Annotated in this window: 106 protein-coding genes and 4 tRNA genes (1 of these 110 running past the window's edge); 36 read left to right on the top strand and 74 right to left on the bottom strand. The window is 58.8% G+C overall.

Annotated features, from left to right (window positions below; all coding sequences use genetic code 11):
- Window positions 1-401 precede the first annotated feature (401 nt).
- The 22 genes from gmhB to ACB042_RS13570 form a co-directional block, all read right to left on the bottom strand.
- Window positions 402-944: a D-glycero-beta-D-manno-heptose 1,7-bisphosphate 7-phosphatase gene (gene gmhB / locus ACB042_RS13675; protein WP_371178564.1), complete on the bottom strand. Its 543-nt coding sequence runs from the start codon at window positions 942-944 to the stop codon at window positions 402-404.
- 111 nt (window positions 945-1,055) lie between these two features.
- Window positions 1,056-2,240 (bottom strand): elongation factor Tu, encoded by a 1,185-nt coding sequence (gene tuf, locus ACB042_RS13670; RefSeq protein ID WP_074042664.1) that lies wholly within the window; start codon window positions 2,238-2,240, stop codon window positions 1,056-1,058.
- 54 nt (window positions 2,241-2,294) lie between these two features.
- Entirely contained in the window at window positions 2,295-4,400 is a 2,106-nt protein-coding gene (gene fusA, locus ACB042_RS13665) for an elongation factor G (RefSeq protein WP_041210881.1), read from the bottom strand.
- Window positions 4,401-4,475: 75 nt separating this feature from the next.
- Window positions 4,476-4,946, bottom strand: a complete 471-nt coding sequence (rpsG, locus tag ACB042_RS13660) for a 30S ribosomal protein S7 (protein ID WP_040067654.1) — start codon at window positions 4,944-4,946, stop codon at window positions 4,476-4,478.
- 93 nt (window positions 4,947-5,039) lie between these two features.
- The gene (gene rpsL / locus ACB042_RS13655) at window positions 5,040-5,414 is read right to left on the bottom strand and encodes a 30S ribosomal protein S12 (RefSeq protein WP_005306278.1); all 375 of its coding nucleotides are present in this window, start codon (window positions 5,412-5,414) and stop codon (window positions 5,040-5,042) included.
- A gap of 182 nt (window positions 5,415-5,596) precedes the next feature.
- On the bottom strand, window positions 5,597-5,875 hold the full coding sequence (tusB, locus tag ACB042_RS13650; protein ID WP_041210880.1) for a sulfurtransferase complex subunit TusB: 279 nt from the start codon (window positions 5,873-5,875) through the stop codon (window positions 5,597-5,599).
- A 7-nt stretch (window positions 5,876-5,882) separates the two neighbouring features.
- Window positions 5,883-6,242 (bottom strand): sulfurtransferase complex subunit TusC, encoded by a 360-nt coding sequence (gene tusC, locus ACB042_RS13645; RefSeq protein WP_371178563.1) that lies wholly within the window; start codon window positions 6,240-6,242, stop codon window positions 5,883-5,885.
- 8 nt (window positions 6,243-6,250) lie between these two features.
- A complete protein-coding gene (tusD, locus tag ACB042_RS13640) occupies window positions 6,251-6,643 on the bottom strand; it encodes a sulfurtransferase complex subunit TusD (protein WP_371178562.1) in 393 nt (130 codons plus the stop codon).
- Between the two features lie 84 nt (window positions 6,644-6,727).
- Window positions 6,728-7,108: a RidA family protein gene (locus ACB042_RS13635; RefSeq protein ID WP_005339904.1), complete on the bottom strand. Its 381-nt coding sequence runs from the start codon at window positions 7,106-7,108 to the stop codon at window positions 6,728-6,730.
- A gap of 24 nt (window positions 7,109-7,132) precedes the next feature.
- Entirely contained in the window at window positions 7,133-7,849 is a 717-nt protein-coding gene (locus ACB042_RS13630) for a transcriptional regulator (protein WP_005339902.1), read from the bottom strand.
- Window positions 7,850-8,043: 194 nt separating this feature from the next.
- Window positions 8,044-12,348, bottom strand: coding sequence for a DNA-directed RNA polymerase subunit beta' (rpoC, locus tag ACB042_RS13625; RefSeq protein ID WP_371178561.1), 4,305 nt, complete (start codon window positions 12,346-12,348; stop codon window positions 8,044-8,046).
- An 80-nt stretch (window positions 12,349-12,428) separates the two neighbouring features.
- Window positions 12,429-16,457 (bottom strand): DNA-directed RNA polymerase subunit beta, encoded by a 4,029-nt coding sequence (rpoB, locus tag ACB042_RS13620; RefSeq protein WP_005341838.1) that lies wholly within the window; start codon window positions 16,455-16,457, stop codon window positions 12,429-12,431.
- Window positions 16,458-16,681: 224 nt separating this feature from the next.
- The gene (gene rplL, locus ACB042_RS13615; protein ID WP_011707702.1) at window positions 16,682-17,047 is read right to left on the bottom strand and encodes a 50S ribosomal protein L7/L12; all 366 of its coding nucleotides are present in this window, start codon (window positions 17,045-17,047) and stop codon (window positions 16,682-16,684) included.
- 51 nt (window positions 17,048-17,098) lie between these two features.
- Window positions 17,099-17,599, bottom strand: coding sequence for a 50S ribosomal protein L10 (gene rplJ, locus ACB042_RS13610; protein ID WP_005339895.1), 501 nt, complete (start codon window positions 17,597-17,599; stop codon window positions 17,099-17,101).
- Between the two features lie 256 nt (window positions 17,600-17,855).
- Window positions 17,856-18,557 carry a 50S ribosomal protein L1 gene (rplA, locus tag ACB042_RS13605; protein WP_005339888.1) on the bottom strand — a complete coding sequence of 234 codons (702 nt, stop codon included), beginning with the start codon at window positions 18,555-18,557 and terminating at the stop codon, window positions 17,856-17,858.
- A gap of 4 nt (window positions 18,558-18,561) precedes the next feature.
- Window positions 18,562-18,990, bottom strand: a complete 429-nt coding sequence (gene rplK / locus ACB042_RS13600; RefSeq protein WP_005339887.1) for a 50S ribosomal protein L11 — start codon at window positions 18,988-18,990, stop codon at window positions 18,562-18,564.
- Window positions 18,991-19,124: 134 nt separating this feature from the next.
- The gene (nusG, locus tag ACB042_RS13595; protein ID WP_005306318.1) at window positions 19,125-19,676 is read right to left on the bottom strand and encodes a transcription termination/antitermination protein NusG; all 552 of its coding nucleotides are present in this window, start codon (window positions 19,674-19,676) and stop codon (window positions 19,125-19,127) included.
- Between the two features lie 9 nt (window positions 19,677-19,685).
- Window positions 19,686-20,057, bottom strand: coding sequence for a preprotein translocase subunit SecE (gene secE, locus ACB042_RS13590; RefSeq protein WP_005306322.1), 372 nt, complete (start codon window positions 20,055-20,057; stop codon window positions 19,686-19,688).
- 60 nt (window positions 20,058-20,117) lie between these two features.
- Window positions 20,118-20,194 (bottom strand) — tRNA-Trp (locus ACB042_RS13585).
- 53 nt (window positions 20,195-20,247) lie between these two features.
- The gene (gene tuf / locus ACB042_RS13580) at window positions 20,248-21,432 is read right to left on the bottom strand and encodes an elongation factor Tu (protein WP_074042664.1); all 1,185 of its coding nucleotides are present in this window, start codon (window positions 21,430-21,432) and stop codon (window positions 20,248-20,250) included.
- Window positions 21,433-21,600: 168 nt separating this feature from the next.
- Window positions 21,601-21,675, bottom strand: a tRNA-Gly gene (locus tag ACB042_RS13575).
- A gap of 38 nt (window positions 21,676-21,713) precedes the next feature.
- Window positions 21,714-21,798 (bottom strand) — tRNA-Tyr (locus ACB042_RS13570).
- Between the two features lie 263 nt (window positions 21,799-22,061).
- Between ACB042_RS13570 and coaA the strand changes: the two genes are divergently transcribed.
- Window positions 22,062-23,000, top strand: coding sequence for a type I pantothenate kinase (gene coaA / locus ACB042_RS13565; RefSeq protein WP_371178560.1), 939 nt, complete (start codon window positions 22,062-22,064; stop codon window positions 22,998-23,000).
- 79 nt (window positions 23,001-23,079) lie between these two features.
- On the opposite strand, the gene birA is transcribed toward coaA, so the two are convergent.
- Both birA and murB read right to left on the bottom strand, forming a co-directional pair.
- On the bottom strand, window positions 23,080-24,045 hold the full coding sequence (gene birA, locus ACB042_RS13560; protein ID WP_100647047.1) for a bifunctional biotin--[acetyl-CoA-carboxylase] ligase/biotin operon repressor BirA: 966 nt from the start codon (window positions 24,043-24,045) through the stop codon (window positions 23,080-23,082).
- A complete protein-coding gene (gene murB, locus ACB042_RS13555; protein ID WP_371178559.1) occupies window positions 24,042-25,079 on the bottom strand; it encodes a UDP-N-acetylmuramate dehydrogenase in 1,038 nt (345 codons plus the stop codon). Before murB ends, birA begins: the two co-directional genes overlap by 4 nt.
- A 127-nt stretch (window positions 25,080-25,206) precedes the next feature.
- On the opposite strand from murB, the gene ACB042_RS13550 reads away from it, so the two are divergent.
- The gene (locus ACB042_RS13550) at window positions 25,207-25,860 is read left to right on the top strand and encodes a TrkA family potassium uptake protein (protein ID WP_005339863.1); all 654 of its coding nucleotides are present in this window, start codon (window positions 25,207-25,209) and stop codon (window positions 25,858-25,860) included.
- A complete protein-coding gene (locus ACB042_RS13545) occupies window positions 25,857-27,212 on the top strand; it encodes a TrkH family potassium uptake protein (protein ID WP_005341850.1) in 1,356 nt (451 codons plus the stop codon). Before ACB042_RS13550 ends, ACB042_RS13545 begins: the two co-directional genes overlap by 4 nt.
- Window positions 27,213-27,252: 40 nt before the next feature.
- Here the strand turns inward: ACB042_RS13545 and ACB042_RS13540 are convergent, their stop codons facing one another.
- Window positions 27,253-28,083, bottom strand: coding sequence for an AraC family transcriptional regulator (locus tag ACB042_RS13540; RefSeq protein ID WP_040070028.1), 831 nt, complete (start codon window positions 28,081-28,083; stop codon window positions 27,253-27,255).
- Between the two features lie 101 nt (window positions 28,084-28,184).
- Between ACB042_RS13540 and ACB042_RS13535 the strand changes: the two genes are divergently transcribed.
- Window positions 28,185-28,718: a carboxymuconolactone decarboxylase family protein gene (locus tag ACB042_RS13535; RefSeq protein ID WP_139459433.1), complete on the top strand. Its 534-nt coding sequence runs from the start codon at window positions 28,185-28,187 to the stop codon at window positions 28,716-28,718.
- A gap of 15 nt (window positions 28,719-28,733) precedes the next feature.
- Complete coding sequence (locus ACB042_RS13530; RefSeq protein WP_005357613.1) at window positions 28,734-29,174, top strand: DUF417 family protein; 441 nt, start codon at window positions 28,734-28,736, stop codon at window positions 29,172-29,174.
- 40 nt (window positions 29,175-29,214) lie between these two features.
- Here the strand turns inward: ACB042_RS13530 and ACB042_RS13525 are convergent, their stop codons facing one another.
- The 3 genes from ACB042_RS13525 to ACB042_RS13515 all read right to left on the bottom strand — a co-directional run bounded on the left by ACB042_RS13525 (window position 29,215) and on the right by ACB042_RS13515 (window position 33,776).
- Window positions 29,215-31,188 carry a DNA topoisomerase III gene (locus ACB042_RS13525; RefSeq protein ID WP_371178558.1) on the bottom strand — a complete coding sequence of 658 codons (1,974 nt, stop codon included), beginning with the start codon at window positions 31,186-31,188 and terminating at the stop codon, window positions 29,215-29,217.
- 67 nt (window positions 31,189-31,255) lie between these two features.
- Window positions 31,256-31,753: a response regulator gene (locus ACB042_RS13520; protein WP_042054822.1), complete on the bottom strand. Its 498-nt coding sequence runs from the start codon at window positions 31,751-31,753 to the stop codon at window positions 31,256-31,258.
- A gap of 55 nt (window positions 31,754-31,808) precedes the next feature.
- Window positions 31,809-33,776, bottom strand: a complete 1,968-nt coding sequence (locus tag ACB042_RS13515) for an ATP-binding protein (protein WP_368152879.1) — start codon at window positions 33,774-33,776, stop codon at window positions 31,809-31,811.
- A 276-nt stretch (window positions 33,777-34,052) separates the two neighbouring features.
- On the opposite strand from ACB042_RS13515, the gene ACB042_RS13510 reads away from it, so the two are divergent.
- Together ACB042_RS13510 and torA are read left to right on the top strand one after the other, a co-directional pair.
- Window positions 34,053-35,183: a NapC/NirT family cytochrome c gene (locus ACB042_RS13510; protein ID WP_005339847.1), complete on the top strand. Its 1,131-nt coding sequence runs from the start codon at window positions 34,053-34,055 to the stop codon at window positions 35,181-35,183.
- 23 nt (window positions 35,184-35,206) lie between these two features.
- Window positions 35,207-37,687, top strand: coding sequence for a trimethylamine-N-oxide reductase TorA (gene torA, locus ACB042_RS13505; RefSeq protein WP_371178557.1), 2,481 nt, complete (start codon window positions 35,207-35,209; stop codon window positions 37,685-37,687).
- A 376-nt stretch (window positions 37,688-38,063) separates the two neighbouring features.
- Here the strand turns inward: torA and ACB042_RS13500 are convergent, their stop codons facing one another.
- Genes ACB042_RS13500 through ACB042_RS13485 form a run of 4 tightly spaced genes read right to left on the bottom strand, consistent with a single transcriptional unit; the run spans window position 38,064 to window position 40,929 of the window.
- Entirely contained in the window at window positions 38,064-38,525 is a 462-nt protein-coding gene (locus ACB042_RS13500; protein ID WP_005339830.1) for a hypothetical protein, read from the bottom strand.
- A gap of 41 nt (window positions 38,526-38,566) precedes the next feature.
- Window positions 38,567-39,916: a sensor histidine kinase gene (locus ACB042_RS13495; protein ID WP_005339828.1), complete on the bottom strand. Its 1,350-nt coding sequence runs from the start codon at window positions 39,914-39,916 to the stop codon at window positions 38,567-38,569.
- Window positions 39,913-40,569, bottom strand: coding sequence for a response regulator transcription factor (locus ACB042_RS13490; protein WP_371178556.1), 657 nt, complete (start codon window positions 40,567-40,569; stop codon window positions 39,913-39,915). Before ACB042_RS13490 ends, ACB042_RS13495 begins: the two co-directional genes overlap by 4 nt.
- Window positions 40,570-40,590: 21 nt before the next feature.
- Window positions 40,591-40,929 (bottom strand): PepSY domain-containing protein, encoded by a 339-nt coding sequence (locus ACB042_RS13485; protein WP_005339825.1) that lies wholly within the window; start codon window positions 40,927-40,929, stop codon window positions 40,591-40,593.
- 63 nt (window positions 40,930-40,992) lie between these two features.
- On the opposite strand from ACB042_RS13485, the gene ACB042_RS13480 reads away from it, so the two are divergent.
- Window positions 40,993-41,241: a PepSY domain-containing protein gene (locus ACB042_RS13480; RefSeq protein WP_013724184.1), complete on the top strand. Its 249-nt coding sequence runs from the start codon at window positions 40,993-40,995 to the stop codon at window positions 41,239-41,241.
- Here the strand turns inward: ACB042_RS13480 and msrQ are convergent.
- Both msrQ and msrP read right to left on the bottom strand, forming a co-directional pair.
- Complete coding sequence (msrQ, locus tag ACB042_RS13475; RefSeq protein WP_005339821.1) at window positions 41,238-41,864, bottom strand: protein-methionine-sulfoxide reductase heme-binding subunit MsrQ; 627 nt, start codon at window positions 41,862-41,864, stop codon at window positions 41,238-41,240. The two genes, ACB042_RS13480 and msrQ, sit on opposite strands and share 4 nt — an antisense overlap.
- Window positions 41,855-42,856 carry a protein-methionine-sulfoxide reductase catalytic subunit MsrP gene (gene msrP, locus ACB042_RS13470; protein WP_247823799.1) on the bottom strand — a complete coding sequence of 334 codons (1,002 nt, stop codon included), beginning with the start codon at window positions 42,854-42,856 and terminating at the stop codon, window positions 41,855-41,857. Before msrP ends, msrQ begins: the two co-directional genes overlap by 10 nt.
- Before the next feature lie 368 nt (window positions 42,857-43,224).
- On the opposite strand from msrP, the gene ACB042_RS13465 reads away from it, so the two are divergent.
- Window positions 43,225-43,707: a DUF1097 domain-containing protein gene (locus ACB042_RS13465; RefSeq protein ID WP_005339809.1), complete on the top strand. Its 483-nt coding sequence runs from the start codon at window positions 43,225-43,227 to the stop codon at window positions 43,705-43,707.
- A gap of 1 nt (window position 43,708) precedes the next feature.
- On the opposite strand, the gene ACB042_RS13460 is transcribed toward ACB042_RS13465, so the two are convergent.
- The 4 genes from ACB042_RS13460 to ACB042_RS13445 all read right to left on the bottom strand — a co-directional run bounded on the left by ACB042_RS13460 (window position 43,709) and on the right by ACB042_RS13445 (window position 47,106).
- The gene (locus ACB042_RS13460) at window positions 43,709-44,989 is read right to left on the bottom strand and encodes a sigma 54-interacting transcriptional regulator (RefSeq protein WP_005339807.1); all 1,281 of its coding nucleotides are present in this window, start codon (window positions 44,987-44,989) and stop codon (window positions 43,709-43,711) included.
- A complete protein-coding gene (locus ACB042_RS13455; RefSeq protein ID WP_040070048.1) occupies window positions 44,986-45,504 on the bottom strand; it encodes a hypothetical protein in 519 nt (172 codons plus the stop codon). The genes ACB042_RS13460 and ACB042_RS13455 overlap by 4 nt, the downstream gene beginning before the upstream one ends.
- Before the next feature lie 5 nt (window positions 45,505-45,509).
- Window positions 45,510-46,910 (bottom strand): HAMP domain-containing sensor histidine kinase, encoded by a 1,401-nt coding sequence (locus ACB042_RS13450; RefSeq protein WP_031227888.1) that lies wholly within the window; start codon window positions 46,908-46,910, stop codon window positions 45,510-45,512.
- A 103-nt stretch (window positions 46,911-47,013) separates the two neighbouring features.
- The gene (locus tag ACB042_RS13445) at window positions 47,014-47,106 is read right to left on the bottom strand and encodes a YnhF family membrane protein (RefSeq protein WP_005339800.1); all 93 of its coding nucleotides are present in this window, start codon (window positions 47,104-47,106) and stop codon (window positions 47,014-47,016) included.
- 124 nt (window positions 47,107-47,230) lie between these two features.
- Between ACB042_RS13445 and ACB042_RS13440 the strand changes: the two genes are divergently transcribed.
- The gene (locus tag ACB042_RS13440) at window positions 47,231-47,806 is read left to right on the top strand and encodes a 2-amino-4-hydroxy-6-hydroxymethyldihydropteridine diphosphokinase (RefSeq protein WP_371167353.1); all 576 of its coding nucleotides are present in this window, start codon (window positions 47,231-47,233) and stop codon (window positions 47,804-47,806) included.
- On the opposite strand, the gene ACB042_RS13435 is transcribed toward ACB042_RS13440, so the two are convergent.
- Window positions 47,732-48,436, bottom strand: coding sequence for an SDR family oxidoreductase (locus ACB042_RS13435; RefSeq protein WP_021231462.1), 705 nt, complete (start codon window positions 48,434-48,436; stop codon window positions 47,732-47,734). The two genes, ACB042_RS13440 and ACB042_RS13435, sit on opposite strands and share 75 nt — an antisense overlap.
- A 162-nt stretch (window positions 48,437-48,598) precedes the next feature.
- On the opposite strand from ACB042_RS13435, the gene ACB042_RS13430 reads away from it, so the two are divergent.
- Entirely contained in the window at window positions 48,599-49,003 is a 405-nt protein-coding gene (locus tag ACB042_RS13430; protein WP_005356342.1) for a CBS domain-containing protein, read from the top strand.
- Here the strand turns inward: ACB042_RS13430 and ACB042_RS13425 are convergent.
- Entirely contained in the window at window positions 49,000-49,536 is a 537-nt protein-coding gene (locus tag ACB042_RS13425; RefSeq protein WP_371178555.1) for a DUF2301 domain-containing membrane protein, read from the bottom strand. The two genes, ACB042_RS13430 and ACB042_RS13425, sit on opposite strands and share 4 nt — an antisense overlap.
- Window positions 49,537-49,623: 87 nt before the next feature.
- Here ACB042_RS13425 and ACB042_RS13420 point away from each other — a divergent pair, with 87 nt between their 5' ends.
- On the top strand, window positions 49,624-50,388 hold the full coding sequence (locus tag ACB042_RS13420; RefSeq protein ID WP_371178554.1) for a substrate-binding periplasmic protein: 765 nt from the start codon (window positions 49,624-49,626) through the stop codon (window positions 50,386-50,388).
- A gap of 63 nt (window positions 50,389-50,451) precedes the next feature.
- On the opposite strand, the gene asnC is transcribed toward ACB042_RS13420, so the two are convergent.
- The gene (gene asnC / locus ACB042_RS13415) at window positions 50,452-50,913 is read right to left on the bottom strand and encodes a transcriptional regulator AsnC (protein ID WP_005339783.1); all 462 of its coding nucleotides are present in this window, start codon (window positions 50,911-50,913) and stop codon (window positions 50,452-50,454) included.
- Between the two features lie 154 nt (window positions 50,914-51,067).
- On the opposite strand from asnC, the gene asnA reads away from it, so the two are divergent.
- Window positions 51,068-52,060, top strand: coding sequence for an aspartate--ammonia ligase (gene asnA / locus ACB042_RS13410; protein ID WP_371178553.1), 993 nt, complete (start codon window positions 51,068-51,070; stop codon window positions 52,058-52,060).
- 299 nt (window positions 52,061-52,359) lie between these two features.
- Here the strand turns inward: asnA and clpB are convergent, their stop codons facing one another.
- The 3 genes from clpB to rluD all read right to left on the bottom strand — a co-directional run bounded on the left by clpB (window position 52,360) and on the right by rluD (window position 56,966).
- Window positions 52,360-54,933 carry an ATP-dependent chaperone ClpB gene (clpB, locus tag ACB042_RS13405; protein WP_144715854.1) on the bottom strand — a complete coding sequence of 858 codons (2,574 nt, stop codon included), beginning with the start codon at window positions 54,931-54,933 and terminating at the stop codon, window positions 52,360-52,362.
- 202 nt (window positions 54,934-55,135) lie between these two features.
- Window positions 55,136-55,873, bottom strand: a complete 738-nt coding sequence (gene pgeF, locus ACB042_RS13400) for a peptidoglycan editing factor PgeF (RefSeq protein ID WP_371178552.1) — start codon at window positions 55,871-55,873, stop codon at window positions 55,136-55,138.
- 112 nt (window positions 55,874-55,985) lie between these two features.
- Window positions 55,986-56,966 (bottom strand): 23S rRNA pseudouridine(1911/1915/1917) synthase RluD, encoded by a 981-nt coding sequence (rluD, locus tag ACB042_RS13395; protein ID WP_005339771.1) that lies wholly within the window; start codon window positions 56,964-56,966, stop codon window positions 55,986-55,988.
- A gap of 117 nt (window positions 56,967-57,083) precedes the next feature.
- Between rluD and ACB042_RS13390 the strand changes: the two genes are divergently transcribed.
- On the top strand, window positions 57,084-57,839 hold the full coding sequence (locus ACB042_RS13390; RefSeq protein ID WP_157161593.1) for an outer membrane protein assembly factor BamD: 756 nt from the start codon (window positions 57,084-57,086) through the stop codon (window positions 57,837-57,839).
- A gap of 150 nt (window positions 57,840-57,989) precedes the next feature.
- Here ACB042_RS13390 and ACB042_RS13385 read toward each other — a convergent pair whose 3' ends face one another.
- The 8 genes from ACB042_RS13385 to yqhD form a co-directional block, all read right to left on the bottom strand.
- Window positions 57,990-59,318 carry a CoA-disulfide reductase gene (locus ACB042_RS13385; RefSeq protein ID WP_371178551.1) on the bottom strand — a complete coding sequence of 443 codons (1,329 nt, stop codon included), beginning with the start codon at window positions 59,316-59,318 and terminating at the stop codon, window positions 57,990-57,992.
- Window positions 59,319-59,416: 98 nt separating this feature from the next.
- Window positions 59,417-60,817 carry an L-cystine transporter gene (locus ACB042_RS13380; RefSeq protein WP_005341918.1) on the bottom strand — a complete coding sequence of 467 codons (1,401 nt, stop codon included), beginning with the start codon at window positions 60,815-60,817 and terminating at the stop codon, window positions 59,417-59,419.
- 133 nt (window positions 60,818-60,950) lie between these two features.
- Window positions 60,951-62,252: a serine dehydratase subunit alpha family protein gene (locus ACB042_RS13375; protein ID WP_371178550.1), complete on the bottom strand. Its 1,302-nt coding sequence runs from the start codon at window positions 62,250-62,252 to the stop codon at window positions 60,951-60,953.
- A 21-nt stretch (window positions 62,253-62,273) separates the two neighbouring features.
- Window positions 62,274-62,942 (bottom strand): transcriptional regulator, encoded by a 669-nt coding sequence (locus ACB042_RS13370; protein ID WP_005357564.1) that lies wholly within the window; start codon window positions 62,940-62,942, stop codon window positions 62,274-62,276.
- A 147-nt stretch (window positions 62,943-63,089) separates the two neighbouring features.
- Window positions 63,090-63,869 carry a substrate-binding periplasmic protein gene (locus ACB042_RS13365; protein WP_371178549.1) on the bottom strand — a complete coding sequence of 260 codons (780 nt, stop codon included), beginning with the start codon at window positions 63,867-63,869 and terminating at the stop codon, window positions 63,090-63,092.
- A gap of 98 nt (window positions 63,870-63,967) precedes the next feature.
- Window positions 63,968-65,452 (bottom strand): Re/Si-specific NAD(P)(+) transhydrogenase subunit beta, encoded by a 1,485-nt coding sequence (gene pntB / locus ACB042_RS13360; protein ID WP_005339759.1) that lies wholly within the window; start codon window positions 65,450-65,452, stop codon window positions 63,968-63,970.
- An 11-nt stretch (window positions 65,453-65,463) separates the two neighbouring features.
- Entirely contained in the window at window positions 65,464-66,990 is a 1,527-nt protein-coding gene (gene pntA, locus ACB042_RS13355) for a Re/Si-specific NAD(P)(+) transhydrogenase subunit alpha (RefSeq protein ID WP_040070064.1), read from the bottom strand.
- A gap of 507 nt (window positions 66,991-67,497) precedes the next feature.
- Window positions 67,498-68,661, bottom strand: coding sequence for an alcohol dehydrogenase (yqhD, locus tag ACB042_RS13350; RefSeq protein WP_368177424.1), 1,164 nt, complete (start codon window positions 68,659-68,661; stop codon window positions 67,498-67,500).
- A 157-nt stretch (window positions 68,662-68,818) separates the two neighbouring features.
- On the opposite strand from yqhD, the gene ACB042_RS13345 reads away from it, so the two are divergent.
- Window positions 68,819-69,721, top strand: coding sequence for an AraC family transcriptional regulator (locus tag ACB042_RS13345; RefSeq protein WP_005339751.1), 903 nt, complete (start codon window positions 68,819-68,821; stop codon window positions 69,719-69,721).
- Window positions 69,722-69,738: 17 nt separating this feature from the next.
- Window positions 69,739-70,251 carry a lipocalin family protein gene (locus ACB042_RS13340; RefSeq protein WP_110304130.1) on the top strand — a complete coding sequence of 171 codons (513 nt, stop codon included), beginning with the start codon at window positions 69,739-69,741 and terminating at the stop codon, window positions 70,249-70,251.
- A 65-nt stretch (window positions 70,252-70,316) separates the two neighbouring features.
- Here the strand turns inward: ACB042_RS13340 and ACB042_RS13335 are convergent, their stop codons facing one another.
- Together ACB042_RS13335 and ACB042_RS13330 are read right to left on the bottom strand one after the other, a co-directional pair.
- Window positions 70,317-72,209, bottom strand: a complete 1,893-nt coding sequence (locus ACB042_RS13335) for a methyl-accepting chemotaxis protein (RefSeq protein ID WP_005357549.1) — start codon at window positions 72,207-72,209, stop codon at window positions 70,317-70,319.
- A 207-nt stretch (window positions 72,210-72,416) separates the two neighbouring features.
- On the bottom strand, window positions 72,417-72,914 hold the full coding sequence (locus ACB042_RS13330; RefSeq protein ID WP_042031906.1) for a lactoylglutathione lyase family protein: 498 nt from the start codon (window positions 72,912-72,914) through the stop codon (window positions 72,417-72,419).
- Window positions 72,915-73,014: 100 nt separating this feature from the next.
- On the opposite strand from ACB042_RS13330, the gene ACB042_RS13325 reads away from it, so the two are divergent.
- Complete coding sequence (locus tag ACB042_RS13325) at window positions 73,015-73,887, top strand: LysR family transcriptional regulator (protein ID WP_371178548.1); 873 nt, start codon at window positions 73,015-73,017, stop codon at window positions 73,885-73,887.
- 144 nt (window positions 73,888-74,031) lie between these two features.
- On the opposite strand, the gene ACB042_RS13320 is transcribed toward ACB042_RS13325, so the two are convergent.
- Window positions 74,032-74,108: transfer RNA gene (locus ACB042_RS13320), tRNA-Trp, on the bottom strand.
- A 201-nt stretch (window positions 74,109-74,309) separates the two neighbouring features.
- On the opposite strand from ACB042_RS13320, the gene ACB042_RS13315 reads away from it, so the two are divergent.
- The 5 genes from ACB042_RS13315 to ACB042_RS13295 all read left to right on the top strand — a co-directional run bounded on the left by ACB042_RS13315 (window position 74,310) and on the right by ACB042_RS13295 (window position 77,219).
- Complete coding sequence (locus ACB042_RS13315) at window positions 74,310-74,852, top strand: hypothetical protein (protein ID WP_263717832.1); 543 nt, start codon at window positions 74,310-74,312, stop codon at window positions 74,850-74,852.
- A 99-nt stretch (window positions 74,853-74,951) separates the two neighbouring features.
- Complete coding sequence (locus ACB042_RS13310; RefSeq protein ID WP_133249581.1) at window positions 74,952-75,146, top strand: hypothetical protein; 195 nt, start codon at window positions 74,952-74,954, stop codon at window positions 75,144-75,146.
- A complete protein-coding gene (gene pyrB / locus ACB042_RS13305) occupies window positions 75,127-76,047 on the top strand; it encodes an aspartate carbamoyltransferase (RefSeq protein ID WP_005339735.1) in 921 nt (306 codons plus the stop codon). Before ACB042_RS13310 ends, pyrB begins: the two co-directional genes overlap by 20 nt.
- A gap of 15 nt (window positions 76,048-76,062) precedes the next feature.
- Entirely contained in the window at window positions 76,063-76,527 is a 465-nt protein-coding gene (pyrI, locus tag ACB042_RS13300; RefSeq protein ID WP_005339730.1) for an aspartate carbamoyltransferase regulatory subunit, read from the top strand.
- A 200-nt stretch (window positions 76,528-76,727) separates the two neighbouring features.
- A complete protein-coding gene (locus tag ACB042_RS13295) occupies window positions 76,728-77,219 on the top strand; it encodes an arginine repressor (RefSeq protein WP_005339728.1) in 492 nt (163 codons plus the stop codon).
- A 132-nt stretch (window positions 77,220-77,351) separates the two neighbouring features.
- Here ACB042_RS13295 and ACB042_RS13290 read toward each other — a convergent pair whose 3' ends face one another.
- The 4 genes from ACB042_RS13290 to arcA all read right to left on the bottom strand — a co-directional run bounded on the left by ACB042_RS13290 (window position 77,352) and on the right by arcA (window position 82,175).
- Window positions 77,352-78,758: a YfcC family protein gene (locus tag ACB042_RS13290; RefSeq protein ID WP_005339725.1), complete on the bottom strand. Its 1,407-nt coding sequence runs from the start codon at window positions 78,756-78,758 to the stop codon at window positions 77,352-77,354.
- Between the two features lie 123 nt (window positions 78,759-78,881).
- Window positions 78,882-79,886, bottom strand: a complete 1,005-nt coding sequence (gene argF / locus ACB042_RS13285) for an ornithine carbamoyltransferase (RefSeq protein WP_005339721.1) — start codon at window positions 79,884-79,886, stop codon at window positions 78,882-78,884.
- 79 nt (window positions 79,887-79,965) lie between these two features.
- Complete coding sequence (gene arcC / locus ACB042_RS13280; protein ID WP_005339719.1) at window positions 79,966-80,892, bottom strand: carbamate kinase; 927 nt, start codon at window positions 80,890-80,892, stop codon at window positions 79,966-79,968.
- Between the two features lie 62 nt (window positions 80,893-80,954).
- On the bottom strand, window positions 80,955-82,175 hold the full coding sequence (gene arcA / locus ACB042_RS13275) for an arginine deiminase (protein ID WP_005339718.1): 1,221 nt from the start codon (window positions 82,173-82,175) through the stop codon (window positions 80,955-80,957).
- Between the two features lie 747 nt (window positions 82,176-82,922).
- On the opposite strand from arcA, the gene ACB042_RS13270 reads away from it, so the two are divergent.
- The 3 genes from ACB042_RS13270 (at window position 82,923) to ACB042_RS13260 (ending at window position 84,214) form a co-directional block, all read left to right on the top strand.
- Window positions 82,923-83,099: a hypothetical protein gene (locus ACB042_RS13270; protein WP_005339717.1), complete on the top strand. Its 177-nt coding sequence runs from the start codon at window positions 82,923-82,925 to the stop codon at window positions 83,097-83,099.
- Window positions 83,100-83,196: 97 nt separating this feature from the next.
- On the top strand, window positions 83,197-83,844 hold the full coding sequence (locus ACB042_RS13265) for an AAA family ATPase (RefSeq protein ID WP_005339716.1): 648 nt from the start codon (window positions 83,197-83,199) through the stop codon (window positions 83,842-83,844).
- Window position 83,845: 1 nt separating this feature from the next.
- Complete coding sequence (locus tag ACB042_RS13260) at window positions 83,846-84,214, top strand: hypothetical protein (protein ID WP_005339715.1); 369 nt, start codon at window positions 83,846-83,848, stop codon at window positions 84,212-84,214.
- A gap of 737 nt (window positions 84,215-84,951) precedes the next feature.
- On the opposite strand, the gene hemN is transcribed toward ACB042_RS13260, so the two are convergent.
- The 4 genes from hemN to ACB042_RS13240 all read right to left on the bottom strand — a co-directional run bounded on the left by hemN (window position 84,952) and on the right by ACB042_RS13240 (window position 88,850).
- Window positions 84,952-86,325, bottom strand: coding sequence for an oxygen-independent coproporphyrinogen III oxidase (gene hemN / locus ACB042_RS13255; RefSeq protein ID WP_144715831.1), 1,374 nt, complete (start codon window positions 86,323-86,325; stop codon window positions 84,952-84,954).
- Window positions 86,326-86,356: 31 nt separating this feature from the next.
- A complete protein-coding gene (locus ACB042_RS13250; RefSeq protein WP_005339712.1) occupies window positions 86,357-86,797 on the bottom strand; it encodes a DUF2489 domain-containing protein in 441 nt (146 codons plus the stop codon).
- An 11-nt stretch (window positions 86,798-86,808) separates the two neighbouring features.
- Complete coding sequence (gene yihI, locus ACB042_RS13245) at window positions 86,809-87,396, bottom strand: Der GTPase-activating protein YihI (RefSeq protein ID WP_129504914.1); 588 nt, start codon at window positions 87,394-87,396, stop codon at window positions 86,809-86,811.
- An 836-nt stretch (window positions 87,397-88,232) separates the two neighbouring features.
- Window positions 88,233-88,850, bottom strand: coding sequence for a cytochrome c (locus ACB042_RS13240; protein WP_005339710.1), 618 nt, complete (start codon window positions 88,848-88,850; stop codon window positions 88,233-88,235).
- Between the two features lie 142 nt (window positions 88,851-88,992).
- Between ACB042_RS13240 and yihA the strand changes: the two genes are divergently transcribed.
- Window positions 88,993-89,649 (top strand): ribosome biogenesis GTP-binding protein YihA/YsxC, encoded by a 657-nt coding sequence (gene yihA, locus ACB042_RS13235; protein ID WP_026034975.1) that lies wholly within the window; start codon window positions 88,993-88,995, stop codon window positions 89,647-89,649.
- A 776-nt stretch (window positions 89,650-90,425) separates the two neighbouring features.
- Here the strand turns inward: yihA and ACB042_RS13230 are convergent.
- The 9 genes from ACB042_RS13230 to ACB042_RS13190 form a co-directional block, all read right to left on the bottom strand.
- Window positions 90,426-90,686: a DUF1488 domain-containing protein gene (locus ACB042_RS13230; protein WP_005339708.1), complete on the bottom strand. Its 261-nt coding sequence runs from the start codon at window positions 90,684-90,686 to the stop codon at window positions 90,426-90,428.
- Window positions 90,683-91,504, bottom strand: coding sequence for a shikimate dehydrogenase (gene aroE, locus ACB042_RS13225; protein WP_371178547.1), 822 nt, complete (start codon window positions 91,502-91,504; stop codon window positions 90,683-90,685). The genes ACB042_RS13230 and aroE overlap by 4 nt, the downstream gene beginning before the upstream one ends.
- A 103-nt stretch (window positions 91,505-91,607) precedes the next feature.
- Entirely contained in the window at window positions 91,608-92,516 is a 909-nt protein-coding gene (hemF, locus tag ACB042_RS13220) for an oxygen-dependent coproporphyrinogen oxidase (protein WP_216979902.1), read from the bottom strand.
- A 112-nt stretch (window positions 92,517-92,628) separates the two neighbouring features.
- Window positions 92,629-93,189, bottom strand: coding sequence for a Sua5/YciO/YrdC/YwlC family protein (locus ACB042_RS13215; protein WP_144715825.1), 561 nt, complete (start codon window positions 93,187-93,189; stop codon window positions 92,629-92,631).
- Between the two features lie 135 nt (window positions 93,190-93,324).
- Window positions 93,325-93,828 (bottom strand): 5-(carboxyamino)imidazole ribonucleotide mutase, encoded by a 504-nt coding sequence (purE, locus tag ACB042_RS13210; protein WP_005339704.1) that lies wholly within the window; start codon window positions 93,826-93,828, stop codon window positions 93,325-93,327.
- 74 nt (window positions 93,829-93,902) lie between these two features.
- Complete coding sequence (locus ACB042_RS13205) at window positions 93,903-94,460, bottom strand: type I DNA topoisomerase (protein ID WP_216976600.1); 558 nt, start codon at window positions 94,458-94,460, stop codon at window positions 93,903-93,905.
- Window positions 94,461-94,515: 55 nt separating this feature from the next.
- The gene (locus tag ACB042_RS13200) at window positions 94,516-94,989 is read right to left on the bottom strand and encodes a DUF494 family protein (RefSeq protein WP_005339699.1); all 474 of its coding nucleotides are present in this window, start codon (window positions 94,987-94,989) and stop codon (window positions 94,516-94,518) included.
- Window positions 94,982-96,097, bottom strand: a complete 1,116-nt coding sequence (dprA, locus tag ACB042_RS13195; RefSeq protein WP_371178546.1) for a DNA-processing protein DprA — start codon at window positions 96,095-96,097, stop codon at window positions 94,982-94,984. Before dprA ends, ACB042_RS13200 begins: the two co-directional genes overlap by 8 nt.
- Before the next feature lies 1 nt (window position 96,098).
- The gene (locus tag ACB042_RS13190; RefSeq protein ID WP_371178545.1) at window positions 96,099-97,190 is read right to left on the bottom strand and encodes a LysM peptidoglycan-binding domain-containing protein; all 1,092 of its coding nucleotides are present in this window, start codon (window positions 97,188-97,190) and stop codon (window positions 96,099-96,101) included.
- A 108-nt stretch (window positions 97,191-97,298) separates the two neighbouring features.
- Between ACB042_RS13190 and def the strand changes: the two genes are divergently transcribed.
- From def to ACB042_RS13165, 5 genes are all read left to right on the top strand, one after another.
- On the top strand, window positions 97,299-97,811 hold the full coding sequence (gene def / locus ACB042_RS13185) for a peptide deformylase (RefSeq protein WP_005357510.1): 513 nt from the start codon (window positions 97,299-97,301) through the stop codon (window positions 97,809-97,811).
- 12 nt (window positions 97,812-97,823) lie between these two features.
- Complete coding sequence (gene fmt / locus ACB042_RS13180; protein WP_108588251.1) at window positions 97,824-98,768, top strand: methionyl-tRNA formyltransferase; 945 nt, start codon at window positions 97,824-97,826, stop codon at window positions 98,766-98,768.
- Window positions 98,769-98,828: 60 nt separating this feature from the next.
- Window positions 98,829-100,121, top strand: a complete 1,293-nt coding sequence (gene rsmB / locus ACB042_RS13175) for a 16S rRNA (cytosine(967)-C(5))-methyltransferase RsmB (protein ID WP_069555587.1) — start codon at window positions 98,829-98,831, stop codon at window positions 100,119-100,121.
- Between the two features lie 79 nt (window positions 100,122-100,200).
- Window positions 100,201-101,577 (top strand): Trk system potassium transporter TrkA, encoded by a 1,377-nt coding sequence (trkA, locus tag ACB042_RS13170; RefSeq protein WP_005339689.1) that lies wholly within the window; start codon window positions 100,201-100,203, stop codon window positions 101,575-101,577.
- 96 nt (window positions 101,578-101,673) lie between these two features.
- Window positions 101,674-103,116: a TrkH family potassium uptake protein gene (locus tag ACB042_RS13165; protein WP_069527008.1), complete on the top strand. Its 1,443-nt coding sequence runs from the start codon at window positions 101,674-101,676 to the stop codon at window positions 103,114-103,116.
- 242 nt (window positions 103,117-103,358) lie between these two features.
- On the opposite strand, the gene typA is transcribed toward ACB042_RS13165, so the two are convergent.
- On the bottom strand, window positions 103,359-105,170 hold the full coding sequence (typA, locus tag ACB042_RS13160; protein WP_005339679.1) for a translational GTPase TypA: 1,812 nt from the start codon (window positions 105,168-105,170) through the stop codon (window positions 103,359-103,361).
- A gap of 351 nt (window positions 105,171-105,521) precedes the next feature.
- Here typA and glnA point away from each other — a divergent pair, with 351 nt between their 5' ends.
- The 5 genes from glnA to add all read left to right on the top strand — a co-directional run bounded on the left by glnA (window position 105,522) and on the right by add (window position 111,338).
- Window positions 105,522-106,931, top strand: coding sequence for a glutamate--ammonia ligase (gene glnA, locus ACB042_RS13155; protein ID WP_005339672.1), 1,410 nt, complete (start codon window positions 105,522-105,524; stop codon window positions 106,929-106,931).
- 115 nt (window positions 106,932-107,046) lie between these two features.
- Window positions 107,047-107,625, top strand: a complete 579-nt coding sequence (locus tag ACB042_RS13150) for a DUF4124 domain-containing protein (protein WP_042079784.1) — start codon at window positions 107,047-107,049, stop codon at window positions 107,623-107,625.
- A gap of 86 nt (window positions 107,626-107,711) precedes the next feature.
- Window positions 107,712-108,767: a nitrogen regulation protein NR(II) gene (gene glnL / locus ACB042_RS13145; RefSeq protein WP_371178544.1), complete on the top strand. Its 1,056-nt coding sequence runs from the start codon at window positions 107,712-107,714 to the stop codon at window positions 108,765-108,767.
- A 9-nt stretch (window positions 108,768-108,776) separates the two neighbouring features.
- A complete protein-coding gene (gene glnG, locus ACB042_RS13140; RefSeq protein WP_317114411.1) occupies window positions 108,777-110,195 on the top strand; it encodes a nitrogen regulation protein NR(I) in 1,419 nt (472 codons plus the stop codon).
- A gap of 141 nt (window positions 110,196-110,336) precedes the next feature.
- Window positions 110,337-111,338 carry an adenosine deaminase gene (add, locus tag ACB042_RS13135; RefSeq protein ID WP_371178543.1) on the top strand — a complete coding sequence of 334 codons (1,002 nt, stop codon included), beginning with the start codon at window positions 110,337-110,339 and terminating at the stop codon, window positions 111,336-111,338.
- A gap of 150 nt (window positions 111,339-111,488) precedes the next feature.
- On the opposite strand, the gene rmuC is transcribed toward add, so the two are convergent.
- Window positions 111,489-111,760 carry the final stretch of a DNA recombination protein RmuC gene (rmuC, locus tag ACB042_RS13130; protein ID WP_150995565.1) on the bottom strand. Its footprint extends 1,069 nt past the window's final position, so only the last 272 of its 1,341 coding nucleotides appear in the window; its start codon lies off the right edge, out of view; it ends in the stop codon at window positions 111,489-111,491.

Here is a 111,760-nt window from a genome sequence, read left to right as displayed (position 1 = left end):
CTTCGAAAAGCGGCTCAATGAATTGCTGAAATAAACTGTTCGACTTCTTATTGCTAAGAAATCGTCTTGGTCACTTCACCAGACATTGAAAATCAAAAATTGTTTTTGATGTTCGATGCTGTGAGTGCCCACACAGATTGCTTGATTCAAATTGTTAAAGAGCGACGCAACAGTGTGTTGCTGCGGGAGTGGAATTCTACTCAACCGCTTTCTCGAGTCAAGCCTTATTTTCAAAGGCTTTTCGAGGTTATCGACAAGGTTGTTTGCGTTGCCGCTTGCCCTGTCGATGGAGGCGCATTATAGGGAGTGAATTCTTTCTGGCAAGCAGATAATTTCAAAAAGATGGCTTTCGCTGTTTGTTCGCTCACAAAGCCACCAATTGGCATATTAAACCGGCGAAATCAGCTCACCGCAGGTACCGCAACGGCAAAATCGTGCAGATTGTCATAGAGAGCGTCGGCCAGCGCACTACCCGTTTCGGTCACCGGCTTACCGGTTCTGACCATGATCTTGTGACCGACCCCGGCATTGACGGCAGCTTTCAGATCAGAGGGCTTGTCACCCACCATATAGGAACGACTCATGTCGATCCCCAGTTCCTGTTGCGCCAACAGCAGCATACCTGGCTCCGGTTTGCGGCAATCACAGGGGGCACCGTGATCCGGATGGTGCGGGCAGAAGTAGATACCATCAAGGTCCACATCGCGATCGGCCAGCGACCAATCCATCCACTCGGTCAGGTTCATGAAATCATCTTCGGTGAAATAACCGCGGGCAATCCCTGACTGGTTGGTCACTACAACCAGCAGATAGCCTTTCTTTTTGAGGAGCTGCAGGGCGTCTATGACTCCGGGCAGAAAATGGAAGTCATCGACCTGGCTGACATAACCTGTGTCTTCATTGATGACACCGTCACGATCCAGAAAAATGGCGGGTTTGCTCACGAAAACTACCTCTATCAATGGTTTTGCCCAGTATCTCACAGGGCAGATAAAGCCCAAAAACAAAAGGGGCGGCCGAAGCCACCCCTTTCATGTGTGCATTTAAAGTATCGATTAAGCGATAACTTTAGCTACAACACCAGCACCTACGGTACGGCCACCTTCACGGATAGCGAAACGCAGGCCGTCGTCCATCGCGATCGGCGCAATCAGGGTAACAACCATCTTGATGTTGTCGCCCGGCATTACCATCTCTACGCCTTCCGGCAGTTCGATGGTACCGGTCACGTCGGTAGTACGGAAGTAGAACTGCGGACGGTAGCCTTTGAAGAACGGGGTATGACGACCACCTTCTTCTTTGGACAGTACGTACACTTCAGATTCAAACTTGGTGTGCGGCTTGATGGTGCCCGGCTTGGCCAGTACCTGACCACGCTCTACGTCTTCACGCTTCACGCCACGCAGCAGTGCACCGATGTTCTCGCCTGCACGACCTTCGTCCAGCAGCTTACGGAACATTTCAACGCCGGTACAGGTGGTCTTGGTGGTATCTTTGATACCAACGATTTCCACTTCTTCACCAACTTTAACGATACCGCGCTCTACACGACCGGTTACTACGGTACCACGGCCAGCGATAGAGAATACGTCTTCGATAGGCATCAGGAACGGCTGGTCAATCGCACGCTCCGGCTCCGGAATGTAGCTGTCCAGGTGGCCAGCCAGTTCCAGGATCTTCTCTTCCCACTGAGCTTCGCCTTCCAGCGCTTTCAGTGCAGAACCACGGACTACCGGCAGGTCATCACCCGGGAAGTCGTACTCGGACAGCAGTTCGCGAACTTCCATCTCGACCAGTTCCAGCAGCTCTTCGTCATCTACCATGTCGCACTTGTTCATGAACACGATGATGTACGGAACGCCTACCTGACGACCCAGCAGGATGTGCTCACGAGTCTGCGGCATCGGGCCGTCAGTCGCTGCTACTACCAGGATCGCGCCGTCCATCTGGGCAGCACCGGTGATCATGTTTTTAACGTAGTCGGCGTGACCCGGGCAGTCTACGTGGGCGTAGTGACGGGTAGCGGTGTCGTATTCTACGTGGGAGGTGTTGATGGTGATACCACGCTCACGCTCTTCCGGTGCCTTGTCGATCTGGTCGAAGGCGAAAGCTTTACCACCGAAGTGCTTGGCCAGCACGTTGGTGATAGCTGCAGTCAGGGTGGTTTTACCGTGGTCAACGTGGCCGATGGTGCCGACGTTTACGTGCGGTTTATTACGCTCAAATTTTTCTTTAGACACGACGTAGTCCTTCTAGGTTAAACCCGCCTACCGTCGTAGGCGGGGAATCTTAAATTACTTGGATTTGCGCTCTTCGATCACGGCTTGTGCAACGTTGGTCGGTGCATCGTGATACTTGGCGAATTCCATGGCGTAGGAAGCACGACCTTGGGTAGCGGAACGCAGTGCAGTTGCATAACCGAACATCTCGGCCAACGGCACCATGGCGCGTACGATCTTGCCGGACGGGCCATCTTCCATACCTTCGATCAGGCCACGACGACGGTTCAGGTCACCGATAACGTCGCCCATGTAATCTTCCGGAGTTTCAACTTCTACTTTCATGATCGGTTCGAGCAGAACCGGAGTGGCCTTCATGAAGCCAGCCTTGAAGGCCATGGAAGCAGCGATCTTGAACGCCAGTTCGGAAGAGTCGACATCGTGGTAGGAACCGAAGTGCAGACGCACACCCAGGTCCATAACCGGATAGCCAGCCAGCGGACCAGCTTTGAGCTGTTCCTGGATGCCTTTGTCAACGCCCGGGATGAATTCGCCAGGAATGACACCGCCTTTGATGTCGTTGACGAACTCGTAGCCCTTGCCTTCTTCCAGCGGGTACATGTCGATCACAACGTGACCGTACTGACCGCGACCACCAGACTGCTTGGCATGTTTGCCTTCGATGTCTTTAACGGCGGTACGGATGGTTTCACGGTAGGCAACCTGCGGCTTACCTACGTTCGCTTCTACCTTGAACTCGCGACGCATACGGTCAACGATGATGTCCAGGTGCAGCTCACCCATACCGGCAATGATGGTCTGGCCAGACTCTTCGTCAGTCCATACGCGGAAGGACGGGTCTTCCTGAGCCAGACGGCCCAGAGCCAGACCCATCTTCTCTTGGTCAGCCTTGGTTTTCGGCTCAACCGCGATGGAGATTACCGGCTCCGGGAATTCCATACGCTCGAGGATGATCGGCGCTTTTTCGTCACACAGAGTGTCACCAGTGGTCACATCTTTCAGACCGATGGCAGCAGCGATGTCACCTGCACGAACTTCTTTGATCTCTTCACGCTTGTTGGCGTGCATCTGAACGATACGGCCGAAACGCTCGCGCTTGTCCTTGACGGAGTTCAGCACGGAGTCACCGGAGTTAACAACACCGGAGTAGACGCGGAAGAAGGTCAGGTTACCAACGAACGGGTCAGTGGCAATCTTGAACGCCAGAGCAGAGAACGGCTCGTCATCAGAAGCATGACGCTCGTCTTTGGTCTCGCCATCCATCTTCAGGCCGTCGATAGCAGCTACATCGGTCGGAGCAGGCAGGTACTCAACAACCGCATCCAGCATTGCCTGTACGCCCTTGTTCTTGAACGCGGAGCCACAAGTTACCAGGATGATTTCGTTGTTCAGCACGCGCTGACGCAGAGCTTGCTTGATCTCTTCCTCGGTCAGCTCTTCGCCGCCCAGGTATTTTTCCATCAGGTCTTCAGACGCTTCAGCAGCGGCTTCAACCAGATTCATGCGCATTTCTTGCGCCTGTTCCAGCAGCTCGGCCGGCACATCTTCGTAGTCGAAAGATACGCCCTGATCAGCTTCGCTCCAGTTGATGGCCTTCATCTTGACCAAGTCAACTACGCCTTTGAAGTTCTCTTCAGAGCCGATGTTCAGCTGCAGAGGAACCGGATTGCCCTTCAGGCGAGTGCGGATGTGCTCAACGCAACGCAGGAAGTTAGCACCGGTACGGTCCATCTTGTTGACGAACGCGATACGGGGAACCTTGTACTTGTTAGCCTGACGCCATACGGTCTCAGACTGTGGCTGTACGCCACCTACGGCACAGTACACCATTACGGCACCGTCCAGAACACGCATTGAACGCTCTACTTCGATAGTAAAGTCAACGTGGCCCGGGGTATCGATGATGTTGATACGGTGCGGTTGGAACTGTTTACCCATACCGGACCAGAAAGCGGTGGTCGCGGCGGAGGTGATGGTGATACCACGCTCTTGTTCCTGTTCCATCCAGTCCATGGTGGCAGCGCCATCGTGAACTTCACCGATCTTGTGACTTACACCGGTGTAAAACAGTACGCGCTCGGTAGTAGTAGTCTTACCGGCGTCAATGTGAGCGGAGATACCGATATTACGATAACGCTCAATGGGGGTTGTACGAGCCATTGTCATCCTCTTACTAAGGCGCTTGTCCCTAGATAATTAAAGGTGCGCAGAGCCCAAAGACCCTGCGCAAGCGGATTACCAGCGGAAGTGAGCGAAAGCCTTGTTCGCTTCAGCCATACGGTGAACGTCTTCACGTTTCTTGACAGACGAACCCTTGTTCTCAGCGGCATCCAGCAGCTCGCCAGCCAGACGCTGAGCCATTGATTTTTCACCACGTTTACGAGCGGCATCAACCAACCAGCGCATTGCCAGAGCATTGCGACGTACCGGACGAACTTCTACCGGCACCTGATAGGTTGCACCACCGACGCGACGAGATTTAACCTCGACCGCCGGACGAATGTTATCCAGAGCTTCTTCGAATACGGCCAGGTGCTCTTTGCCAGATTTGGTGGCAATGATGTCCAGGGCGCCATAAACAATGGCTTCTGCAACAGATTTCTTACCGTCAACCATTACTACGTTGACAAATTTAGCCAGCAGCTCTGATCCGAACTTGGGATCTGGCAGGATTTTACGCTGACCAACAACACGACGTCTTGGCATTTCAAATTCTCCGTAACTTCAGGGATTACCCAAAACTAGAAAGCTATCTAACTAGAAACGAATTAACGTTTGGCCTTACTTAACGGAGAACCATTAAGCTTTAGGACGCTTCACGCCATACTTGGAGCGAGCCTGCTTACGGTCTTTAACACCGGCACAGTCCAACGCACCACGAACGGTGTGATAACGAACACCTGGCAAGTCTTTTACACGACCGCCACGGATCAGAACAACAGAGTGCTCTTGCAGGTTGTGACCTTCACCACCGATGTAGGAGGTGACTTCGAAGCCGTTGGTCAGACGTACACGGCACACTTTACGCAGTGCAGAGTTAGGCTTCTTCGGGGTGGTGGTATATACACGAGTGCATACGCCACGCTTCTGAGGGCACGCTTCCAGCGCCGGCACGTTGCTTTTCACAACGAGCTTGATGCGTGGCTTGCGAACCAACTGGTTAATAGTTGCCATCAAAAGGCTCCTGATAATGACTTCATAAACGTGTGGAAAATCCTCCCCGCATATACGGGGACGCGAAATTTTATGCCCTGTTGTCTGGGGAGTCAAGATTTATACAGTTTGTGGCATAGAAGGGCAAATCGGATCCGCATGGATTTTCCATAATTCGTTGAATTAACGTAAAAATATGGAAATCAGCCAGCCCAGGTTCTGGGGGAGCCTTTTTGTGCAATCAGCTCGACCAGACCGGCCATATCCAGCAAATCGCCCACTTGATGACGCAAACCACGCGCCTGCAGATCCTCGGTCATGACGTGTAGCGGGATCCCGGCCAGCTGTTCGCACCACTGGGGCGCACAGGCCGCAATGACGGCATCCTGCATCAACACCAGTTCATCGCCAGATTGCAGGTATGAGAGCGCCTGAGCCAGTGCCTGGCTCTGGAAAGGGGAATTCAAGATCAGATGCAACATGGGGACCTCAGAAGCTGATGTGCGTCGCGCATTGTGACCACTGGTTGGCCATCTCTGCCCGCGACAGTATTTCAACCGGGATCAGCAGATCCTCGACCGTCACACCGCGCTCGGCCAGCGAGTCGGCACAGACGTACACCTCCTCGATGTCATAGAGCTCGAGCATCTTGAAGGTTGGCGCATAGTGGCGCTGCAAGATGGCCTGTGGCTGCTGTTCTTTAAGCAGTTGCAGCACGCCGTCACCAATTAGGAAGAGTGCCAGCTCGTCGGTCATGGCCGAGGTGGCCAGCAGGGCATCCAGCCCCTCCCGGCCGGCAGCGTGGCCATGGGGGCCACGACCGCAGATAAATGCGATTTTCTTACTCATGACTCCCCCTAGAACTGAACCAGCCGATCGGCGGTGAGCGCAGCCTCGGCCAACTGGCCCAGACCGCTCAGACAAAATGGCGCTTGCAGATTGAAGTGCACCAGCCCCGCCCCCTTGGCCTCCTGTTCATCGAGCACACCGCGCCGCATGGCGGCGGCGACGCAGACGTCGATACGGATCCCCTGCTCTTCTGCCAGCTCTCGCCACATACGCACCAGGTCAGTCTCATCGGATGCAGGCAGATGCAGACCGTTGCCGTTGCAGACCCCGTCCTGATAGAAGAACAGGTGGGACAAGGTATGCCCCTGCGCCAACAGGGTGCGGGCAAAACGATAGGCTGTGCTGGCCGATTGGGTGCCATAGGCAGGCCCCGTGACCAGGATGGCAAAACTCAGACTCATAGCAGGACTCCTGTGCTGACCCGGTCCATTTTACGCCAAAAACAAAAAAGCCCCTGCCAGGAGGGGCTTGATTCAATCTGTTGATCAGAGATGGGCAATCGCCTCGACCTCGACCAGCACATCTTTCGGCAGACGGGCCACCTCCACGCAGGAGCGGGCTGGCGCCGCATCGCCAAAGTAGCGGGCATAGACCTGGTTGAAGGCAACGAAGTTGTTCATGTCGCTCAGGAAGCAGGTGGTTTTGACCACTTTGCTGGCATCGGCACCGGCAGCGTGCAACACGGCAACCAGGTTCTTCATCACCCGTTCGGCCTGCTCTTCGATGCCGCCAGCCACGATTTCCATGGTGGCAGGATCGAGCGGGATTTGCCCGGAGGTGAAGATCATCTCGCCAACCTTGGTAGCCTGAACATACGGACCAATCGCGGCAGGCGCCTTGTCGGTTGCAATCACTTCTTTAGCCATTCATCTATCCCCTTCTGGAATGAGTTACTCGTTCTCGTCTTCACCCTGCTTGCGCTGTCGGATGTAAAGATAAACGGTATGTTTTGAAATATTGAGTTTGTCCGCCACCAGATTGATCGAATCCTTGATGTCGAAAATGCCCTTCTCGAACAGCTGGGTCACGATGAAGCGGTTCTTGGCATTGTTGGCCACGGTGGGATCGCGATTGATCTCGTCGATGGTGTTATCCACCGTCTGGGCAACCAGCTCTTCGACACTGTTGGCGAAGGTCTCTGGTGACTGACGCGCCGCCTGCTGGGGCGTTGGGAAAAATTCGGCCACGAACTCGTGGAAAGGCGCATTGATGTGCAGGTTGATGCAGATAAGCCCCACAACTTGCCGCTCGCTGTTGCGAATGGCGATGGTGCTCGACTTCATCAGCGCGCCGGTACGGCTGCGAGCGAAATAGCTCTGGGTGTAATCCTGGCCGGTGCTCTCGATATCCTTGAGCATGCGCAGGGCGAGATCGGTGATGGGCGCCCCGAGGGTGCGTCCGGTATTGAAGCCGTTAGCGATCTTGATCACCGACTCGTGCAGATTTTCCAAGGAGTGGAGTACCACTTCACAATGCTTGCCGAACAGCTCGGCCAAGCCATCGATGAGCCCATCGTATGAGCGCAACAATTCCCTGTCTTCATCTGTAAAAGTGCGGCTGATCAGCTGTTCTTCGGGAAGCATGGCTTCCTCGATACCGACAGTCATGTTCTACCCCTGTAATAACCATTCAACTTTCCCGAGTTTTAAATTGCAGGGGAGTAAAGTCAACTTTTTTTGATTTTTTACTCTACAACTTTGCTCTGGATCATCCTGAAACCCGCGCTGCGTCTACCTTTGCCGAGGAATTGGCCAACAAAAAGGGCTCCTTGAAGGAGCCCTTTTTAATCACGGATGACGAGTTACTCTTCGTCGAAGCTACCGGCTGCGTTCAGCAGATCCGCCAGGTTCTGTTGAGCCTCATCAGCGGTCACCTGCGGGGTACCAACAGCACGAGCTGCGGCAGCACGCTGGTTGATCCGGCTATGGTGGTAGGCAAAGCCGGTACCAGCCGGGATCAGACGACCCACGATGACGTTCTCTTTCAGACCACGCAGTTCATCACGCTTGCCACCTACGGCGGCTTCGGTCAGAACGCGAGTGGTTTCCTGGAAGGAAGCCGCGGAGATGAAGGACTCGGTGCTCAGAGATGCCTTGGTAATACCCATCAGTACATGACGGTAGGTCGCAGGGGTCTTGCCCTCGGCAACCAGCTTACGGTTGGCAATCTTCACACGAGCCACTTCAACCTGTTCGCCTTCGATCAGATCGGTATCGCCAGCGCTCAGGATCTCGCACTTGCGCAGCATCTGACGAACGATGACTTCGATGTGCTTGTCGTTGATCTTAACGCCTTGCAGACGGTAAACGTCTTGCACTTCGTTGGCGATGTAGTTGGCGACCGGGCTGATACCGCGCAGACGCAGGATGTCGTGAGCAGACTCAGGACCGTCCGCCAGCACTTCACCCTTCTCAACTTTTTCACCTTCGAACACGTTCAGGTTACGCCACTTCGGAATCATCTCTTCGTAGACGTTGCCACCATCGGTCGGGGTGATGACCAGACGGCGTTTGCCCTTGGTCTCTTTCCCGAAGGAGATGGTACCGGAGATCTCGGCCAGAATTGCCGGTTCCTTCGGTTGACGTGCTTCGAACAGATCCGCAACGCGCGGCAGACCACCGGTGATGTCCTTGGTACCGCCGGACTCTTGCGGGATACGCGCTACCGCGTCACCCACGCCCACGTTGGCACCATCTTCCAGGTTCACGATCGCCTTGCCCGGCAGGAAGTACTGGGCGGCTACATCGGTACCCGGGATCATCACGTCTTTGCCGTTCAGGTCGACCAGTTTAACGGTCGGACGCATTTCTTTACCGGCGCTCGGACGCTCGTTGACGTCCAGAACAACGATAGAAGAGAGACCGGTCAGCTCGTCGGTCTGACGAGTGATGGTCACACCATCGATCATGTGTTCGAACTGCAGACGACCTGCCACTTCGGTGATGATCGGGTGGGTGTGCGGATCCCAGTTGGCAACAGTCTCGCCAGCACTCACGGCCTGGCCGTCCTTCACTTCCAGCACGGAACCGTAAGGCAGCTTGTGGCTTTCCTTGGTACGGCCCATGTCGTCCATGATGGTCAGTTCGGTAGAACGTGAGGTGATAACCAGTTTGTCATCGCTGTTGTGAACGAACTTGGCGTTCTGCAGCTTGATGGTACCGGTGTTCTTGACCTGGATGCTGCTTTCAGCAGCGGCACGAGATGCAGCACCACCGATGTGGAAAGTACGCATCGTCAGCTGGGTACCCGGTTCACCGATGGACTGGGCGGCGATAACACCGACAGCCTCACCCTTGTTAACCAGGTGACCACGGGCCAGATCACGGCCGTAGCAGTGAGCACAGTTACCGAAGTCGGTTTCACAGGTGATGGCAGAACGTACCTTCACACGGTCAACGGAGTTACGCTCCAGCAGGTCACACAGCTGCTCATCGAGCAGGGTGTTGCGAGCAACCAGGATCTCGTCCTCGGTACCCGGCTTGATGACATCTTCTGCCACCACACGACCCAGCACGCGCTCACGCAGCGGCTCGACCACGTCGCCACCCTCGATCAGCGGAGTCATCCACAGACCGTCGGTAGTGCCGCAATCGTCCTCGGTGATCACCATGTCCTGCGCCACGTCTACCAGACGACGAGTCAGGTAACCGGAGTTCGCAGTCTTCAGTGCAGTATCCGCCAGACCCTTACGAGCACCGTGGGTAGAGATAAAGTACTGCAGTACGTTCAGACCTTCGCGGAAGTTCGCGATGATCGGAGTCTCGATGATGGAGCCATCCGGCTTGGCCATCAGGCCACGCATACCGGCCAGCTGACGGATCTGGGCGGCGGAACCCCGCGCACCAGAGTCGGCCATCATAAAGATGCTGTTGAACGAGGCCTGCTCTTCTTCTTCACCCAGCGAGTTGACGTTACGCTCTTTGGACAAGTTCTCCATCATGGCCTTGGAGACGCGCTCGTTGGCGCTGGCCCAGATATCGATAACCTTGTTGTAACGTTCGCCCGCAGTTACCAGACCGGACAGGAACTGGTCCTGGATCTCGGCAACTTCGGCTTCGGCAGACGCGATGATGTCTTTCTTGGCATCCGGGATGACCATGTCATCGATACCAACGGAAGCACCGGACAGCGCCGCGTAGTGGAAACCGGTATACATCAGCTGGTCAGCGAAGATAACGGTGTCCTTCAGCCCCTGCTTGCGATAGCAGGTGTTCAGCAGACGGGAGATGAGCTTTTTGCCCAGCGCCTTGTTGGATACGCATTTGATCCAGTTCTGCGGATTGGCTTCCAGATCGGCCTGCTCGGCAGCAGTCAGCACCTTCGGCTCGTCGATCAGGGCGTATTCCATACCTTTCGGCAGGATCAGGCTCAGGATCGCACGACCAACGGTGGTGTTCTTCATCTCGGTCTTGGCAACCAGCTCACCGGCTTCGTTCTTCACGTACTCGGTGATGCGGCACTTGACGCGAGCATGCAGGTCGGCCAGACCAGCACGGTACACTTTCTCGGCCTCTTTCGGGCCGGACAGCACCATACCTTCACCCTTCGCATTGATGCGGGCGCGGGTCATGTAGTACAGACCCAAGACCACGTCCTGAGAAGGAACGATGATCGGCTCACCGGATGCAGGCGACAGGATGTTGTTGGTAGACATCATCAGCGCACGCGCTTCCAGCTGGGCTTCCAGGGTCAGCGGTACGTGAACAGCCATCTGGTCACCGTCGAAGTCCGCGTTATACGCAGCACAAACGAGCGGGTGCAGCTGGATTGCCTTGCCTTCGACCAGAGTCGGTTCGAATGCCTGGATACCCAGACGGTGCAGAGTCGGTGCACGGTTCAGCAGAACCGGGTGTTCGCGGATAACTTCGTCCAGGATATCCCAAACGACAGCTTCTTCGCGCTCCACCATCTTCTTGGCGGCCTTGATAGTGGTCGCCAGACCGCGGGTTTCCAGCTTGCCATAGATGAACGGCTTGAACAGTTCCAGCGCCATCTTCTTCGGCAGACCGCACTGATGCAGACGCAGAGTCGGGCCTACGGTGATAACGGAACGACCGGAGTAGTCGACACGCTTACCGAGCAGGTTCTGACGGAAACGACCCTGCTTACCCTTGATCATGTCGGCCAGGGATTTCAGCGGGCGCTTGTTGGAACCGGTGATGGCACGACCGCGACGGCCGTTATCCAGCAGCGCATCGACGGACTCTTGCAACATGCGCTTTTCGTTGCGCACGATGATGTCCGGAGCAGCCAGATCCAGCAGACGCTTCAAGCGGTTGTTACGGTTGATCACGCGACGGTACAGATCGTTCAGATCGGAAGTCGCGAAACGGCCGCCGTCCAGCGGTACCAGCGGACGCAGGTCCGGCGGCAGCACAGGCAGCACTGTCATGATCATCCACTCCGGCTTGTTGCCGGACTGCAGGAAAGCTTCCATCAGCTTCAGACGCTTGGTGGTCTTCTTGCGCTTGGTCTCGGAGTTGGTCTGATCCAGCTCCTCACGCATCGCTTTGACTTCACCTTCCAGATCGATGGCGCGCAGCAATGCCAGGATTGCTTCGGCACCCATCTTGGCGTCAAATTCGTCGCCCCACTCTTCCAGCGCATCCAGGTACTGCTCTTCAGAGAGCATCTGGCTGCGTTCGAGGTTGGTCATGCCCGGCTCGATAACTACGAAAGATTCGAAGTAGAGCACGCGTTCGATGTCGCGCAGGGTCATGTCCAGCAGCAGACCGATACGGGACGGCAGGGACTTCAGGAACCAGATGTGGGCAGTCGGGCTGGCCAGCTCGATGTGGCCCATACGCTCACGACGGACCTTGGTCTGGGTCACTTCAACGCCGCACTTCTCACAGATCACACCACGGTGTTTCAGGCGCTTGTACTTGCCGCACAGACACTCGTAGTCCTTCACCGGTCCGAAGATACGGGCGCAGAACAGACCATCACGCTCCGGCTTGAAAGTCCGGTAGTTGATGGTCTCAGGCTTTTTGACCTCACCGAATGACCAGGAGCGGATCATGTCAGGAGAGGCCAGACCGATCTTGATACTGTCAAACTCTTCGGTCTTGGTCTGAGCCTTCAAAAACTTGAGTAAGTCTTTCACGTGTTTCCCCTGTCAGGAGTCTAACCTCGGCGCCCCTCTCGGGGCGCCCACGTCAATTCTCGAACAATAAGAGCGAGCTCTTACTCTTCGTCCAGCTCGATGTTGATACCCAGAGAGCGGATTTCCTTCAGCAATACGTTGAAGGATTCGGGCATGCCCGGCTCCATACGGTGGTCGCCATCCACGATGTTCTTGTACATCTTGGTACGGCCATTCACATCGTCAGACTTGACGGTCAGCATCTCCTGCAGGGTATATGCTGCACCGTAAGCCTCCAGGGCCCACACTTCCATCTCACCGAAACGCTGACCACCGAACTGAGCCTTACCACCCAGCGGCTGCTGGGTAACCAGGCTGTAAGAACCGGTAGAACGCGCGTGCATCTTGTCGTCGACCAGGTGGTTCAGCTTGAGCATGTACATGTAACCAACGGTTACTTTACGCTCGAAGCGGTTACCGGTACGGCCGTCGAACAGATCAATCTGACCGGACTCCGGCAGATCGGCCAGCTTCAGCAGGGCTTTGATTTCGCGCTCTTTGGCACCATCAAAGACCGGAGTAGCAACCGGCAGACCCTTACGCAGGTTACCCACCAGGGTACGTACGTCGTCGTCAGACAGTTCGGCGATGTTCACTTGCTGGGTGTCCTTCTCGCCCAGGTCGTAGACCTGCTGCAGGAAGTTGCGCATCTCGTGCAGCTCGCGCTGCTCTTTGACCATGCGATCGATCTTCTCGCCGATACCCTTGGCGGCGAGGCCCAGGTGCACTTCGAGGATCTGACCGATGTTCATACGAGACGGTACGCCCAACGGGTTCAGTACGATGTCGACCGGACGGCCGAACTCGTCATGAGGCATATCCTCGACCGGACAGATCTTGGAGATAACACCCTTGTTACCGTGACGGCCCGCCATCTTGTCACCCGGCTGGATGCGACGCTTGACTGCCAGATAAACCTTGACGATTTTCAGTACGCCCGGCGCCAGATCATCACCCTGGATAATCTTGCGACGCTTGTTCTCGAACTTCTTGTCGAACTCGGCTTTCAGCTCAACGTGCTGTTCAGCGATCTGCTCCAGTTCGGTCTGCTTGGCTTCATCTTCGATGGCCAGTTCAAACCACTTGGAACGCTCCAGCTTGTTCAGACGATCTTCGCTGTAACCGGCGGCCAGCAGCAGGTTGCGGGAGCGGCCGAAAATGCCGTCTTCCAGGATCTTGAACTCTTCGGTCAAGTCCTTCTTCGCTTCCTTCAGCTGCATCTCTTCGATTTCTTTGGCGCGCTTGTCTTTTTCCACGCCATCGCGGGTAAAGACTTGCACGTCAACCACGGTACCGTACACACCGTTCGGTACACGCAGGGAGGAGTCCTTCACGTCGGACGCCTTCTCACCGAAGATGGCGCGCAGCAGCTTCTCTTCCGGAGTCAGCTGGGTTTCACCTTTCGGCGTTACCTTACCAACCAGAATGTCGCCGCCCTTCACTTCGGCACCCACGTAGACGATACCGGACTCGTCCAGCTTGGACAGAGCGGCTTCACCCACGTTCGGGATGTCAGCAGTGATCTCTTCCGGACCCAGCTTGGTGTCACGGGAGATACAGGCCAGTTCCTGGATATGGATGGTGGTCAGGCGATCTTCCTGAACAACACGCTCGTTCACCAGGATCGAGTCTTCGAAGTTGTAACCGTTCCACGGCATGAACGCGACGCGCATGTTCTGACCCAGAGCCAGTTCACCCAGATCGGTGGACGGGCCGTCAGCCAGTACGTCGCCTGCCATGACCGGCTCACCCAACATCACGCAAGGACGCTGGTTGATACAGGTGTTCTGGTTGGAACGGGTGTATTTGGTCAGGTTGTAGATGTCGATACCGGCTTCGCCTGGCATCAGCTCATCTTCATTTACCTTGATAACGATACGGGAGGCATCGACGTAGTCGATCATGCCGCCACGCTTGGCAACTACGGTTACACCGGAGTCAACGGCCACAGCGCGTTCCATACCGGTACCTACCAGCGGCTTGTCAGCACGCAGGGTCGGTACAGCCTGACGTTGCATGTTTGAACCCATCAATGCGCGGTTCGCGTCATCGTGTTCCAGGAACGGGATCAGGGCCGCTGCCACAGATACGATCTGCTGCGGGCTCACGTCCATATACTGGATCTGGTCGGCGTTCATAAAGGTGGATTCACCTTTGTGACGGCACGGGATCAATTCATCTTTCAGACGGCCATCTTCGGTGGTCGCGGCGTTAGCCTGTGCGATCACGTACTTGCCTTCTTCAATAGCAGACAGGTAGTCCACTTCGTCGGTGATCACACCGTCAATGACCTTGCGGTACGGAGTCTCGAGGAAACCGTACTCGTTGGTACGAGAGTACACGGACAGGGAGTTGATCAGACCGATGTTCGGACCTTCAGGAGTCTCGATCGGGCACAGACGACCATAGTGGGTCGGGTGTACGTCTCGGACTTCAAAGCCGGCACGCTCACGAGTCAAACCGCCCGGGCCCAGCGCAGAGATACGGCGCTTGTGGGTTACTTCGGACAGCGGGTTGTTCTGGTCCATAAACTGGGACAGCTGGCTGGAACCAAAGAACTCTTTGACTGCGGCGGAGATCGGCTTGGCGTTGATCAGATCCTGCGGCATCAGGGTGTCCAGGTCGCCCAGGGAGAGACGCTCCTTGACCGCACGCTCGACACGCACCAGACCGACACGGAACTGGTTTTCAGCCATTTCACCGACAGAACGGATACGACGGTTACCCAAGTGGTCGATATCGTCTACTTCGTCGTTACCGTTACGGATGTCGATCAGGCGCTTCATCACATCGACGATATCGTCTTTGGTCAGTACGCCCGCGCCAGTCTCGTCTTCACGACCCAGACGGCGGTTGAACTTCATCCGACCTACGGTAGACAGGTCGTAACGTTCGGCTGAGAAGAACAGGTTTTCGAACAGCTGCTCTGCTGCTTCACGTGTCGGCGGCTCGCCCGGACGCATCATGCGGTAGATTTCTACCAGCGCTTCCAGACGGTTGGTGCTGGAATCGACGCGCAGGGTCTCGGACATGTAGGCACCGTGGTCCAGTTCGTTGGTGAACAGAACCTCGAAATGCTTGAAGCCGGCCTGGGACAGGTTGGCAATCGCTTCCAGACTCAGAGCCTGGTTGGCTGCCACTACCAGTTCGCCAGTTTGCGGATGTGCGTAGTCCTTGGCAGCAACTTTGCCAACAACGTACTCAACCGGTACCTCAATCTGGGTAACGGCATCTTTTTCCAGCTGACGGATGTGACGGGCAGTCACACGACGACCGGTTTCAACAACCACGGCACCATTGGCCACGATGTCGAAGGTCGCAGTTTCGCCACGCAGGCGCTCCGGCACCAGATCCATCATCAACTTGCCATCTTTGACCTCGAAACCGATGGTTTCGAAGAAGGTGGCCAGGATCTCTTCGGAAGTGAAGTCCAGGGCGCGCAGAATGATGGATGCCGGCAGTTTGCGACGACGGTCGATACGGACAAACAGGTTGTCTTTCGCATCGAACTCGAAGTCCAGCCAGGAGCCACGGTAGGGGATAACGCGAGCGTTATACAGCACCTTACCGGATGAATGTGTTTTGCCTTTATCGTGGTCGAAGAAGACGCCCGGGCTGCGGTGCAGCTGGGAAACGATAACCCGCTCGGTACCATTGATAACAAAGGTGCCGTTCTCGGTCATGAGCGGAATTTCGCCCATGTATACTTCTTGTTCCTTGATGTCTTTGACGGTGCCGGCAGCTGCTTCACGGTCGTACAGAACCATACGAAGCTTGACACGCAGCGGCGCGGAGTAGGTCACTCCACGGATCTGGCATTCTTTTACGTCAAATACCGGCTCACCCAGGCGATAGCTGACATACTGAAGCTCAGCACTACCGGAGTAACTGGTGATCGGGAAAACGCTACGGAAAGCGGCCTCTAGGCCATATTCACCTTCCGGGTCAGCCTCGATGAACTGCTTGAAGGAGTCCAGCTGAATGGACAACAGATAAGGCGTGTCCAGTACCTGGTCTCGCTTACCGAAGTCCTTACGAATGCGTTTTTTTTCGGTATAAGAGTAAACCATAGGGTTCCTCAGCTCGCTGATAAGTGACCCACTCTGTCCCGCGGGACAGCTCTGTCTCAACACCGTTTTGTGTTGGCCCGGACGAAAGAAGACAGTCCGGATTGCTGGTGCACCGAGAGTCGTAAACGGTGTGAAATGCTCTCAGTCTACAGCGCAAAAAGGCTGGTGAACAAAAATTCACCAGCCCTAGCCTGTTTTATCAGGCTAATCTACATAAATGCAGATTATTTGATCTCAACAGAAGCACCGGCAGCTTCCAGCTCTTTCTTCAGAGCTTCAGCTTCGTCTTTGGAGACGGCTTCTTTCAGGTTAGCCGGAGCAGCTTCTACCAGATCTTTGGCTTCTTTCAGGCCCAGACCGGTAGCGCCACGAACGGCTTTGATAACGGCAACTTTGTTAGCGCCGGCAGCAGTCAGAACTACGTCGAACTCGGTCTTCTCTTCTACTGCTTCAGCAGCAGCCGGGCCAGCCATTACGGCAGCAGCGGCAGAAACACCGAACTTCTCTTCCATAGCTTCGATCAGCTCAACAACTTCCATTACGGACATGGAAGCAACGGCTTCGATGATTTGGTCTTTAGTGATAGACATGACAAAAATTCCTGATGTTGAATAAACTCAAACAGCCTAGATAGGCGAGAATCAAGCAGCAGCTTGTTTCTGGTCGCGAACAGCAGCGATAGTACGAACCAGCTTGCCAGCAGAGGCTTCTTTCATAGTCGCCATCAACTTCGCAATTGCTTCTTCGTAAGTCGGCAGCGTGGCCAGACGATCAATTTGTGCTGCGGCGATAAACTCACCGTTAAAAGCGCCAGCCTTGATTTCGAACTTTTGGTTCGCTTTGGCAAACTCTTTGAACAGACGAGCAGCAGCGCCCGGGTGTTCGTTAGAGAAAGCAATCAAGGTAGGACCGGTAAATGCGTCGTTCAGGCACTCGTATTCGGTACCTTCTACCGCGCGACGCAGCAGGGTGTTACGCACAACGCGCATGTACACACCGGCTTCACGAGCGGTTTTACGCAGGACGGTCATCTTGTCTACAGTTACACCGCGAGAATCGGCAACAACTGCAGAAAGAGCGCCTTTGGCAGCTTCGTTGACTTCAGCAACAATTGCCTTTTTGTCTTCGAGTCCCAATGCCATTGGCTTAACTCCTGGATTGAATCCGGGTCTATTGACCCAGTACTGACACATCCCCCCTACCTTTACAACAGAGGGGAACGATGCGGTAGCAGGATTCCAGAAGAGAAAGAATCTTTCTCGCTGGGTTTCCGGCACCGTCTACGCAGGAAACATTAAGGCTTTGCAGCCTCCTGCGGTCTTGGACGGAGGTCGAAACCCCCAACCAATCAAGGCGCAAAATTATAGATTAAATTTTGCGCCTTGTAAAACCCATCAATTAGGCCTGAGCTTCCAGAGAAGCTTGGTCTACGGCAACACCGGCACCCATGGTGGTGGAGATGCTGACTTTCTTGATGAATTGACCTTTGGCGGAAGAGGGCTTGCCTTTTTTCAGGGCAACCAGCAGAGCTTCCAAGTTTTCTTTCAGCTGAACTTCGTTGAAAGAAACCTTACCCAGAGTGGTATGGATGATACCATTCTTGTCGTTACGGTAACGAACCTGACCAGCCTTGGCGTTCTTGACAGCTTCGGCAACGTTAGGAGTTACAGTACCAACTTTCGGGTTCGGCATCAGGCCGCGCGGGCCCAGGATTTGACCCAGTTGACCAACAACGCGCATTGCATCCGGGGATGCGATAACTACGTCGAAGTTCATCTCGCCTTTCTTAACCAGATCGGCCAGGTCATCCATACCTACCAGGTCAGCACCGGCAGCTTTAGCTGCTTCGGCGTTGGCACCTTGGGTAAATACGGCAACGCGTACATCACGACCGGTACCGTGCGGCAGTACAGTAGCACCACGTACGTTCTGGTCAGATTTACGAGCGTCGATACCCAGGTTGACAGCAACGTCAACGCTTTCAACGAACTTGGCGGTAGCCAGTTCTTTCAGCAGGGCAATGGCTTCGTTGATGGAGTACTCTTTGGTACCGTCAACTTTTTCGCGAATAACGCGCATACGCTTGGAAAGTTTAGCCATTGTCTTAATCCTCCACTACCAGACCCATGGAACGAGCGGAGCCTGCGATGCAACGTACTTTTGCATCCAGATCGGCACCAGTCATATCCGGCTCTTTGGTCTTGGCGATTTCTTGCAGCTGGGCAACGGTCACCTTACCAACCTTGTCTTTGTTCGGCTTGGAAGAACCAGACTTGATACCAGCAGCTTTCTTCAGCAGGAAGGAAGCAGGCGGAGTCTTGGTTTCGAAGGTGAAGGAACGGTCGCTGTAAACAGTGATCACGACCGGAGTCGGTGAACCTTTTTCCAGCTTCTCTGTACGGGCGTTAAACGCCTTACAGAATTCCATGATGTTAACACCGTGCTGACCCAGTGCAGGACCAACGGGAGGAGACGGGTTGGCTGCACCAGCAGCAACCTGCAGCTTGATATAAGCTGTGACTTTCTTAGCCATTAGGAAAATACCTCAAAAATGGGTTCTAGCGCCTCGGAGACTTGCTCCTGCAAACGGCTCCCCAACTAATAAAGGGGCAGCGAATTATAGAGATATTCGCTGCCCCTGACAACCGTTAAACGTACAGAATTCAATCAGCCTTTTTCGACCTGACCAAAATCCAGTTCAACAGGAGTAGAACGACCGAAGATCAGTACAGAGACCTTCACGCGGCTCTTCTCATAATCGACCTCTTCAACGGTACCGTTGAAGTCGGCAAACGGACCATCGGCAACTCGCACCATTTCACCCGGTTCAAACAGGGTTTTCGGACGCGGCTTGTCGTGGGCATCCTGCAGACGGTTCAGGATGGCATCGGCCTCTTTGTCGGAGATCGGTGCCGGACGGTCAGAAGTACCGCCGATGAAGCCCATTACACGCGGTACGTTACGCACCAGGTGCCATGTGGTTTCATCCATGATCATCTGGACCAGGACATAACCCGGGAAAAACTTGCGCTCACTCTTGCGCTTCTGGCCAGCACGCATCTCGACCACTTCTTCGGTCGGGACCAGTACTTCACCGAACATGTCTTCCATGCCATGCATCTTGATATGCTCGCGCAGGGACTTGGCTACACGGCCTTCATAGCCGGAAAAAGCCTGCACGACATACCATCTCATACGTTGTTCACGTTGTTCAGTCATGGCTTATCCTTACACACCGGTAATCAGGTTGACCAACCAGACCAAGGCACCGTCCAGAACGAACAGCAGCAGCCCCATCACGGCGGTCACCGCCAGCACAATCAGGGTTGTCTGAATGGCTTCCTGACGGGTCGGCCATACGACCTTGCGGACTTCCAGGCGAGACTCACGGGCGAATGCCAGTGTTGCCTTTCCCTTGGTGGTTTGCAGGGCTACTGCACCAGCAGCAGCAATGACAACGACCACACCCAGGGCGCGGACGGCAGCGACAACATCGTTGAGCAGGTAATTACCCACTACAGCGGCCGCCAGGATAATGAAAACCAGGCCCCAAAGCAGGGTATCCTTGCTTCCGCCCTGGCTCTCAGAACTAACACTCATACAACCCACCTGTATCTGACGTAACCAAAGACACAAAAGCCCCGTACGAGACGAGGTATATGGCAGGGGCGGCAGGACTCGAACCCGCAACCATCGGTTTTGGAGACCGCTGTTCTACCAATTCGAACTACGCCCCTGCATAAGAAAGCCCCTATTATAGGGGCTTTGCTTTATTTATGTAAGCCAAAGATTAAGCGATAACTTTAGCTACAACACCAGCACCTACGGTACGGCCACCTTCACGGATAGCGAAACGCAGGCCGTCGTCCATCGCGATCGGCGCAATCAGGGTAACAACCATCTTGATGTTGTCGCCCGGCATTACCATCTCTACGCCTTCCGGCAGTTCGATGGTACCGGTCACGTCGGTAGTACGGAAGTAGAACTGCGGACGGTAGCCTTTGAAGAACGGGGTATGACGACCACCTTCTTCTTTGGACAGTACGTACACTTCAGATTCAAACTTGGTGTGCGGCTTGATGGTGCCCGGCTTGGCCAGTACCTGACCACGCTCTACGTCTTCACGCTTCACGCCACGCAGCAGTGCACCGATGTTCTCGCCTGCACGACCTTCGTCCAGCAGCTTACGGAACATTTCAACGCCGGTACAGGTGGTCTTGGTGGTATCTTTGATACCAACGATTTCCACTTCTTCACCAACTTTAACGATACCGCGCTCTACACGACCGGTTACTACGGTACCACGGCCAGCGATAGAGAATACGTCTTCGATAGGCATCAGGAACGGCTGGTCAATCGCACGCTCCGGCTCCGGAATGTAGCTGTCCAGGTGGCCAGCCAGTTCCAGGATCTTCTCTTCCCACTGAGCTTCGCCTTCCAGCGCTTTCAGTGCAGAACCACGGACTACCGGCAGGTCATCACCCGGGAAGTCGTACTCGGACAGCAGTTCGCGAACTTCCATCTCGACCAGTTCCAGCAGCTCTTCGTCATCTACCATGTCGCACTTGTTCATGAACACGATGATGTACGGAACGCCTACCTGACGACCCAGCAGGATGTGCTCACGAGTCTGCGGCATCGGGCCGTCAGTCGCTGCTACTACCAGGATCGCGCCGTCCATCTGGGCAGCACCGGTGATCATGTTTTTAACGTAGTCGGCGTGACCCGGGCAATCTACGTGGGCGTAGTGACGGGTAGCGGTGTCGTATTCTACGTGGGAGGTGTTGATGGTGATACCACGCTCACGCTCTTCCGGTGCCTTGTCGATCTGGTCGAAGGCGAAAGCTTTACCACCGAAGTGCTTGGCCAGCACGTTGGTGATAGCTGCAGTCAGGGTGGTTTTACCGTGGTCAACGTGGCCGATGGTACCCACGTTAACGTGCGGTTTATTACGCTCAAATTTTTCTTTAGACATGATCGTCCCTCTAAACTAACGCTGAGTACGCGGTGGCAAGCTAACCACAGAACAGTTTATATGATGGATTTGAATCTGGTGGGAAAGAGAGAGGTACTGATGGCTGGTTCGCTTGCCGAACTCACCCTAGGGTGCGGCTCTGCTAACGCCTGAGCCATATCAGCATCTTGGAGCGGGCAGCGGGAATCGAACCCGCATCATCAGCTTGGAAGGCTGAGGTAATAGCCATTATACGATGCCCGCATTTCTCTAACCCAAAGAACTCAAACCGCAGAGAAATATGGTGGAGGGAGAAGGATTCGAACCTTCGAAGGCAGAGCCGTCAGATTTACAGTCTGATCCCTTTGGCCGCTCGGGAACCCCTCCAGACGCCAGATTGTCACAACGGTAATTCTGCTTGCACCCGTTGTGTTTATCGCTTTTGCACGGCAAATAGACGACAGACAGTCAAGCGTCGCGCATTTTATTGTAAGGTTTTGGGGGATGCAACCATTGAACCCGGCAAAATATGCTTTATTGCTGGGAAGTTTGCAAAAAAGCGGGGGCAAACAAGCCAATCCTGCTGCGTCCCTTGTCGCTCCCCCCCCCTTGGTGTATGGTCGCCGTGCCCAAGAAACAGTGATGACACCATGACGACAGAGCATAACCCCTATCTGCAATTCACCCGCGAACAATGGGCGTTATTGCGCGATTCGGTCCCCCTGACCCTGACCGAACACGATCTGCAGACCCTGCGCGGGATCAACGAGAAGGTGTCATTGCGGGAAGTGGAAGAGATATATCTGCCTCTCTCCCGCCTGCTCAATCTCTATGTCAAAGCCAAACAGCGTCGCAGCCGGGTACTGGAGCAGTTCCTCGGCCAGTCCCGCGGCAAGGGCACTTATATCATCAGCATTGCCGGCAGCGTGGCGGGGGGCAAAAGTACCACAGCCCGTATTCTGCAGGCCTTGCTGGAGCGCTGGCCGGAACATCCGCGGGTGGAGCTGGTCACCACCGACGGCTTCCTCTATCCCAACAAGGTACTGGAAGAGCGCGGCCTGATGCGCCGCAAGGGGTTCCCGGAATCCTACGATATCCGCCATCTGGTGGAATTTGTCGCCAATATCCGCGCCGGTCACGAGAAGGTCGAAGCGCCGGTTTACTCCCACCTTATCTACGACATCATTCCCGATGAGAAAAAGGTGGTGGAGCAGCCGGACATCCTGATCCTGGAAGGGCTCAATGTGCTGCAAAGCGGCATGGACTACCCTCAGGAGCCCCATCGGGTCTTCGTGTCGGACTTCGTCGACTTCTCCATCTATGTGGATGCCGATGCCGAACTGCTGCGTACCTGGTATATCGAACGCTTCCTGAAATTCCGCAGCGGCGCCTTCTCGGATCCCGACTCCTACTTCCATAACTACGCCAAGCTGGCGGAGAGTGAGGCGACCCAGATCGCCAACAACATCTGGCAAGATATCAACTATCTGAATTTGAAAGAAAATATCCTGCCAACGCGTGAGCGTGCCAACCTGATCATGACCAAGGGCCATGAGCACGCCATCGAACAGATCAAGCTGCGTAAATGATGACTGCAGTTGCCGGATAACGAAGAGGGGGCCCGCGGGCCCCCTCTTTGTTTGGCATCATGAGCGGCCTTGCTGACCCTCAGTCGCCCCGGCGCAGGGAGAGTTCGCCCCCGAGATAGAATTTGATCCCTTCAGCTGTCTCCAGTCGCAGGGCGCCGCGATCGTCGATGCCACGGGCGATGCCGCGGATCTCCTGATCTCCCATCAGCAGGCGCACCGGGCGACCGGCAAAGTGATCGAGCCGATTCCACTCATCGACAAAGCTTGCCAACCCCTGTTGCTCAAAGGTGTGCAGCGCCCGCTGCAGATGGACGATCATCCGGGCCGCCAACTGATTGCGATCGACTAGCTCGGGATTGATGTGGCGCAGCTCGGCCCAGGCCTGATCGATCTTCTCACCTTCGCGGGCAGGCATCGCCAGATTGAGACCGATGCCGATCACCAGATGACAGCTGGCCCCGGCGCTACCACTCATCTCTACCAGAATGCCCGCCAGCTTGCGGCCCTGATAGTAGAGGTCATTCGGCCACTTGAGCTCGACCCCCTGATAACCAAGGGACTCCAGCGCTTCAACCACTGCCACGCCGACCGCCAGACTCAGCCCCATGGCCGCCGCCATGCCTTGTTCGAGTCGCCAGTACATGCTGAGGATCAGCTGGCAACCAAACGGCGAAATCCAGGGTTTGCCACGACGACCGCGCCCGGCTGTCTGACACTCGGCAAGACAGCTCTCGCCGGAGCGCAGCTCATTGACCCGATCCAACAGGTGTTGATTGGTCGAGCCAATGACCGGGAAACAGTGCACCGGCGCCATCGGGGCCAGTGCCTGCAAGGTAGCCTGATCATAGAGCGCCATCGGTACCGCCAACCGGTAGCCCTTGCCGGTCAGGCTAAAGAGATCCAACCCCAGCTCCTTGAGCGCCGCCATGTGTTTGCTCACCGCCGCCCGGCTGATGCCGAGCTGCTCACCCAGCTGTTCGCCGGAGTGAAACTGGCCGTCGCTAAGCAGGGTGATCAGGGTCTGTCTGATGGGAGTCAACGTCATGAGAGCACCTCGTCGAGCCAGGTTTCACCGTGCGCGCCCATAAAGCGCACCTCATGCTCCAGCACCACGCCAAACGTCTGCTCCACGCTGTCACGGACATGGGCCGCCAGCGCGATCAGCTCCATGGCACTGGCGCCCCCCAGATTGACCAGCACCAGCGCCTGCTCCTGATGAACAGCGGCGCGGCCGATGGCGAAACCTTTCAGCCCGCACTGATCGATGAGCCAGCCCGCCGCCAGCTTGGCCTGCCCTTCTCCGGCCGGATAGCAGGGCATCTGCGGATAGCGCGCCTTGAGATTCTCCGCCAGCGCGGCAGGCACCACCGGATTCTTGAAGAAGCTGCCCGCATTGCCGAGCACCGCAGGATCCGGCAGTTTGGCCATGCGGGTGGCACAGACGGTATCGAAGATGGTCTGCGCCGAAGGCGCGTCACCGAGCCCCGCCAGTGGGCCATAGCCCTGCACCGGCCGCCACGCCTTGGGCAGTTTGAGCCCGACGGCGGTGATCAGGTGGGAATCCTGATACTCGTGTTTGAAGATGCTGTCGCGATAACCGAAGCGGCACTCTGCCGCCGCGATCCGTTCAATCTCGCCACTCTGCCAGTTGAACGCCTCGACATAGGCGCAGAAGTCGGCCAGCTCAACGCCATAGGCACCGATGTTCTGCACCGGCGCTGCACCGACCGTGCCGGGAATGAGCGCCAGATTCTCCAGCCCGAACCAGCCCTGTTGCAAGGTATGGCGCACCAGCTGATGCCAATCTTCACCGGCCGCCACATGGAGCAACCAGTGATCGCCACCATCTTCAGCGGTAATCCCCTTGAGCCGGTTGAGCACCACCAGACCGAGAAAATCGGTGGTGAAGAGCATGTTGCTGCCGCCGCCCAGATTGAGGCGCGGCAGCTGGTTGAACTGCGGATCGGCACGCAGGGTCGCCAGATCGGCAACCTGCTCCACCTCGGCCAGCCAGAGGCAGTACGCATCGAGGGCAAGGGTGTTGAGCTTCAACAAGGAGGCGTTGGCATTCAGTTTCATCGGTCTATCCCGGCTTGGTGCAAGGGCGCAGTCTACCTCAAGTTACCCCATGACGAAAAACCCGAGCCCTTTTCGGGGGAATAGCAGTGGTTTAGAGTAGGCGACTTCAACTGCTGAGGAATAACTCATGAACAACCAGTTTGCCGTCATCGGCCTGGGCCTGTTTGGCAGCGCCCTGTGCGAAGAGCTGCAACGGCAAGATGCCGAAGTACTGGCCATCGATATCGACGAGAGCAAGACCCGCCAAATCGCCGCCCTCTGCAATCACGTGATCGTGGCGGATGCCACCGATGAGGCCACCGTGGCCGAGCTGGGACTGGCCAATTTCGATATCGTCTTCGTTGCCATCGGTGACAACCTGGAGACCAGCATCCTCACCACCCTCGTCTTGAAAGAGGCGGGCGTGAAGAAGGTGTGGGTCAAGGCGCGCGACAAGTTCCACGCCAAGATCCTGCAGAAAGTGGGCGCCGACAAGGTGATCAACCCGGAGTGGGACATGGGCCGCCGGGTCGCCCAGAGCATGCTGGACAACCGGCTGTTCGACTATCTGGAGCTGGGCCACGACATGGTGCTGACCGAGTTCGTGATTGGCCTGCAACAGAACGGCCGGGAACTGGGCGACTTCCATCTGCTGCAACAGAGCGATTTCCAGCTGCTCGCCATCAAGCGTGGTGACGTGCTCCACAACGTGCTGACCGGCAAGATGGAGCTGCAACTGGGCGACATCCTGATCCTGGCGGGCAACAAGCACGCCATCGACCACTGGCTCGAAACCCTATGATCAACTGGCGCAGCAGCTACGCCTTCGCCCTCCATCGGGAGCAGGACTCTCGCTGGAGCGAAGCCCGGCTGATCCTCGGCAGCTTTCTGATCATTCTGCTGATTGGCACCATCTTTCTGGTGCAACCCTCCAGCCACAATGGCGAGGTCACCTTCGTCAACGCCCTGTTTACCGCCACCTCGGCCATCAGCGTGACAGGTCTTGGCGTGGTGGATACCGGCACCGCCTTCACCCTGCAGGGGCAGATTTTCCTGCTGATGCTGATGGAGATCGGTGGTCTGGGCCAGATGACCATGACCCTGCTGCTGATCGCCATCTTCAGCAAGCGGGTCGGTCTGCGCCAACAGGTACTGGCCAAGGAGGCGCTGGGACAGGAGGGCTCGGTCAACATCATTCAGCTGGTCAAACGGATCGTGCTGTTCGCCTTTATTGCCCAGCTGATCGGCACCGGCATCATGGCGATCCGCTGGGTGCCCGAGATGGGGTGGGTGCACGGCCTCTATGTCAGCTTCTTCCACGCGGTCTCGGCCTTCAACAACGCCGGGTTTTCGCTGTTTGCCAACAACCTCATCGACTATAGAGACGACCCCATCATCAGCCTGACCATCGCCGGCCTGCTGATCCTGGGGGGGATCGGCTTTACCGTCATCGTCGATCTGGTGCGCAACCGCCGCTGGCGCAAGCTGAAGCTGCACAGCAAGCTGATGCTGCTGATGACCCCGGCGCTGCTGCTGGCCGGTACCCTGATGTTCTGGCTGCTGGAACACAACAACCCCGGCACCCTCGGCAAGGCCGGTATCGGTGGCCAGCTGCTGGCGGCTTTTTTCCAATCTGCCAGTGCCCGTACCGCCGGTTTCAATACCATAGATATCGGGCTGATGACCCCGGCGGCGCTGCTGTTCCTGATGATGCTGATGTTTATCGGTGCCGGTGCCACCTCGACCGGTGGTGGTATCAAAGTCACCACTTTCGCGGTTGTGCTGCTGGCGACCAAGGCGTTTTTGACCAAACGGCCCCATGTCACCGCTTTTGGCCGCACTCTGTCGCCCCAGATCGTGACCCGCTCGCTGGCTATCATCATCGTCAGCACCATGGTGCTGATGCTGGCGATGTTCCTGCTGATGGTGACCGAGGATCTGCCGTTCGACAAAATCATGTTCGAGACCATCTCGGCATTTGCCACCGTCGGCCTCTCTACCGGCATCACCGCCTCCCTGAGCGAGCCGGGCAAGCTGATCCTGGTACTGGTGATGATCTGCGGCCGTCTCGGCCCTCTGACCCTGGCCTTTATGCTGGCCCGCCCGGTCGAGACCCGCATCCGTTATCCGGAAGAGAACGTCTATACCGGCTGACCGGTTATGAAAACGGGGCAGCCACTGGCTGCCCCGTTTTTTATTCGGCTTGTTGCTGCGCCTTGAGCCAGCGCCCCGGGCTCACCCCCAGCTCCCGCTCGAATGCCCGACCAAAGGCAACACTGCTGCTGTACCCCGCCCCCAGCGCCACCTGCACCATGGGCTCCCCCGCCAGCAGTTGCTGGCAGGCTCGCGCCATGCGCCAGTGGGTCAGATAACCAAGCGGCGCTTGACCAACCCGCTCCTGAAACCTCGCGGCAAAGCGGGCTCGCGACATGCCGGCCTCCCGCGCCAGCGTGGCCACCGTCCAGGGTTCATCCCCACGCTGATGCATCACCGAGATCGCCTTGGCCAACTGGGGATCGGAAATACCTGCCAGCATCCCCTGCTGACACACCCCTTGCTCGACCAGATGACGCAGCAGCAGGATCAACAGTACCTCCAGCAAGCGGGAGATCAGCGGATCCTGCCCGTAGCGGGGGTGAAACGCCTCGTCAAACAGCTGACTCAGCACCGGCGTCAGGGCAGGCAACTCCCTTAGCGGCAGCACCAGCGAGCCCGGTAATGCCAGTTGCAACGGCGATGACCCCCCCTTGCCGAATGCGACATTGGCGCACACCAAATCACAACCCCCCAGCGTTCTGGGTTCAAGCTTGTGAGGACGTCCCCGAGGGAACAGGATCAGGGTCGGCTCCTCGAGCAGCAAGCTGGCGCCCCCCTCTTCACGCAACATGACGGCGCCACTGCGCAGCAGATGAAGATGTCCGCCACTCGGGTAATCATCACTGGAGGAGTTCTGGCACAGGTTGCCGGCGAAGAAGATCTTGGCTTCGGGGGAGGCATGAACCAACAGGGCAGAGAGCGGATCCATATTTGAGACGAATAGTATTTAATTGCAGACGATGAGTGATAAACCGTATCACGAATGACGGCACACTGTCTCCCGTACCTTCACTACCACAGGAGAAGATCATGAGCCGTATCCAACCCGTATCCCAACCGCAACCCGCAGCCGCCCAGACCCTGGCCACCCTGCACCGCAATCTGGGCATGGTGCCCAACCTCTACGCCACCCTAGCCCACTCGCCAGCCCTGCTCAATGGCTTCCTGGCCTTTGCCGAGGCGCTTGGCAAGGGGCGCCTCACTGCCTCACAACGGGAGTTGCTGGCACTGGCCATAGGTCAAGCCAACGCCTGCCAATACTGTTTGTCTGCCCACACACTACTGGCGGGCAAGGCCGGATTCTCGGCCAAGGAGATCCGGGCTGCCCGGCTCGGCCAGGCCTCGGCTCCCCTTGATCACGCCCTGCTGCAACTGGCAACAGCGCTGGTCAGTCAGCGCGGGGTGATCAGTGACGAGCAGCTTGCTAGCGCCCGTGCCGCAGGCGTAGATGACGAGCTGCTGCTGGAGGTGCTCGGCCAGGTGGTGGTCAATACCCTGACCAACTATGGCAACCACCTGGCGGCGACCGAGATCGACTTCCCGCCCGTCACTCTGACCCCTTAAACAAGGAGCCCCCCCATGCAGCAACATGACAAAGGCTTTCTTGTCGCCCTGGCGGGCGTGGTATTGACCCTGCTCTGGATCGGCGTCTTCAAGTTTACCCCGACAGAGGCAGCCGCCATCAAACCACTGGTAGCCAGCCACCCCTTGATGAGCTGGCTCTATGGCCCCCTGTCGGAACAGAGCGTATCGAACCTGATCGGGGTGGTCGAGATAGTGATCGCCATCGGACTGGTCGTGGGTCTGTGGCAACCTCGTATCGGTTACTGGTGCAGCATGGGGGCTATCGTCACCTTCCTGGCGACGCTGAGCTTCCTGCTGACCCTGACAGGTGTCTGGAAGATGGTTGACGGCGTGCCAGTCACCGAGTTCTTCCTGTTCAAGGATCTGGTGTTTCTCGGTGTGGTTCTGCACTACCAGCACAGGATCCGTGCCAGCTTGTCCACTCAGGCAGCCTGACAACAATGCCTTTGGCGCCCGGGATGGGCGCCTTTTTTCGTTATGCCGCCCTGGTCTGGCGCTTGCTGGTCGTCTTGCGCGGTCGGGGCCCGCCAGTCGTGCTGGCCGCCGGACTCTTGCGCCTGGTAAAACGCCGCTTGCCGGCACCCGGCGCCTCCTTGGGCAGGGCGCTGAAGCTGGCGCCGGAGTCCTGCCGCGCCCCTTCAATCAGACCGTTGAGCTGCTCGGTGAGCGGCCCCATAAACTGCTGGTAGCTGCCGTGACGCTCGGCGATCTGGCCGAGGCTCTGCTCCCACAGCGCCGTCATATCCGGCGTGGTGGCACTAGCAGGCAGCGCCTGCACCAGCGCCCGCCCGGTCGGGGTCGCCTTGATGCTCTTGCCCTGACGCACCAGAAAGCGGCGCTTGAACAACAGGTCGATAATGCCTGCCCGGGTCGCTTCTGTGCCGAGACCGTCGGTGTCGCGCAGGGTCTTGCGGATCTCGGGATCCTGCACATAGCGGGCGATGCCGGTCATGGCCGCCAGCAGGGTGGCATCGGTGAACGACTTGGGCGGCTGGGTCATTTTCTCCTGCAGTTCGCCCCGCTCGCAGAACAGTTGTTCGCCCTCCTTCAGCGCGGGTAGCGTGCCCGCCTTCTCTTCGTCGTCATCCTCCTCCACCCCGAGCAGCGCCTTCCAGCCCGCTTTCAGAATGCGCCGTGCCTTGGCCTGAAACAGACCACCGGCGATGCGCAGCAGCACCTTGCTGTCGTTGTATTCGAATGGGGGATAGAACTGCAGCAGATACTGTCGGGCAATCAGGCCATAGAGCTTCGCCTCGTCGGCCCCCAGCGTGGCGGGGTTGCCCTGCTTCTCGGTGGGGATGATGGCGTGGTGGGCATCCACCTTGCTGTCGTTCCACGCCTTGCTGCGGATCTTGCCGTCTGCCTCGGCAACCGCCTTGACCAGCGCAGGAGCAGTGGCAGCGATGGCACCGCGCACCTGCTCGGCCCGCTTGAAGTGGTCGGTCGGCAGATATCGGCTGTCGGAGCGCGGATAGGTGATGAGCTTGTGACGCTCGTAGAGGCTCTGGCAGATATCGAGCACCCGCTTGGCATCCATGCCGAAGCGCTTGGCGGCATCGATCTGCAGGCTGGAGAGGTTGTAGGGCAGCGGCGCCGCCTGCTTGCGGGCCTGCTCCTCCACCGATTCGACCTGAGCGGGCTGGCCGTTGATCCGGCTCACCACCTTGTCGGCCAGCGCCCGATTGAGCACCCGCCCCTCCTCATCCTGCCACGGCAGGCAGGCTTCCGATGGCAGCCACTTGGCGGTGAAGCGCTCGTTGCTATCGGTCAGCAGATGGGCCAGCACCTCGTAGAAGGGTTTGGGCACGAAGGCCTCGATCTCGAGATCCCGCCGCACCACCAGCCCCAGCAGCGGGGTCTGCACCCGACCAACCGAGAGCAGCTCGCTGCAACCCGCCTTGCGCCCGAGCAGGGTATAGGCGCGGGTCATGTTGATGCCGTAGAGCCAGTCGGCCCGACTGCGGGCCAGCGCCGAGACCGCCAGCGGCACGAACTCCTTGTTATCCCTCAGTTTGTCGAGGGCGCGGCGCACCGCGGGTGGGTTGAGATCGCTGATGAGGCAGCGCTGCACCGGCTTGGTTTTCGGGTAGCCGAGAAAGTCGATCACCTCATCCACCAGCAGTTGCCCTTCCCGGTCCGGGTCACCGGCGTTGACCACGCAGTCGGCCTGCTTGATCAGCCGCTTGATGACGGTGAGCTGGGTTTTGGTCTTGGGCTTGGCCACCAGCTGCCACTGGGCGGGGATGATGGGGAGATGTTCCATCCGCCACTGCTTGAAGGCAGCGTCATAGGCATCGGGCTCGGCCTGCTCCAGCAGATGGCCGATGCACCAGGTGACCACATCCCCCTGGGCTGTTTCGATAAAACCGTCGCCCTTCTTGTGGGGCTTGGGCAGGGCATCGGCAATGGCGCGTCCCAGCGTGGGCTTCTCGGCGATAAAGAGTCGCATCGGTGGCTACCTGCAATACTGTATATGCAGACAGTATACAACTGCCACCGCGAAAGCCCAACTTCCCCTACTCGTCGAACGGGTGATCGTGGATGGCGGCAAACAGCCGCGCCTGATTGAGCAGCGGCGCATAGTGGAAGGCATTTTCGCCATCTTCCGCCAGCAGATAATCGGTCAGCTGTTCGCGCACCGCCTCTTGCAGGGTCTCCAGCTTCCACGGCTTGGCAAGGTAGTAGTGCAACCCGCCACGATTGACCGCTTCGACGGTGGCCTCCAGCCCCGCTTGTCCGGTCAGCAGCAATTTGCGGCTGGCGCGGGTGGTGGCTCGCCGATTCAGCTCTACCAGAAAATCGACCCCCAGGGTTCCCGGCATGATGTGGTCACAGAGGATCAGCGCCAGCTTGTTGCCGTCGCGCTCCCACTCCTCCACCACCGCTCGCGCCTCATCGACGCTCTCGGCGGCTTCCAGCTCGAAGTGGGAACGGAACGGGGCGAGATCGTGGATCACCGCATCCAGCACCTCCCGCTCATCGTCCACACACAGGATCAGATAGTGTTTGTTCATTGCTCCTCCTTGGCGACATGGTTTGGCACGCCGCGCGATTGATGCTGGCGACGGCTCAGGCCGCATGCTCCTTGTTGTGATGAGGTTCGCCCCCGTAACCGGCCTGCCCCATGCCGTCCAGCGGCAGACAGACCCGCATCCGGGTGTAACGGCCAGGCTCCGAGGCCACCTCAATCCGGCCGTGGTGCTGTTGCACTATCTGCAGCGAAACGCTCAGACCAATCCCGAGGCCGAAATGTCCCTCCCGCTTGGTGGTGAAGTTGAGATCGAAGATCCGCTGCCACAGCTCGGGCTCGATGCCGCAACCGCTATCCTCGATCTCTACCATGACCCACTCGGGATCCAGCAACCCGGTGCGGATGGTGAGTCGCCCCGGGCCGCTCATGGCATCCAGACTGTTGGCGATCAGGTTGGTCCACACCTGTTGCAGGGCGATGGGGTGACAGCGCACCAGCGGCAGCGGCTGGTACTCCTTGCAGAGCTCAAGATGCTTTAGGCGGTTTTCGAAAATCATCAGGGTATCTTCCAGCCCCTCGTGCAGGTCTACCAGCGAGGGCTCGGCCCGATCCTGCCGCGCATACTGCTTGAGGCTCTTGACCAGATCGCCGATGCGACGGGCGCACACCTCGATATTGCGCAGGAAGCTGCCGGTCTGCTGGAACAGCTCCAGCCGGGAGAGCAGCGCCTCCCGCTCGTCGGCAGTGCGGCTGGCAAACCAGCGTTGCCAGTTCAGCTCGTCATCCAGATTCATCTGTACCGCCAGCCGCGCCTGCTGGCGATCACCAAAGCGCCCCTCAGCCTGCCGGGTCTTGTCACGGATCTCGCTGGTCGAGACCGGCTGTGAGGAGAGCGCCTGACAGAGGGTCTGGTTGCCCAGCCCTTTGATGGGTGCTGGCAGCTCGAGATTGACCAGATCGGGGATGGCGGCCCGCAGGGTCTCGCTGCCACGGATAATGGCCGCCACCGGGTTGTTCAGCTCGTGGGCGACACCGGCCACCAGCTGACCCAGCATCGCCATCTTTTCGCTCTCCACCAGCTGGGCGTGAGCGGCATCGAGGGAGTTGAGGGTCTGTTGCAGCCGCATCTCGGTGCGGATGCTGTTTTGCAGGCGGCGATTGAAGTGGCGCAGCAGCAGGTTGGTAAAGGAGGGGAGCAGTTCGCTGCGCGCCTGCATCACCCGGGAGAATTGCAGCTTGTCGAGCTTGATCACCTCGGCACCGGTCAGAGTCACGCCGGTGGTGAAGGCGGGTTCTCCAGTCACAAATGACATGCCCCCCACCAGCGAGCCGGTACGGTAGTGCACTACCTCCTGATCGATCCCCTGCTCGTCCCGCTTGCGCAGCACCACCTCCCCCTTGGCGATAAACCAGAGGAAGCTGTTGGGCTCCCCCTCGCGGGTCAGCACATGGCCCGGACTGTAGTGGCGGCAGACCCGCTCCTCGTCATTGCCCTCGAAAAACTGGTAGAGGCCGTCGATCACCACCCGGGAGAGTTCTTCATCGCTGCAGTGGGTGTAATCCATAAAGCCCTGCCGATAGGCTGCCAACTGGCGATCGACGTGGGCTCGCAGCAGCTTCTGGTTGTCGAGCACAGCGGCATAGCTCAGCAGGTCCGCCTCGGGACGCTGCAATACAAAATGGCTGGCCTGCTCGATCACCGCACGGCGCAGGCTGCCATCGCGCCAGGGGCGTTGCAGGTAGTAGTCGAGACGACCGAGGTTCACCGCCTCGATGATCGATTTCATCTCCGGCTGGCTGCCCAGCAGGATCTTGCGGCACGCCTCGTGACGGCTGCCGAGGCGGATCAGAAAATCGGCCCCTCGCCCATCCCCCAGCTCGCTGTCACACACCACTACGGCGGGTGGCTGCCCCTTGCGATCCAGCTCGTCCAAGGCCAGCTCAGCCGACCCCTGACCGACCACCACCACCAGCGCGAAATGGCCGAGCAGCGGAGCCAACTCCTGTTCGAATTCGGCCAGCAGTTGCACGTTGGCGGCGACACACAGCAGTGAGAAAGGGCTCATCAGCGACACTCCGTTGAGGCTCACTGCTCACTATATCAGCGAATCTTGTAGGGTTTTGCGAGGGGGCTAACAGCTGTCGCGGAAAGTGCACAAATAGATAAAACAGAAAACAACTGAATTTAATTCGATAAATCAATCAATAACAAAACAAAAGACAAAATGTGACAACAATCAAAAATATAAACCATGATGGAGGTCAACGCCTTATCCCTATCATTACTACTACTATTGGACTAGTACTATGTAGGTAATTATTGACCGTAGGAAAACGCCGCCATGATTGGAAAACTGATAAGAAAAACCTGGTTCTGGCTCCTGCTGCTCGGGGCCCTGCTGGGTGTCGCGGCACTGGGTGTCACCGTGACAGTGCTGCACAAGACCAGCTCCACCGAATTCTGCGTCTCCTGCCACTCCATGCAGACTCCGCTCGCCGAGTATCAGGGCAGTGTCCACTTCCAGAACACCAAGGGGATCCGCGCCGAGTGCGCCGACTGCCACATCCCGGGCGACCCCACCTCCTACCTGTGGACCAAGATCCGCGCCGTGAAGGATATCTATCACGAGGCGATCGGCACGCTGGATACCCCGGAAAAGTATGAAGCCCACAAGCTGCGGATGGCCCAGTCCGTCTGGGACGAGCTGAAAGCCAACGACTCCGCTACCTGCCGCAGCTGCCACAGCTACGAGGCGATGGACATTCTGGCACAGCGCCCCAATGCCCGTGCCGAGCACCCGGTCGCCATCAAGGAAGGCCAGACCTGTATCGACTGCCACCGCGGTGTCGCCCACATCATGCCTGACATGAGCGGCCTGGCTGCCGCCGGTGCCAGCGAGCTGGCGCAGGCTGCGGCCCAGACCCCGGCCAACGTCACCACCCGTTACGCCATCGCTACCACCCCGCTGTTCCTCGATGCTGCCGCCAAGACCGACGAAGGCACCCTGATGCCCTCCACCAAGGTGGAAGTGCTGGCCAACGAAAACGGCCGCGCCAAGGTGCAGATCGAAGGCTGGCAACAGGATGGCGTGAGCGAAGTGTTCTACGCCGCACCGGGCAAGCGGATCCTCAGCGTACTGGTCGGCGATGCCGCCAAGAAAGCGCTGGTCACCGGCCAGAGCGAAACCGACAGCGCCACCAACCTCACCTGGCATCAGGTCAAGCTGACCGCCTGGGTCGACCAGAGCCAGCTCATCGGCGATCAGGGCAAGCTGTGGCAATACGCCTCCACCCTGATGTCCAACAACTGTACCGGCTGCCACGGCCTCACCGCGCTGGATCACTTTAATGCCAACCAGTGGATCGGCGTCATCAAGGGGATGGAATCTCGTACCTCCCTGACCCCGGAACAGGCTCGCATGTTGACCCAGTATGTCCAGAAACACGCCAGTGACATGAGCGCGGCCCACTAAGGCTGGCACAGAGGAAAACCGTTATGACTTTTTTCAATGACAAGAAGACTAATCTGTCCCGCCGCAACCTGCTCAAGGGGCTCGGCGCCTGCGCAGCCCTGCCCCTGCTCGGCGGCATTTTTCCCAAGAGTGCGCTGGCGCAAGCCATCAGCACCGCATTGAGTCAGTTCCCGACCCTGGTGCCCGCCCAGAAGGGCATTCTGACCGGCGCCCACTGGGGTGCTTTCGAGGCGATCGTCGAAGATGGCCGCATGGTGCGCGTCCAGCCGGTGGCCGATGATCCGGCGCCAAACGATCTCATCGACATGGCGCCGTTCCAGGTGCATGCCAAGAACCGCATCAAATACCCCATGGTACGCAAGAGTTGGCTGGAGCACGGCCCGGGCGCCAAACCCGAGCTACGCGGTGCCGACGAGTGGGTGCGAGTGAGCTGGGACAAGGCGATCGAACTGGTGGCCGGTGAAATCCAGCGGGTTCAGAGTGACTTCGGTCCGCAGGCGATCCACGCCGGTTCCTATGGCTGGAAGAGCGTCGGCATGTTCCACAACAGCCGTACCCTGCTGCACCGCCTGATGAACCTCTCCGGCGGTTTCACCGGTTATGCCGGTGACTATTCCACCGGCGCGGCTCAGGTGATCATGTCCCACGTGATGGGTTCCATCGAGGTGTACGAGCAGCAGACCGCCTGGCCCAACGTGGTGGAGAACGCCGAACTGGTGGTGCTGTGGGGGGTCAACGCCCAGGTCACCCTGAAGAACAGCTGGAACATGCCGGATCACGAGGGTCAGGCCGGCTTCATGGCGCTGAAAGAGAAAGGTACCCGCGTCATCAGCATCGATCCCATCTACAACGAGACCGCCAAGCTGGTCGGCGCCGAGTGGATTGCCCCGAACGCCTACACCGATGTGGCCATGATGCTGGGTGTGGCCCACACCCTCTACAGCGAGAAGAAGCACGATCAGGCTTTCCTCGATCGCTACACCGTCGGTTTCGACAAGTTTCTGGACTATCTGCTCGGCAAGGATGACGGCCAACCGAAGAGCGCCGAGTGGGCGAGCACCGTCTGCGGCGTCGATGCCAAGGTGATCCGCCAGCTGGCTCTCGACATGGCCACCAAACGCACCATGATCATGGCCGGTTGGGGCATGCAGCGTCAGCAGCACGGCGAACAGCCGAACTGGATGCTGGTCACTCTGGCCTCCATGCTGGGCCAGATCGGCCTGCCGGGCGGCGGCTACGGCTTCAGCTACCACTACTCCTCCGGTGGCAGCCCCACCGCCAAGGGCGGCATTCTGGCCGGTATCTCCGCCGGCAACGCACCGAAGAACAGCCCGGCACCGATCCCGGTGGCCCGCATCGCCGACTGTCTCGCCAACCCGGGCAAGACCATCGACTTCAACGGCCGCAAGGTGACCTATCCGGACATCAAGCTGGTCTACGTGGCGGGCGGCAACCCCTTCCACCACCATCAGGACACCAACAACCTGCTGCAGGCGTGGCGCAAGCCGCAGACCGTGATCGTTCACGAGCCTTACTGGACCGCCACCGCCAAGCACGCCGATATCGTGCTGCCGGTCACCACCAGCTACGAGCGCAACGATCTGGAGATGGGTGGCGACTACTCCCAGCGCTATGTGTTCCCGATGCACCAGTGCGTGCCGCCCCAGTTTGAAGCCCGCAACGACTTCGACATCTTCAGCGCCATCGCCGCCAAGCTGGGCGTGCAGGAGCAGTACACCGAAGGCAAAGACGAGATGCTGTGGCTCAAGCAGATGTACGACGGCATGGCGGCGCAGGCCCGTGGTGCCCGCGTGGCGCTGCCGCCGTTCAACATGTTCTGGGAGTCCAACAACTACATTCGCTTCCCGATCCCCGAGGCCAACCGCCAGTGGATCCGTCACGCCGATTTTCGCGAGAACCCGCTGCTCAACCCGCTCGGCACCCCGTCCGGCAAGATCGAGATCTTCTCCAACACGGTGGCGGGGATGGGTTACGCCGACTGTGCCGGCCATCCCAAATGGTATGAGCCGAAGGAGTGGGTGAAGAGCGAGGTGGCGGCGCGCTATCCGCTGTCGCTCAACACCTCCCACCCGACCCAGCGGCTGCACTCCCAGCTCGACAACACCCCGCTGCGGGACAAGTTCGCCATCGCCGACCGCGAGGCGATCATGATCCATCCCGCCGACGCCAAGGCTCGCGGCATCGCCCAAGGGGATCTGGTGCGTGCCTTCAACGAGCGCGGCCAGATTCTGGTGGGCGCCCTGCTCTCCGAGGATGTGCGCCAAGGGGTGGTGCGGATCTGCGAAGGGGCCTGGTATGACCCGGCCAAGCCGGGCGAAACGGGCAGCATCTGCAAGAACGGCAACGTCAACTGCCTCACCTTCGACGAAGGCTCGTCCAGTCTGGCGCAAGGCAACTGCGGCCACATGGCCCAGCTGCAGATCGAGAAGTACACAGGCCCGGTGCTGGCCAACACCGCCCACGCGGTACCGGCCAACGGCTAAGGCGATTGCCACCCAATAAAAACGGCGCCATCAAGGCGCCGTTTTTTATCCCGGTTGTGGCGGGGAGATCCCTTGTCGGGATAAGTGCCAGCGCCAATAGCGAAGATCGGCAGATCCCCTCCCACAACGCTGGCGGCGCTCGCAGGCACCGTGAGGGAGCCTGATTCTCCTGCATAAATTTAATTTATGACTTTTCCGATAATGACCCAATTTTTACTTATACCAATGACCAAGCGCCCCATGGCGGCCCTGCCCGTCTCTTCTACTGCCCCAGAGGGCAGCGCCCGATCACCATAAGGACGTGCCATCTGCGCCAATAGAAACGGCGCCCGAAGGCGCCGATTCTTTATCGCTGCGATGACAGGAGAGAGGGAAATCAGAACTCGCCCTCTTCCATATACTCCTGCGCGCACTCCACCAGTTGTGGCCACAGCTCTTCCGGCACCCAGGCGTCCGGGTCATCTTCGTCCCCGTCGTACTGGCTCCAGAAATAGCGGCGCAGGCCGGAGGCAAACTCGTCACTGATCTCGGCCAGCTCCGAGAGCGGCCCCAACCAGGCGATGCGGCGCAGGCCGGAGGCGAGATCGTTGATGGCATCCATCAGGGTGCGATCGTCGAAGCTCTGCTCCACCAGCAGGGTGAAGCGCTCGCGCGCCTGCTCAGTCTGCTCCTCGTCCAGCTCGCCCACATCGGCCAGCAAGTCGACAAAATCTTCCAGAAGGAACGCGATCAGGCCATCCCTGTCTTCAAACCACTGGATCTGGGCGCCCTTGACCCCCAGCACAGAGGCATCAAACGAATCGTCAAGGTGACACAGTGCCCACGGATCGTCGGTCATGCTTCTCTTCCTCAGGCTAAAACAAATGCCATATGTTATGCCTAGCTCTCGACTCTTGCCACCTTGGGCAACGAGAGGGAGGCGGCCAGACCGCCCAGTTCGGCGCGGCCCATGATGAAACTACCCCGATAGGCTTCCGCCAGATCGGAGACGATGTTGAGACCCAGGCCCGAGCCCGGCACCTTCTCGTCGAGCCGCACCCCGCGCAGCACCGCCTTGGCGATCTGATCTTCGCTCATGCCGGGGCCGTCATCCTCGATACGCAAGGTGATCCAGCCCCCCAGCTCGGCGCTGGAGATGCGCAGCTCGCTGGCTGACCACTTGAAGGCGTTCTCCAGCAAATTGCCCACCATCTCGTCGAAGTCCTGCTCCTCCACCCCGACCGCCAGATTGGCGGGCACCTGCAGATCCACCGTTTTGCCCGGATAGAGGCGGGAGAAGGCGCGGCAGATATACTCCACCCGCGCCCGCACCGGGGTCGAGACCCCGAGGATCTTGGCGGCGCCAGTCACCCGCGCTTTGCCGAGGTGGTAATCGATATGGCGCTGGATCTGGTCGAGCTGCTCGCCGATGGCGGCCTGATCCTCCGGCGGCAATTGAGCCACCTGATTGCGCATGATGCTGAGCGGCGTCTTGAGGGCGTGGGCCAGATTGCCGGTGTGGGAGCGCGCCCGCTGCAGCAGCTCGCCGTAGTGGTGCAGCAGCCGGTTGATATCCTCCACCAGCGGCTGGATCTCCAGCGGATAGCGCAGCCGGAAGCCCTCCTGATGGCCCTCGTGAACCCGCCCCAGTTCGCGGCGCAGCAGGTGCAGCGGCCGCAAGCCGTAGACTATCTGGAACATGAAGCCGAGCACCAGACCGGCGGCAGCAAAGCCGAGACCGAGGAACAGGCTGATCCGGGTCTTGTTGAGGGTCTGGGTCAGGGCGCTGCTGTCCTTGGCCATCACCAGAGTGAAGACCCGATCCGAACCGGGCAGCAGCACGGTACGGGTCATGATCAGCAGGGGCTCCTTGTTGGGCCCCTTGCCGACGAAGAGGTCGGGATCGCCAAACGCCGACTTGAGGCCGTCGCTCTTCAGGTTGGTATCCCACAGGGAACGGGAGCGCCCCACTACATCGCGGCCCAACTCCAGCTGCCAGTAGTAGCCGGAGTAGGGTTGATTGAAGCGGGGATCGGAGAGGGAGCCGGTAACCACCGGCAGGCCGGTTTTAGCCACTTCCAGCCGGGAGAGCAGATCATAAAGCTGCAGGCGAAGGCCGTCGGCCTCCGCCTCCTGCCAATAGTTGCGCATCATGGTCTGCAGACTGAAACCGGTGGCGAACAGAAACAGCCCGCACCACACCAGCGCGATGGCGACCAGTCGCCCCCGCAGGGTTCTGACCAGCCTCATTCGTTGATCCGGTACCCGAGGCCGCGCACTGTCTCAATCAGATCGGGGTTGGTTTTCTTGCGGATCCGGCCGATGAACACCTCCACTGTGTTGGAGTCACGGTCAAAATCCTGAGCATAGATGTGATCGATCAGCTCGCTGCGCGACACCACCTTGCCCCGATGCTGCATCAGGTAACCCAGCACCCGGAACTCGTGGGCGGTCAGCTTGATGGGGGTCCCTTCGTACCACACCTGGGAAGCCGCCATATCGAGCCGTACCCCGCCAATCTCCAGAACGGAGCTGGCGTTGCCCGCTGCCCGGCGCACCAGCGCATGGACCCGCGCTACCAGCTCGGCCACCTGGAACGGCTTGGTGAGGTAGTCATCGGCACCGGCGTTGAGCCCTTCGATCTTCTCGTGCAGCTGGCCACGGGCGGTCAGCACCAGCACCGGGGTATCGATCCCCTTGCTGCGCCACTCTTTCAGCACGCTCAGGCCATCGCGCCCCGGCAGGCCGAGGTCGAGAATGATGGCGTCGTAGGGTTCGGTCTCACCAAGGAAACCGGCCTCGTTGCCATCGTGGCAGAGGTCGGTGACAAAGCCGGAGAGGCGCAGCTGTTCGGCCAGCTGGCCAGCCAGAATTTTTTCGTCTTCAACAATCAGAATTCGCATGAACAGGCTTCCACACAGGGGTTATTCATCATCCTCGACCGGGGGCTTTGGCGGTTCGAACAACCGCTCCAGATGGTGGCCCTTGGCCCACACCAGCTCAAGGTTGTCGGCCCGATAGGCTACCTTGATCACGCTGTTTTCCCGATCGATGACTCGCAGTTCATAGAGCCAGATACCATCCTCTTCCCCCAGATCCACCCGCAACACCCGCACCGGCAATCTGGCCGCCACCTCCATCATTTCATGGAAGGGCCGAACCCGTCCCTCATGGACAGCTTGCTGCAGCATAGCTTCATCAGGCGTGACCGCCTGTGCCAGCAACGGCAGCAATAACCCAAGCAGAGGGAGCGCTCTATTCATGGATGATTCATCTCCAAAAACCTAACATAATGGCGTTTATAGTCTGCCAGCCATGAATCCGGAATGAATATGATCCCGCGCAGTTTCCTGCTGATCCTTTGCCTGTTGAGTGCCACAAGCTGGGCGGCCCAGAGCCGTCTCGACATGGCCGGGCTGGTCAAACTCCTGCTGGCGCAAGGGTATCACGACATTCGGGAAGTGGAGCTGGAAGGGGACAAATTCGAGGTCAAAACCCTCAATCGCCAGGATCAGAAGGTGCATCTCATCGTCGATGCCTACACTGGCGAGATAAAACAACAAGAGGCCGATTAGGCCTCTTTTGCATTCCAGCGTCCCCGCATGGGGCGCAGCAGTTTCTCCCGTCTCGGCCAGAGCAGGGCGCAGGCCAGCAGCAGGTAGATGAGGGGCTCACCCCAACCGCTCTTGAGCGACCACCAATAGTGCACCGGCACCAGCAGGGCGATGGCATAGACCCAGTTGTGCAGCTTCTGCCATGCGGCGCCCATGCGGCGCTGCAATGCGGGCAGCGAAGTGATGCTGAGGGCGGCCAGCAGCAGCAATGCCACCATCCCCACCACTATATAGCTGCGCTTGACCAGCTCGCCGCCAATCAGGCCCCAGTCAAACTGCAGATCCAGCCCCAGCCACGCCATGAAGTGGAGCAGCGCCCAGGCAAAACACCAGAGCCCGAGAGGGCGGCGCAGCTTGATGAGCTGCCCCTGCCGCCAGCGCTTGGCCAGCGGCGACACCAGCAGGGTGAGCAGCAGCAGATTGAGCGCCCCCTTGCCGAGGTAGTGGATAAGCTCGGGCACCGGATCGCCCCCCAGCAGACCTGCCGGAATGGCAAAAACCAGCCAGAGCAGGAAGCCGAGGGAGCCCAGATGCACCAGCGCCCGCAAGCCGCTGATATGGGCCGGTTTCAATCTCAGTACCATTGGCGCAGATCCATCCCCTGATAGAGCGAGGCGACTTCGTCACCATAGCCGTTGAACATCAGGGTCGGCTGACGCTTGGCACCAAATACTCCACCCTCGCCAATAAAGCGCTCGCTGGCCTGACTCCAGCGCGGGTGATCCACCTGCGGATTGACGTTGGCGTAGAAGCCATATTCGTTGGGAGCCAGCAGGTTCCAGGTGGTCGGCGGCATCTCCTCCACCAGCCGGATCGAGACGATGCTCTTGATGCTCTTGAAGCCGTACTTCCACGGCACTACCAACCGGATCGGCGCGCCATTCTGGGCGGGCAGGCTCTTGCCGTAGAGCCCCATCGCAAGGAAAGAGAGAGGGTGCATCGCCTCGTCGATACGCAGCCCTTCGACGTAGGGATACTCGATGCCGCCCCCCAGACTGGAGGCCTGCCCCGGCAGCTGTTTCGGATCAAACAGGGTTTCGAAGGCAACAAACTTGGCGCGACTGGTGGGCTCGGCACGGCGGATGATCTCCGCCAGCGAGATGCCGTTCCAGGGCAGCACCATGGACCAGGCTTCGACACAGCGCAGTCGGTAGATCCGCTCCTCCAGCTCGCTCTTGTTGATGAGGTCCCACACATCGAGGGTAAAGGGCTTGGCCACCTCCCCCTCCACCTTGAGGGTCCAGGGTTCGGGCTTGAGGTAATGACCGTTGCGAGCCGGGTCGGACTTGTCGGTGCCCAGCTCATAGAAGTTGTTGTAACTGGTGGCCTTCTCTTCCGGTGTCAGCACCAGATTGGTCGGGCGCTCGGCAGGCTTGCTGTTGAGCGGTTTGGTGGCTAACTGGGGAGCATCCTCTTTGCCGCGCAGCAGGTCGAGCACTCCGGCCTGAGTGGGAAATGCCAGGGTGGCGGCGCCCAGACCCAGCCCTTTGAGAATAAGACGGCGGTCCTGATAGACGGCTTCCGGGGTGACATCCTGTTCGGTGAGGGGGTGGGCGGTACGACGCTTGATCAACATGAAAAACTCCCGGGGCTGAGTGAGGCAGTATGGATAAGACCCGCCCCGGCAGATTTTTATTTCACACAAATTTACATCATGTGGTGCAGGGGCAGTGCCTTGGCCATGGTGCCGACCAGAAACAGGACTACGAACACCAGCAGGGGAACGATCACATTTGGCGCCATCAGACTCACTCCATGAGCAGGACAGGGCCTCTAACTATGGCCGACTGTCAGGCCGGTCACCAATGAATTTTTTTCGCGAGCGCAAGCGTATTCCTGAGTTGAAAAGGGTGATGAAGATCACACACAATTCGGCCCCCGCTTGCCGCCCCGATTGCCGGGGGTAGGCTGCCCATTTTGCGAAGCCAACTGAAGAGTCGCCCCATGAGTCCACTGATCGCCATCGCCATCACCACTGGAATTCTCTCCGCCGTCTGGGGCTGGATTGCCGTCGCGTTCGGCCTTATCTCCTGGGTCGGCTTTCTCGGCTGCACCAGCTATTTCGCGTCAAGCGGCGGCTACAAGGCACTGCTGCAGACCATCTTCTGCAACACCAGCGGCATGCTGTGGGCACTGCTGCTGATCCATGGCGACAGCCTGTGGGGAGCGGGTGTGGCGGGTTATGTGATGACGGGGGTAGTCGCCACCCTGATGTGCGTACAGGCCAAGCAGCAGTGGCTCGGCTACATTCCCGGCACCTTTGCCGGTTGCTGTGCCACCTTCGGGGCGGCTGGCGAGTGGCGGCTGATCCTGCCCTCCCTCATCATTGGCGCCTTGTTCGGTTACCTGATGAAGGCGAGCGGCCTCTGGCTCTCCCATAAAACCCAGAAAGCCGATGCCGCTCCGGCGGTGGTTGATCCCGCCTGATTTATCCCTTCGATTTGAAGTTTGCAGCTTCGATACCGTGCCGATTCAATAACTTGTAAAAATCGGTACGGTTTCTGCCCGCCATGTTGGCCGCCAGGGTCACGTTGCCCTCGGTGGTGCGCAGCAAGCGGATCAGATACTCCTTCTCGAATTCGGCCCGCGCCTCGTTGAACGAGGGGATGCCGCCGCCACCACCGCTCAGAGCGGACTCCACCATGGAGACCCCGATCACCGGGCTGCAACAGAGGCTGGCGAGCTGCTCCACCACGTTGCAGAGCTGGCGCACGTTGCCGGGCCAGGCCGCGGCAGCCAGCATCGCCAGCGATTCGGGCGAAAAACCCATGGCGGCGCAGTCGCTGTGGCGGCTACGGTAATCGTCGAGCGCCTGACGGGCCAGCAGGGGGATATCCTCGCTGCGGGCACTGAGAGACGGCAAGGTGATATTGGCGACGTTGAGACGGTAGAAGAGATCTTCCCGAAAGCGCCCCTCCTCCATCGCCTTGACCAGATCCTGATGGCTGGAGCTGAGCACCCGCACCTCCGGCGTGCCCTGACCATACTCCTCCATCACCTGCAGCAGCTTGGCCTGCAGGGATTCGGAGAGGCTACCAATCTCGTCGAGAAACAGGGTCGCCCCCTTGGCCTGCTCGAACAGCCCGGACTGGCCATCTTCACCAAACAGCTGCAAGTCGAGTGACGCCCACGGAATGGCGGCACAGTTGATGGTATGAAGCGGCTTGTCGCGCCGCTGGCTGGCCTGGTGCAGCGCCTGCGCCATCGCCCCCTTGCCGGAGCCTGACGGCCCCATGATCAGCACCGGCACCTCCATGGTCGCAATGCTGTGAGCCTGGATCAGCAGCTGTTCCAGCTGGGGATTGCGGGTCAGGATCAGCGACTGCCACTCCTGCTGCTGTTTCGGCCGCGTCAAACTCAGCGCATGTTCGATGGTGGCGAACAGCTCATCCTTGTTGATGGGTTTGGTCAGAAAGCTGAAGACCCCGGAGCGGGTCGCCTGAATGGCATCCGGGATGGTGCCGTGGGCGGTCATGATGATCACCGGCAAACCCAGCCACTGGGCCTGGATCCGCTCGAACAGCGCCAGACCGTCCATGCCGGCCATCCGCAGATCGCTCAGCACCAGATCGGCCCGTTGCTGACGCAACCGGTCGAGGGCTCCTTCCGCGCTGTCGGCGGTATCCACTTCATAACCCTGACTACGCAGCCGCATGCTCATCAGTTTGAGCAGGCTGACGTCGTCATCCACCAACAGGATCCGGCTCATGGTATTACCTCACGATTCTCGTTCAGCTTGCGCTGGTTGAGCTGGTCGTCGATAGCGGTCAGCTGCTCGATCTGGCGGCGCAGCCGCTGGATCTCCTGACTCTGGTCATCGCGACGGCTGTCGCGAGCCAGCAGCTGCTCGCCAAGGGCGATCCAGCTACGTAAAAAGGCCTGCGCATCGAGACCCAGTTCGGGCAACATCTGCTTCAGGCGCGCCAGACCGGCGGTGCGATTGGCCACCGACTCGGCGGGGTGGGAGTCAACCATGGCCAGACTGACCCGGCTCTCCAGATCGTCGGCCCCTTTCAGACGCTGACGCTCCTGCACCCGTTGCTGGGGGTGACTGGCCAGCAGCCAGTCGGAGTATTGCAGGCGCACCTGCATCTCCTTGTTGGCAAACTCCATCCGCTTGGCAAAAGCGATATCGGAGGACTCCCGCTGTGCCTGTTGCGGCAGCAAGGAGCAACCCGCGAGCAGCCCTGCCATCAGAGCTGGAAATACGCGTTGTATCTTCATAGTCCTCATTTCAACGTCAACCTGAAACAGACATCCGCCTGTTCATCCTCTACCAGAACCAGTTCCCCCCCCAGGCTGTTGGCAGACTCGCGGGCGATGGAGAGGCCCATGCCCGAGCCTTTCAGGAGGCCTTGCCGCACTGTGCTGCCCTGCTCGAAGGGTTCAAAAATGCGTTGCTGATCGGCCACGGGGATCTTGGGCCCCTCGTTGGCCACTTCCAGCCAGCTTATCTGTTCATTCTGCCCCGCCCTGATCCAGATATTGCCTCCACTGGCGCCGTAACTGACGGCGTTGGAGAAGAGGTTATCGAGGATCAGTCGTAGCCGGTAGGGCTCCGCCCACAGGGTAACCGGCACGGTCGGCAAGTGTACACGGATCTGCTTGGACTCCAATGCCAGCCGGTACTCTGCAGAAAGTTCCGACAACATCGGCAGCAGGGGGACGGGCTCCAGTTCGAAGGCCTCCTGCTGACTGAGCCGGTTGAAGTCGAGCAGCCGCTCGATCAGGGTCTGCAAACGCCGACTGTTCTCGTCGAGCATCTGGCAGATCTCCAGCTGATCCGGCGTCAAAGGCCCGACCAGCTGCTCGCAGAGCAGATCCGTCCCCTCCCGCAGCACCGCCAGCGGGGTCTTGAGCTCGTGAGAAACATGACGCAGGAACTGGTATTTCTGCAGCTCCAGCTCCTTGAGTTTGTCGTGCAGCCAGACGATCCGCTCCCCCAGCAATACCAGCTCGGCAGGGCCGTCAACCGGCTTGGGATCGGGTTCGACCCCGGCACCCAGACTCAAGATGCGCGACTCAATCTGTCGTACCGGGTGGATGATAAGGTAGGTGAAGATAAAGACCATCAGCAGGCTGAGCGCCGCGACCGCTCCGCTCACCCACCAGAGCTCGCTGGTCAGTCCGGCGATGGTGAGCTGCACCCGATCCATGTGTTCGTCAACCCGGCTGCGGGTGACTATTTCGAGCTGCTTGTTGGCATCGTTGAACTGCTCGAGCTTGTCCCCCGCTGCCGCCGCCCGGGCCAGCGCGGCATCCTGCAGGCTGTCGAGCCAGGCCAGCCCCTGATCGAGCCCGCTGTAAAGCTGGCCGTCGGTGATGGAGTTGCGGTGTTCCGCCAGCAACACCCGATACCCGTCGAGTTGCTGCTGGTAGCTGGTGAGACTGCGACGATCCCCCAGCACCGCGAAGCGGCGCAAGGTGCGTTCGATATCGATGGCTTGCGCCGTCAGCAGGGTAGCGCGGCGGGTATCCTTGACCGCCCGCTCCATCTCGTCGCTGGTGAGCTGACTGAGGTGGGCAAGGGAGGTGCTGTTGTGCCAGATCATGCCGCCCAGCGGCATCAATACCAGCACAAATCCCATCAATACCACCTGCAGCAGGGAGCGTGGGCGAACCTTGGTCATCATCTCTTCTCTTGCATTCTCACCGGTGCGCCAGCATAGCCGCACCGCCCCAAAAAACAAAACCGGCCAACAGGCCGGTTTGTATTATCTGGATTGTGGTGATTCACGCCAACGCGACAGAGGCCAGACAGATAATCATGATCATCGCCAGCGCGCCCGAGGCGGTCAACAGCGCCCATTTCAGCTCCACACTCATGCAAACCTCCTTTCTGCCAATCAGTGCCGGATCACAATAGATAAGACAATGTTAAGCCATAGTTAATCCGATAACCGTGAGCTGCGTATACATTTCAGATGAGCCCAACCCCGGGAAGGTGAGCATGTTCTATCTGTGTAGCATTGGTTCCAATATTGACCCGCATATTCATGTCAGCCGCGCGCTGGCCGAGCTGTTTGCGAACGTCGGCCCCCTGCGGCTGAGTTCGGTGATCCGCACCAAGCCGGTGGGAATGCACTCCAGCCACGACTTTCTCAACTGCCTGCTGGTGGTGGAGAGCCCGCTCGATGCCACCAGCCTCAAGCAGTACTTTATCGCCCTTGAAGTAGCTCACGGCCGGGATCGCAGCGATCCGCTCTGCAAGGTGCACGACCGGCCGCTCGACATCGATATTCTGGCCAGCAACAGGAGAGGTGACTTTGCCTCAGCAGAGGTCGATTCCTATCTGGCGGAGCTGCTGGCCGAGCTCTACGGCCATGGCGAGGTGCATGAGCCCAAGGTGGCGCTGCAAGTGACGCTCCCCGCCCCGTCGGGCAAGCTCAAACCCGGCAAGGGCTTGCTGACCCGGCAGGTCGGGCTGGAGCCGCTGGTGCTTGGCAAATCTTCAGAGAGTGGCCAGCGCGCGCCCGCCATCTACCTTGATGCTGGCCCCGGTCATATAACTGTTCCCCATCAGTAACTGCACCGCCTGCCAGATGGGCTCCAGCCCTCCCTCCCGCGCCAGCGGCGTTTTCGCCAACACCTGCTGGCGCCACGCCTCGTCATGCTCGTCGAGAAACAGAATGGGGCCCGGCTCTATGGTGTTGACTCGCACCGCAGGCGCCAGCTCCCGGGCAAAGCTCATGGCCAGCGAATGGGCTCCCGCCTTGGTGGCCACATAGCTGGCAAAACGGGGGGCCGGGGCATGGATATAGATATCGGTGATGTGAATGATGCTGGCGTTGGGATTGCTGGCCAGCCGGGGGGCCAGCGCCCGGTTTAGCTGGAAGGGGGCCGCCATGTGCACCCGGTAGAACTGCTCGAACTGGGCCAGTTGCGCCGCCGGATCAGTTGCCTGCGGCTCGAAGGCCGAAGCGTTGTGGATCACCAGCGCCAGATCCTGATGGGCAGCCAGCACATCGATCAGCTTGCCAACGTCCTCTTCCCGGCCAAAATCCGCCTGCACCAGTTCGACCCCCAATGCAGCCAACGTGGCCAGCTCCGGCCGCTCGCTGCGATAACTGCCCGTCACCTGCCAACCCGCTGCCACCAGCTGTTCACAGAGATAAAATCCGAGTCGACGGCCGCAGCCCGTAACCAATGCACGCATACGATCTCCTTTCCTTTTCATGGTCTTGCATGAACGAAGCCCGCCTGCCAGCGGATCACCGCCGATGGCTTGTGCCTATCAATCCCTGCGGCACAAGCCATTGGTCGCGGGCCACCCACCCGCGTCATAGTGGCGGCATCCCCCTCTTGCGGAGTCACCACCATGCTGAAAGTACACCACCACATGGGTCGCCTGACCCACTCCCTCACTGCCGGACTCGGCCTGGCAGAAGCGCTGGATCGCCTGCATCAATCGGGCCTCGGCGGCCTGCCGGTGCTGGATGAGCAGAAACGGCTTATCGGCTTTCTTTCCGAACAAGATTGCATCCCCAGCCTGCTCACCGGCAGCTACCACTGCGATACCCGCACCCGGGTGGAGGATCTGATGAACCGCTCGCCCCTCTCGGTCGGGCCGGATGAGAGCATTCTGGATCTTGCTCGCCAGATGGCCGATGCCAAGCCCAAGATCTACCCGGTGCTGCAACAGGGCAAGGTGATCGGCATCATCAGCCGCCGTCAGGTGATGCAGGCCCTCAACCAGCAGATGAAGGTGTGCCAGCAGACCTAGATCTGGTAACGCCCCTTGTCACCGATATCGAAGTGCAGGGGCATCCGCCACTTGGCTAGCGCCAGCAAGGTCAACAGGGCGCCGCAGACCAGCGCCACCAGTGCGGCGGCCCACTCCACCCGCAACCACTCCAGCAGCCATAACGCCGGCAGCAATACGGGCACCAGCTTGATGCCGGGAATGGCGAAACAAAACTGCTCCTTGAACGCCAGCCCGGAGAGCGTTGCCAACGCCGCCCCCAGCACTAGCGCATCCGGAGCCCCCACCGCTGCCAGGGCCAATGCGCCCCATCCAAATCCCTGCAGAATCAGGCGAATCCGCTTGTCGTAGATATGCAGCGAGAAGCCGCAGATTGCGCTTGCCACTGCCAGCAACATCAACCATTGTGCCGACGGGAGCAGTGCCATCCCGCTCAGCAGCGCCGCACCGCGGCAAAGCAGCAACAGGGCTGCCACACTCAAGCCAAGGCGGTAGAGCGAAACGGTCAACTTGTCGATCCCGTCCAGCGGGCTCTCGATTTCAGGGTTTGCCATAAACAGTCGCGTCTAACGGATCAGGTGTTACCCAATATACTGGAATCAGGTTCTGGAATATCTTCAAACGGGCTCAGGAGACGTAGTTTGCGTGTGATCCCCCTGCTTTTGTTGCTGTTTCCACTCGGATTGCCGGCCAAGGAGCTGGTGATCTGCGGCACCATGGAGCCCCCGCTCAAGTATCTCGATGCCGATCAGAAACCCCGCGGGCTCGATATAGACATAGTCACCGCCATCTTCGACAAGCTGGAGACGCCCTTTCGGATCGAGCTGGCCGACTCCGGTGCCCGCCTCACCCGCAACGCCGAAACAGGCGCCTGCGATCTGGTGATGACCCACTCCTACAAGGCAGAGCGGGAGAGTTATCTCATCTATCCCCAACAGGCCCATCTTCGCCACAGCTGGCACTTCTTCGTGCGCAAGGCGGACCTGATGAAGATCCGCTACGAAACGCTGGCCGATCTCAAACCCTGGCGCATCGGCGTGACCAAGGATTTCTCCTACACCCCTGAACTGGCAGCGGCCATGACCGACCCTGCCTATCAGTTTCAGGAGATCACCATGAACCAGCTGCAACTGCGCAAACTGCTGGCCGGACGGATCGATACCGTGCCCATGCCGCTGGTCACCGCCTTCACCCAAATCAAGGAGGAGGGGCTGACAGGCAAGGTCGATTACCTGCCCAAACCGCTCAAGAGCAGCCCCTACTTCAACACCTGGGCCCGCGCACGAGCGGATGCACAGACCCCAGCCCTGATGGCGGCCTACGATGCCGAACTGCTGCGCATGAAGCGCAACGGCAGCCTCAAGGCCCTCTACGACAAGTACGCCATCCCCTATATCGAACCCTGATCAAGGGGTCAGGGTTTCGCACGGGAGATGGATCTCTACGCCCTCCCCCTTATGCACTTCGACTCAAGGTTTCACATCCCGCAGGATCGGGTTTTGCAGCGAAATCAGGGTTTCAGTGGACTGGATCTCGTCGATGGTCTGGATCTTGTTGATCAGCACTATCTGCAGCTCGTCGATGGAGCGGGTCATCACCTTCATGAAGATGCTGTAGTGGCCCGTGGTGTAGTAGGCCTCCACCACCTCGTCCAGCGCCTGCAGCTTGGCCAGTGCCGAGGGGTAATCCTTGGCACTCTTCAGATTGATCCCGATAAAGCAGCAGACGTCGTAACCCAGCTTCTTGGGGTTAACCTGCACCCGTGTCCCCTCGATGATCCCCGCCTGTTTCATCTTCTCCACCCGCACATGAATGGTGCCCGGGCTGACCGCCAGTTGTTTCGCAAGTTCGGCGTAAGGGATCCGCGCATTTTCCATCAGAGCAGTGAGGATGGCCTGATCGAGATTATCGATCCGGTAATTTTCCGGCATTTTTTTGCACTCCCGTTGACGATACCTCATTAAAGAACGGCTTATTTTGAAGAAAAAAATACACAAAGCCTATTTCTATTATCGAATATTGAATTTAGCTGGCATTCCGTTGAAGAATCACCACATCCAACGGGGTTTGAAACAGGAATTCAGCATGAAACAGCACTACATTCGCAGCCAACAGCAGATTAGCTTCGTCAAAGAGATGTTCTCCCGCCAACTCGCCCAACAACTGGGTCTGATGGAGGTGCAAGCCCCCATTCTGAGCCGGGTCGGTGATGGCACTCAGGACAACCTCTCTGGCCACGAGAATGCAGTGCAGGTCAAAGTAAAAACCCTGCCGGAGCACAGCTACGAAGTGGTCCATTCACTGGCCAAGTGGAAGCGCCAGACCCTGGGTCGCTTCGGCTTCGGCCCGGGCGAAGGGATCTACACCCACATGAAGGCGCTGCGTCCGGATGAAGACAAGCTCACCCCCATCCACTCCGTCTACGTGGATCAATGGGACTGGGAGAAGGTGATGCCGAGCGAGCGCCGCGATCTGGCCTATCTGCAGGAAACCGTGCGCGGCATCTGGGCCGCCATCAAGGCCACCGAGCGCGCAGTCTGCGCCGAGCATGAGTTGACCCCCTTCCTGCCAGCCGAGATCCAGTTCCTGCACAGCGAAGAGTTGCTGGCCCGTTACCCGGACCTCGATGCCAAGGGGCGCGAGCGTGCCATCGCCAAAGAGCTGGGTGCCGTGTTCCTGATCGGCATCGGCGGTGCCCTCTCCCACGGCGAGCGCCACGATGCGCGCGCCCCGGACTACGACGACTGGAGCAGCCACAGCGAGCTGGGTCTGGCGGGTCTGAACGGCGACATTCTGGTGTGGAACCCGGTGCTGCAGGACAGTTTCGAGATCTCCTCCATGGGGATCCGGGTCGACGCCGAAGCACTGCGCCGCCAGCTGGCCATCACCGGCGACGAGGATCGCCTGCAGTACGACTGGCATCAGGACCTGCTGGCCGCACGGATGCCGCAGACCATCGGCGGCGGCATCGGCCAATCCCGTCTGGCCATGCTGCTGCTGCAAAAAGAGCATATCGGTCAGGTGCAGGTTGGTGTGTGGCCCTCTGAAATGAAGGCCGCTATCCCTGGCATGCTGTAAACACGTTGATTTCATCGGTCTGGCCTGTGCGCAATGGCACGCGGGTCAGCCCTGAAGGTGTGTGGCGGTGCGGACTGAACGAGCGCAGTCCGGACATGCTGTAAGTCGCGTGGTCATCCCTGATGGCCCACGGCGAAACCGGGGCTTGCCCCTGCGACCCGCTCAACCCACGCCAGGTCGCGTCACTACATTCCTCCCGGCAATCTTCGGATTGCCGTTTTTTTGCGCCCGAATCCCCGCCACCAGATATGACAACGCCAGCCCGAGGGCTGGCGTTGCAAACATCGATACAGAATCGGTTACTGGGTCATGGTCAGGCCATTGCTGTCGGCCCCCAGCACCAGTTTTTTGCCCGGCACGATGCGGCCGGAAAGCAGGGCCTGCGCCAGCGGGTTCTCCACCTTCTGCTGGATCGCCCGTTTGAGGGGACGCGCCCCGTAGACGGGGTCGAACCCGGCATGCACCAGCTTCTCGAGCAGCGCTTCGCTCACCTCCACCTCGTAGCCCTGAGCCTCCAGTCGGCCCATCAGGCTCTTGAGCTGGATGCGGGCGATGGACTTGATGTGATCCTCGCCGAGCGGATGGAACACCACTGTCTCGTCGATCCGGTTGATAAATTCCGGCCGGAAACTGCGGGTCAGCACATCCATCAGCATGGCCTTCATCTCGTCGTAATCCTTCTCGGAGTGGTGCTCCTGAATCAGATCCGACCCGAGGTTGGAGGTCATGATCACCACCGAGTTACGGAAATCGACGGTGCGACCCTGACCATCGGTCAGGCGGCCATCATCAAGCACCTGCAACAGGATGTTGAACACATCGGGATGCGCCTTCTCCACCTCGTCCAGCAGGATCACCGAGTAGGGACGACGGCGTACCGCCTCGGTCAGATAACCGCCCTCTTCATAACCCACGTATCCGGGAGGCGCCCCCACCAGACGGGCCACGCTGTGTTTCTCCATGAACTCGGACATGTCGATCCGCACCATGGCGTCCTGGGTATCGAACAGGAACTCGGCCAGCGCCTTGCACAGCTCGGTCTTGCCCACCCCGGTGGGCCCCAGGAACAGGAAGGAGCCGATGGGGCGATTCGGATCGGAGAGACCGGCACGGGAGCGGCGAATGGCGTTGGAGACCGCATCAACCGCCTCCTCCTGACCAATCACCCGGCTGTGCAGTTGCTCTTCCATCCGCAGCAGCTTGTCGCGCTCCCCTTCCAGCATGCGGGCGACCGGAATACCGGTCCAGCGGGCCAAGACGTCTGCGATCTCCACATCGGTGACCCGGTTGCGCAGCAGGCTGGTCTCCTGCATCTCGGCCTGAGTGGCGAGATCCAGCTGTTTCTCCAGCTCTGGAATGCGGCCGTACTGCAGCTCGGACATCCGGCCCAGGTCGCCTGCCCGGCGCGCCACATCGAGATCCTGGCGGGCCTGCTCCAGCGCAGCCTTGATATGCTGGGTGCCGGCAAGGGCGGCCTTCTCGGCCTTCCACACTTCGTCCAGCTCGTTGTATTCCCGATCTTTTTCGCCAATCTCCTGATTGATCAGCTCCAGACGCTTGCGGCTGGCGTCGTCGTCCTCCTTCATCAACGCCTGCTGCTCCAGCTTGAGCTGGATGATGCGCCGCTCGAGGCGATCGAGCGCCTCGGGCTTGGAGTCGATCTGCAACCGGATGCTGGCCGCCGCCTCGTCAATCAGATCGATAGCTTTGTCAGGCAACTGGCGATCCGCAATGTAGCGGTGGGACAGCTGGGCCGCCGCCACGATGGCGGGGTCGGTGATCTGCACATGGTGGTGCAGCTCGTAACGCTCTTTCAAGCCACGCAGGATCGCAATGGTGTCCTCCACGCTCGGCTCTTCCACCAGCACCTTCTGGAAGCGACGCTCAAGCGCGGCATCTTTTTCGATGTACTGACGGTACTCATCCAGGGTGGTGGCGCCGACGCAGTGCAGGTCGCCGCGGGCCAGCGCAGGTTTCAGCATGTTGCCCGCGTCCATGGCCCCTTCGCCCTTGCCGGCGCCGACCATGGTGTGCAGCTCGTCGATAAAGAGGATGACGTTGCCCTCCTCCTTGGCGAGATCGGTCAGCACGGCCTTGAGCCGCTCTTCAAACTCACCGCGATACTTGGCACCGGCCACCAGCGCCCCCATGTCCAGCGACAGCACCCGCTTGTTTTTGAGCCCTTCCGGCACTTCGCCGTTGATGATGCGCTGAGCCAGTCCCTCGACGATGGCGGTTTTACCGACACCGGGGGCACCGATCAGCACAGGGTTGTTCTTGGTACGGCGTTGCAGCACCTGAATGGTACGGCGGATCTCGTCATCCCGGCCGATCACCGGGTCGAGCTTGCCGATCTCGGCCCGCTCGGTCAGATCGATGGTGTACTTCTCCAGCGCCTGACGGTTCTCCTCGGCGTTGGCATCCTCCACCTTCTTGCCGCCACGCACCTTGTCGATGGCCGCTTCGAGTTTTTCCTTGGTCAGCCCCTGAGCACGCAACAGCTCGCCCAGCGTTCCCTTGTCGTCGAGGGCCGCCAGCACGAACAGTTCGGAGGAGATGAACTGGTCCTTGCGCTGCTGGGCCAGTTTGTCGCAGACGTTGAGCAGGCGGCCGAGGCCGTTGGAGAGCTGCACATCCCCTTCCACACCACTGACACGCGGCAGGCGATCCAGCTCCTCGCCAAGGCGGGAGCGCAGGGCGTTGATATCCATCCCGGTCAGGGTGAGCAACGGACGGATAGAGCCGCCATCCTGATTGACCAGTGCGGTCATCAGGTGAACGGGTTCGATGAATTGGTGGTCACGACCCAGCGCAAGAGACTGGGCATCGGAAATAGCAATCTGGAATTTGCTGGTAAGGCGATCGAGGCGCATTGCACTCCCCCTTCAAACAGGCAGACGCCGCTTGCGCGGCAAACAACATAACTTTCTGAGATGAAAGATGAGGCCCGTACGGGCTATTTCAAGGGCATGGGCTGGTTATTTTTTCTGCAAAGCGGGGAGAGGGCAGGAGCCCCGCCTCTCTCATACGGCTCTGCTCTTGAGAGAGACGGGGTATTACTTGGCGGGTGATTGCTTAGCGGGCCAACCAGATGAGGGAGGCCATCCGGCCGGTCTGGCCGTCGCGACGATAGGAGTAGAACTGCTCGCTATCGCTGAAGGTGCAGTATTCGCCGCCATAGACGGCGGTAACGCCGGCACGGGCGAGGCGCAACCGCGCCAGCTGGTAGATATCCGCCAACCATTTGCCGTCGTTGGCGGAAGGCACGAAAGCCGCGACCGCTTCAGCCTGCTCAGCCATAAAGGCCTCGCGCACCTCTCCCCCCACTTCAAATGCAGTGGGGCCAATGGCCGGGCCCATCCAGGCCAGGACCTCGCCCGGCTCGCAGCCCATGGCGGCGATGCTCGCCTCCAGCACGCCCTCTTTCAGTCCACGCCAGCCTGCGTGGGCCGCTGCGACCACGGTACCGGCCCGATCGCAAAACAACACCGGCAGACAGTCGGCGGTCATCACGATGCAGGCCAGCTCCGCCTCATGGGCGCAGGCGGCATCGGCATCCGGCGCCTGCTCATAATGGCTGCTGACTGGATGAACCACGGTGCCGTGCACCTGATTGAGCCAGTTAAGGGGCCCCGGGATGGCGGCCGCCTGCTGCAGCCGGGCCCGATTGGCCTCGACTCGCACCGGTTCATCCCCCACATGGGCCCCCAGATTGAGACCGGCAAAGACCCCTTCGCTAACACCACCATCCCGGGTGGTCGACAACGCCCTGACACACGCCGGGGCTGGCCAGTCGGGTTCGATCCATTTCATCTGTGACTCCTTCAATTCACCGATATAAAAACGGGGCTCCTGCAAGGGAACCCCGTTTGGCATCTGTTCGGGCCGGATGACGCCAGAAACCGACGCAGCAGGCCCTATCGCATCAGTTCCAGACTAAATCATCCGGATTGGCGAGAGTATCCGCGCGCAGCACTTCCATCAGCTCCACCATGTCTTGCGGTGTAGCTGAATGCCACTGCATCACTTCACCCGTGATGGGGTGAGCCAGTTGCAGCATGGTGGCATGCAGCGCCTGACGGTTGAAGTTGCGCAGTGCCTGGGTCAGCTCGGGGGTCGCGTTGCGCAGCGGGCGCAGACGGCCACCGTAAGCGGGATCGCCCACCAGCGGGTGTTTGATGTGCGCCATGTGGACACGGATCTGGTGGGTACGGCCGGTCTCCAGACGCAGACGCAGACGGGTGTGGCCACGGAACTTCTCGTGAACCCGGTAGTGGGTCACAGAGGGACGACCATTGGGCACCACGGCCATGTGGGTACGCTGGGTCGGGTGACGGCCGATGGGCGCATCGACGGTGCCACCTGCGGTCATGTGACCGATGGCGATCGCTTCGTACTCACGGGTGATCTGGCGCGCCTGCAACGCTTCCACCAGATGGGTCTGGGCGGGTACGGTTTTGGCAACCACCATCAAACCTGTGGTGTCTTTATCCAGACGGTGCACGATACCGGCACGGGGCACCTCGGCAATGCCGGGGTAGCGGTGCAGCAGGGCGTTGAGGATGGTGCCATCCGGCGTACCTGCGCCCGGGTGAACCACCAGTCCGGCCGGTTTGTCGATCACCAGAATGTGTTCATCTTCATAAACAATGTTGAGCTCGATATCCTGGGCATCCCAGCGAGTATCATCTTCCAGCTCGACATTCACATGCACCTGCTGCCCAGCCAGAATCTTCTCGCGCGGGGTGTTGGCAACCTGACCGTCCAGGGTCACTCTGTCCTGTAAAATCCACTCCTTGATGCGGGTGCGGGAGTAGTCTGGAAACAATTCGGCCAGGGCCTGGTCGAGTCGCTGCCCGAATTGGTGATCCTGGAATTCGCCTGTCAGTTCAATATGCTGGCTCATGTATGGTCTCTTGAGCGGGGGGTATCAATTCGAAATAATCCGGGTATTCTAGCTTTTCTTTTAGCCAAGCATAACGGATACTTTGCCAATTTCGTGGAAATGGACCGGATGTTGTTGATGGGAAAGAAGTCTCACCTGCTGATGTCGCTCGCCTTGGTCGCTACCTTGATCACAGGCTGTTCCAGCACCAAACCCAAGGTACCCGACGAACCGCCGGAGACCCTGTACCAGAAAGCACGCCTCAAACTGGACGTTGGCAATTACGTGCAAGCCACTGAATTGCTGGAGGCTTTGGACTCTCGCTACCCGTTCGGCGCCTACTCCAACCAGGTGCAGCTTGACCTCATCTATGCCTACTACAAGCAGGATGATACCGCTCAGGCGATCGCCAATATCGACCGTTTTATCCGCCTCAATCCGGCGCATAAAAATATCGATTACGTCTTCTATATGCGCGGCCTGACCAACATGGCGGCGGATTACAACTTCTTCCAGAGCCTGTTCGGTATCGATCGGGACGACAAAGACCCTGCTTATGCCCGTCAGGCATTCCAGGACTTCAAGACCCTGCTGCAGAACTACCCCAACAGCGTCTATGCCGCCGATGCCCGCGCCCGCATGATTGGCCTGAAGAATCGTCTGGCCCGATATGACCTGAGCGTGGCCGAGTATTACGTGAAGCGTGATGCACTGGTCGCGGCCGCCAACCGGGCCAAGCTGATTGTCGAAACCTACCCCGACACAGCCGAAACCGAGAAGGCACTGGAGATCATGGTCGAATCTTACGACGCCCTGAAGATGCCGCAGCTGGCCAAGCATGCTCGCGAAGTGCTGGCCAAGAACTACCCGGAAAACCGCCTCGCCCGCAGCTGAGAGCGAATAAACCGGTAATAGTAAAAAACCGATGCCTTGGCATCGGTTTTTTTATCGCTGCAATTTACCCTCAGCTGTTACCCGCAGATTGCTCTGCAGAGCTGGGGCAACGTAACGGCGCCTTCCCAGCGCCGTCCGTCATCGCAACGCTTACTTCGCGACATTACCCGCCACGTTCAGGGCATCCCAGGTGCGGGAGAAGGGCGGCGCATAGGCAAAGTCCAGCATGCCGAGCTGCTCGGTGGTCACCCCCATGGTGATGGCCACTGCCAGCGCGTCGATGCGGTGGACCGCCCCCTTGCGACCGAGGATCTGACCACCCAGCAGCCGTTTGCTGCCCGCCTCGTAGACCAGTTTGACGTGAATGTCTGACTGACCCGGGCAGTAGTTGGTGTGGCACTTGTCCTTGATCACCACGGTGCGGTAATCGATGCCCATCGCCTTGGCTTCCTGCTCGGAGAGGCCGGTACGGCCCGCCTCCAGCCCCAGCACCTTGAGCGCGGCAGAACCCAGAGTACCCGGGAACTCCTGGTCGGCACCGGCCAGGTTCTCGCCCACCATGCGCCCCAGCTTGTTGGCAATGGTGGCGAGCGGTACATAGACCTGCTGCTGCTTCACGCTGTGCCAGACGCTGGCACAGTCACCGGCCGACCAGACGTTGGCGAGCGAACTGCGTCCCTGACGATCCACCTTGATGGCGCCGTTGCCGAGCCGCTCGATGCCGGTATCGGCCAGAAACTCGGTGTTGGGCTTGACCCCGGTGCAGACCACCACGATATCGGCCTCGTACTCGCCCTGGCTGGTTCTCACGCCGGTCACCCGGCCATCCCCCAGCAGCGCTTCAACTCGCTCACCCAGATGGAGGGAGACCCCCTGCTCGCGCAGTTCGGTTTCGATGTGCTGGGTGATCTCGCCATCAAACGCGTCGGGGATGACCCGATCCGCCAGCTCGATGAGACGCACCTCTTTGCCCTGATGGACCAGCGCCTCGACCACCTCCAGCCCGATAAAGCCGGAGCCAATCACCACGGCGCGGCGATTATTCTTGTCTTGCACCGCCGCCTTAAGCGCCAGCCCGTCGGCCATCCGGCGCAGACCGAATACCCCTTGCTGCTGCAGACCGGGGATGGGGGGCATCACTTCGCGGGCACCAGTGGCAATCATCAGCCGATCGTAGCGATCGGTGAAGGTGTCGCCGTTGTGCTCCACCTGCAGGGTCTGGGCAGTTGCGTCAACGCTCAGCACCCGATGGCCAATCTTGACCTCGATCCCCTTGGCGGCGAACTGCTCGGGGGTGAACTCGGCCATGTAACCGGGCTCCTGAAACTCGTCACCGACGAAGTAAGGCAGGCCACAGGCACCGAAAGAGATCACTTCGGAGGCCTCATACACCACGATCTCCGCCTCTTTGGCCAGTCGGCGCGCCTTGGCGGCCGCGCTCATACCGGCGGCTTCGCCACCGATGATCAGAATTCTCATAGTTTTTCCTCTCAATGGCGCAGGGAGGGCATGCCCTCCCTGCGGTCTATGACGGGAAAGAGTCGCCCCTTTCCACGGGCAGATCAACCGACAGCAAATCAGACGGTGGACTCTTCGCCGTCCAGACTCACTTCGTGATCGCTGTTGAACACATGCATGTCGGTCTCGCCCATCAGGCGGCTGGTCACCGTCCCTGCGGTGATGGAGCCGGAAACGTTGAGCGCGGTACGGCCCATGTCGATCAGCGGCTCGATGGAGATGAGCAGACCGGCCAGCGCCACCGGGAAGTCCAGCGCGGAGAGCACGATCAGCGCGGCAAAGGTGGCGCCACCGCCAATGCCGGCCACCCCGAAGGAGCTGACGGTGATGATGGCGATCAGGGTCATGATAAAGCCGGGATCCATCGGGTTGACCCCGACGGTCGGGGCAATCATCACGGCCAGCATGGCCGGATAAATACCGGCACAGCCGTTCTGGCCGATGGTGGAACCGAAGGAGGCGGCGAAGTTGGCGATCCCCTCAGGAATACCCAGCGACTTGGTCTGGGTCTGCACGTTCATCGGGATGGAGCCCGCACTGGTGCGCGAGGTGAAGGCAAACGCCAGCACCGGCGTGATCTTCTTGAGGAAGCGCAGCGGGTTGATGCCGACCATGCTCACCAGCAGCAGGTGCACGACAAACATGATGGCGATGGCACCGTAAGAGGCCATCACAAAGCTGAGCAGGTTGAGGATGTCAGCATAGTTGGAGCCGGAGACCACCTTGGTCATCAGCGCCAGTACGCCAAACGGGGTCAGGCGCAGCACCAGAGTCACCATTCGCATTACGATGGCGTGGGCCACGGCCACGAAGTGGCTGAAGCTGGCGAAGATCTCCGGCTTCTTGCGGGCGATGCCGGTGGCAGAGAGGCCAATGAAGATGGAGAAGATCACTACGGCGATGGTAGAGGTCTTGCGCGCCCCGGTCATGTCGAGGAAGGGGTTGGCGGGAATGAACTCCAGCATCATCTTGGCGAACGACATGCTCTCGACGCTGCCGAGGGTGGTCTGCAGCGCGGCGCCACGAGCGCTCTCGGCGGCACCGGAGGTGAGCCCTTCAGCAGTCAGGCCAAACAGGTTGGACATCAGGATGCCCGCCCCGGCGGCGATGGCGGTGGTGAAGATCAGCACGCCTATGGTCATGGCGCTGATCTTGCCCAGCGCAGTGCCGCCATTGAGCTTGAGAATGGCGCTGATGATGGAGACCATGATGAGCGGGATGATGATCATCTGCAGCAGCTTCACATAGCCGCTACCCACGATATCCAGATAGTCGATGGTCTGAACAATGACGGGCGAACCTGCACCGTAAAGCAGTTGCAACGCGGCGCCGAACAGAATACCGAGCCCCAGACCGGCAAAGACCCGGCGGGTGAAGCTCACATGTTTTTCCTGTAACCGGTAGAGAAAGAACAGCAAGATGGCGGCGATGGCCAGATTGCCGATAACGCTAAATGTCATGGTATGACTCCCCAAAAAGCGGGCTTGGGCCCGAGAAACAAGAGCAAGCGCCATGCTTGCCCTGGCAACCGTGTCAGACAGTCTGCGCCGTCGTGACAAGAACAAGGGGGTCTATCGCCCCCTTGTCACAGATTCACTGCTTCTGCTGTTTCGCTCGCATGATGTTGATGATTTCGATGTCGGTATCCAGCATCCCCTCTTTGGAGAGGCGGCCCAGATTGGCGATAGTCTGGTCCACATCGTCGGAGACGATCCCCTCGCTCTGGGGGACATGCAGGTTGTTGATAGCCATCAGCGAAGACTTAACCGCCGCCGAGGTGGAGGTGGAGACCTTCATGGAGCAGGCGCTGCCCGCGCCGTCGCAGATGATGCCGGAGACATCGCCAACCATGTTGTTGATGCAGTGGCTGATCTGCTGATACTGGCCGCCCAGCAGCCAGGTGATGGCGGCACCAGATCCCATCGCGGCGGTACTGGCGGCACAGAGGGCCGACAGCTTGTTCTGATAGGTCTTGATGTAGATGGCCACCAGATGGCTCATCACCAGTGCCCGGGTCAGCTGCTCGTCGCTCGCCTTGAGGAAGCGGGCGGCCGCGACCACCGGCATGGTGGCGGCAATGCCCTGATTACCGGAACCGGAGTTGGACATGGCGGGCAGCATGGCGCCATCCATCCGCGCATCGGAGGCAGCGGAGGAGAGGCGCATCGCCAGGGTCATCAGGTCATCGGAGAGCAGCTTGCGCTCCACCTGCTCGGTAAGGATCTTGCCAATCTTCAGGCCGTAACCCTGCAACCCTTCATCTGCCAGCGCCTGATTCATGGTGGCGGCCTCGCGGATAAAGTCGATCTCCGCCAGCGGCACTTCCAATGCAAAATCGACGATCTCCCGCAGGGTCATGGCCGGTTTGGCGGATTTGGCTGGCTGGATCTGCACGCCGGGGGCACTGGCCTGCTCCATCAGCACCTCGCCATCCTTCTCCATCAGGATGATGCGGGTGTGGTCGGTACAGATCACCACCCGGGCACTGTGCCCTTCAACTTCGGCCAGCACCTCGGCGTAGAGCACGTCCGGCACATCCTTAACATCCACCTTGATCACCGGCAGCAACGTCTTGGCCGCTTCCACCTGTTCTGGTGTGAGGGTCTTGAGCACCTCCAGCCCGGCATTGGGATTGCCCCCTGTGATGCCGACCGCAGCGGCCACCGGCAGACCGATCATGCCGGTACCCGGCACCCCGACCCCCATGCCGTTCTTGAACAGATTGCCACTGACCCAGACGCTGATGCGGGTCGGGGTCTCCCCCAGCAGCTTGCGGCAGTTGGCCGCCGCCAGCGCCACCGACATCGGCTCGGTACAGCCCAGGGCCGGCACCACTTCACGCTTGAGCAGGGTAATAAAGTCGGTCCATTGTGCTTTCATCGCAGTGTTTCTCATGTTCAGGGTGCCCGCAGGCAGTTATTGCTTGTTCAGATCCGCCTTGTGGTTGCGGATATGCAGATAAACAGTATGACGGGAGATGCCGAGCATCCGGGCAACCAGCTGGGCCGCCTCCTTGATCTCGAAGATCCCCATGTCGAAGAGCCGGGTCACTATCTCCTTGTTGCGCACCGTACAGGAGAGCGAATCATCCCGATCCACCTTCTCAATCACCTGGGTCACCAGATCGTCCACCGAGCTGGCAAAGGTCTCGTTGTTGAGCGGCGCCGGTGCCGCTGGCAGCGCAAAAGTATCGAGCAGACTGCCAAGGGAGGTATCAAGACTGAAGTTCACGCAGAGCATGCCGATGGGCTTGCCCTGCCGGTTGCTGATGGTGATGGAGGAGGACTTCATCAGCGTCCCGTCGCGGGTACGGCTGAAGTAGCTACTCCACTGGCTGCCCGCCTCCCCCTGCAAGCGGTTGAGGGCAAAGTCGGTGACCGGCGCCCCCTCCCGACGACCGGTGACATGGCCGTTGGCAATCTTGATGACCGATGCATCCAGCGTATCGAACGCATGCAACACCACCTCGCACCCTGCGCCAAACAGCGCGGCCAGCGCCTCGACCGCGGGCTCAAAACTGGCGATCAGATGACGTTCTTCATCCGTTAACGAATTGATCTGGTCAGTGGTGGCTGCTGTGGACATATATGAGTAACTTTGAGTAAACCGCAGTTGATTCTACTATCAACAAGATCAACTAATGTTGAGCGGCATCCCCTTTTTGTTCGCCATTATGCCCACCTTTTAACAAAGTGCGACAAATTGTGAAGCTGCGCACAGCAGGGCGGCAACTCAGAGGTGATAGCGGGCCAGCAGTTGCTTGTAGGCGGGAGTCTGTTTGAATGCCTTGAGGGCAGAGGAGAAGCGGATAGCCAGCTGGTCGTGGCCGGGCTTGTGGGTAAACGCGAGGAAGTTGCGGTTGTCGTCGGTCAGCAGGCGCGAGCCGTGGTTCACCTGATCCTGCAACCCCTGAGTGTGCAGCAGATAACGACCGACCCGCTCGTTGAGCACCACCCCGTCCAACCGACCGGCCATCATCAGATGCAGCTGTTTGATGGCATTCCCCTCCCCCGTCATCGGCATCCGGATCACCCCGGGATCGGTCAGAAAATCGGGGCTGTAGGCATAATCTTCCTGAATACCTATCCGCAGCCCCTTGAGGTCGGAGAGCTGCTTGAAATCCACCGGACGAGCCGTCGGATAGAAGAGCACTTCGCCGCTGTAAGAGAGCGGCTCTTCGGGGTAGTGAAGCCAGTGCTGGCGGGAAGGTTCAAAGAAGACGTCGACTACCGCATCCCCCCGTCTGAGACGGGCCTGCTGCAGAACCCGCTTCCAGGGCAGCACCCTGATTTCGGTGCGATAACCCATCTGACGCAACACGGTACAGGCCAGATCGAGATCGGCGCCAGCCAGCTCGCCATTGTCACCACGCATCACATAAGGGGGCCACAGCTCGGTCAGCAGCGTCAGAGTCGGCGGCTCGTCCGCCGCTACGGCCGAACCAGCACCAAACAGGAAGGCCAGCAGCCAGCCGTACAACCCGATCCTTCGCCAACCCTGACACCACATCATGGAGATCCCTCATGGTCCGTATGGATTGAGGATATACAAGGGATGAGCAATAAAAAAGGAGGCCGAAGCCTCCTTGATATCCAGTCTCTGAGTGGCACTTACAGTGCTTTCAGGATTGCCTCGACGCTGGCCTTGGCATCGCCAAACAGCATCTGGGTATTTTCCTTGAAGAACAGCGGGTTCTGGACACCGGCATAACCAGTGTTCATGGAGCGCTTGAAGCCGATGACGTTCTGCGCTTTCCACACTTCCAGTACCGGCATACCGGCGATCGGGCTGCCCGGATCTTCCATCGCGGCCGGGTTGACGGTGTCGTTGGCACCGATCACCAGCACGGTGTCGGTATCGGCGAAGTCGTCGTTGATCTCGTCCATTTCCAGAACGATGTCATACGGGACTTTCGCTTCCGCCAGCAGCACGTTCATGTGGCCAGGCAGACGACCGGCAACCGGGTGGATACCGAAGCGCACCTTGACGCCACGATCACGCAGCTTCTGGGTGATTTCAGCCACCGGATACTGGGCCTGCGCCACCGCCATACCGTAGCCCGGGGTGATGATGACGGAGCTGGAGTTCTTCAGCAGGTCAGCCACTTCCTCGGCGCTGGTTTCGCGGTATTCGCCCATCTCCTGATCAGCCGTGGAGGCCACGCCATCGGAGCCGAAGCCACCGGCGATCACGGAGATGAAGGAGCGGTTCATCGCCTTGCACATGATGTAAGAGAGGATCGCACCGGAGGAGCCCACCAGAGCGCCGGTGACGATCAGCAGGTCGTTGGAGAGCATGAAGCCCGCCGCCGCTGCCGCCCAACCGGAGTAGGAGTTCAGCATGGAGACCACCACCGGCATGTCGGCGCCACCGATGGAGGCAACCAGATGCCAGCCGAAGGCGAAGGCGATCAGGGTCATCACCAGCAGGGCGAAGGTAGAGCCGCCCGCGTTGACGAAGTAGACCATCAGCGCCAGCGAGGCGACCACGGCCAGCAGGTTCAGCTTGTGGCGGTGCGGCAGCATCAGCGGCTTGGAGGAGATGAGACCACGCAGTTTGCCGAAGGCAACCACGGAACCGGTGAAGGTTACGGCACCGATGAAGACGCCCAGGAAGATCTCGACCAGATGGATGTTCAGCATGGCGCCGGTCAGGTGCTCGACCTGAGCAACGCTGTTGGCCTGCTCGAACGCCGCACGGGCGGCTGCCAGCGTGGCATCCAGGTTGGAACCGACGGAGACGACGACCTCAGCAGGTGCAGAGGGGTGCAGATCGATGAAGCTGTTGAAGCCCACCAGCACTGCCGCCATACCCACGAAGCTGTGCAGCACGGCCACCAGCTCTGGCATCTCGGTCATTTCGACCTTGAGTGCCAGACGCACGCCGATGGCACCGCCGATCACCATGGCCAGGATGATCCAGTGAACGCCACTGGTCTCCGGGTTGAATACGGTGGCGAGCAGGGCGATAGCCATACCCGCGATACCGAACAGGTTGCCATGCTTGGCCGTCTCTTGCTTCGACAGTCCCGCGAGACTGAGGATGAAGAGCACGGCGGCAACGATATAGGATGCTGTTACCAGTCCTTGAGACACGTTAAACCCCCTTAATCCTTACGGAACATCTTCAGCATGCGCTGAGTGACGGTGAAGCCGCCGAAGATGTTGATACTGGCAATCAGCACGGCGATGAAGGCCAATGCGGTAACCAGAGTCGACCCTTGCCCGATCTGCAGCAGGGCACCGACCACGATAATGCCGGAGATGGCATTGGTGACCGACATCAGCGGCGTGTGCAGGGCGTGCGATACGTTCCACACCACGTAGTAACCAACCACACAGGCCAGGATGAATACGGTGAAGTGGGAGAGGAAGGCTGCCGGGGCAACGGACGCAATCCAGCCGAAGGCGGCGATGCCGAGAGCACCGAACACGAACTTCTTGTTGGAAGGCTTGGCCTCTTCCTTCTTGGCTGCCGGTTTGGCGGCGGCCGGTTTCTGCGGGGCAGCAGAGACGGAGATGGCGGGCGGCGGGAAGGTCACTTCACCGGCCTGGATCACCGTCATGTTGCGCTGAACCACGTCTTCGAAGTCGATGGCAACGTTGCCGTCCTTCTCCTTGCACATCAGCTTCATCAGGTTGACCAGGTTGGTACCGTAGAGCTGGGAGGATTGGGCAGGCAGACGACCCGGCAGATCGGTGTAACCGATCACCTTGACGCCGTTGGCGGTGACATGCAGTTCACCCGGCACTGTGTATTCACAGTTACCGCCAGCCTGAGCGGCCATGTCCACGATGACGGAGCCCGGCTTCATGCTGTCGACCATCTCTTTGGTGATCAGCTTGGGAGCCGGCTTGCCCGGGATCAGGGCGGTGGTGATGATGATATCCACCTCTTTGGCCTGCTGGGCAAACAGCTCCATCTCGGCCTTGATGAACTCATCGGACATAACTTTGGCGTAACCATCGCTGGATGCGCCGTCTTCGCCACCGAAGTCCAGCTTGAGGAATTCCCCACCCATGGATTCGATCTGCTCGGCCACTTCCAGACGGGTGTCGAAGGCACGCACGATGGCGCCAAGGGAACCGGCAGTACCGATGGCAGCCAGACCGGCAACACCGGCACCGATCACCAGTACCTTGGCAGGCGGCACTTTACCGGCTGCGGTGATTTGACCGGTGAAGAAGCGACCGAACTGGTGCGCAGCTTCAACCACGGCGCGATAGCCACCGATGTTGGCCATGGAGGAGAGGGCATCGAGGGACTGGGCACGGGAGATCCGCGGCACCATATCCATCGCCATCACATTGATGTTGCGCTCGGACAGCTTCTTGACCAGCTCAGGGTTTTGGGCCGGCCAGATGAAGCTCACCAGAGTGGCGCCATCTTTAATTTGTGCGATCTCGGCATCGGTCGGCGCATTGACCTTGAAGATAAGGTCGGCTTGCCAGACATTCGGCACCACGCTGGCACCGGCAGCCTCGAAGGCGGCATCATCGAAGCTGGCCGACAGGCCTGCGCCGGTCTCGATGGCGACCTCGAAGCCGAGCTTTTTCAGCTGCTCGACGGTAGCCGGGGTCGCTGCGACCCGGGTCTCACCGGCGAGACTCTCTCTCGGTATTCCAATCTGCATGACTATTCCCTGATGGTTAATAAACAATCGCTGCCCAGTGTCTCACTTCTGACGAAACAAGACATGACCAAAGTGCAGGTCCAGGGCTCTTTGTTATGAAAATCAGTAGGCTTTACCTCAACCTCCTGTCATGGTCAGGCCCCCGCTTTTCAGGCGCGAAGGTGATTAGTATCAAATTTTGGAGTTTTATTACAACCGCAGTCCCGACGGCACTCGTACAGAATTCAGCCCATCCCTGGCTACGATTAAAAAAAACAAACCAAATTAGAGGCTTATACCAGTAAAAACGGCTGAAAAAAGTGATCCAACCAGTCAAAAAAAATGTTTTACCGGCCCTCTATCTTAGCGTTTTTTGTTCTTACGAAATCCGCTTTCGTCTCACTTCTCGCAGCGAAACGCCGAAAAGTAACATTTTCCCAACAAAAGCGGGGCCGCTCAGCCGCCAGATGGCGGGAGAGGGCCCCGGCAATTCAATCGTTTCGCCCGTTTGGCACCGATTGGCGGCCCTTACCAGGCCGCTTCATAAATATGCTGGCTCTGCACCAGATCGATGTCGCCGTGCTCGCCGATGGCAGTCATACCGTGCTCCCCCAGCTTGCCGATCAGGGTGTCGATACCCAGATCTTTCAGACCGTAGTCGCGCAGTCGGGTCTTGACCCCCATCTGCTCGAAGAAGTCGCGGGTCGCGGCGATGGCATCATCGATGCGCTCCGCTTCGCTGCCGCTGTTCAAGCCCCACACCCGATCTGCGTATTGCAGCAGCTTGGCATGTTTCTGTTTGCGCTTGGCCTGCAGCAGGGCAGGCAGCACCACCGCCAGAGTCTGGGCGTGGTCGAGGCCGTGCAGGGCAGTCAGCTCGTGACCCAGCATATGGGTGGCCCAATCCTGCGGCACACCGGCGCCGATCAGGCCGTTCAACGCCATGGTGGCGCTCCACATGATGTTGGCGCGCACCTCATAGTTGTGCGGTTCGGCCAGCGCCTTGGGGCCCTCTTCGATCAGGGTCAGCAGCAAGCCTTCAGCGAAGCGATCCTGCACCTTGGCATTGACCGGATAGGTGAGGTACTGCTCCACGATGTGGACAAAAGCATCCACTACCCCGTTCGCCACCTGACGCTCGGGCAGGGTGTAGGTGAGCACCGGATCCAGCACGGCGAAGCGCGGCATCACGAACGGCGAGAAGAAGTGCACCTTGTCGCCACTGCTGCGACGGGTGATGACCGCGCCCATGTTCATTTCGGAACCGGTCGCCGGCAGGGTCAGCACGGAACCAAGCGGGATGGCGGAACGCACTTCGCTGCCGACGGTCTCGAGAATGTGCCAGGGATCCTTGGCCAGATCGTAGTGCGCGGCAGCAGCGATAAACTTGGTGCCATCGAGCACGGAACCACCACCAACGGCGAGCAGGAAGTCGACCCGCTCGGCACGAGCCAGCTCCACGGCCCCTATCAGGGTCTCGTAGGCCGGGTTCGGTTCGATGCCGCCAAATTCAAACAGGGTCATGCCAGCCAGCTCGTTACGGATCTGCTCCAGCAAGCCGCTGCGTACCACGCTGCCGCCGCCATAGGTGATCATGACGCGGGCATCGCTCGGGAGCTGCTCGCGCAACTGGGCGATCTGCCCTTGGCCGAACAGGATTTTGGTCGGGGTATGGAGAGTAAAGTTGTTCATCGACATTGCCTTCTTCTGATAGTCAGGGCGGCTTGGCCGCGAAATCGTGATTGCATTTTTCTCCAGAACAACCCTACCATCAAGACAACATCCTGCTTGATTCTTGCCTATTTCTACAAAGCAGCAAAAACTGGAACTGTCCAATCAAAGAGCGCCCATGCAAAACCGTTACAGCGACCTCGCAACCAGATTGACCCGCCACGTCACCGCCCCCGGCATCACCCCATCACCTGTGAAACAGGTCAACCTCATCTATACCACCGAACACCATGGCCGCACCCCGGTGCTCTACCAACCGCGGATGATCGTAATCCTGCAGGGGCACAAGGTGGGTTATCTGGCGGATCAGGTGTTTCGCTACGACCCCAACCACTATCTGCTGATGACCCTGCCGCTGCCCTGCGAGTGCGAGTGCTTCGCCTCCCCCGAGCAGCCGCTTATCGGTTTTACCATCGAGATCGATCTGGTAACCCTGCAAGAGCTGCTGCTGGAGCTGGGCGATGCCCTGCCCGCCCCCGCGCCGCAAAAGAGCGGCGTCCACTCGGTCCCCCTGTCGGAAACCATGTTCTGCGCCGCCGAGCGACTGATCGAGCTGATGGACAACCCGCTGCACGCCAGGGTGCTGGGGCCGCAGACGGTGCGGGAGATGCTGTTCCACGCCCTCACCGAGGGGGGCGGCCCGGCGCTGCAGGCGCTCGCCAATCGCCACAACCATGTGGGCCAGATCGCCCGGGTGCTGCGTATGATAGAGTCCCGTTATGCCGACAACCTCACCATGGAGGAGCTGGCGCGGGAGGTGAACATGAGCGTCTCCGCCTTTCACCACCACTTCAAGGCGGTCACCGCAACCTCGCCGCTGCAGTACATCAAGTCGTTTCGCCTCCACAAGGCGCGGATGATGATGCTGCACGACGGCATCAAGGCGGGCACCGCGGCGGCCAGAGTCGGTTACGAGAGCAACTCCCAGTTCAGTCGGGAGTACAAGCGCTTCTTCGGCAGCACGCCGACGGATCAGGCCTCCCGCTTCCGGGATGGTCAGCTGCGCATCATCGAGGGATAACAACAGAGGGATTACTTATGCGTTCACTGCTTTGCCTGTTCACCGCTTTACTGCTGACGGCCTGTACCGGGATTGCCGACGGCATTCGCCCCGTCACCGGCTTCCAGCTCGACCGCTATCTTGGCACCTGGTATGAGATTGCCCGCCTCGACCACAGCTTCGAGCGGGGGCTGGAGCAGGTGAGCGCCACCTACAGCCTGCGTGACGATGGCGGCGTCAAGGTGCTCAACCGCGGCAAGCAGAGCGATGGCAGCTGGCGCGAGGCCGAGGGCAAGGCCTACTTCGTCGGCAGCCCTGACGAGGCGCGGCTCAAGGTGAGCTTCTTCGGCCCCTTCTACGGCGGCTACAACGTCATCGATCTCGACCCCGATTACCAGCTCTCGCTGGTGACCAGCTACAACCACGACTACCTCTGGATCCTCTCCCGCTCCCCCAATCCGCCCAAGGAGAAGGTTGACGCGCTGATCGCCAAGGCCAAGGGGCTGGGCTTTGCCACCGACCAGCTTATCTGGGTCAAGCAGACCCCTTAAGCCAGTCGTGAAATAACAAAGGGCAGCCCGCGGGCTGCCCTTTCTGTTGCTGGCGTGGCGGGATGTCAGAGCCGGAAGCGGCCGATCTCCTGCTCCAGCCGCTCGGTCAGCGACTTGAGCTCGGCCGCCTGCGCCGCCTCGTTGCCCGCCTGCTCGGCAAGCTCTTGCGAGACGTGGCGGATATTCTCGGTATTGCGGCTGATCTCGCCGGTCACCGAAGTCTGCTCCTCGGCCGCTGCGGCGATCTGGGTCGCCATGTCGCTGATGGAGCCGATCGCCTCGTTGATCCGGGCAAGGCTCTGGTTGGCCGCTTCCGCATCCTCGACGCTGGTACCCGCCAGCTGACGGCTGGTCTCCATGCCACCCACGGCGCGACGGGTGGTCTGCTGCAGGGTCTCGATCATCTGCTGGATCTCGTCGGTGGAGTCGTGGGTGCGGCGTGACAGCACCCGCACCTCGTCCGCCACTACCGCGAAGCCGCGGCCCTGCTCACCGGCCCGGGCCGCCTCGATGGCGGCGTTGAGCGCCAGCAGGTTGGTCTGCTCGGCGATGCCGCTGATGGTCGCCAGAATGCCGCTGATCTTCTGGGCATGGCTGTCGAGCTCGTTGATGATCTGGCTGGCATCGGCCACTTCGTCCGCCAGACCGGTAATGCTGCGCTGACTCTGGCCAACCTGGGATTGGCCGGCGACCGCCAGTGCGACCGCATCGGTGGCGGTGGTGGCGGCAAACTCGGCGTTACCGGCGATCTCCTGGGTAGCGGAAGCCATCTCGGTCACCGCGGTCGCCACCATCACGATCTCGTCCTGCTGCTGGCGTACCCGCTGACTACGGGCCTGCGCCCCGGCCGCCTGAGCGCGAGACTGTGCCGCCAGCTCGACGGTCACATCCCGCAACCGGCTGACGATGCCGTGCAGCCGCGCCACGAACTGGTTGAAGTTCTGGGCCAGCTGACCCACCTCATCCTTGCTGTGGGTGTTGATGTGAACGGTGAGATCCCCCTCGCCGTGGGCGATGTCGTGCAGAGCGTGCGCGACCCGACCGAGATCGGCGAACAGGTATTTGAAGGTGGCGGTGAGCAGGGCGCTGAACACCAGCATCAGCACCAGGGTCAACCCCACCAGCTCCCACAGCAGGCTGCTGAGCGGCGCCTCCAGCACATCGCGATACATCACCATGGCCAGCAGCCAGTCGGTGCCCGGTACCGGTTGTACCGCCAGCAGCACATCCCGCCCGTCGAGGGTGGCGGCGTGCAGCTCGCTGTTTTCACGGCCCCACTGCTGGAAGGTGGCGGCCGAGAGTCCCGGCGCCAGCTCGGCGATGGGCTTGAGCGCCAAATCCTTCTGCGGATGGCCGACGATGAGGCCGCTGCTGTCGAGCAGCATGGCGTAGCCCTCACCCTGCACCTTCATCGCCAACACTTCGTCGATCAGCTTGTCGAGCGCCAGGTTGGCCCCCACGGCACCGACCAGCTCGCCCTGATGGCGTACCGGCTCGGAGAGGGTGACCACCAGCTTCTGCATGGTGACGCTGACATAGGGGGCAGTGACGATGAGCTGCCCCGCCTTCACCGCATCCTGATACCAGGGGCGCTCGCGTGGGTCATAGTTGCCGGTGTTGAGGGAGGGATCCTGCCGGGTCATCACCCCCTGCGCGGAGCCAAAATAGGTAAGCCCGAACCCACCGGAGGTGTAGGCCTGCTTCAGGTGCGGCACCAGCTCGGCTTGGGGGTTATCGCTGATCAGGTTGACCAGCGCATGGACGGTGTTCTTGCGATCCGTCATCCATTCGCCGATGGCGACCGAGTAGGCGTGGCCATAGTTGACCGCCTCGCTCTGGATGGCGCTCATGGTGCGGGATTTTAGGGTGTGAAAGGCAACGATGCCGAGCAGTGATGCCATCAGCAGCACTACGCCAAGACTGGTGGCCAGCAGCTTGCCGCGCAGAGAGAGGGTCATGACGACGAATCCTTGTTGTTGTGTCAGGCAGGGAAAACCCTGATGTATCAAAGGCTATCGGCCGCAATATGAACAGACTTTAGTGAATCTGTATATTTTCCAATCTATCAACAACAGAACGCGCTATTCGTGTGAACCAGATCGCTATTCCATGCTACTGACTCTTGTAACAACAAAGCAGCAGGCCGCCCGAAGGCGGCCTGTCACTTACCCCTGATATGCACCGGCGGAGTAGGTCAGCTCATAGCTGTGGCTGTAGATCTCGATGATGTTGCCGAAGGGATCTTCCATGTAGACCATGCGGTAGGGCTTCTCGCCCGGGTAGTACTCGCGCACCGGCATCCGCTGCTTGCCGCCCGCCGCGACGATGCGCGCCGCCAGCCCCTCGACATCCGGATCCTGCACGCTGAAGTGGAACACTCCGGTCTTCCAGAATTCGAAGTTGTTTTCGCGCTGCTCGCTGTTGGGGAACTCGAACAGCTCGATGCCAATCTTGTCGCCGGTGGAGAGGTGGGCGATGCGGAAGGAGCCCCAGCCCGGGCCAAACACGTCGTTACACATCACGCCGATGGCAGAGTCATCCTCGCTGATTGTGGTGGCCGGCATGATGAGATACCAGCCCATCACCTTGGTATAGAACTCGACCGCTTTGTCGAGGTCAGTCACCGTGATGCCGATGTGGGAGAAGTTGCGTGGATAGGTCATACGTCACCTTGAAATTGTGTGTGGGAAACAGGTGACATGATAGGAAGGGGCGACATAATGAAAAATAAGGTCAAACTAATGGAAGGCATAAATTAAATTTATGGTTAATCCACTCTGGCTCCATACCCTGGTGGTGGTGCATGAAACCGGCAGCTTTACCCGCGCCGCCGAGCGGCTGGATCTCACCCAGGCCGCCGTCAGTCAGCATATCTCGCGCCTCGAGGCCGAATTTGGCACCCTGCTGCTGCGCAAGCCCCGTCAGCTGGAGCTCACTCCGCGCGGGCTGGTGCTGCTCGACTTCGCCCGCCAGCAGGCGCAAGCCGCCGAACAGCTGCGAGCGCGCCTCTCGGACGATGACCCTCACCGCGGCGCCATCATCCTGTCCACCCCGGGCAGCATTGGCCTGCTGCTCTATCCCCTGCTGCTCGACCAGCAACAGGAGCACCCCGGACTCACCATCCAGCACCGCTTTGCCCCCACCCCCGACATAGTGCAGGCCGTGCTGGCAGGGCGCAGCGATCTGGGACTGGTGGATCAACCGCCGGAGCACCCCAGCATCGCCGCCGAGCCCTTTGCCCGCGAACCCCTCTGTCTGGTGGTACCCAACGATGGCGAGGAGCAGAGCTGGCAGCACCTCTGTCAGCTCGGCTTTATCGACCACCCGGATGGCCACAGCATGGCACAACGCCTGTTGGGACGACGCTACCCCGGCCAGCGCGTTGACGAGATCCCGCTGCGCGGCTTTACCAACCAGATCGGCCTGATCCTGGAACCGGTCGCCCGCGGCCTCGGCTTTACCGTGCTGCCCCGCTTCGCCGTCACCGCCTTTGCCCAGCAGGAGAAGATCCGGGTGATCCAGAGCAGCATTGAAGTGATCGACACCCTCTGGCTGATCTACCGCGCCGAGTGGCCGCTCCCCGCCCGCCACCAGCGGCTGGTCACCGTGCTGAAACAGCGGGTTGCTGCACATTGAACGCTCTTGCGGCAGACATCGAGATCAATGTGGCCACAGTCACCGAGGGCTAGCGGCAAGAAGGAGAAGAGAAAGGAGAGAGGGATAAATTGGCGAACGCCGGAAATGCGAAAGGCCAGCTCAATGAGCTGGCCTTTCTGAAAATGGCAGGGGCGGCAGGACTCGAACCCGCAACCATCGGTTTTGGAGACCGCTGTTCTACCAATTGGAACTACGCCCCTGCAACAAACGAGGCGTAGTATACAAAGTGGAGATCAAAGGTAAAGGCTTTTTTTACGCTTTCGATGCGATTGCACAAATCCCGAACAAGTCGCGCTTGTTTGTGCAGCAAAGCGGGGTAACTTGCTGTATTTGCAGCCCTGCCGGGGTAGGAATGGGACATAAATGGGGGTAGGGTGAAATCAGGTACCGGGAGGCCACTTATGCTCAATTACCGACTGCTCCAACAACTGGCGCCCCTCAACTTCAGGGATGAACGCAAGACAGAGTCCCTGCCCGCCTATCTTGAACGGGTCGCGCCGCTGGTGCCCTTTATTCCTGAAAATGTGCTTTCCCAGTGGATTTACCGCCATTGGCGCGGTTTTGAGTCCAACTGGAGCTTTATCGATCTCGCCAACCATCAGTTCACCTGTGAAAGCTGGCCCACCGTGCAACTGGTGGATCAGGTGGACTCCCGCCATATGGAGGTGATCGAGCGCTGGGGCGAGATGCTGCGCAGCAACCGCTATGTGCGTCGCTCCTGGCTCGGCGAGAAGATGCTGAGCGAAGGCACCTGGCCCGAACCTGTCATCGTGCTGGTGCCGGAAGAGGGTTCCAGCTACCCGAACGGTCATCCCCTGCCCCGCCCCTACTGCCTGCTGGAAGGGCACCACAGACTCGGTTATTTGCGCGCCATGGCCCGCGATGGGGAATCGCTGCAAGAGACGCACAAAGTGTGGATTTGTCGTCATGTTTCCGCCACTTAAACGTTTTTCATGCTGAAATTGGCATCGTAAATAAAATTTTGACAATTAAAAAAGCGGCCCTATAATCTGTCCGGTTTTGAAAAAGGTCGGGACGAAACGATGCAGTTTTTGATTCAGAAAACAGCCTTGCAGACGGGTGGTGCGCACCAGAGCGGCCCCGTTGTTTCCGGTTCCCACCCCAAAGATCCCCAGTTATTTTTAAAAAAAGCCCCTGTTTCAGGGGCTTTTTTTTGTGCCCGAAAAACCTCCAATGATGTCAAAGGGAATGCAGACGATGACCAATCCACTCTATAAGAAACATGTCATCTCCATTTCGGACCTGACCCGGTCAGAAATGGAACTGGTAGTCTCAACCGCACAACGGTTGAAGGCTGAACCTGACACCAGCCTGTTGAAAGACAAGCTGGTTGCCAGCTGCTTCTTCGAAGCCTCCACCCGCACCCGCCTCTCGTTCGAGACCGCGGTACAGCGCCTTGGCGGCAACATCATCGGCTTCGCCGACGGTGGCAACACCAGCGCCAAGAAGGGCGAGACGCTGGCTGACTCCATCAAGATCATCGGCTCCTACTCGGATGCGGTGGTGATGCGCCACCCGAAAGAGGGTGCCGCCCGTCTGGCCTCCGAGTTCTCTCGCGTGCCGGTCATCAACGGCGGCGACGGCTCCAACCAGCATCCGAGCCAGACCCTGCTCGACCTGTTCACCATCCATGAGACCCAGGGTCGTCTGGACAACCTCAACGTCGCCTTCGTCGGTGACCTGAAATATGGCCGCACCGTGCACTCGCTGGCTCAGGCCCTCAGCCTGTTCAACTGCCGCTTCTTCTTCATCTCCCCGGAAGCGCTGGCGATGCCGGACTACATCTGCGAAGAGCTGGAAGAGAAGGGCATCCAGTTCAGCGTCCACCAGACCATGGAAGAGGTGATGCCGGAGCTGGACATCCTCTACATGACCCGCGTCCAGAAAGAGCGCTTCGACGAGACCGAATACAAGCACATGGCCGCCAAGTTCATTCTGGAGCTGGCGACTCTGGAAGGGGCGAAGCCCACCATGAAGATCCTGCATCCCCTGCCCCGCGTCGACGAGATCGATGTGGCGGTCGACAAGACTCCCCACGCTTGCTACTTCCAGCAGGCGGAGAACGGGGTCTATGCACGCCAGGCGCTGCTGGCACTGGTACTGAACGAAACTGTTTGAGCTTAGGGGAATATCATGTCTGACAAGAACCAACTGCAAGTCGAAGCCATCCGTCACGGCTCCGTCATCGATCACATCCCCGCTGGCCAGGGCATCAAGATCCTCAAGCTGTTCCAGCTGGTCGAAACCCAGGAGCGGATCACCGTCGGCTTCAACCTGAAATCCGGTGCGCTGGGCAAGAAGGATCTCATCAAGATTGAGAACACCCGTCTGACCGAACAGCAGGCCAACCAGCTGGCGCTGTTCGCCCCGAAAGCGACCGTCAACATCATCGAAGACTTCAATGTGGTGAAGAAGCACCAGCTGGAGCTGCCGGAGTTCATCGCCGGGGTGTTCCACTGCCCCAACTCCAACTGCATCTCCCACAACGAGCCGGTAGACAGCTACTTCCGGGTGCGCGAAGTGAAAGGCGTGGTACGGATGAAGTGCAAATATTGCGAGAAGTCCTTCACTCAGGACATCGTCAGCGAGCGTTACTGATATCTGATTGGGCCCTGCGGGGCCCATTTTTGAACCCTGTCACATCACCGAATTTCCAGTCAGCTATAATTTGCCATCGCAAGATGGTAATGCCCGCTCATTCCCTGCATATAGATGGATTATCAGTGTTTTTGCCTGATAACTGACAGCTATGGCAGATATCGCGCGTTTACCTCCGGTCATCATCAAAGGAATTCGCCGTGGTCAAAACCCTCAGTCGTCCCGTTGCCCAAGAGCCCGATCTGGCCCAGCTGGATGCCTGTCGCCAGATCATCGGTCAGCACTGCTACAGCACCCAGGAAGAGATCCGCCGCGAGCTGTCGGAGCGCGGCTTTGCCGACATCAGCCAATCCACCATCTCCCGCCTGCTGCGCCGCCTCGGCGTGGCCAAGGCCCAAAATGCCAACGGCAAGAAGGTCTACACCCTGGTCGATGAGCAGCTGGAGCCCGCCGGCAGCACCCGCTCGATCCACGACATGGTGCGCGAAGTGGTACACAACCAGCAGATGGTGCTGATCCACACCACTCCGGGGGCCGCCACCGTGGTGGCTCGCCTGCTGGATCGCAACGCCAATCCCGAGATCATGGGCGCCGTCGCAGGCAATGACGTGGTGCTGGTCGCGCCGCGCCATATCAGCCGTACCCGTCAGGCCCATGCCGCCGTGGTGCGCACGCTGGCGCAGGCCCGCTAAGCCATTCCCCCCAAATACATCGAGGCGACCTGCGGGTCGCCTTTTTGTTGCCTGCTATTTTCTGTCCATCACTTCTTGCGCCCATAAAAAACGGGAGCCCGCAGGCTCCCGTTTCATCTTGCTTGTTATCCCTCAGGAGAGCACGGCGCCCAGGCTCAGGCAGACCACGATCAGCACGGTCAGGATACCGAGCAGCGGAGCCACCCACTTCAGCCAGCGCACATAAGGCACCTTGGCGATGGCCAGACCGCCCATGACCACGGCGGAGGTCGGGGTCACCAGGTTCACCAGACCGGAGGCAGACTGGTAAGCAGTCACCACCAGATCGCGGCCCACGTTGGCGAAGTCGGCCAGAGGCGCCATGATCGGCATGGTCAGGACGGCCAGACCGGAGGAGGACGGCACCAGGAAGGAGAGCACCACTTCCAGCACGAACATCACGTTGATAAAGACGATGGTAGAGAGGCCGGTCACGATCCCTTCTGCACTGTGCAAAATGGTGTGAGTGATCATGCCGTTATCCATCACTACCACGATACCGCGGGCGATACCGATGATCAGCGCCACACCCAGCAGGTCGCGGGCACCGTCGATAAAGTTGGAGGTTAGCTCCTCTTCGCTCATGCGGGAGATGAGACCAACGATGATGGCGGCAGCCAGGAACACACCGGAGATCTGCGCCATCCACCAGCCCAGCACGGCCACACCGTAGATCATCACGGCGAAGGCGGCGACGAAGATACCCAGCACGATTTTACGGGTCAGGGTGAACTCCAGCATCTGGTCGCTCTTGTTGCCAAGGAAGTGGGCACGGTTCTCTTCCCACTTGTCAGCTACCAGGGATTTGCTCGGATCGCTGCGCACCATCTTGGCGTAACGCATGACGTAGGCAACGCAGAGCAACCAACCGGCGACCAGCATGGCGACGCGCAGCCAGATACCGTCGGTGAAGGAGATACCCGCGGCGTTGGCGGCAATAACGGTCGCAAACGGGTTGATGGTAGAACCGAGAGTACCGATACCCGCGCCCAGCAATACGGTTGCCGCGGCGACCACTGGGTCGAAGCGGGCGGCCATCATCACCGGCACCAGCAGGGTGTAGAAAGGCAGCGACTCTTCGGCCATGCCGTAGATGGTGCCGCCTGCGGCGAACAGCGCCATCAGGATCGGGATCATCCACTCTTCCCGGCCGCGCAGGCGGTCGGTCACACGTTCAATACCGGCATCGATGGCACCTGTCTTGGTCACAATGCCAAGAAAACCACCGATGATCAGGATAAAGAGGGAGACGTCGATGGCGCCTGCCTCATAGGTGTCGTGGTTGTAGAGGCCATCGATAGGTGCCAGCAGCACGTCGACGATCCCCTGGGGATTCCCCTCCACCAGTTTGTAGGTACCCGCCACCGGCACTTCTTTGCCGAGGGCTTCGTTCATGGTCATCTCATATTTGCCGGCCGGCACTATCCAGCTCAGGGCGGCCACCAGGGCGATCAGCACAAACAGTATCGTGTAGGCTGACGGGAACTTGAATTTGGTCATGGTCCAGCTTCCTTCTGTGGGTGTGGTATCCATGCAGGCTGCGGGTTGTAGGGTTAGAGGTATTATGCCGCTGTCACATGGTCGAAAAGCCGGGGGTCGCCCCCCGGCACCACTACTGCGACCTTAGTCGCCCAGCGTAGCAACCATCACTGCCTTGATGGTGTGCATCCGGTTTTCGGCCTCGTCGAACACGATGCTGTGCTCGGATTCGAACACGTCCTCGGTCACTTCCAGGCCTTTCATGCCATATTTGTCAGCCACTTCCTTGCCCATGGTGGTCTCGTCGTTGTGGAACGCCGGCAGGCAGTGCATGAACTTCACATCCGGGTTCTTGGTGGCGTTGATGACATCCATGTTGACCTGATACGGAGTCATCAGTTTGACGCGCTGATCCCAGGCTTCTTTCGCTTCACCCATGGATACCCAGACGTCGGTGTAGAGGAAGTCAGCACCCAGCACACCCTCTTTCACATCTTCGGTCAGGGTGATGCGTGCGCCGGTCTCTTCGGCGATCAGGCGGCACTTGGCAACCAGCTCCTCTTCCGGCCAGAAGGCTTTCGGCGCGACCAGACGGATGTCCATGCCCATTTTGGCGGCGCCGACCATCAGGGAGTTACCCATGTTGTTGCGGGCATCACCCAGGTAGGCGAACTTGATTTGATCCAGACGCTTGCCCTTGCCGTGCTCCAGCATGGTCATGAAGTCGGCCAGGATCTGGGTCGGGTGGAATTCGTTGGTCAGGCCGTTCCAGACCGGGACTCCGGCGTAGGCGCCCAGCTCTTCGACGATCTCCTGACCGTAGCCGCGGTATTCGATACCGTCATACATGCGACCAAGTACACGGGCGGTGTCCTTCATGGACTCCTTGTGACCAATTTGGGAACCGCTTGGGCCAAGGTAGGAGACCTGAGCGCCCTGGTCGAAGGCCGCCACTTCAAACGCACAACGAGTACGGGTGGAGGTCTTCTCGAAAATCAGGGCGATGTTCTTGCCGACCAGATGCTTGCGCTCGTAGCCACCGTATTTGGCTTTCTTCAGGTCGATGGCCAGGTCGATCATGTATTGGATTTCGCGCGGGGTGAAGTCCAGCAGTTTCAGGAAGTTACGGTTACGCAGATTAAAAGCCATGATGATTTCTCTCTATATATGTTTCAGACCAGTTCGGGCAGTAGTGTTGACTACGCATTCTCAGTACAGATATCGGTAATTACGCATGTACGGTGCGGGTGGCGACGATATTGGTGCCGGCTTCACCCTTGAGGATGGCGAGGCCATCTTCCAGCGAGCCGATGCCGACCATGCCGCCGGTCGCTTTGACAAATTCACAAGAGGCTTCGACTTTCGGTCCCATGGAACCTGCGTCGAACTTGACCCCGGCCAGCTCGTCCGGGCTGGTGACTCGCAGCGGACGCTGGGTCGGTTTGCCCCAATCCAGATAGACGGCATCGGCATCGGTCAGGATCAGCAGGGCGTCGGCCTTGATCTGCTTGGCCAGGTAGGCGGCAGACATGTCTTTGTCGATGACGGCTTCGATACCGGTCAGGCTCTGGCCATCCCAAGTCACCGGGATACCGCCACCACCGGTACAGATGATGAGATGGCCCTGGGCAATCAGAGTCTCGATAGCGTCGCCTTCGACGATGCGCTGGGGCAGCGGGGATGGCACTACGCGGCGGAAGAACTTGCCGTCAGCCTTGACCACCCAGTGCTTCTCTTCTGCCAGGGTGCGGGCTTCAGCCTCTTCGTAGACGGGGCCGATAAATTTGGTCGGATTGGCAAACGCCGGATCCTTGGGATCGACCTGCACCTGAGTCAGCAGCGCGGTGACGTTGCGGCTCGGCATCAGGTTTTTCAGTTCCTGGATCAGCATGTAGCCGATCATGCCCTGGGACTCGGCCCCCAGCACATCCAGCGGATAGGGGGATACCTTGGTGTAGGCGCTATTCTGCAGGGCCAGCAGGCCGACTTGCGGGCCGTTGCCATGCACCAGCACCACGTTGTACTCCTGAGCGATCAGGGCGATGGTCTTGGCGGCAGTTGCAATGTTCTTGCGCTGGATATCCGCTTCCAGTGGCTCACCACGACGGAGCAGTGCATTGCCACCCAGAGCGACGACGACAGTTGGTTTTTTCATAGTGGTTAATCTCGAGTTGGGTTCTGTGTGGCGCCAGCTTCTGCCGGCGCCACGCCGTCTCATCAGATGCTGTCGCGTTCCATCGGGCAGCTCATGCAGCGGGCGCCACCGCGGCCACGGCCCAGTTCATCACCCGGGATGGAGAGAACTGTGATACCGGCTTTGTCATATTTCTCGTTGGTGTAGGTATTGCGCTCGTAACCCACCACCACGCCGGGACGCACGGTCAGCACGTTGTTGGCGTCGTTCCACTGCTCACGTTCGGCTTCGAAGCTGTCACCACCAGTGGTGATGATCTTCAGCTGATCCACGCCCAGTGCTTTCTCGATAGCGGTGACGAAGTAACCCTCTTCCTTGATGTTCATGCCGGTGGCGCCGCCCGGAGTCAGGCTCCAGCACTGCACATCCTTGCGGATCACTTCCGGATAGACGGAGAAGGTGTCGATATCCATGTGGGTCATGACGGTATCCAGGTGCATGCAACTGCGGTGTTTCGGCAGTTCCATGGCGATGACCTGTTTGGCCTGACCGTGTTTGAACAGGCTGCGAGCCAGATGCTCGACACCTTGCGGGGTGGTGCGCTCGGACATGCCGATCAGCACGGCGCCGCGGCCGATAACCAGTACGTCGCCACCCTCGATGGTGGAGTTGTCGTAGTCACGCTCCTCGTCACCGAAGTACTTGATGAAGTCCTGACCGGCAAACATCGGATGCCAGCGGTAGATAGCCTTCACGTGGTTGGTCTCGCGGCGACGGGCCGGCTTGGCCATCGGGTTGATGGAAACGCCGCCATAAACCCAGCAGGAGGTGTCACGGGTAAAGAGGTGGTTGGGCAGCGGCTCGATGATGAAATCGGTCGGAGCGTGCATGCCAACTACCATGTTGACGCCGCTGTAGGGCATCTCGGAGTAAGTCAGGCCGCCGGAGAGAATGCGGGCCAGTTCGCGATGCGGCATGTCAGCCAGGAAGCAGCGCACGTCGTTGGCAAAAGAAGAACCGAGGCGGTAGTCGGAGACCTGATGTTGCAGCAGCCATGTTTTGGCTTCCGGCACATCCAGAGTCTCGGCCAGCAGATTGGTCAGCAGGAAAACTTCGACATTCTGATCGCGCAGTACCTGAGCGAATTTGTCATGCTCCTGACCGGCACGTTCAACAGACAGGACGTCATCGAACAGCAGATCCTGGCAGTTGGAAGGAGTCAGACGCTTCAGACTGAGGTTGGGGCGGTGCAACATGACACGGCGCAATTGGCCAACTTCAGAACCTACATAAAATTTGCTCATGATTATATTCCGTCTAGCAGTGGTCCCTGCGAGTGATTGAATAGATTCCTTCTATTCATGCTCGTGGCTAAGGCGGGATATTCTTTATGTAGGGTAATCGGCTTATGTTCTATCCTGCCCTTGCCTTTCGAGACCGAGGTTAGCCCTGCGAATCACGACAAACTTAGACATTGATCACATTCACTCAGAACTGAATATATTCACCATCCAATCTATGACCCCGGTAGCAAATTGCGCATTTTCCACGCAAAGCGCACCGAATAACCATGCAAAACCACCCTGCTATATTTCAGATTGATTCATTTTTTATTCATGCCAGTTCACTGGAGTGATTAAATGCAAATAACAAAAACCGTTAAAAATCATCACTATAAATAACGTTACAAATATAATTTGAATATTACTCCCTAGGTATTGAATACATCACCGTGACGGGAGGAACGCGGGAGAAATAAATACTCACATCGACCACATTCACTGCATAAATCTTTTCTTGTTCCAGATCATGGCATTGATGCCAACCCCATCAGGCTCGGCCTCATAAGTCACCACCTCTTTGTGCAGTTCAACTTAATATGCACAAAGTCCGCATCAAGGTGGGCAGCCATCCTCGTCGGTCACCACAACGCCTTTTGATACTTTTTTCATTAATTGAATTTATTCGTCTCACCTTGCGCTGGCGCCAACCTCGACTTAACTCAGAAAGTGATCCAGATCACACAGGAATGGCACTACCAAGGAGTTGTTATGAAAATGAAACCCATGCTGTTGCTCGCGACTTTGCTGCTCTCTGCGCTCCCCACCCTCAGTCAGGCTGAAGGAGCCCCTGCCATGCCCATGGTGGTATGCCATGTCGACAAGGCCCCCCAGATGCTGGTGCCTGACTATGTCTGCCGCTGGCAGGGAGGCAGCGTTCATTACTAGTCGAAACAACGAGAGGAGCATCACTCCTCTCGCCTTGTGATGAGACAGGCCCCTCCTATACTGAAATCAGCGGTTTTCTCATGGATAGGGGAACGTCATGATCTTGTTGGTCGGTGGAGAGAAGGGGGGGAGTGGCAAGAGCTGCCTGGCACAAAATCTGGCGGTCTACCTCAGATCCCAATTTCAGGGGGAGGTGTTACTGGTCGACTGCGACCCGCAGCGCACCACCTCTGACTGGATTCAGGAGCGCAACGACAACCCGGAGCTGCCACAAATCAACTGCGTACAGCTCTATGGCAATATTCGCAACGACCTGCTCAGCCTGAAAAACCGCTACGACTACGTCATCGTCGATTGCGGCGGGCAAGACAACCGGGCGCTGCGCTCTACCATGGCTGTCGCCACCCACGCCCTGATCCCCTTGCGTCCGAAACGCCGCGACCTCAAGACCCTGCCCCACATGGAAGATCTCATCACCACCTGCAAGATGGTCAACCCGACCCTCAATGCAGCAGTAGTGCTGACCCAGTGCCCCGCCCTGCCCAATCAGGTAAAACGCATTCTCGAAGCGAAAGAGGTTTGCTCCTCGTTCGGTGTCGACGTCCTGAACGCCATCACCTATGGTCGCAACGTCTATGACGACAGCGAAGAGAAGGGACTGTCGGTGATGGAGATCGAGCCGGATGGCAAATCCGCCGAAGAGATCCGGGCCATCGCCAAAGAGTTCCTGCAAGTGGGGGTGTGAGATGGGTCTGGCCGATCTGAAGAAAAAGCACCAGCTGCATCACCAGAAGAAGTTCACCGTCGACGAATTTATCGAAGATGCGGAGTTCTACGCCAAAGGCAAACCCAAGGTGGTCAGCCTTGAACTGGGCCTGCATCGTGACGAAGCCCTGTCGGCGCTGGCCTTTATCGAGAGCGGCGAGCACCTGAAGCCCAGCTACAAAAAAGCCACCTTCTCCATGAGCACGGTGGCCATCGACGAGCTGGGTAATCTGACCCAGCAAGACGGCATGAACAAGTCCCTGTTGCTGCGCCTCTTTACCCACTACTTCTCTTCGCTGACTCCTGAAGAGCGCCAGACCATCTATGAGCGGCTCAACCAGCGCTCATAATTTCTCCATTCAACCGCTCTTGTGTGCCTCGCCAACTCACCCCGAATGACCATCATCAGACTGCAAAATCTGTTTCTGAAGCAACCAAAACGCCGTGTAAGAGATCTGCCATTCCAGATGTAAGCTAACGGCCAAAAAGATCCCCGAGATAATCGGAAGATAGGATCTTAAAACATGAAGACGAGAAACTTAACTAGCTGTTTATAAATGAATAAATCGAAACTCACCACTTTCGAAATAGCTAATGACAAAAACGTTTTCCAATCTGGCGTTGTAGCCGGTTAGAAAATCCTTATAGTTACTCATGCACGGACGCAATGAAGTCGGTCAGGAAGACTGGCTGCCAGGGTTGGGCAAATGGACTCACCACAGGATGTGGTAAAGGACACCTCCCAGGACGGAGAAAGTGCGACGGGACAGGATGACTCGTCAGGCCAAGATGGCTAAAGGACACCCCAAAGGATTGGGAAGGGGAAACCTAAAGGAAGAGGTAAACAGTCAGGGATTGCAGGGAGCAACTTCGTTCAAGGATCTGAGCGATACGACTACCGGGGGCGACGCAAGTCGCCCCCATCTTTTTATCTGCGTTTCACCACGACCATTGCTTGATTCCCAATTGCTTTCCTCAGCGCAGAGACTTCTTACCAGAACCTTCGAGACCCGCTGCATAAGCAAAAATACATATGAAAGGGGCGCCACGATGGCGCCCTTCTCTGTTTTCTAATCGGCAAACAAGCTTATATCACGCGAGAGAACTGTTGCTGGCGTGCCTTGTTGCGCAAGTACACGTCGAAACACATGCAGATATTGCGGATCAGCAGCTGCCCCGTGGAGGAGACCTCCAGACCATCCTCCGTCATACGCACCAATCCATCGTTGATGAAGGTCTGCAGCAGCTTGAGATCGTCAGCAAAATACTCTCTGAAATTGAGCCCGTGCGCCTGTTCGACAGCGGCAAAGTTCAGACGGAAATCACAGATAAGCCGCTTGATCACCTCACGGCGGATCAGATCATCCTGATTGAGCGAGCAGCCTTTCCACTGGGCATGACCCAGCTCTGCAACCTGTGCGTAATACGCCTTGAGCTCTTTCTGGTTCTGGGAATAGGCATCACCGATCATGCTGATGGAGGAGACCCCCAGCCCCAGCAGATCACAATCTCCCTGGGTGGTATAGCCCTGGAAGTTGCGGTGCAGCTTGCCCTCGCGCTGCGCGACCGCCAGCTCGTCATCGGGTTTGGCAAAATGGTCCATACCGATGAACTGATAACCCTGGCCAGTGAGGAAGGCAATAGTGTCCTGCAGCATGGCCAGCTTCTCTTGCGGAGCAGGCATGTCGTCTTCTTTCAGCTTGCGCTGGGCGGCAAAGCGACTCGGCAGATGGGCATAGTTGAAGATGGAAAGGCGCGCCGGATCCGTCTTGAGCACCTCTTCCAGCGTATGGTGGAAGCTGGCACGATCCTGATGCGGCAGGCCATAGATAAGGTCGAGGTTGGTCGAGCGGAAACCCAGTTCTCTAGCCCGTTCCAACATGGCTTTAATAAAGTCGTTGTCCTGCTCGCGGTTGACTGCGACCTGTACATCCTTGTTGAAGTCCTGCACCCCGAGGCTGATGCGGTTAAAGCCGACGTCTCGCAACACATCCAGCATGGTAATGGCAATCTCGCGCGGATCGACCTCGATGCTGAACTCCCCCTCTTCGGCGAAATGGAAGTGCTCACGCAGAATGGCCATCAGGCGGCGCGTTTGCGCTTCATCCAGATAGGTGGGTGTACCGCCACCCCAGTGCAGCTGGGTGACCAGACGGTGCTTGAAGAGCGGGGCTTGCGCCTTGATCTCCTGCTCCAGGTAGTCGAGGTACTCGTCAGCCTTGTGCTGATGGCGGGTAATGACCTTGTTGCAGCCGCAGTAGTAGCAGAGCTTGTGACAGAAAGGGATGTGCACGTAGAGCGACAGATTGCGCTCGGGATACTGGCCGGCAGCGCGGACAAAATCCGGATAGCCGAAGCTCTCGTTGAACTCCAGCGCAGTGGGATAAGAGGTGTATCGCGGGCCACTGTAGTTATATTTTTCGATCAGGGCCTGATCCCACACAATCTGTTCTGCTTGCACGCTCGCTTCCTCTCTTGTTGTTATTGTTGGCTCACCGACCTAACTGAAAATCCTTCAGCTGGGCAACATCCTTGAGGATCTGGGCCTCCAGCTCGGCCTCGTAGCCGCTGCGTTCGAGATCCATCTTCATCACTTCATTGCGCTTGAGGGCACGTCTGGCCTCATGAGTCGGCATATCTTTCACCTTCTCATACAGCCCGTACAGACCCGGGAACTCGGCAACGAATGCTCGCCCCCCCTTGATCTGCAACGCATCCAGCAGATTGGTCAGCCGAATAGCGCCTTCGGAGTAATCGCACTGCCCCTCCTGCACCGCATGAGCAATGACCCGCACGCTCTCCAGAATTCGTTCATTGCGAGCGGTAATCGCCTGCCACTGCATCGCTTGCTGTCGTCTCAGCCTGGCCAGCAGCATGCCTGCATAGATGGCCAATCCTGACAAAATCAGGCCGCCCAACAGGGCGGCCAGCATCCATCCACTCATCACTTTTTCTTCGGCTCAGGCTTGGGTTCCGGCTTGAAATCGACCTGGTTGAAACGGTCCCACAACTCCTCTTCGGAGGCCGGTTTCTGCTCGTCGAACTCGGCGTCATCGCCATCATCAAACGGCAGCTCATCATCTTCATCATCGTCGTTGTCGATGATGCCCAGCTCATCCATCAGCTCCTGATAACGGTCGACACGCTGATCAACCCAGGCCTGCTCGGCCGCTTCCAGGGATTCACCGGCATCAAGACGATCCAGCAGATCATTCAAGCGGTCATCGTTTTCGATAGAAGCCAGCTCCTGCTCGGGCGTCATCACCAGCTTCTTCTCTTTCACCGCCTTGGGTGCTGCCGGCTTCTTCTGTTTGTCATCCACCACCAGAACTACCGGCTTGCGGGAACCGATACGCGGATCTTTGGACTGGCTGTTGCCAGACTTGTTCTTCGGCTGTTCAACTTGCTGACGAGAACCAGCCTTCAGGCCCTTGCGCTTGGCAGCCCGTTTACGCTCACGGCCTTCCTGAGCACTGACATCAGATTCTTTGCGCTTGCCAGTAGGCTTGCGAGTGGGTTGTTTGGCAGACATGAATGGCTAACTCCGAAAATAACTGGTTTGACCCGTACCCGGGATGATCTCACCCGGTGGGATACGATGCGAGGAACAGTAAGGCTGGAACAAGAGCAGGATCCCGCACCAATCCGGCCCAATCAGGCCACTGAACACCGCAGGATCGGTATCCTCTGGGCATGTTGCTGGTATTTTGACACAGAATGGCTAATCGGGTTAATGACCCAAAAGAAAAAAGGCAGCCGAAGCTGCCTTGATATGTTCATGCGTGCGCCATCCTGAATGGCAAAACAATCTGTTTCGTCCTCTCCGTGACAACTTGTCGCCGCATCATATCGTTGTGTGGTCATCCTGACCTTATATTGGTCGTTCCTGAATGTGCGTGTGCCTGTTTGACCCGTCTCGACCGCATCCAGCCATCGTGCCGGGGAGTCTGCATCCCGCAACCCCATCCCGCTCCGGAGATGGTCACCATCCTGATCCTTCAATCCTTTGCCAGCTCATCCGAGCCCATGGCATCCCGCCACGCCAGCCATCCTCTGCTCACAACACCCTGTCGTGAAACCGCCACCCAATCCGTGGGTGAATCCATTAAGCCTACTGTACCAACTCTATAAAGCGGCTCAATCCACTCAAAACATTCTCAACATGTCGAAAAATATCAATGCTCATATAATTTATTGATAAATAATGATTATTTAATATTTTATGCAATTTTATGAGCCTTGACCTGCCTTGAGAATGGGAGATCTCTTACAGAATGGGGGGATTAAACCGAGAATTATCTGAAAGCCATAAAAACAACGGGGAGCCCAAGCTCCCCGTTTCAACTCAAATCGACCGTATCGACTATATCAGTGCAGACCCGCCACATATTTGGAGAGGGCTTCGATATCCTGATCAGTCAGTTTCTTGGCAACATCCCGCATCATGCCATTCGGATCGTTGTCACGCGTCCCGGCACGGAATGCGGTGAGCTGAGCCTTGATATAGGCAGGATGCTGGCCGGACAGGTTGGGATACTTCGCCTGTTCGACACCAGAGCCACGGGGACCATGGCAAGCCGTACAAGCTGCCAGACCGCGACTCATGTCACCACCCATATAGAGTGCCTTGCCCGCTTCGACCACGTCGTCAGGGACAGCGATAGGGGTAACCTTCAGGCTGGAGAAATAAGCCGCCAGGTCATCCATGTCCTGTTCCGACAAAGGTAACGCCATCGGCCCCATCACTGGCGCAACCCGGCCAATTTGACCAGAAGCGGCAGCCTTCAGTTCAACTAACTGCTTTTTGATATATGATGCGTGCTGACCAGCAATTTTGGGGTACATATCAACCAGGCTGTTTCCGTCCGGTCCATGACAAGCCGCACAAACGGCAGCCTTGGTCTGTCCCGCAGCGGCATCGCCCTTGGCTTGTGCCATCCCCGTTACGCCAACCATCAGAGCAAGAGTAATGACTAGGTTCTTCATGGCGTTCCAACTTTTCGTTATTAGGCTTCCAGATCCCATGCCGCTGAAGGCATGTTAAAATAAACGCGTTTAAGCGACGCTATTTTACACCATTTTACAAAAAAGTAACTCTATAACCCTCTATCTCCATGGGGAATTTACGTTGGATACACAAACTCTGAATTTCAATAAGGTGCATTTTGTGACCAGCGCACCCGACATCCGTCACCTGCCAAATGATGGGGGTGTCGAGATCGCGTTTGCCGGCCGTTCCAACGCCGGTAAGTCATCTGCATTGAACACCTTAACCAAACACAAGAACCTGGCGCGCACCAGTAAGACACCCGGTCGTACCCAGCTGATCAACCTGTTTGAGCTGGAACCGGGCAAGCGTCTGGTCGACTTGCCGGGTTATGGTTATGCGCAAGTTCCGCTGGAAATGAAGCTCAAGTGGCAAAAGTCACTGGCAGAGTATCTGCAGCGCCGTGAGTCATTGAAAGGTCTGGTGATCCTGATGGACATCCGCCACCCGCTCAAAGATACCGACATGAACATGCTGGAGTGGAGCTCGCATCGTCAGTTGCCCGTCATGCTGCTGCTGACCAAGGCTGACAAATTGAGCCCAGGCCCGCGCAACAACCAGGTGATCAAGGTGCGCCAGGCCGTTGCCAACCTCGGTTCCCAGATCCAGGTCGAAGCGTTCTCCTCCCTCACCAATATCGGTGTGGAGAAGCTGGCGCAAACCCTGACCGAATGGTACGTCAGTGGTGACGATACCGACCTGCTGGACGCTGATGAACAGCAACCTGCCGAGGAGTAGTCTACTCCTCGCTCTCCTTGCAATTGGCGGAGCACTCCTCCGCTGATTGAAAGGGTTTCAGATTGCCGCTTTCACCTGCCTCACGACAAATACCCCGCATTCGCCTCCCCTGCTATATCCAATACTGCTTAAATTTCATATAGATAGGCAGTTAATTCACAAAAATAATTAACTTAAGCAGGTGTTGATAGCGTTTTCAAATTCGTTCTTTCAAAACGAACCAGAATCACAAAAAGAGACAAAAATGAAATTTAATTACAAGCTCTAACCGAAAGGGATAAAAATGAGGCCGGACGACAGTGATGCCATCCAGCCTGAAATAATAAGTTCAAAAAATTGGGAAGAAGCTGAATCTTGAGTACCAGACGACAGGTATTCCTCAAGAAGCAGCCTCATTCTATCAAATGCATCGCCAATTTAAAGCATTTACTCTAAATGGTGCGCATAAAAAAACACCCCGACGAGAACCTCATCGGGGCAGCTATTCAGCCACATTCAATTACGTGAAATAAAAGGTCTGAAAGATAGAACATCTTACCTCTGTACCCTACGCAGACAACTGTACAGCAAAGCAGCAGAAAGTGAAAGTAATTTATGTAATTTAGTTTCACAACTTACAGATTAAGAAAAAATCTTTTATTTTCATGTAGATAAAAAAATCCCCAGTACGAATACTGGGGAGTTATAAAGGTGACTAGCTAGCACTTCCTCAACTATCTAGTTAGTCAGCGCCATTTCAAAGTAGTTCCGCTACAAAACAAAAAAACTTTGAAAAATCAGAGGTAGATAGCACCATCTTCGGCAAACTCTTGTTCTTCAATGAGTTTTTCAGCCAGATCTTCAATGTCAAAACGCACACTTTCAAAGGCTCTGACGATGTCATCCTCTCTCGTCAGCGCCAGACCTGTCATTCTCTCCAGTCGCCGCTGGCTGATGTAACAATCTATCAGCGCCCCCATCTGCTGGGCAGGAAAACGCACCCGCTGTTCGTCAGCCTGCCACTCCATCAGGTCGGGAAACAGAATACCCTGGTTCATATCACCCCCAAGTTACGCTTCAACTCTCTCAATACCTGTTTAGTCCCGGGACGAATTCCGCGCCACACGGTAAACGCTTCGGCGGCCTGTTCCACCAGCATGCCGAGTCCATCCATGGTTTGACGGGCCCCATGCTGTTTGGCCCAACTGATAAAGGCCGTATCCGAGGCGCCATACATCATGTCGTAGATGGCAATATCAGTGTGGATCAGGGCGGGAGTCAACGGCGGCAGCTCCCCTTGCAGGCTGGCAGAAGTCGAATTGATAACGAGATCGAACGGACCAGCCAACTGCTCATAGGCCTGGGCAGTCACAGGCCCCAGATCGTGGAATTCGGCAGCCAACTGTTGCGCTTTTGTGTGGGTGCGGTTGGCGATCACCAGCTCGCTCGGCAACTCGGCCAGCAGCGGCGCCAATGCCCCACGAGCCGCGCCACCGGCCCCCAGCAGCAGGATCCGGCTATCCGCCAGCGTCACACCATGGGACTTGAGATCGGCGACCAGACCGGCGCCATCGGTATTATCCCCCAGCAACACGCCATCATCGGTCAGCTTGATGGTATTGACCGCGCCCGCCCGCTTGGCCCTCGTACTCAAGCGATCGACCAGAGTGAATGCCTGCTCCTTGAAGGGAACGGTGACATTGCATCCCTTGCCCCCTTGGTCAAAGAAGGTGCGCAGGGCGTGGGCAAACTCGTCGACGGCGGGTTCAGCCAGCCCATACTCCAGCTCTTGCTGGGTTTGTCTGGCAAACAGGGTGTGAATGAAGGGGGACTTGCTGTGGCGCACCGGGTGGCCAAAAACCAGATAACGATCCATCAAAGAGTTCCATCAGAGGGCAATATTCCGATTTAACGGGTTTTCGCACTCGGGAACAAGCCGAATATCGGCCAGTAAAAAGGGGCCATCATGGCCCCTCGGGTCACAGCCACTCTCGCGGCGTGAGGTAATCGGTGTAGAGCAAGGCTTCAGGAGTGCCCGCCTCCGGCTGCCAGTCATACTCCCAACGTGCCAGCGGTGGCATCGACATCAGGATCGACTCGGTACGTCCGCCAGTCTGCAACCCGAACAGGGTGCCCCGGTCATACACCAGATTGAACTCCACATAACGGCCGCGACGATAGAGCTGGAACTCCCGCTCCCGCTCGCCATAGGGTAGAACCTTGCGTCGTTCGATGATCGGCAGGTAAGCATCGAGATATCCCCGACCTACCGCCTGCATAAAGGCAAAGCAGTCGGCAAAAGGCCAGCGATTCAGATCGTCGAAGAAGAGACCGCCCACCCCCCGTGTCTCGTTGCGGTGCTTGAGGAAGAAGTAGCGATCGCACCAGGATTTGAACTCGGGGTAGATCTCATCACCGAACGGCTGGCAGAGATCACGGGAGACCTGATGCCAGAGCTGCACATCCTCGGCAAACGGATAGAAGGGCGTCAAATCGAAACCACCGCCAAACCACCAAATGGGCTCTTCACCCTCTTTCTCGGCAATGAAGAAACGGACGTTGGCATGGCTGGTCGGCACATAGGGGTTGTGCGGATGGATCACCAGCGACACGCCCATCGCCTCGAACTTGCGACCGGCCAACTCGGGCCGATGGGCCGTAGCAGAGGCAGGCATGGCATCGCCATAGACATGGGAGAAGTTGACGCCCCCCTGCTCGATCACCGCGCCGTGGCGCAGCACACGGGTGCGACCACCGCCACCGCCTTCACGGCTCCAGGCATCTTCCACAAAGTGTCCACTGCCATCGGCCTGCTCCAGACCACGGCAGATCTCGTCCTGCAACTGCAACAGGAAGGCCTTGACCTGGGCCACATCCGGTTTGCTCATCTTGTCTCCAGTCAGGCAGGATCGTGAACGCCCTGTCCATTTTTATAGTTAAATCAATCCGGTGAATTCACCACTCAGCGGATTGATAGCAAATCATGACGTATCCGCCAGCTCAGGAGGGGCGAATAATGGCGCCGGTTCGGGCGTCCTTGATCTCGGAGGGGTTAGCTTGGCCACCCACTTCACCGGGCAGGATATAAGCCAGCTTGCTTGCCAGCCGCTCACCAATATCGGCCACCCGACGGGCAGGCTCCTCACCGGTCAGGTTGGCGCTGGTAGAAACCAGCGGCTTGCCAAAGGCGCGACACAACGCCTGCACCTGAGGATGAGCCGTCACGCGCACCGCGAGGGTCTCGAACTGCCCGGTCAGCCAGGCCGGCGTCGTTGCACGGGCAGGCATGATCCAGGTAAAGGGGCCGGGCCAGCTGGCTTCAACCCGAGCCATTTGCTCACCGCTAAGTTGGCTCAGATCGATGTAATCCTGCAATTGCGCCAAATCGGCAGCAATCAGGATCAACCCCTTCTCTACCGGACGCTGTTTGATGGCCAGCAGTCGCTGCACCGCCACTTCGGAGTCGGGATCACAACCCAGACCAAACACGGCCTCGGTCGCATAAGCAATCACCCCTTCCTGCTGGAGGGCGGCAACTGCCTGTTCAAATTCATTTGGCATAGGAAAAATGCGGCAGCCTGGCTGCCGCCTCGTCACTTAGTAGCAAGTTGAATCCATACGGCGGCGACCACAACAAAGTGACGTTTTGCTGTAGCACAGGAAAAATACGACACATCCGGATCGCCACCCATTCACTTACTTGAGTTGAGCCTGCAGGGCGGCATCCTTGGCCATCACCTCTTCAGCATTCTTCTGGCGTTCGGCCCGAACCTTGGCCGCCAGTTCATCATCGGCTACTGCCAGCATCTGGGCTGCCAGATAACCTGCGTTCTTGGCACCGGCTTTGCCGATCGCCACGGTCGCTACCGGTACACCACCCGGCATCTGCACGGTGGAGAGCAACGCATCCAGCCCCTTGAGCGGGCCACCATCGATGGGTACCCCGATCACAGGACGAGTCGTGATGCCGGCTACGGCACCCGCCAGATGCGCAGCCAGACCGGCAGCACAGATAAAGACCTTGCAGCCACGGGCCTCGGCATCGGTCACATACTGATGAGTCGCAGCCGGCGTGCGGTGCGCGGAGGTGACTTTGACTTCCACTGCGATATCAAATGACTTGAGCACCTCGAGGGTGGTCTGCATCACGGGGAAATCAGAATCAGAGCCCATCAATACGGCAACAAAGGGTTTATTCATGGTGGGAATTTCCTTACTCCAAGTGGGGGGTTGAAGTTCACCGAAAACGTTTCAATCCGGTTGCGGCGGCGGGATTATACCTGCTCACTTTGGTGGCTGCATTTCTTTTGCGGACAGACCCAACGCAGAGTTCCCCTCACTTTTTTCTCTACCATGATGCCCCAACCACACGCGGGACAGGGCATGGGGATCGGCTTGTCGTTCACCACATATTTACAGTGGGGATAACCATCACAGGAGTAAAACTGCTTGCCGTAGCGGGAGGTCCGGCTCACCAGATGACCCTTGCCGCACTCGGGGCAGAGGATCTGGGTATCGTCACTCTCCTGCAGGGATTCGATATGCTGGCAGGCAGGATACTGGGTACAACCGACAAAGAGACCGTAACGCCCCTTCTTTATCGCCAACGGCTCTCCGCAATCGGGACAGGCAGAGCCTTCGAGCACCTTTTCGATGTCGCGGCCGGATGGCGTCAGGGAGCGAATGTAATCACAGGCAGGATAGGCAGAACAGCCGAGAAAGGGGCCATGTTTGCCCTGGCGGATCACCAGCTCGGCCCCGCACTGCGGGCACGGCTCGCGCTCGAAGGCATGTTCGTGGGCTGAAAAGAGGTGATGATCGATTTTTGACATGGGCCGCGCCTTGAAATCCAGATGGCCTGAATTCTACCAGCGCGGCACCGGACTGTCAGTGAATGACGCCGTCTGACTCATCAAACACCAGCTCTTCCATCTGCTGGTAGGCATTTTCACTGCCCGGTACGTTGAACAGCACCATCATGACAACCCACTTCAGGTCATCCAGCTCGATATCCGGCTTGTCCAGCTCGAGCAGGCGCTCGATACAGATCTCGCGGGTTTCGGCATTCAGCACCTGGGCCTGTTCCAGAAAGAGCAGGAAGCCGCGGCACTCGGTGCTGAGGCGTGCCAACTCTTGCGGAGCATAGATACGCATCGAGCCTTGCGCGCTGGCGGTGACATAGACCTCCCGCTCGCTATCGTGCAGATTGGCCAGCCGCTCCAGCCAGTCGAGCGCCTTGTCGATCTCTTCTTTATCGAAACCGGCCCGGCTCAACTCGTCGGTGAGCTCATCCTGCTCGACCATCACATCTGCATCGCTGTGGATGTAGGTCTCGAAAAGGTACATCAATACATCAAACATGATTCGCCCTCCTCGCTCTGACGTATCCACCGGCTACCGCCATCACTGCACCGGCCAGCTCCAGCTCTACCAACCTGCCCAATACCACTTCGACAGGAAGCTGGGCCCGCTCGGCAACGGTATCCACGCTCGTGGTCTCATAATCTACGTTATCCAACAAATCGGCATAAGGCAATTCGCTATTATGCGGTTGCTCAGATGATGTAACCGACGAATGTGGCCGTGCGACCCACTCTGGCAGCTCTTCCAGTATATCGGCCGCACTCAGCACAAGTTTGGCCCCCTGCTGAATTAATCTGTTGCACCCTATCGCCTGGGCGTTTTGCGGGGCGCCGGGCACTGCAAACACTTCGCGCCCCTGTTCAAGCGCATAGCGGGCGGTGATCAGCGAACCGCTCTGCTCGGTCGCCTCCACCACCAGAGTTCCCAGCGACAGACCACTGATAATACGGTTGCGACGAGGAAAATGTTCAGCCAGCGGTCCTTTATCCGGCGCCAGCTCGGAGATAAGCAAACCACCGCTCTCCAGAATCTGACCTGCCAGCCCCTGATGGCGTTTGGGGTAGAGACAATCCAGCCCGGAACCCAATACGGCAAGGGTGATACCACCACAAGCCAGCGCTTGCTGATGGCAAACACCATCGATACCAAGCGCAAGGCCCGAGGTGATAGCTAACCCGCATCCAACCAGCTCGCTACAGAGGCGGGAGGCATTATCTTTGCCTGCATAGGTAGGATGGCGTGTACCCACCATTGCCAACTGGGGTAGCGACAGCGCAGCAAGCTCGCCACGACAGTAGAGCAACAGGGGTGCCGCGGATATCTCCCGCAACAAGGGTGGATAAACCGGATGATCTTGCGGAATAAGAACGTTGCCAGGCAAAGCGGTCCAAGCCAGGCTCTGCTCAACCACCGGCGAGGGCCAGCGCAGTTGTTTGATCTGCTCTGACGACAGCCCCATACCATGCAGTTGCGCTTCATCGCTCTGGAACAGGGTCTCAATACTTCCCCCGGCCCGCTCCAACAGACGTGCAGCGGTCACCGGACCAATACCGGTGACCGCATCGAGAGTTAGCCAAAGCGCCAGACGCGCGTCGGGGTAGTTCACGTCAGAAGTGAGTGACCTGATAACCCGCACTCACCATGTCGTTACTCTGCATGATGAGACCGTAACTCAGCTTGTCATACACCTTGAACAACATGACACGGGCAATCGCTTCAGAGGGCAGTGGTGCCTTCTTGTTGCTGCTGTAAAACACCCGGTTAAAAACCGACGAGAGCTCCTTGTACTGTACATCGCCATTCTTGGTGACCAGAGCAGCACCGGGCCGTCTGACATCCAGTACATCCCCGGCGACCAGTTGATCGCGGCCGCCCCGGTTGATCAGTACCACATCAAACTTGCCACCGCCCCGGGTCTTGTTCGGCAAATCGATGATATAGCCCGGCGTGATGGCAGGTGCCGCTTTCGGTGTGAAGACGGCGGACATGTTCTCCTGAGCCGGCAGCGGCATCACCTTGTCGCCCTGCAACACTTCGCGCTGGTTATGAGTCAGAGTCACCTCGGTCCGATCGCCATCAAGACGCGCCACGGCCCGCACCACACCGGCAAAGATCGCCTCCTGGCCCAGCAGTTCACCGGTTTCGCGATCCTTGTAGACCACTCCGGGGTGATAAATGCCATAGACCTGCCCCGGTGTCAGGGAGCCCTGCACATAGAGAGTGTCCCCCTCCAGCATGCCGATATGTTTCTGATCCGACCCCAGCAGATAGGGCAGGGTTTTCTGCTGCTGGCTGTCAGCCAGAATATGGTCGGTTTGCAGGAAGGGCCCGATCTCGCTGATGGGCAGGGTCGGAATGGGGTTGGCTTTGCTCTCGTAACGGGTTTTCGGGCCGAGACGGATAACTTGCTTGCCACCCTGCATCGCCTTGCCGAGCCGAGGTTCACCATTGACCCAGCTCAGATGCAGTACATCACCGGGGTAGATCCAGTGAGGATTGGCAATCTGCGGATTGATGTTCCAGAGACGGGGCCAGAGCCAGGGTTCGGAAAGATACTTGCCGGAGATATCCCACAGGGTGTCGCCTTTTTGCACTACATAACTTTCGGGGTAACCCGCTTTCAGCCTGAGCTGATCGGCCAATGCTGCCTGACTCACGGTCACCAGCAGGCAGGCGAGGATGGTTTGCTTCAGATACATAACACTCCCTGTTACTTCTGTACGCAAAGTGTTGCTGTTTTTTGTCGGCGTAAATGACTAGAATTACGCCAATATTGACTGCATTTATACGAAACTAAAGAAAAAACTATGGCCATTCTAGATGTATTGCGTTTTCCCGATGAGCGCCTGCGCACCGTTGCAGCCCCTGTCGAGACCTTTACACCCGAGTTACAACAGATTGTAGATGATATGTTCGAAACCATGTACGCGGAGGAAGGCATTGGCCTGGCCGCGACTCAGGTCGACATTCACCAGCGCATCATAGTGATCGATGTCTCTGAAAACCGTGAAGATCCTCTGGTATTGATCAATCCGGAGGTCATCGAGCAGTGCGGCAGCACCGGCATTGAAGAGGGTTGCCTCTCCGTGCCCGGCAGCCGTGCTCTGGTGCCTCGCGCCGAACAGATCAAAATCCGCGCTTTAGATCGCAACGGCAAGCCGTTCGAGCTGGAAGCCGACGATCTGCTCGCCATCTGCATCCAGCATGAGATGGATCATCTGGTCGGCAAGCTGTTTGTGGATTACTTGTCCCCGCTCAAGCGCCAGCGCATTCGCCAGAAGCTGGAAAAGATGGCCCGTGAAGATCGCAAAGTCCTCTGAGGATCTGCCCCATTGAATAAGCTGAAACTGATTTTTGCCGGTACTCCCGACTTCGCCGCCCGTCACCTGGCGGCGTTGTTGTCTTCCGACCACGAGGTCGTTGCCGTTTATACCCAGCCTGACAAGCCCGCTGGCCGTGGCCAGAAGCTCACCGCCAGCCCGGTCAAAGAGCTGGCACTGGCCCACAACCTGCCGGTTTACCAACCTGCCTCTCTGCGCAAGGAAGAGGCGCAAGCCGAGCTTGCTGCACTGGGTGCCGACCTGATGGTGGTGGTGGCCTATGGTCTGATCCTACCCAAGGTGGTACTCGATACCCCGCGGCTGGGCTGCATCAACGTCCATGGCTCCCTGCTGCCGCGCTGGCGCGGTGCCGCACCGATCCAGCGCTCTATCTGGGCGGGCGATGCCGAAACCGGCGTCACCATCATGCAGATGGATGTGGGACTGGATACCGGCGCCATGATCCGCAAGGTAAGCTGCCCAATCGCCGCCGACGAGACCTCCGCCAGCCTCTATGACAAGCTGGCCGAGCTGGGCCCGCAAGCACTGGTCGACACCATCAATGCCATGGCCGCCGGTGAAACCGCTGCCGAGGCACAAGATGATGCGCTGGCCAACTACGCCGAAAAGCTCTCCAAGGAAGAGGCCCGCATCGACTGGTCGATGGAGGCTGTTGCCATCGAACGCTGCATCCGCTCGTTCAACCCCTGGCCCATCAGCTGGTTTGAAGTGGCTGACCAGACCGTCAAGGTATGGCAAGCCGCCGTCATTGACAGCGACCACGACCAACCCGCCGGCACCCTGCTCAAGGCCGACAAGCAGGGGATCGATATCGCGACCGGCAAAGGGGTACTGCGCCTGCTGACCCTGCAACCGCCCGGCAAGAAGGCGATGTCCGTTTCGGATCTGCTCAACTCTCGCCGCGACTGGTTTGAACCCGGCACGCAATTGAATTGAACTGGATTGAATTGACACAAGCGGGGCCCAGGCCCCGACTTGCGCATCTAAGGTAACTCTATGAAAACACGTGCACAGGCCGCTCTCGTTATTCAACAGGTGCTGGATCAGGGTCAATCCCTCTCCGCTGTTCTGCCTGCTGCCCAGGAGAAGGTTGCGCCCCGTGATCGCGCTCTCCTGCAAGAACTCTGCTACGGTACCCTGCGCTGGCTGCCCCGCCTCGATGCGGCAGTCAACGAGATGATGGACAAGCCGCTCAAGAACAAGAGCCGCATTTTCCACTACCTCATCCTAGTCGGTCTCTATCAGCTCATCTACACCCGCATTCCGGCTCACGCCGCGGTGGCCGAGACCGTCAATGCCGTCAAACTGCTCAAGGGCACCTCCCTGCGTGGCCTCATCAACGGCGTGCTGCGCAACTTCCAGCGCAGCGCCGAAGTCATTCTGCTGCGTATCGACCGTGTTCCCAGTATTCGCCTCGGTCATCCGGAGTGGCTCACCAAGCGCCTGCGTCAGGCCTATCACGATGAGTGGGAATTCATCATGGAGGCGAACAACCAGCGCCCTCCCATGTGGATCCGCAACAACAGCCAGCGCCAGAGCCGCGATGCCATGCTGGCTCGCATGGCTGAAGTCGGCATCAATGCCGTGGCCGGTGAAGAGGGCGAGGATTGCATCCTGCTGGAGCGTCCCTGCGATGTGACCAAGCTGCCCGGCTTCGAGGTCGGTGACTGCTCGGTACAGGATGGTGCAGCACAGCAGGCCGCGGCACTGCTCGACCCGCAACCGGGTGAGTGGGTGCTGGATGCCTGCGCGGCCCCCGGCGGCAAGACCGCCCACCTGCTGGAGCGTCAGCCCAAGCTGGCCGGAGTGGTCGCCGTTGATGCCGACGAGAACCGCCTCAAGCGGGTGCAGGAGAACCTGGATCGCATCGGCCTGACCGCCAAAGTGATCCACGGCGATGCCGCAGCACCGGAACAGTGGTGGCCGGAGGGCCAGTTCGACCGCATCCTGCTGGATGCCCCCTGCTCCGCCACCGGCGTTATCCGTCGCCACCCCGACATCAAGTGGTTGCGCCGTGATCAGGACATCCGCGAGCTGGCCGAGCTGCAGCGCCGTATTCTGAACGCCCTCTGGGGCAAGCTGAAGAGCGGCGGCACCCTGCTCTACGCCACCTGCTCCGTCCTGCCGGAAGAGAACCGCGAACAGATCCGCGCCTTCCTTGCCGCAACCAAAGATGCCAAATTGGTACCGCTGCACGAACAGGACACCCCGGACTGCCCGGGTCGCCAGTTCCTGCCGGGTGAAGCCGAGATGGATGGCTTCTATTACGCCAAGCTGGTCAAGCTGTGACGCTGACATGCTTCTTCCGGGGCAATCGCCATGCAGGTGAAATGCCCCTTTACTGCATCAACGTGAGTAGACGTTCCCTATGAAGATCATCATTTTGGGAGCCGGCCAGGTCGGCGGCACCCTGGCCGAGAACCTGGCCGGGGAGAACAACGACATCACCATCGTCGACACCGACAGCGAACGCCTGCGCGAACTGCAGGACAAGTTTGACCTGCGGGTGGTCAACGGTCACGGCGCCCACCCCAAGGTGCTGCGCGAAGCGGGTGCTCAGGATGCCGACATGCTGGTCGCCGTCACCAACAGTGACGAGACCAACATGATCGCCTGTCAGGTGGCCTACTCCCTGTTCAACACCCCGAACAAGGTGGCACGGATCCGCTCGCCGGCCTATCTGACCGAGCGAGATCGCCTGTTCCTGCCGGAATCGGTGCCGGTGGATCACCTGATCGCGCCGGAGCAGTTGGTGACCGACTATGTACGTCGCCTGATCGAATATCCGGGCGCCCTGCAAGTGGTTGATTTCGCTGGAGGCCGCGTCGGTCTCGTGGCTGTCAAGGCCTACTACGGTGGCCCGCTGGTGGGCAACGCCCTCTCCACCCTGCGCGAGCACATGCCCAACATCGAGACCCGGGTAGCGGCCATCTTCCGTCAGGGCCGCCCGATCCGCCCGCAAGGGACCACCATCATCGAAGCGGATGACGAGGTCTTCTTCGTCGCCGCCGCGGGCCATATCCGTGCCGTGATGTCGGAGCTGCAGCGCCTAGAGAGCCCCTACCGCCGCATCATGATCGTCGGTGGCGGCAACATCGGCGCAGGCCTCGCCCGTCAGCTGGAGAAGCGCTACAGCGTCAAGCTTATCGAGCGCAACCAGAAGCGGGCGGAGCAGCTCTCCGAACTGCTGGAGAACACCATCGTCTTCTGCGGCGATGCGGCGGATCAGGAGCTACTGGCCGAGGAGCACATCGACCAGATCGACGTCTTCATCGCCGTGACCAACGAGGATGAGGCCAACATCATGTCGGCGCTGCTCGCCAAGAAGATGGGCGCCAAGAAGACCATGGTGCTGATCCAGCGCGGCGCCTACGTGGATCTGGTGCAGGGTGGCTCCATCGATATCGCCATCTCGCCGCAGCAGGCCACCATCTCGGCCCTGCTGACCCACGTGCGCCGGGCCGATATCGCCAACGTCTACAGCTTGCGCCGCGGTGCTGCCGAGGCGATCGAGGCGATCGCCCACGGCGATGAGAACACCTCCAAGGTGGTCGGCAAGACGGTGGGCGAGCTCAAGCTGCCGCCGGGCACCACCATCGGTGCCGTAGTACGCGGGGATGAGGTGCTGATAGCCCACGATCGCACCAAGATCCAGCAGGATGACCATGTGGTCATGTTCCTAGTGGACAAGAAGTACATCCCGGAAGTGGAGCGGCTGTTCCAGCCAAGCCCCTTCTTCCTGTAACGTCTTCATGTGCACAGGCTGTCAAACCAGACCCGGCTCAGCTCCCCCAAGGGGATGGTCCGGGTCTTTTGTTAATCAACGACCAGGTTATCGAACATGATCAAGCTGCGTCCAATTATCTTCACCCTCGGGCTGGTGCTCTCCAAGCTGGCGCTCTTCATGTGGCTGCCCACCTTGCTGGCACTGCTCACCGGGTCAGAGGGATTTGTCGAGTTTCTCAAGTCCGTGCTGATCACCCACGGCGCCGCCCTGCTCTGCCTCCATTACGGGCGCAAGGCGGAGTTCCACCTGGGGGTGCGGGAGATGTTCCTGCTCACCACCTCGGTCTGGGTGGTGGCCTGTATCTTCGGGGCGCTGCCCTTTGTCTTCATCACCCACATCAACTTCACCGACGCCTACTTCGAGACCATGTCCGGGGTGACCACCACGGGGTCCACCGTGCTCTCCGGCCTCGACAACATGGCCCACAGCATCCTGTTGTGGCGATCCATACTGCAGTGGCTGGGCGGGGTCGGCTTTATCGTGATGGCGGTTGCCGTGCTGCCCTACCTCAACGTCGGCGGCATGAAGCTGTTCCAGACCGAGAGCTCGGACTGGTCAGATAAAAGCGCCCCGCGTGCCAAGACGGTCGCCAACAACATTGTCGTGGTCTATCTGGTGCTCTCCATGCTCTGCTTCATGGCCTACTGGGCCAGCGGCATGAACATGTTCGAGGCGATCAACCACGCCATGACCACCCTCAGTACCGGCGGCTACTCCACCTCCGATCAATCCATGTCCCACTTCTCCAACTCGGCCCACTGGATTGGCACCCTGTTCATGTTCCTCGGCGGCCTGCCCTTCCTGCTCTATGTGCAGAGCCTCAACCACAGGGACAACAGCCTGTTCAAGGATGCCCAGGTGCGTGGCTTCTTCTGGCTGGTCGTGTGGGTCACCGTCATCATGACCTTCTATCTGTGGGAGAGAGACCTGTTCGGCTTCTGGGATGCCCTGCGCATCAGCTGCTTCAACATCGTCTCGGTGCTCACCACCACCGGCTACGGTCTTGGTGACTTCGGCACCTGGGGACCGCTCGCCAGCATCGTCTTCATCGTGCTGCTGGCGCTGGGGGCCTGCTCCGGCTCCACTGCGGGTGGTCTCAAGATCTTCCGGGTACAGGTGGCGTTTGCCCTGTTCAGAAAGCAGATGCGCCAGCTGATGCACCCCTCTGCCGTCTTCCCCCAGAAGTACAACGGCCGGACGGTCAATGACGCCATCATCCGCTCGATGATCTCCTTCGTGCTGGCCTACTTCGCCATCATTCTGGTGATAGCCGCGCTGCTGGGTGCCATCGGGCTTGACCCCCTGACGGCCATCTCCAGCTCCATCACCGCCGTTGCCAACGTCGGCCCGGGCATGGGCCCGGTGGTCGGCCCCAGTACCAACTTTGCCAGCCTGCCGGAATCGGCCAAGTGGCTGCTGTCATTCGGCATGCTGCTGGGGAGACTGGAGATCCTGACGGTCGCCGTACTCTTCTTCCCCTCGTTCTGGCGCCAGTAATCCCTCGCTACAAGCCAGCAAAAAGCCGCAGCGTTCACCCGCTGCGGCTTTTTTATCTCACCCATCCCCACGACTTTCCCTCAACGCTCATCAGCCCCATTACCGGATAGCCTGGACGACCTCATCAAGATGGCCAGAGTGAATCACAGGTATAAAAACAACGGGCCCAAACCAGAGGTTTGGGCCCGTTTATCAGTGAACCGTCAGCGGCCGCGAGGGCTGCCGAGACTCAGCACATGACATTAACCACGGCCAGAGCGCTTGCGATCCAGCTCGGTCAGCAATTTCTTGCGGATACGGATGTTCTTCGGAGTCACTTCGACCAGTTCGTCGTTATCGATGAACTCGAGAGCCTGTTCCAGAGTCATGCGGATCGGCGGAGTCAGCACCTGAGCTTCGTCGGTACCGGAGGCACGCATGTTGGTCAGCTGTTTGCCTTTCAGGCAGTTAACAGTCAGGTCGTTGGAACGGGAGTGAATACCGATCACCTGGCCTTCGTACACTTCGGTCGCGTGACCGATGAACAGACGACCACGGTCTTGCAGACCGAACAGGGCGTAAGTCAGTGCCTTACCGGTAGCGTTGGAGATCAGCACGCCGTTCTGACGCTCACCGATGCTGCCACCCTTGTGCGGACCGTAGTGGTCGAAGGTGTGGTACAGCAGACCGGTACCTGAGGTCATGGTCATGAACTCGGTCTGGAAACCGATCAGGCCACGGCTCGGGATCATGAAGTCCAGACGGACACGACCCTTGCCATCCGGCGTCATGTTGGTCATTTCGCCTTTACGCAGACCCAGTTGCTCCATCACGGAACCCTGGTGCGCTTCTTCAACGTCCACAGTTACGGTTTCGAACGGTTCTTGCAGAACACCATCAACAGTACGCAGGATTACTTCCGGACGGGACACTGCCAGTTCGTAACCTTCGCGACGCATGTTTTCGATCAGGATGGAGAGGTGCAGTTCACCACGACCGGATACACGGAACTTGTCCGGATCATCAGTCTCTTCCACGCGCAGGGCCACGTTGTGGACCAGCTCCTGGTTCAGACGCTCCAGAATGTTACGGGAGGTCACGAACTTGCCCTCTTTACCGGCGAACGGTGAGGTGTTGACCTGGAAGGTCATGTTCACGGTCGGCTCGTCAACGGAGAGCGGCGGCAGGGCTTCAACGGCACCGTTGTCACAGATGGTGTCGGAGATTTTCAGCTCGCCCAGACCGGTGATAGCGATGATGTCACCCGCTTGCGCGTCGGTAACTTCAGTACGGGACAGACCCAGGTAACCCAGCACCTGACCGACTTTACCGTTACGGGTCTTGCCGTCAGCACCAACGATGGTGACTTGCTGGTTGGTCTTGACGCGACCACGGGTGATACGGCCGATACCGATAACGCCCACGTAGGAGTTGTAGTCCAGCTGGGAGATCTGCATCTGGAAACCACCTTCGGCATCAGCCTTCGGCGCTTCAACGTTATCAACGATAGCCTGGAACAGCGGTTCCATGTTCTCGGACTCGACGTCCTGATCCATGGTGGCCCAACCGTTCAGTGCAGAGGCGTAAACAACTTTGAAATCCAGCTGTTCATCAGTCGCGCCCAGGTTGTCGAACAGGTCGAATACCTGATCCATTACCCAGTCAGGACGAGCACCCGGACGGTCAACCTTGTTGATGACCACGATCGGCTTCAGACCCTGAGCGAACGCCTTCTGGGTCACGAAACGGGTTTGCGGCATCGGGCCGTCTACGGCGTCAACCAGCAGCAGCACGGAGTCAACCATGGACAGTACGCGCTCTACTTCACCACCGAAGTCGGCGTGACCCGGGGTATCAACGATGTTGATGCGGTAGTCATTCCAGCGGATCGCAGTGTTCTTGGCGAGAATGGTGATGCCACGTTCCCGTTCCAGATCATTGGAGTCCATGATCCGTTCCTGGCCTTCCGTGGAGCGGTCCAGGGTGCCGGACTGCTGCAGCAGCTTATCAACCAGAGTCGTTTTGCCGTGGTCAACGTGCGCAATAATCGCAATATTGCGTAAATTCTCTAACATTCTCGCCTCAATCACCGGGTAAAATTGGGCGCTAATTGTACTCTTGCCTTTGTGATCTGCCTAGCAGAATTGCAGTACATTCGCGCATAACAACAGATCTGGATCATAGACCTCTCTGACAAACCCTGCTTAGATGGGCGGTGACCGTATTTCGCGCACCATTACAGTGCACCAAAACGATCCACCATCGCACTAAATTGATGCAACGCGAGTCGAGATCGCCTGATTTTGGGGAACCTCTTCAGCGAGATTGCCCTGAAATCAAGCTGTCACAAACTTGGCACGATACTGGCTTATGTGAATACGACGACGCATTCACCCAGAGAGTTTTAACACCGGAGGTTACTTAGCATGTCAGCCCAGAACGTTTTGGCCCTGATCCAGGAACACGAAGTCAAGTTTGTTGATCTGCGCTTTACCGACACCAAGGGTAAAGAGCAGCATGTATCCATCCCTGCTCACCAGGTTGATGAAGATTTCTTCGAAGACGGCAAGATGTTCGATGGTTCCTCCATCGGCGGCTGGAAGGGCATCAACGAATCCGACATGGTACTGATGCCGGACGCAGCCTCCGCCAAGCTGGACCCGTTCACCGAAGAGACCACCCTGAACATCGTTTGTGACGTGCTGGAGCCTGCCACCATGCAGGGCTACGACCGCGATCCGCGCTCCATCGCCAAGCGTGCAGAAGATTTCCTGAAGTCCAGCGGCATCGCTGACACCGTGCTGTTCGGGCCGGAGCCGGAATTCTTCATGTTCGACAACATTACTTTCTCCAACACCATGGGCCACAGCTTCGTGAAAATCGAATCTGAAGAAGCCGCATGGAACTCCGGCACTGCCTATGAGCATGGCAACAAGGGTCACCGTCCGTTCGTGAAAGGCGGTTACTTCCCGGTTGCACCGGTCGACTCTTCCCAGGATATCCGCGCCGCCATGTGTCTGGTGCTGGAAGAGATGGGCCAGGTCGTTGAAGCTCACCACCACGAAGTGGCCACTGCCGGTCAGAACGAGATCGCTACCCGCTTCAACACTCTTACGCTGAAAGCTGATGAAGTACAGGTACTGAAGTACGTGATCCACAACGTGGCCCACGCCTACAACAAGACCGTCACCTTCATGCCGAAACCCATGTTCGGTGACAACGGCTCCGGCATGCACTGCCACCAGTCTCTGGCCAAGAACGGCGTCAACCTGTTCGCTGGCGACCTGTATGGCGGTCTGTCAGAGATGGCGCTGCACTACATCGGCGGTATCATCAAGCACGCCAAGGCCATCAACGCCTTCGCCAACCCGACCACCAACTCCTACAAGCGTCTGGTTCCGGGTTATGAAGCACCGGTCATGCTGGCCTACTCTGCCCGCAACCGCTCTGCCTCCATCCGTATCCCGGTGGTACCGAGCCCGAAAGCCCGTCGTATCGAAGTGCGCTTCCCGGATCCGGCTGCCAACCCGTACCTGGCCTTCGCTGCCCAGCTGATGGCCGGTCTGGACGGTATCATCAACAAGATCCATCCGGGCGATGCCATGGACAAGAACTTGTATGACCTGCCGCCGGAAGAAGCCGCAGAAGTGCCGACCGTTGCCGGTTCTCTGGACGAAGCCCTGGCCGCTCTGGATGCTGACCGCGAGTTCCTGACCCGCGGCGGCGTGTTCAGCGATGACTTCATCAACTCCTATCTGGAACTGAAACAGCAGGATGTTGACCGTGTGCGCATGACCCCGCACCCGCTGGAGTTCGAACTGTACTACTCCGTCTAAGTCTCAGCAGACTGGCCGTTTAAATCTGGTCAGCTTGCTTAATCGTGACAAAACCCGCCATCTGGCGGGTTTTTTCTCTGATAGGATTAAGCAAAATACCGTCAAGGAGAGATGGATGAACAACAAGCATGGCATAGGGGTGCTCGGCCTCCTGTTGCTGACCTCGTTCGCTGCGGACGCGGCCAAGGTCTACTCCTGGGTCGATGGCAATGGCATCACCCACTACTCGGATGCGCCACCACCCGGCAAAAACGCCAAAGAGGTCGATCTGCGGGTCGCCCCGCTGCTGGGCAGCAGCGCGCCCAGATCGGTGCAGGTGGATAACTTCAACAGCCTGACTGGCGCCGATGCCAAGAAAGAGAAAGAGGCGGCCAAGCTGACCATCGAACTGCTCTCCCCGGAACAGGGCAGCACCCTGCGCGACAACACAGGCAACATCGTCTTTCAGGGCACCATCAGCCCCAAACCTCCGACCCAGTATGATGTGCGCCTGACCCTGGATGGCAAAGCCGCCCCCATCGTCAGCAACAGCCTCTCTGTCCGCGTCGAAAACGTCGATCGCGGCGCCCACGAGGCTCAGCTCGAGCTGCTCGCTAAAGACGGTACGATCCTTGCTAAATCCAGTGCAGTCACCTTTTACCTGCATAGAGCGAGCGTGACGCCGGCTCCCAAACCCACCCCCAAAGCCGACTAGGGGTGATATAGCGCACCGATGCGGGTAAACTCTATGCACCATATCGGTGCATAACAGGTGTGTAGCACCGTTTTAGGGAGAAACCTGTGCCAACCCGCTCGGACAACGCCAAAACACTCTTGGATAATTTGCTGACCGCCGTGATCCTGATGGATGAGCGGCTCTGCATCCAATTCGTCAACCCGGCGGCTGAACAGCTGCTCTCCCTCAGTGAACGCAGGCTGATCGGCATCGAACTGCCCCATCTGCTGGAACATATCTCCCTCGATTTGCAGCGGCTCAAGCAGTGCCTCGCGTCAGGGCAAGGCTTTACCGATAGCGAAGTGACTCTGGTGGTAGAGGGAGAACCGCGACTGGTGGAGCTGAGCGCCACCCCGATGGCCGACCACGCACAGCGTCTGCTGGTGGTGGAGCTGCGCAAGATCGACCAGCAGAAGAAGATCAGCCAGGAGCAGCAGCAGCATGCCCAGCAGCTGGCGGCCAAGGAGCTGGTGCGCGGGCTGGCCCACGAAATCAAGAATCCCCTCGGCGGCCTGCGCGGCGCAGCCCAGCTGCTGCAAAAAGAGCTGCCGGATCCGGCGCTGCGCGAATATACCGGCATCATCATCGAACAGGCCGATCGGCTGCGGGTACTGGTCGATCGGCTGCTCGGCCCCCAGCGCCCCGGCCGTCACCAGATGCACAATGTCCATTCGGTGCTGGAGCAGGTACGCCGACTGGTGGAGCTCGAACTCCCTCCCTCTGTTCGCATCGAACGGGATTACGATCCCAGCATCCCCGAATTCGAGATGGAGCCGGATCAGCTGCAGCAGGCGTTTCTCAACATAGTGCGCAACGCCGCCGAAGCACTGGGGGAGCAGACCGGGCTTATCCGTATCAAGACCCGCACCGCGTTCCAGATCACCATACACGGCCAGCGTTACCGGCTGGCAGCGGAGATCAAGATCATCGACAACGGCCCCGGTATTCCGGACGCCATTCGCGACACCCTGTTCTATCCCATGATCACCGGCAAGGAGGGGGGCACCGGGCTCGGCCTCTCCATCGCCCAGAACCTGATCGACCAACACAAGGGGCGGATTGACTGCATCAGCTGGCCGGGTCACACCGAATTCACCATTTTTCTACCGCTTCGCAAGTAAGGGAACCCCATGACCGCCAAAGTGTGGATCGTCGATGACGACAGTTCTATCCGCTGGGTGCTGGAGCGCACTCTCGGCAGCGAAGGCTTCAACTGCGAGAGCTTTGCCGATGGCGAAGCCCTGCTGCACGCCCTTGAGCTGCGCTCGCCCGATGTCATCCTCTCCGATATCCGGATGCCCGGCATCGACGGCCTGAGCCTGCTTGAGCAGATCCACCGCCGTCAAGCCGATCTGCCCATCATCATCATGACCGCCCACTCGGATCTCGACAGCGCGGTCAACGCCTACCAGCGCGGCGCCTTCGAGTACCTGCCCAAACCGTTCGACATCGACGAAGCGGTTACCCTGGTGCGTCGCGCCGAGAATCACCTCAAGGAGCAGCGCACCAAGCGCAAGTCTCGCCAGCAAGAGGCCACCGCCACTCCCGAAATCATCGGTGAGGCACCGGCGATGCAGGAGGTGTTCCGTGCCATCGGCCGCCTGTCACGCTCCAGCATCTCGGTGCTGATCAACGGTCAGAGCGGTACCGGCAAGGAGCTGGTCGCCCATGCGCTGCACAAGCACAGCCCGCGCGCCCACAAGAACTTCATCGCCCTCAACATGGCTGCCATTCCGAAAGATCTCATCGAATCCGAGCTGTTCGGTCACGAGAAGGGGGCCTTCACCGGCGCCAACAACATCCGCCATGGCCGCTTCGAGCAGGCCGACGGCGGCACCCTGTTTCTCGACGAGATCGGCGACATGCCGCTGGATGTGCAAACCCGGCTGCTGCGTGTCTTGGCCGATGGCCAGTTCTATCGAGTCGGCGGCCACCAGCCGGTGCAGGTGGATGTACGGATCATCGCAGCCACCCACCAGAATCTGGAGAAGCGGGTCGCCGATGGCGAGTTTCGCGAGGATCTGTTCCACCGCCTCAACGTCATTCGCATCCACATCCCCGCCCTCAAGGAGCGTCGTGAGGATATCCCCCAGCTGGCCCGTCACTTCCTGCTGCGCGCAGCCAAAGAGCTGAACGTCGAGGCCAAGAGCCTGCACCCGGATACCCAGGCCTATATCAGCCGCCTGCCCTGGCCGGGCAACGTGCGCCAGCTGGAGAACGTCTGCCGCTGGCTCACCGTGATGGCCTCGGGGCAAGAAGTGCTGGTCGGCGACCTGCCTGCCGAGCTGCTCACCCCCATCACCCACAACGCCGAACCGGGCCAACCGGCGTTGCCCGGTTGCTGGCAGCAACAGTTGCAAGAGTGGGTGGCCAGCAAGTTGGCGCTGGGAGAGACAGACATCCTGGCCGATGCCATGCCCCAGTTCGAACGGATCATGCTGGAGACGGCGCTGGAATACACCCACGGCCACAAGCAGGAGGCGGCGCGCCTGCTTGGCTGGGGTCGCAACACCCTGACCCGCAAGCTGAAGGAACTCGATCTCTCCTGAGTCCCGGGGAAAAACGATTCCCATCACGCCCTGACAAATCACCGTCCGCCAGAACCCCGTTTAACCATAAACGGGGTATCTTTTTTGAAAGCCCCGCCTAGAATGGCAGGCTTTCAAACCTGACTCGACGAGGGCGCCCCCATGATTGACAGATCTATCCCCCTGACCGACCTGCACCGCCATCTGGACGGCAACATCCGCCCGCAAACCATCCTCGAGCTGGGTCGCCAACACAATATCCAGCTGCCCGCCTTTGAGCTGGAGGCGCTGCGCCCCCACGTACAGATCGTCGAAAACGAGCCGAGTCTGGTTGCCTTCCTGAAGAAACTCGACTGGGGTGTGGCCGTGCTGGCCGACTATGACGCCTGCCGCCGGGTTGCTTACGAAAACGTGGAAGATCTGCTGCGCGCCGGTATCGACTATGCCGAGTTGCGCTTCAGCCCGGCCTATATGGCAATGGCCCACAAGCTGCACCCGCAGGGCGTGGTGGAAGCCATCATCGACGGCGTGGCCGCGGGCAGCCGCGATTTCGGCATCAAGACCAACCTGATCGGCATCATGAGCCGCACCTTCGGCACCGAGCAGTGCAATCAGGAGCTGGCCGCCTGTCTGGCCCACCGCGACAAGCTGGTTGCCATCGATCTGGCCGGTGACGAGCTGGGCTTCCCGGGCGAACTCTTTGTCGACCACTTCCGCAAGGTGCGCGATGCAGGCATGCGCGTCACCGTACACGCCGGTGAAGCCGCTGGCCCCGAGAGCATGTGGCAAGCCATTCGCGAGCTGGGCGCCGAGCGTATCGGCCACGGCGTCAAAGCGATTCAGGATCCGGCCCTGATGGCCTATCTGGCCGAACACCGCATCGGCATCGAATCCTGTCTCACCTCCAACGTCCAGACCACCACGGTGGCGAGCCTGACCGAACACCCGATCCGCCAGTTCCTGGCTGCCGGTGTGCTGGCCTGCCTCAACACCGATGACCCTGCGGTGGAAGGGATCGACCTGCCGCACGAATATGAGGTGGCCGCTCCGGCCGCTGGCATGACCGCCAGCGAAATCCGCACTGCCCAGCAGAACGGCCTGACCCTGGCCTTCCTGAGCGATAGCGAGAAAGCCGAACTGAGCGCCCACGCCGCCAGCCGCTGATTAACACCGGCAGTGCAAATAACAACGGCCCACTTCGGTGGGCCGTTTGCTTTGCGGATTTCTGATGATGAATCAGCAGTGGGCGAGCTGGCAGATAGCAAAAGGCCCAAACCGGGTTTGGGCCTTGGCTGATGGTAGTACAGGAGAAAACTACTCCCGCTCCTTGTCACGCTCCAGCGCCCGTTCCACCAGCGGCTCGGGCAGGCTCTTGGTCACCTCCACCCCCAGCTCGCGGAAACGCTCGACCTGCGCAATCAGGTTGCCACGGCCGTTGACCAGCCGTCCCATTGCCTTGTCGTAGCTCTCCTGCGCCTTGTGCAAGCTGCCGCCCATCTGCTGCATCTCCTCGACAAACAGCCGCAGCTTTTCGTAGAGACGACCGGCCCGCTCGGCAATCTGGCGGGCATTCTGGTTCTGCCGCT

This window comes from Aeromonas sp. S13(2024) (genome assembly GCF_041402405.1).
In the GTDB taxonomy this organism is placed as follows: Bacteria; Pseudomonadota; Gammaproteobacteria; order Enterobacterales; family Aeromonadaceae; genus Aeromonas; species Aeromonas veronii.
This window is presented reverse-complemented; position numbering and strand designations above follow the sequence as displayed.

Excerpts from the sequence above, each read along its gene's own strand:
- ACB042_RS13150 (WP_042079784.1), top strand. The coding sequence starts at position 107,047 with ATGAACAACAAGCATGGCATAGGGGTGCTCGGCCTCCTGTTGCTGACC.
- ACB042_RS13435 (WP_021231462.1), bottom strand. The coding sequence starts at position 48,436 with ATGCGTGCATTGGTTACGGGCTGCGGCCGTCGACTCGGATTTTATCTC.
- ACB042_RS13490 (WP_371178556.1), bottom strand. The coding sequence starts at position 40,569 with ATGCGAATTCTGATTGTTGAAGACGAAAAAATTCTGGCTGGCCAGCTG.
- pyrI (WP_005339730.1), top strand. The coding sequence starts at position 76,063 with ATGTCTGACAAGAACCAACTGCAAGTCGAAGCCATCCGTCACGGCTCC.
- yqhD (WP_368177424.1), bottom strand. The coding sequence starts at position 68,661 with ATGAACAACTTTACTCTCCATACCCCGACCAAAATCCTGTTCGGCCAA.
- ACB042_RS13290 (WP_005339725.1), bottom strand. The coding sequence starts at position 78,758 with ATGACCAAATTCAAGTTCCCGTCAGCCTACACGATACTGTTTGTGCTG.
- ACB042_RS13440 (WP_371167353.1), top strand. The coding sequence starts at position 47,231 with ATGTTCTATCTGTGTAGCATTGGTTCCAATATTGACCCGCATATTCAT.
- ACB042_RS13330 (WP_042031906.1), bottom strand. The coding sequence starts at position 72,914 with ATGACCTATCCACGCAACTTCTCCCACATCGGCATCACGGTGACTGAC.
- ACB042_RS13365 (WP_371178549.1), bottom strand. The coding sequence starts at position 63,869 with ATGATGTGGTGTCAGGGTTGGCGAAGGATCGGGTTGTACGGCTGGCTG.
- tusD (WP_371178562.1), bottom strand. The coding sequence starts at position 6,643 with ATGAGTCTGAGTTTTGCCATCCTGGTCACGGGGCCTGCCTATGGCACC.
- ACB042_RS13340 (WP_110304130.1), top strand. The coding sequence starts at position 69,739 with ATGCGTTCACTGCTTTGCCTGTTCACCGCTTTACTGCTGACGGCCTGT.
- arcC (WP_005339719.1), bottom strand. The coding sequence starts at position 80,892 with ATGAAAAAACCAACTGTCGTCGTCGCTCTGGGTGGCAATGCACTGCTC.
- glnG (WP_317114411.1), top strand. The coding sequence starts at position 108,777 with ATGACCGCCAAAGTGTGGATCGTCGATGACGACAGTTCTATCCGCTGG.
- tuf (WP_074042664.1), bottom strand. The coding sequence starts at position 21,432 with ATGTCTAAAGAAAAATTTGAGCGTAATAAACCGCACGTTAACGTGGGT.
- ACB042_RS13510 (WP_005339847.1), top strand. The coding sequence starts at position 34,053 with ATGATTGGAAAACTGATAAGAAAAACCTGGTTCTGGCTCCTGCTGCTC.
- ACB042_RS13465 (WP_005339809.1), top strand. The coding sequence starts at position 43,225 with ATGAGTCCACTGATCGCCATCGCCATCACCACTGGAATTCTCTCCGCC.
- ACB042_RS13370 (WP_005357564.1), bottom strand. The coding sequence starts at position 62,942 with ATGTCCACAGCAGCCACCACTGACCAGATCAATTCGTTAACGGATGAA.
- hemF (WP_216979902.1), bottom strand. The coding sequence starts at position 92,516 with ATGAGCAAACCGGATGTGGCCCAGGTCAAGGCCTTCCTGTTGCAGTTG.
- ACB042_RS13250 (WP_005339712.1), bottom strand. The coding sequence starts at position 86,797 with ATGCTGGCCGCCCTGTTGGGCGGCCTGATTTTGTCAGGATTGGCCATC.
- asnA (WP_371178553.1), top strand. The coding sequence starts at position 51,068 with ATGAAACAGCACTACATTCGCAGCCAACAGCAGATTAGCTTCGTCAAA.
- rluD (WP_005339771.1), bottom strand. The coding sequence starts at position 56,966 with ATGAGCCAGCATATTGAACTGACAGGCGAATTCCAGGATCACCAATTC.
- ACB042_RS13530 (WP_005357613.1), top strand. The coding sequence starts at position 28,734 with ATGCAGCAACATGACAAAGGCTTTCTTGTCGCCCTGGCGGGCGTGGTA.
- ACB042_RS13165 (WP_069527008.1), top strand. The coding sequence starts at position 101,674 with ATGATCAAGCTGCGTCCAATTATCTTCACCCTCGGGCTGGTGCTCTCC.
- ACB042_RS13205 (WP_216976600.1), bottom strand. The coding sequence starts at position 94,460 with ATGTCAAAAATCGATCATCACCTCTTTTCAGCCCACGAACATGCCTTC.
- ACB042_RS13520 (WP_042054822.1), bottom strand. The coding sequence starts at position 31,753 with ATGAACAAACACTATCTGATCCTGTGTGTGGACGATGAGCGGGAGGTG.
- asnC (WP_005339783.1), bottom strand. The coding sequence starts at position 50,913 with ATGCCGGAAAATTACCGGATCGATAATCTCGATCAGGCCATCCTCACT.
- rplJ (WP_005339895.1), bottom strand. The coding sequence starts at position 17,599 with ATGGCATTGGGACTCGAAGACAAAAAGGCAATTGTTGCTGAAGTCAAC.
- aroE (WP_371178547.1), bottom strand. The coding sequence starts at position 91,504 with ATGGATCGTTATCTGGTTTTTGGCCACCCGGTGCGCCACAGCAAGTCC.
- coaA (WP_371178560.1), top strand. The coding sequence starts at position 22,062 with ATGACGACAGAGCATAACCCCTATCTGCAATTCACCCGCGAACAATGG.
- ACB042_RS13540 (WP_040070028.1), bottom strand. The coding sequence starts at position 28,083 with ATGGATCCGCTCTCTGCCCTGTTGGTTCATGCCTCCCCCGAAGCCAAG.
- trkA (WP_005339689.1), top strand. The coding sequence starts at position 100,201 with ATGAAGATCATCATTTTGGGAGCCGGCCAGGTCGGCGGCACCCTGGCC.
- ACB042_RS13215 (WP_144715825.1), bottom strand. The coding sequence starts at position 93,189 with ATGCCAAATGAATTTGAACAGGCAGTTGCCGCCCTCCAGCAGGAAGGG.
- ACB042_RS13200 (WP_005339699.1), bottom strand. The coding sequence starts at position 94,989 with ATGTTTGATGTATTGATGTACCTTTTCGAGACCTACATCCACAGCGAT.
- ACB042_RS13260 (WP_005339715.1), top strand. The coding sequence starts at position 83,846 with ATGGGTCTGGCCGATCTGAAGAAAAAGCACCAGCTGCATCACCAGAAG.
- murB (WP_371178559.1), bottom strand. The coding sequence starts at position 25,079 with ATGAAACTGAATGCCAACGCCTCCTTGTTGAAGCTCAACACCCTTGCC.
- torA (WP_371178557.1), top strand. The coding sequence starts at position 35,207 with ATGACTTTTTTCAATGACAAGAAGACTAATCTGTCCCGCCGCAACCTG.
- ACB042_RS13445 (WP_005339800.1), bottom strand. The coding sequence starts at position 47,106 with ATGAGTGTGGAGCTGAAATGGGCGCTGTTGACCGCCTCGGGCGCGCTG.
- ACB042_RS13345 (WP_005339751.1), top strand. The coding sequence starts at position 68,819 with ATGCAAAACCGTTACAGCGACCTCGCAACCAGATTGACCCGCCACGTC.
- rplA (WP_005339888.1), bottom strand. The coding sequence starts at position 18,557 with ATGGCTAAACTTTCCAAGCGTATGCGCGTTATTCGCGAAAAAGTTGAC.
- def (WP_005357510.1), top strand. The coding sequence starts at position 97,299 with ATGGCCATTCTAGATGTATTGCGTTTTCCCGATGAGCGCCTGCGCACC.
- ACB042_RS13380 (WP_005341918.1), bottom strand. The coding sequence starts at position 60,817 with ATGACATTTAGCGTTATCGGCAATCTGGCCATCGCCGCCATCTTGCTG.
- pgeF (WP_371178552.1), bottom strand. The coding sequence starts at position 55,873 with ATGAAATGGATCGAACCCGACTGGCCAGCCCCGGCGTGTGTCAGGGCG.
- rpsG (WP_040067654.1), bottom strand. The coding sequence starts at position 4,946 with ATGCCAAGACGTCGTGTTGTTGGTCAGCGTAAAATCCTGCCAGATCCC.
- ACB042_RS13430 (WP_005356342.1), top strand. The coding sequence starts at position 48,599 with ATGCTGAAAGTACACCACCACATGGGTCGCCTGACCCACTCCCTCACT.
- purE (WP_005339704.1), bottom strand. The coding sequence starts at position 93,828 with ATGAATAAACCCTTTGTTGCCGTATTGATGGGCTCTGATTCTGATTTC.
- ACB042_RS13325 (WP_371178548.1), top strand. The coding sequence starts at position 73,015 with ATGGTTAATCCACTCTGGCTCCATACCCTGGTGGTGGTGCATGAAACC.
- pyrB (WP_005339735.1), top strand. The coding sequence starts at position 75,127 with ATGACCAATCCACTCTATAAGAAACATGTCATCTCCATTTCGGACCTG.
- ACB042_RS13550 (WP_005339863.1), top strand. The coding sequence starts at position 25,207 with ATGAACAACCAGTTTGCCGTCATCGGCCTGGGCCTGTTTGGCAGCGCC.
- ACB042_RS13525 (WP_371178558.1), bottom strand. The coding sequence starts at position 31,188 with ATGCGACTCTTTATCGCCGAGAAGCCCACGCTGGGACGCGCCATTGCC.
- ACB042_RS13495 (WP_005339828.1), bottom strand. The coding sequence starts at position 39,916 with ATGAGGCTGGTCAGAACCCTGCGGGGGCGACTGGTCGCCATCGCGCTG.
- tusC (WP_371178563.1), bottom strand. The coding sequence starts at position 6,242 with ATGAGTAAGAAAATCGCATTTATCTGCGGTCGTGGCCCCCATGGCCAC.
- ACB042_RS13460 (WP_005339807.1), bottom strand. The coding sequence starts at position 44,989 with ATGAGCCGGATCCTGTTGGTGGATGACGACGTCAGCCTGCTCAAACTG.
- arcA (WP_005339718.1), bottom strand. The coding sequence starts at position 82,175 with ATGAGCAAATTTTATGTAGGTTCTGAAGTTGGCCAATTGCGCCGTGTC.
- rpsL (WP_005306278.1), bottom strand. The coding sequence starts at position 5,414 with ATGGCAACTATTAACCAGTTGGTTCGCAAGCCACGCATCAAGCTCGTT.
- ACB042_RS13240 (WP_005339710.1), bottom strand. The coding sequence starts at position 88,850 with ATGAAGAACCTAGTCATTACTCTTGCTCTGATGGTTGGCGTAACGGGG.
- ACB042_RS13455 (WP_040070048.1), bottom strand. The coding sequence starts at position 45,504 with ATGAAGATACAACGCGTATTTCCAGCTCTGATGGCAGGGCTGCTCGCG.
- ACB042_RS13310 (WP_133249581.1), top strand. The coding sequence starts at position 74,952 with ATGCAGTTTTTGATTCAGAAAACAGCCTTGCAGACGGGTGGTGCGCAC.
- ACB042_RS13500 (WP_005339830.1), bottom strand. The coding sequence starts at position 38,525 with ATGACCGACGATCCGTGGGCACTGTGTCACCTTGACGATTCGTTTGAT.
- ACB042_RS13385 (WP_371178551.1), bottom strand. The coding sequence starts at position 59,318 with ATGAGAATTCTGATCATCGGTGGCGAAGCCGCCGGTATGAGCGCGGCC.
- ACB042_RS13390 (WP_157161593.1), top strand. The coding sequence starts at position 57,084 with ATGGGAAAGAAGTCTCACCTGCTGATGTCGCTCGCCTTGGTCGCTACC.
- ACB042_RS13270 (WP_005339717.1), top strand. The coding sequence starts at position 82,923 with ATGAAAATGAAACCCATGCTGTTGCTCGCGACTTTGCTGCTCTCTGCG.
- secE (WP_005306322.1), bottom strand. The coding sequence starts at position 20,057 with ATGAGTGTTAGTTCTGAGAGCCAGGGCGGAAGCAAGGATACCCTGCTT.
- ACB042_RS13190 (WP_371178545.1), bottom strand. The coding sequence starts at position 97,190 with ATGTATCTGAAGCAAACCATCCTCGCCTGCCTGCTGGTGACCGTGAGT.
- msrQ (WP_005339821.1), bottom strand. The coding sequence starts at position 41,864 with ATGGTACTGAGATTGAAACCGGCCCATATCAGCGGCTTGCGGGCGCTG.
- yihI (WP_129504914.1), bottom strand. The coding sequence starts at position 87,396 with ATGTCTGCCAAACAACCCACTCGCAAGCCTACTGGCAAGCGCAAAGAA.
- ACB042_RS13230 (WP_005339708.1), bottom strand. The coding sequence starts at position 90,686 with ATGAACCAGGGTATTCTGTTTCCCGACCTGATGGAGTGGCAGGCTGAC.
- ACB042_RS13375 (WP_371178550.1), bottom strand. The coding sequence starts at position 62,252 with ATGAGAAACACTGCGATGAAAGCACAATGGACCGACTTTATTACCCTG.
- fusA (WP_041210881.1), bottom strand. The coding sequence starts at position 4,400 with ATGGCTCGTACAACCCCCATTGAGCGTTATCGTAATATCGGTATCTCC.
- msrP (WP_247823799.1), bottom strand. The coding sequence starts at position 42,856 with ATGTTGATCAAGCGTCGTACCGCCCACCCCCTCACCGAACAGGATGTC.
- ACB042_RS13485 (WP_005339825.1), bottom strand. The coding sequence starts at position 40,929 with ATGAATAGAGCGCTCCCTCTGCTTGGGTTATTGCTGCCGTTGCTGGCA.
- rsmB (WP_069555587.1), top strand. The coding sequence starts at position 98,829 with ATGAAAACACGTGCACAGGCCGCTCTCGTTATTCAACAGGTGCTGGAT.
- typA (WP_005339679.1), bottom strand. The coding sequence starts at position 105,170 with ATGTTAGAGAATTTACGCAATATTGCGATTATTGCGCACGTTGACCAC.
- nusG (WP_005306318.1), bottom strand. The coding sequence starts at position 19,676 with ATGACTGAACAACGTGAACAACGTATGAGATGGTATGTCGTGCAGGCT.
- argF (WP_005339721.1), bottom strand. The coding sequence starts at position 79,886 with ATGGCTTTTAATCTGCGTAACCGTAACTTCCTGAAACTGCTGGACTTC.
- ACB042_RS13635 (WP_005339904.1), bottom strand. The coding sequence starts at position 7,108 with ATGGCTAAAGAAGTGATTGCAACCGACAAGGCGCCTGCCGCGATTGGT.
- rplK (WP_005339887.1), bottom strand. The coding sequence starts at position 18,990 with ATGGCTAAGAAAGTCACAGCTTATATCAAGCTGCAGGTTGCTGCTGGT.
- ACB042_RS13335 (WP_005357549.1), bottom strand. The coding sequence starts at position 72,209 with ATGACCCTCTCTCTGCGCGGCAAGCTGCTGGCCACCAGTCTTGGCGTA.
- ACB042_RS13515 (WP_368152879.1), bottom strand. The coding sequence starts at position 33,776 with ATGAGCCCTTTCTCACTGCTGTGTGTCGCCGCCAACGTGCAACTGCTG.
- ACB042_RS13545 (WP_005341850.1), top strand. The coding sequence starts at position 25,857 with ATGATCAACTGGCGCAGCAGCTACGCCTTCGCCCTCCATCGGGAGCAG.
- glnA (WP_005339672.1), top strand. The coding sequence starts at position 105,522 with ATGTCAGCCCAGAACGTTTTGGCCCTGATCCAGGAACACGAAGTCAAG.
- add (WP_371178543.1), top strand. The coding sequence starts at position 110,337 with ATGATTGACAGATCTATCCCCCTGACCGACCTGCACCGCCATCTGGAC.
- ACB042_RS13630 (WP_005339902.1), bottom strand. The coding sequence starts at position 7,849 with ATGACTGTCGGTATCGAGGAAGCCATGCTTCCCGAAGAACAGCTGATC.
- pntA (WP_040070064.1), bottom strand. The coding sequence starts at position 66,990 with ATGCAGATTGGAATACCGAGAGAGAGTCTCGCCGGTGAGACCCGGGTC.
- ACB042_RS13535 (WP_139459433.1), top strand. The coding sequence starts at position 28,185 with ATGAGCCGTATCCAACCCGTATCCCAACCGCAACCCGCAGCCGCCCAG.
- ACB042_RS13265 (WP_005339716.1), top strand. The coding sequence starts at position 83,197 with ATGATCTTGTTGGTCGGTGGAGAGAAGGGGGGGAGTGGCAAGAGCTGC.
- clpB (WP_144715854.1), bottom strand. The coding sequence starts at position 54,933 with ATGCGCCTCGATCGCCTTACCAGCAAATTCCAGATTGCTATTTCCGAT.
- rplL (WP_011707702.1), bottom strand. The coding sequence starts at position 17,047 with ATGTCTATCACTAAAGACCAAATCATCGAAGCCGTTGCTTCCATGTCC.
- ACB042_RS13480 (WP_013724184.1), top strand. The coding sequence starts at position 40,993 with ATGAATATGATCCCGCGCAGTTTCCTGCTGATCCTTTGCCTGTTGAGT.
- ACB042_RS13450 (WP_031227888.1), bottom strand. The coding sequence starts at position 46,910 with ATGACCAAGGTTCGCCCACGCTCCCTGCTGCAGGTGGTATTGATGGGA.
- ACB042_RS13315 (WP_263717832.1), top strand. The coding sequence starts at position 74,310 with ATGCTCAATTACCGACTGCTCCAACAACTGGCGCCCCTCAACTTCAGG.
- birA (WP_100647047.1), bottom strand. The coding sequence starts at position 24,045 with ATGACGTTGACTCCCATCAGACAGACCCTGATCACCCTGCTTAGCGAC.
- rpoB (WP_005341838.1), bottom strand. The coding sequence starts at position 16,457 with ATGGTTTACTCTTATACCGAAAAAAAACGCATTCGTAAGGACTTCGGT.
- ACB042_RS13425 (WP_371178555.1), bottom strand. The coding sequence starts at position 49,536 with ATGGCAAACCCTGAAATCGAGAGCCCGCTGGACGGGATCGACAAGTTG.
- tusB (WP_041210880.1), bottom strand. The coding sequence starts at position 5,875 with ATGTTGCATCTGATCTTGAATTCCCCTTTCCAGAGCCAGGCACTGGCT.